This window comes from Nocardia thraciensis, assembly GCF_054782435.1.
The window spans coordinates 287,202-369,821 of the sequence record NZ_BAAGSM010000017.1 but is presented as its reverse complement, the minus strand read 5'-3'; the positions used below and the strand labels follow the sequence as shown (position 1 = coordinate 369,821).

Here is an 82,620-nt window from a genome sequence, read left to right as displayed (position 1 = left end):
CTCATCAACCAGCACGAAACCACATGCTACCCAAAAACATTACAAAGTGATGCTGGAGTACTAGTGCGGCAACGGCACTCGGGTGAGCGGGTGGCCGCCGGCGTCGCACCGTCTCGACGGCAACCGTCCGGTACGCGGCCACGAGCAGGGCCGCGGCCAGTGCGCTGTCACCCGGAGAACGCCGGGTCCGCGTCGAGCTCGGCGGTCGGCGCCGTCTCGATCTCGGCCGCGAAGGCGCGCAGCCGCGCGATCAGGGCGGGGGACGCCGCAATGGTAGGGACTTCACCCGGTGGGCGGAGTCGGCGCGTGAGGCGGTCGTTGCCGCGATCTATCGACGCGAGTTTCCGCGACGGACGGAACCCACGTTGTGGAAAACTACTGTGCCGCAGATACTTTCAGCGTGACGGGCGTATCGGGCTGCACCGCCGTGCCCGCCGCGGGCGTCTGGTCGGTGATGGTCCACGCGGTGGTGTGGCTCGCGGGGTCGTTCATCACGTCCCGGCCGTCGGCCGAGGTGATCGAGCCGATGGCGAAGCACAGGCCCGCGCCGACCACGGTCTCGCCGAGTTGCTTGCCGCGGAAGTCCGGCAGCGGCTGCGGCCACGCCTGCTGGTCGCACGGTTGGGCCTTCGGCGCGGACGGCGCCGCGGAGGTCGTCGCTCCCGCCGCGGGCGCGTCCTTCCCGTCGTCCGACGATCCGCACGCCGCGCAGGCCAGCGCAACGGTGAGTGTGAACACGGAGATCGCGGTGCGGCGCATACGTTTTCCTCTACGTCCATGGGCCGTCTCGGAGGCCCTCGAGCTGCGTCCCGCACCTTAATATGCCCCGGAACCGGGAATTCGATCGGGGGTGCGAGGCCTCCCTCCACCGTGTGGTCCTCGCACCCCGCCATCATCGAACCAGCGTGCTCGCGCCGAGATGCCGCTTCGAGCATCCGACCATGCCCCCACACATCGTGGCTGGACTGAGCGAGCCCTGTCCGACCGTCGAGCGGGATGACGAGCCTGGCGTTGTCGTCGCGGTCCGACTTCGCGGCCGTGTCGCTGCGGTCGTAAACGATAGCGGTGGAGGCGAATTCGACGAGGTGGAGCTGGCCGAGGTCGCTATCCCGCGCGGCCGGCGCCCGCTGTGTCCGGGTGTGTCCCGAGAAGTCCTGCCGGGAGCCGCTTTTCGCATCGGCGGTGCCCCGGTTGCCGCCGATGTGGGGCCCGCCACATGTCGATGTGGTCGACCGGGGGCAGATCGTCGCCGGGGTCGACTTCGAGCTCGAGCGCGTTCACGCCTGCCGGTAACCGGGCGGTGAGGTCCGAGGGCCTTGGCACGTCCCGGACCCCACCCGATCGGCGGTGCTGTCGACCGCGAGTCGACGGGGATCTCACGATCCACCCGACGAAATTGTGCGCCGGAAACTTCCGATCGGGAGGGGTTTTCGCTGTTACGACCTGATGAAAATCCGATATCCTCGGATTTACTCGCTATCGCGCCGTTATCTTTCTGGGGTTTACACCTCACGAACCGGCCTCGGCCAGGGCCGATTCCAGCCGGGCGAGCGCGGCCCGGATGCGGGATTTCACCGTCGACACCTGCACCCCGAGGTGCGCGGCCACCTGCGGATAGGTGAAACCGACATAGTAGGCCAGCACCAGCGATTCCCGCTGCAGCGGCGTCAGGGTGGTGAGACCGCTTCGCACACAACGCAGTTCGTGCCTACGCAGCGTCTCCTCCACCACGGCGTCGATCGGCGGGCGGTAGTCGCTGGCGCCCCAGGCATGATTGTGATCGGAGCTGGCGCGTTCGTGCCGCACCCGATCCACCGCCTGGCGGTGCGCGAGCGTGCGCAGCCACGTCGCCGCCGAGCCCCGCTGCTCGTCGAATCCGGCGGCACTGCGCCACACCTGGATATAGACGTCCTGGCAGGTCTCCTCCGCATACCCCGGGTCGCGGAGCACCGCCAGCACGCGCCGGAAGACCATCGGCCGGGTGCGTCGATATAGCAGGTCGAAGGCCTCGCGGTCGCCGGCGCCGACCCGGCGCACCAATTCGGCGTCCGGATCCGGGCCGCCTGAGCGGTGGGTCGGGGCGGCTCCCGGGACGCGGGTGGTATAGGGCCGCCGGGCAGGACGGACAGGTACGAGTACGGACACGATTGCCCCCACGCATGAGACGGGTATCGGAACCAGCCGTCGAGTTCAGGGACGCATTCCGGTGTGAGATCCCGTCCGGGGGCAGGGGATTCGGGAACCCGGGCCAAGTCTACCGGGCTGCGCCGGGCCCGGCCGTCGATTGCGTCCGGGAGAATTGTCGGCTTTCACAACCGCAGCCCCAGCTCTACGATGGCGCGCGCCACCTCGTGCACACCGACCCGATGCCGCCGCGCGTGCATGCGAATCACCTCGTAGGCGGCGTCGGGACCGATGCGACGCGCCCCCGCGATCACCCCCTTGGCCTGTTCCACCACGATCCGCGAGGTGAGCGCGTGCTGGAGTTGGTCGGTCAGGCGCTGCTGGCGGCGCAACCGGTCGGTCGTCTGCAGATGCCCGGCGGCCAGGCCCGCCAGCAAGGTGCCGACCGACAGCTCCTCGGCCGTCCACTCCCGCAGTGTGAACGAGTACAGCCCGAGCGCGCCCAGCCGGGTGGTCCCGAGCTGCAGCGGGATCTCCACCATCGCCGACATGCCGTGCCGCACAGCGGCGCTCGTATACTCGGGCCAGCGGCCCCAGTGTCGGCGCACATCCGCCACCGCCACGGGCTCGCCCGCGCGCATCGCGTCCATGCCCGGACCTCGGTCGCAACCCTGCTGCGCCACTTCGACTTCCGACAGGTCGTCCGGAATCGCCCCGGCCACCTCGCAGCGCTCGCCCGCGACCAGCGTCACGGCGGCGCCCGCCAGATCCAGCACATCGGTCGCGGTTCCCATCAGCTGTCGCAGCGCGCCCGAGCGGTCCTGCGCATCGGGCAGCACCATCACCAGCCGCGCCAGCGCCGATACCAGCGACTCACCGTCGGACATCCCTGCATCACCCCCGCGGCACGGACACCGGGGGGCGCCGCGCCTGGTCGGTTTGTGCGTCAGCCGGACCCATCGATGGTACGACCGGCCCGGTAGGCGAATTACCCAGTTTTCGTGGATAATTCATGCACTTGCGGCGTCAACGGCTGTCGACATCGACCGCGCCGGAATGTAACCATGGAAACCGAGGCTCGGCCGCGCCGATTCGCACGGCGGCCGCTGAGTCTCGTCTAGCTCGACTCCCTACATCGGCGTTGCGGTCGGCCGGTGCGGGGAGCTACCCGCTGCGTCCAGCCCGGGGAGGCGCCATGGGGTCGGCACTCGACGACGACCATCGACTGCTCGCCACCCTGCTGGCCGCGGTCGATCTGCTAGCCGGAGACTTCGACGTGATCGAACTGTCCCAGCAGCTCGTGGACCGCTGCCCCGCGGTCACCGGCGGCGCCGACGCGGGCCTGTTCCTAGCCGACCACCGATGTGACCTGCACCTGCTGGCCTCCACCAGCGAGGAGCCGAGACTGCTGGAGCTGCTGGAGGTGGAGGCGCTCGACGGACCCGGACGCCACACCTTTCGCACCGGCCTGGCCACCACCGTGCCCGACCTGCGCGACACCAACCACCGGTTCCCCGAATTCTGCCAGCGCGCAGTCGATTTCGGATACCTTTCGGCATTCGCGCTCCCCTTGCGCTGCCGCGACCGCAGCGTCGGCGCCCTGACCATCCTCGCCGACGACCCGGCCGCGCTGGACACCGATGGCCTGCGCGCCGGGCAGGTGCTCGCCGACGTGGCCGGGATCGGCATCGTCCAGCACACGGTGTACGCCCAGCTGCCACCGCTACCCGCGCGCCTGCCCGCCGCGCTGCACGCCCGCATCGTCATCGAACAGGCGAAGGGCGTGCTGGCCGAGCACGGCGACATCGCGATGGCCGAGGCGTTCCGGCGGTTGCGCACCTACGCGCACAAGACCGGCAGGCGGCTCGCCGACCTCGCCGGGGCCGTGGTCGACGGCACCGCCGACACCGATGAGATCCTGGCCTGAGACTTCGCGATCACACGCCGTCGAAGCGGATGCGGCGGGCCACCACGGCCTCGGCCACCTCCGCCAGCGACAGTGCGTGCCCGAACGCGTAGGCGCGTAGCCGCGCGTAGGCGTCGGGTACGCCGATCCCCAACTGCGCCACCACCATTCCGGCCGCCTGATGGATGGCGCGGCTGGCCAGCGGCTGCTCCAGCCATTGCGCGTCGGCCGCGGCCCCGGCCGGTTCGGGTCCCGACCGCGCCAGCACCAGCTGCGTGGTGATCAGGTCGGCGATATGCAGGCCCGCCGATACCGTGCCCGCGTCCAGCCGCCCCGGGGCGTCGCGGTAGAGATCAAGCGCCCCGAACCGAATCGCACCCAGCCGCAACGGCATCGCGATCATCGCGCCCGAGGCGCGGGTGCGGGCCAAGGCCTCGGCGAACCCCGGCCACCGCTCGCATCCGCCGGACAGATCGGCCACCGGCACCGGCACGCCCGTCGCCACCGCCTCCACCGCCGGACCCTCGCCGACCGTCGCCTGCACGGCCTCCACCCCGGCGGCCACCTCGTCGCTGGCGCACCACGGCTGCACGCCCGCGTGATGTTCGTCGATGACGATCGCGGCCCGCTGCACCGGCAGCACGCCCACACTCGCCGCGCAGGCCCCGGCCACGCCGCCGCCCCGGGCTCGTGACGCGGCGAGGAATCGCTCGGTCAGGTATTCGAACCGTGGCACGCCTGTCCCCTAACAACCACCCGCACCGCCACGCGAGAGCGCCAGAGTATCCGGCTTCGGTGATTACGGCCACAAACCCTCGAAACCGTGAGATCCGCCATGACTGCCATCCGGAATCAATCCTGCGTTGGGAAACAGTTCCCGGAACAGGCTGTGGGAGAACACATCACGCGTCGCATCCGGCGACCCTCGATGGCACTTTCCGGGCGGCCGGGATGGACCCCGGTTCCGCCGCGATCAACCTGGCCGACGTGGTGACCTCGATCGCCGCCAACGTCACCTACATCCTGCACGCCTGGGGCCTGGCCTAGGTCTCCTCCGCACTGCCCGCACCGCATCTCCTTCCTGTCCTACCCTGGATTCGGGCCACGGGCCCGGGAGGGGACATCGAAATGCCAAGTCTTGCAGTGCGTTTACCTGACGTGATCGCGACCGCGCGGCGCCGCCGATCCGTCGCGCGCCGTAGCGGCCTCAGCCGTGCAGGTATTGCACCAGGTGCTCGCGCTCGGTCTGCAGTTCGGAGATCGCGCTCTTCACCACGTCGCCGATGCTGACGATGCCCACCATGCGGCCACCGCGCAGCACCGGCAGGTGCCGGATGCGGTGGTCGGTCATGGTCGTGCGCAGGCTTTCCACCCGGTCGTCGGGCGAGCAGGTGTGCACCACGGCCGTCATGATCGCGGAGACCGGCTGATCGAGCAGCCCGGCGCCCGAGAAGTGCAGATTCCGGACGATGTCGCGCTCGGACACGATGCCGTCCAAGCCGACGCCGTCCGACGACACCACCACGGCGCCGACATTGCGCTCGGCCAGCACCCGCAGCAGTTCGCGCACGGGTGCCTCCGGCGCGATCGTGACCACGTCGGCGCCCTTCTTACGCAGGATCTCGGAAATTCGCATAAATATCCACCGCCTGTCCTAGCCCTCGGATGATTACCAGGATCCCGCGTTTCGTCCGTCGTGACCAGCAAAGATTCCGCCCGGGACGATCAACTTCGCGGTGAAGTCCCGCGGCGCGACCCACCGCAGTCGACGAACCTGCCACGACGGCGCACCTCACCGACGTAGCATGCGGAACGTGGCCGATGCGAACCGTCCCGCCGTGGTGCGGGTTCTCGTGTATTCGAGTGATTCCGACACCCGTCGCCAGGTGATGCTGGCGCTGGGCAAGCACCCCCGCCCCGACCTGCCCCCGTTCGAGTACGTCGAGGTGGCCACCGCGCCGATCGTCATCGAGAAGCTGGACGCGGGCGGTCTCGACCTGGCGATCCTCGACGGCGAGGCCGCGCCCACGGGCGGTCTGGGCGTGGCCAAGCAGCTCAAGGACGAACTCGAGTCCTCCCCGCCGATCCTGGTCCTCACCGGCCGCGCCGACGACGCCTGGCTGGCCAACTGGTCCCGCGCCGAGGCCTCGGTCCCCCACCCGATCGACCCCTTCCACCTCACCGACGCGGTAGCGACCCTCCTCCGCGACCGCTCCGCCGCCTGATTACGGCCAAAAGCACGCCGGAAACAAACAGCACCCGGCCACGCCGGACACAGGGGTAAACGGTCATCCCGCGCCACACCCTCACACCCACACGCCACCACCCTCACTCCCGCACCACCACCCTCACTCCCGCACCACCACCCTCACTCCCGCACCACCACCCTCACTCCCGCACCACCACCCTCACTCCCGCACCACCACCGTCACCCCGCACCACCCCGTCACCCCGCGCCAACACCCTCAGTTCCGGCATGCCCTACCTCAATTCCCGGCATGCCCCCTACCTCATTCCCAGCATGCTCTTGGCCGGGATCACTGCACCACGTGGGAGGTTGCGGTCCGTGGCGGGCTTCCGACCATCGCGGCCGCCCCGGCCGCAACGGCGAGGAGCGCGCCCAGGCACAGGGCCGCGGTGGGGCCGAAGCCGTCGACCGCTCGGCCGCCCAGTAGCGCGCCCAGGGCGATCGCGGCATTGAATACCGCCACGAGCATCGCGGAGGCCGCCTCTCGGGGCACCCGGTGCCGCGGCCGTCGTCCAGGTCTGGGTGCTCACCGAGACGCCACCGTAGGAGACTCCCCACAGCACCAGCAGCAGCGCCGCCGCGATCAGCGAGCCTCCGGCGACCGACAGCAGCGCGACCGAGGCCGCCAGACCGGCGCAGATCAGCAGCACGGCGCGCCCGGGGTGCACGCGACGCAATCATGCCGAGGGTGAAAGTGCCTGCCACACCGGCGATCCCGTACCCGAGCAGCAGGGCGCTGACGGCGCTCGCGCTCGCCGGACCCGCCGTGTGCACGACGCAGGAGGCGATCGCCGCGGTGGCGGGCGGGCGCGGCGCGCTGCTGCTCTGCGACACCACCGCCGAATACCACCGCCGCCCGGACGTCACCTTCGTTCCCGTGCACGGTATCGCGGAATCGCGGGTGGGCCTGATCCGCCATCGCGATCGCGACGACGAGCAAGTCCGGGCCTTCACCCACACTCTCGCCGAGATCATCGGAGAACCGGCGCCCGCCCTGCATGCTGTCATGTGACGGAACTCGGGATTGCGTTGATTCGGTCATAAGTGACAGTTCCGAATTCGATCAAACACCGCCCGCAATCGGCATGCATTCAGAAAGATCGGTTGTAGGCTGTGCCGTAGCTCACACGCGTGCGGGCGATGATATGAGGCCCGTCCGTCCGGATCTCCCCCATCGCCCGCACCCTCACTGAGCACACCCAGGGGCGCGACTGGCCCAGCAGACGACGATGTCAGCCCGCCTCGGCAACTACCGGTCGGTTCGCGCAGCCCGCGGGCCGGTCGGCGCGTGGAGGCGACGTGCGCAGCCCGGCACGCCGCCGATAAGGGAGAGGGGTTGTGCTGTTGTGAATACCGAGGTGCCGACGCTCGTGCTCGGCGCGGTCGCGGCCGCGTTCGCACTGGTTTCGCTCGCGCTGGCGGCCCTCATCGGTCCGAAGCGCTACAACCGGGCCAAGCTCGAGGCGTACGAATGCGGCATCGAGCCGACCCCGCACGCGATCGGCGGCGGCCCGGGAAACTCTGCGGGACAGCGCTTCCCGGTGAAGTACTACCTCACCGCGATGCTGTTCATCATCTTCGACATCGAGATCGTGTTCCTCTACCCGTGGGCGGTGCACTTCGATGCCCTCGGTGTGTTCGGTCTCGCCGCGATGGCGCTGTTCATCTTCAACGTCTCGGTCGCCTACGCCTACGAGTGGCGGCGCGGCGGATTGAGCTGGGACTGATACGGAAGTGAGTCGGTCGGAATTATGGGTCTCGAGGAGAAGCTGCCCAGCGGTTTCCTGCTGAGCACGGTCGAGCAGTTCGCCGGTTACATGCGCAAGGGCTCGCTGTGGCCCGCGACGTTCGGGCTGGCCTGCTGCGCGATCGAGATGATGGCTACCGGCGGCGGGCGCTTCGACAGCGCCCGCTTCGGCATGGAGGTGTTCCGCGCCTCGCCGCGGCAGGCCGACCTGATGATCGTGGCCGGGCGGGTGAGCCAGAAGATGGCCCCGGTGCTGCGCCAGGTCTACGACCAGATGACCGAGCCGAAATGGGTGCTGGCCATGGGCGTCTGCGCCTCGTCCGGCGGCATGTTCAACAACTACGCCGTCGTGCAGGGCGTGGACCACGTTGTGCCCGTGGACATCTATCTGCCCGGCTGCCCGCCGCGGCCGGAGATGCTGCTGCACGCGATCCTGAAACTGCACGAGAAGATCCAGGAGATGCCCCTCGGGGTGAACCGCGAGGAGGCCGCGCGCGCCGCCGAGGAGGCCGCCCTCGCCGTCACCCCCACCATCCAGATGACGGGCCTGCTGCGATGACGGGCCGCAACATCCCGAAACACGGGCCTCCTGTGATGACTGGCCGCGACATCCCGATTTCCCTGCGAGGCACGGCATGACATTCGACTCTCCGGGCCGCGATACCGAGCCCGATACCCCGCCGGAGGCCGATATCGCCGGCGACACCGGCCACGACGAGGCCCAACTGGCCGAGGAGGACCAGCGCGCCCGCCCGGGCGACGAGGCCGTCGGCGTGCGCCGCGGCATGTTCGGCGTCCGCGGCACGGGCGACACCTCCGGCTACGGTCGCCTGGTACGCACCATCACCCTGCCAGGCGGCACCGAACCGCCCTATGGCGGCTACTTCGACGAGCTGGTGGCGGCACTGCGGGAAGTGTTGCCCGGCAACGCCTTCGCCGAGGCGGTCGAGCGGGTCGTGGTGTTCCGCGGCGAGTTGACCCTGCACGTGCGGCGGGACCGTCTCCCCGCCGTCGCCCGGGCGCTGCGCGACGAGGCCGCATTGCGTTTCGAACTGTGCCTGGGCGTCAGCGGCGTGCACTATCCGGACGAGAGCGGGCGGGAGCTGCACGCGGTCTACCACCTCCTGTCGATCACCCACAATCGTCGTGTGCGCGTGGAGGTTTCGGTGCCCGACGCGGACCCGCATATCCCCTCGCTGTACTCCGTGTACCCGACGACGGACTGGCACGAGCGGGAGACCTACGACTTCTTCGGCATCCTGTTCGACGGCCACCCGTCGCTCACCAGGATCACGATGCCGGACGACTGGCGCGGGCACCCCCAGCGCAAGGACTACCCGCTCGGCGGGATCCCGGTCGAATACAAGGGCGCGCGCATCCCGCCGCCCGACCAGCGGAGGACGTACAGCTGATGAACGACACCGACACGCGGCGCGATACCAACGCACCGGAGAACCCGCCGCCGGAAACCCCCGCGGCACAGGAACCTTCATCACCGGAACACGTGGTCACGGTCGCGGGCCAGGACTGGGACGACGTGCGCGAGGCCCTCGGCGGGGCCGCCGAGGAGCGCATCGTCGTCAATATGGGCCCGCAGCACCCGTCCACCCACGGCGTGCTCCGCCTGATCCTCGAGATCGAGGGCGAGACCGTCACCGAGGCCCGATGCGGAATCGGCTACCTGCACACCGGGATCGAGAAGAACCTCGAGTTCCGCAACTGGGTGCAGGGCACCACGTTCGTCACCCGGATGGACTACCTGTCGCCGTTCTACAACGAGACCGCCTACTGCCTGGGCGTGGAGGCGCTGCTCGGCATCACCGACGATATTCCCGAGCGCGCCAGCGTGATCCGGGTGCTGCTGATGGAACTCAACCGCATCTCCTCGCATCTGGTCGCGCTCGCCACCGGCGGCATGGAACTCGGCGCGCTGACACCGATGCTGTTCGGCTTCCGCGAGCGCGAACTGATTCTCAACGTCTTCGAGGCGATCACCGGCCTACGCATGAACCACGCCTACATCCGCCCCGGCGGCGTCGCGCAGGACCTGCCCGAGGACGGCGTCACGCGGGTCCGGGAACTGCTGGACCTGCTGCCGAAACGGCTGCGCGATATGGAGCTGCTGCTCAACGAGAACCCGATCTGGAAGGCCCGCACCCGCGGCATCGGCTATCTCGACCTCGCCGGATGCATGGCGCTGGGCATCACCGGACCGGTACTCCGCTCCACCGGCCTGCCGCACGATCTGCGCAAGTCCCAGCCCTACTGCGGTTACGAGAACTACGAGTTCGACGTCATGACCGACACCGGATGCGACTGCTACGGCCGCTATCTCATCCGCGTCAACGAGATGAAGGAATCGGTCAAGATCGTGGAGCAGTGCCTGGACAAGCTGCGCCCGGGCCCGGTGATGGTGGACGACAAGAAGATCGCCTGGCCCGCCGACCTGCAGCTGGGCCCCGACGGTCTGGGCAACTCCCCCAAGCACATCGGCAAGATCATGGGCACCTCGATGGAGGCGCTGATCCACCACTTCAAGCTCGTCACCGAGGGCATGCGGGTCCCCGCGGGCCAAGTGTACACGGCGGTGGAATCTCCGCGCGGCGAGCTCGGCGTGCACATGGTCAGCGACGGCGGCACCCGGCCCTACCGGGTGCACTATCGCGATCCCTCGTTCACGAATCTGCAGGCGGTGGCGGCGATGTGCGAGGGCGGCATGGTCGCCGACGTCATCGCCGCCGTCGCCAGCATCGACCCGGTGATGGGTGGTGTGGACCGATGACAGAAGTCCTGCTGAAGCTTTCGGTGCGGCCGATCCCGTATCCCAAGGAGGTGCACGACCGGCTGGAGGTGGAGGCCAAGCAGATCATCGACTGCTATCCGCAGTCGCGGTCGGCGCTGCTGCCGCTGCTGCACCTGGTGCAGAGCGTGGAGGGCTACGTCTCGGGTACCGGGATCGAATTCTGCGCCGAGCAGCTCGGTCTGACCGATGCCGAGGTGACCGCGGTCGCCACCTTCTACTCCATGTACCGGCGCACTCCCACCGGCGACTACCACGTCGGCGTCTGCACCAACACGCTGTGCGCGGTCATGGGCGGCGACCAGATCTTCTCGGAACTGAAGCAGCACTTGGGGATCGGGCACGGGGAGACCACCGCCGACGGCAGCGTCACGCTCGAGCACGTGGAGTGCAACGCGGCGTGCGACTACGCGCCGGTGGTGATGGTCAACTGGGAGTTCTTCGACAACCAGACCCCGGAGTCGGCCCGCGCCATGGTGGACGCGCTGCGCAACGGCGAACAGGTCACCGGCAGCCGCAGCGGAGCGGCGCTGTGCACCTTCCGCGAGACGGCCCGCTTCCTCGCCGGATTCCCCGACGAGCGGCCCGGCGCCAACGACGGCGAGCCGGGCGCCGCCACGCTGGCCGGGTTGCACATCGCGCGCAACACCGCCGCGCCGCAAGGGTCTGTGCGCCAGCCGAATTCGGAAAGCGGAGGTGGCGCGTGACGCTGGCACCCGTACTCACGCGGTACTGGGACGAACCCCGGTCCTGGACGCTGGAGACCTATCAGCGCTACGACGGCTACCGCGCGCTGCCCAAGGCGCTGCGGATGCATCCCGACGAGGTGATCGCCACCGTCAAGGACGCGGGGCTGCGCGGTCGCGGCGGCGCGGGCTTTCCCACCGGCATGAAATGGGGCTTCATTCCCCAGGGGCCGGGCCCCGACGGCACCACCAAGCCGCACTATCTGGTCGTGAACGCCGACGAGTCGGAACCGGGCACCTGCAAGGACATTCCGCTCATGCTGGCCACCCCGCACGTGCTCGTCGAGGGTGTCATCATCGCGGCCTACGCCATTCGCGCCTCGCACGCCTTCATCTACGTGCGGGGCGAGGTGCTGCCGGTGCTGCGCCGACTGCGCGCCGCGGTCCAAGAGGCTTACGACGCAGGCTATCTCGGGCACGACATCATGGGCTCCGGATACGACCTGGAGCTGATCGTGCACGCGGGGGCGGGCGCCTACATCTGCGGCGAGGAGACCGCGCTGCTGGATTCGCTGGAGGGCCGTCGCGGCCAGCCCCGGCTGCGCCCGCCGTTCCCGGCCGTCGCGGGTCTCTACGCCTGCCCGACGGTGGTCAACAATGTGGAATCGATTGCCAGCGTTCCGCCGATCCTGCTCAACGGCATCGAGTGGTTCCGCTCCATGGGCAGCGAGAAGTCGCCCGGGTTCACGCTGTACTCGCTGTCGGGGCATGTGGCGCAGCCCGGCCAGTACGAGGCCCCGCTGGGCATCACGCTGCGCGAGCTGCTCGCGCACGCGGGCGGCGTGCGCGCCGGGCACACGCTGAAGTTCTGGACGCCGGGCGGCTCGTCGACGCCGCTGCTCACCGCCGAGCACCTCGATGTGCCGCTCGACTACGAGAACGTGGTCGCGGCCGGATCCATGCTGGGCACCAAGGCATTACAGATCTTCGACGACACCACCTGCGTGGTGCGGGCCGTGCTGCGCTGGACCGAGTTCTACGCCCACGAATCCTGCGGCAAGTGCACGCCCTGCCGCGAGGGCACGTACTGGCTGGTCCAACTGCTGCAGCGGCTCGAGGACGGCGGCGGCACCGAGGCCGATCTGGAGAAGCTGCTCGACATCGCCGACAACATCAACGGCAAGTCCTTCTGCGCCCTCGGCGACGGCGCCGCCAGCCCGATCGTGTCCTCCCTCCAGCACTTCCGCGAGGAGTACCTCGACCACCTGCGCCAGGGCGGCTGCCCCTTCGATCCCGCCCGCAGCACCGCGTGGGCGGACACAGCCACGGCCGAAGGAGTCCGATGACCAGGACAGTGAGTTCCAACGACAGTGGCGTGGTGCCTCAGGATCTGGTGAGTGTCACCATCGACGGGACCACCGTGAGCGTGCCCGCCGGGACCCTGGTGATCCGCGCCGCCGAGTTGGTCGGCATTCAGATTCCGCGGTTCTGCGATCATCCGCTGCTGGATCCGGTCGGCGCGTGTCGGCAGTGCATCGTCGAGGTGGAGGGGCAGCGCAAACCCGTTGCCTCGTGCACCATGGCCGTCACCGACGGCATGGTCGTACACACCCAGCTCAGCTCCCCCGTCGCCGAGAAGGCGCAGGAGGGGGTGATGGAGCTGCTGCTGATCAACCACCCGCTGGACTGCCCGGTGTGCGACAAGGGCGGGGAATGCCCGCTGCAGAACCAGGCCATGTCCAGTGGCCGCGCGGAATCCCGCTTCGACGGCGTCAAACGCACCTACCCCAAACCGATTCCGCTGTCCTCGGCGGTGCTGCTGGACCGGGAGCGCTGCGTGCTGTGCGCGCGCTGCACCCGCTTCTCGCAGCAGATCGCGGGCGATCCGTTCATCGAACTCATGGACCGCGGCGCGTTGGAGCAGGTGGGCGTCGCCGACGGCGAGTCCTTCGACTCCTACTTCTCCGGCAACACCGTGCAGATCTGCCCCGTCGGCGCGCTCACCGGCACGGCCTACCGCTTCCGCGCCCGCCCGTTCGACCTGGTGTCGAGCCCGGCGGTGTGCGAGCATTGCGCCTCCGGCTGCGCGCAGCGCACCGACCACCGCCGCGGAAAGGTGCTGCGCCGCCTGGCCGGTGACGATCCGCAGGTGAACGAGGAGTGGAACTGTGACAAGGGCCGGTGGGCGTTCACCTACGCCACCGAGCGCGACCGGCTGACGACACCGCTGGTGCGCGGCTGGGACGGCACCCTCGCCCCCGCGTCCTGGTCCGAGGCGCTGGCCCGGGCGGCCGAGGGCCTGGCGGCCGCGCACGGCAACGCCGGGGTCCTGGTCGGCGGCCGCGCGACGGTCGAGGACGCCTACGCCTACTCGAAGTTCGCCCGAGTCGCGCTGGGCACCAACAATATCGACTTCCGCGCCCGCGCACACTCGGCCGAGGAGGCCGAGTTTCTCGCCGCCCGCGTCGCCGGTCAGGGCAGCGCCGTGGACTACGCGGCCCTGGAGGCGGCGCCGGTGGTGCTGCTCGCCGGATTCGAACCGGAGGAAGAGTCGCCCATCGTGTACCTGCGGCTGCGCAAGGCGGCCCGCAAGAACGCCCTGGCGGTCTACTCCCTCGCCCCGTACGCGACACGCGGGCTGCAGCGGATGTCGGGGACACTGCTGCCGACGGTGCCCGGACTCGAATCGCAGGTGCTCGAGGCCATGTCCACCGCGGGTGAGACATCCGGCGCCGCCGGACAATTCGACGATCTGACCCGGCTGCTGCGGCAACCCGGCGCGGTGATCCTCGTCGGCGAGCGGCTGGCGCTGGCGCCCGGCGCGCTGTCGGCCGCGACGCGCCTGGCCGACGCGACGGGCGCCGCACTGGCCTGGATCCCTCGGCGCGCCGGTGAACGGGGCGCGATCGAGGCGGGCGCCCTGCCCGGCCTGCTGCCCGGCGGCCGCCCCGTGTCGGACTCCCGCGCGCGACAGCAGCTCCGCACCGCCTGGGACGTCGATGACCTGCCCGTCGACGACGGGCGCGATACCGGCGAAATTCTCTCGGCGGCAGCACATCTGGGCGCCCTGGTGATCGGCGGAGTCGAGATGGCCGACCTGCCCGATCCGCCCGCCGCGCTCGCCGCCTTGGACGCGGCCCGGTTCGTGGTCAGCCTGGAGTTGCGGCGCAGCGAGATCACCGACCGCGCCGACGTGGTGTTCCCGGTGGCCTCGGCCATGGAGAAGGCGGGCACGTTCCTCACCTGGGAGGGCCGCCCCCGCCAGTTCGATGCCGCACTCGACGACGCCACGGTGCGCCGCGAGGCCGCACCGCTGGCCGACCATCGGGTGCTGCACGCCATCGCCGACGAAATGAACATCCGGCTCGGGCTGCCCGATGTCACCAGTGCCCGAGCCGAACTCGCCGAGCTGGGCACCTGGGACGGTCCCCCGCCGCCCGCACCGGCCCATCCACCGCAGCCACCGGCGCAGCCCGCGCCGGGCACCGCCGTGCTGGCCGGTTGGCGAATGCTCATCGACCGTGGCCGCATGCAGGACGGCGAACCGAATCTGGCGGGCACCGCGAAGCCGCCGGTGGTGCGGATGTCGCACGACACCGCCGCCGAAATCGGCGCCACCACAGGCGATCCGGTGCGGGTGAGCACCGACCACGGCGCCGTCGTGCTGCCGCTGGCGCTCACCGACATGCCCGACCGAGTGGTGTGGCTGCCGCTGAATTCCCCCGGATCGGTGGTGCACGAACAGCTCGCCACCACCCCCGGCCACCTCGTGCGTATCCGACGGGAGGACCACCGTGAGTGATTTGAGTCTGTTCGGCCACGACCCCTGGTGGCTGGTGCTCGGAAAGTGCATCGGCATCTTCATCTTCCTGCTGCTCATCCCGATGCTGGGCGTACTGCTCGAACGCAAGGTGGTCGCGTGGATGCAGATGCGCGTCGGCCCCAACCGGGTCGGCCCGCGCGGATCGCTGCAGTCCATCGCCGACGGCGTGAAGATGCTCCTCAAGGAGGACATCGTCCCCGCCATCGTGGACAAGCCGATCTACATCCTGGCGCCGGTGATCTCGCTGATTCCCGCGGTGATGGCGTTCGCCGTCATCCCCATGGGGTCGGAGGTGTCGATCTTCGGCACCCGGACCGCGCTGCAGCTCACCGATATGCCGGTCGGCGTCCTCTACATCCTGGCGATGGCCTCGATCGGCGTGTACGGAATCGTGCTGGCGGGCTGGGCCTCCGGGTCGACCTACCCGCTGCTCGGCGGCCTGCGCTCGACGGCGCAGGTGATCTCCTACGAGATCGCCATGGCCGCCTGCTTCGCCGCGGTATTCCTGCTCTCGGGCACCATGTCCACGTCCGGGATCGTCGAAAGCCAGTGGGGCACCTGGAATGTCTTCCTGCTCCTGCCGTCGTTCCTGATCTACGCGGTGTCGATGGTCGGCGAGACCAACCGCGCGCCGTTCGACCTGCCCGAGGCCGAGGGCGAGCTGGTCGGCGGCTTCCACACCGAGTACTCCTCGCTGAAGTTCGCCATGTTCATGATGGCCGAGTACATCAACATGGCGACGGTGTCGGCGCTGGCGACCACGCTGTTCTTCGGCGGCTGGCACGCGCCCTTCCCGCTCAGCCTGTGGTCCGGCGCCAATTCCGGGTGGTGGCCGCTGCTGTGGTTCACCGCCAAGGTGTGGATGTTCCTGTTCGTGTTCATCTGGCTGCGCGGCACGCTGCCCCGGATGCGCTACGACCAGTTCATGAATCTGGGCTGGAAGCTGCTGATCCCGGTGTCGCTGCTGTGGGTGATGGTCGTCGCGACGCTGAAGGTGCTGCAGGACAACGGGATCGAGATTCAGACCGCGGGCATGGTGATCGGCGGGATCGTGCTGACGGCGCTGCTGATCGGCGTCATGCTGCGCGCCGGGCACCGGGGCGACGACCGCCGCGCCGAATCCGCTGGCGCCGCATCGTCCGCGGCCGAGGCCTACGCGGGCTTCCCGGTGCCTCCGATGCCGCCGCAGCCGGTCCGCGAGACCGCCAAACCCGGCCTGCTCGATCCGCTGGCCGGATTCGCCGTCACCTTCGCCACCATGTTCAAGGAGAAGAACACCGAGTTCTATCCGGAGCAGAAGGTGCCGACCGCGCCCCGCTATCACGGCCGCCACCAGCTCAACCGGCATCCGGACGGGCTGGAGAAGTGCATCGGCTGCGAGCTGTGCGCCTGGGCCTGCCCCGCCGACGCCATCTATGTCGAGGGCGCCGACAACACCGAGACCGAACGCTTCTCCCCCGGTGAGCGCTACGGCAGCGTCTACCAGATCAACTACCTGCGCTGCATCGGCTGCGGCCTGTGCATCGAGGCGTGCCCGACCCGGGCGCTCACGATGACCAACGAGTACGAGATGGCCGACGACAACCGCGGAGACCTCATCTTCGAGAAGGATCAGCTGCTGGCGCCGCTGCGCTCGGGCATGCTGCCGCCGCCGCATGCCATGTACCCCGGGACGAACGACGAGGACTACTACCTCGGCCGGGTGCCCGCGGCTCCCGGCACCGCCGAGGACAGCGGGTTGCGGGAGGCCCCCGGTGCCCAACCATCCGAGCCGTCCGACCTCGATCGCGAGCCCGCCGCGGCCGGCGCGGAAGGAGCGCCGCGATGAATTACCTTGCCGCCGAGGCGGTTACCCGGACCTCCACCGGTGAGGCCGTGATGTTCTGGATCCTCGCGGTGGTCTCCGTGGCGGGCGCGCTGGGCATGGTCTGCGCGCGCAAGGCGGTGCATTCGGCGCTGTGCCTGGCCGCCACCATGATCGCGCTGTCGATGTTCTACATCGCCCAGAAGGCGCTGTTCCTGGGCGTGGTGCAGATCGTGGTCTACACCGGCGCGGTCATGATGCTGTTCCTGTTCGTGCTGATGCTGGTCGGCGTCGACTCGGCCGAATCGCTGCGGGAAACGTTGCGCGGCCATCGGATCGGGGTGGTCGTGGTCGGCCTCGGGTTCGGCGCGCTGCTCATCGGGGCGATCGCCCGCGGCGTGCACGACGACGCCGTCGCACCCGTCGGACCGGGCTTCGGCGAGGACACCATCGCCGCGCTGGCCGAGCTGATCTTCATTCGCTACGTGTGGGCGTTCGAGCTCACCGGCGCGCTGCTCATCACCGCCACCATCGGCGCCATGGTGCTGGCGCATCGCGAGCGGTTCGGTCCGAAGACCGATCAGAAGGAGATGTCCAAACGCCGCGTGCGGGAAGGAGTTCGAGTCACCCCGCTGCCCGTGCCCGGCGTGTACGCCCGGCACAACGCGGTCGACACACCGGCCCGACTGCCGGACGGCTCGTTCGCCGAGGACTCCGTCAGCACCATCCTGCGCCACCGCCGCGACCGCGCGCACACCGAGGCGGCCGCCATCGGCGTGGGCGCCGCGAACGACAACAACGGTTCCGCCACAACTCCTTCCGACGGCGACAGTCGGCACGGCTGATTAGAAAGGCAAGGCTCTGCGGTGAATCCGGACAACTACCTGTATCTGTCCGCGCTGCTGTTCACCATCGGCGCGGCCGGTGTGCTGGTGCGGCGCAACGCGATCGTGGTGTTCATGTGCATCGAGCTGATGCTCAACGCGGTGAACCTGGCCTTCGTCACCTTCGCGCGCGAGCGCGCGAACCTCGACGGCCAGGTGTACGCGTTCTTCACGATGGTGGTCGCCGCCGCCGAGGTCGTCGTCGGCCTGGCCATCATCATGACCATCTTCCGCGCCCGTCGCTCGACCTCGGTCGACGACGCCAACCTGCTGAAGTACTGACGTGGATACCACACTGACGCTCTGGCTGCTGCCCGCGCTGCCGCTGACCGGAGCCGTAATCCTGTTGCTCGTCGGCCGTATCAGCGATCGCTGGGGGCACTGGCTGGGCTGTCTGACGGCCCTCGCCTCGTTCGGCGTGGCCGGTTGGGCGTTCTTCGACATGCTCGGGCGCTCCCTCGCCGACCGGTCGATCGAGCGCAGCCTCTTCAGCTGGGTGCCGGTGGCCGGGCTGCAGGCGGACCTCGCGCTGCAACTCGACCAGCTGTCGATGTGTTTCGTGCTGCTGATCACCGGCGTCGGCTCGCTGATTCACATCTACTCGGTCGGCTACATGTCCCACGATCCCGCGCGGCGCCGGTTCTTCGCCTACCTCAACCTGTTCCTGGCCGCGATGCTGGTGCTGGTCATGGCGGACAACTACCTGGTGCTGTATCTGGGCTGGGAGGGCGTCGGCCTGGCATCCTACCTGCTGATCGGGTTCTGGCACGAAAAGCCCTCCGCCGCAACGGCGGCCAAGAAGGCGTTCGTGGTGAACCGGGTCGGCGACATGGGCCTGGCGATCGCGCTGTTCATCATGTTCGCCACCTTCGGGTCGGTCGACTTCGGGCAGGTGTTCGCCGGTGCCCCGCAGGCGGGCGAGGGCACGCTCACCGCGATCGGGCTGCTGTTGCTGCTCGGCGCGTGCGGTAAGTCCGCGCAGGTGCCGCTGCAGTCCTGGCTCGGGGACGCGATGGAGGGCCCGACGCCCGTGTCGGCGCTCATCCACGCCGCGACCATGGTGACCGCCGGTGTCTACCTGATCGCCCGCTCCGGGCCGATCTTCGATCTCGCGCCCGGCGCCCGCGCCGGAGTCATGGCGGTCGGCGCGGTGACGCTGCTGTTCGGCGCGATCATCGGCTGCGCGAAGGACGACATCAAGAAGGCCCTCGCCGCGTCCACCATGAGCCAGATCGGGTACATGGTGCTGGCGGCGGGGCTCGGGCCGGTCGGCTACGCGGCCGCGATCATGCACCTGCTGACCCACGGCTTCTTCAAGGCCGGGCTGTTCCTCGGCGCCGGATCGGTGATGCACGGCATGAACGACGAGACCGATATGCGCCGTTACGGCGGTCTGCGGACGGTCATGCCGATCACCTACGTCACCTTCGGCCTGGGTTACCTCGCGATCATCGGGGTGCCGCCGTTCTCCGGATTCTTCTCCAAGGATCGAATCATCGAGTCCGCCTTCGCCTTCGGGGGCGTCGGCGGCATTCTCACCGGCCTGGTCGCGCTGACGGGCGCCGGGATCACCGCGTTCTACATGACGCGCGTGATGCTGATGACCTTCTTCGGCGAACGCCGCTGGCACGAGGACGCGCATCCGCACGAATCTCCCGCCTCGATGACCGGCCCGATGATCGTGCTGGCCATCGGATCCGTCGCCGCCGGTGGGCTGATGGTCCTCGGCTCCTCGCTGCAGGACTGGCTGGCGCCGGTGGTGGGTGTCCACCACGGTCACTCGCCGATCCCGGCCTGGGCGATCACGCTCTTCGCGCTGGTCGTCGTGGCGGCCGGAATCTGGGTCGCCTACGACGAATACGCGCGGACCGTGCCCGAGACCGCCCCGGCCGGGTCGCCGCTCACCCGCGCGGCCCGCCGCGACCTGTACGGCGACGCCGTCAACGAGGCGGCGTTCATGCGCCCCGGCCGGTACCTGACCCGGTCGCTCGTCTTCGTCGACAACCGTGGCATCGACGGCCTGGTCAACACCACCGCCGCCGTCATCGGCGGCCTGTCGGCCCGAATCCGGCGCGTACAAACCGGATTCGTCCGCTCCTACGCCCTGTCCATGTTCACCGGCGCGGCCCTCGTGGTCGCCGCCCTGCTGGCGGTGAGGTTGCTGTGAGTGAGTTCCCCTGGCTGACGACGCTGTGGGTCGTTCCCCTCGTCGGAGCGATCCTGGTGCTGGTGCTGCCCAGCGCGTGGCGCACGGCGGCCCGCTCGACCGGGCTGGTGGTCGCGGTAGCGACCCTGGTGGTCGGGATCGTCGTCGCGGTGCGGTTCGAACCCGGTGGCGCGCAGTTCCAGTTCGTCGAATCGCATACGTGGATACCGGCTTTCGGTGCCGGGTATACCCTCGGTGTCGACGGCATCGCCCTGGTGCTGGTGCTGTTGACCGCGGGCCTGATACCGCTGCTGCTGCTCGCGGGGTGGAAGGACGAGCGGGAGGTCGGCACCGGTGCGCGTGTCGCGCACATCTATGTGGCGTTGACGCTGATCGTCGAATCGATGGTGCTGATCTCGTTCACCTCGCTGGACATCCTGCTGTTCTATGTGTTCTTCGAGGTCATGCTGATCCCGATGTACTTCCTGATCGGCGGGTTCGGGCCGCGCGGCGAGGATCTCACGCTGCGGCAGCAGCGTTCCCGCGCGGCGGTGAAGTTCCTGCTGTACAACCTGTTCGGCGGGCTGATCATGCTGGCCGCCGTGATCGGGCTGTATGTGCTCACCGCCCGGGAGAAGCTGGGCGCCGACGGCGGCGGCACCTTCGACTTCCGCGCCGTCATGGCGGCCGCCAACTCCGGCGAACTGGGTGCTGGCCCAGCGGTTCTCAACGCCCTGTTCCTCGGCTTCATGTTCGCCTTCGCGGTGAAGGCGCCGCTGTGGCCGCTGCACACCTGGCTGCCCGGCGCCGCCGTCTCCGCCACCCCCGCCAGCGCGGTGCTCATGATGGCGGTGGTCGACAAGGTCGGCACGTTCGGCATGCTGCGCTACTGCCTGCTGCTGTTCCCCTCGGCCTCGTCCACCTACGCGCCGCTGATCAGCACGCTGGCGGTGATCGGGATCATCTACGGGGCGCTGTTGGCAATCGGGCAGACCGACGTGATGCGGCTGATCGCCTACACCTCGATCTCGCACTTCGGATTCATCATCCTGGGCATCTTCGCCATGACGAATCAGGGCGGTGCGGGAGCGACGCTGTACATGGTCAATCACGGCATCTCCACCGCGGCGCTGTTCCTGATCGCCGGATTCCTGGTGTCGCGCCGCGGAACTCGGGCGATCGCCGATTTCGGCGGGGTGCAGAAGGTGGCGCCGATCCTGGCGGGCACCTTCCTCATCGCGGGCCTGGCCACCCTCTCGCTGCCCGGTCTGGCGCCGTTCATCAGCGAATTCCTGGTGCTGGCGGGCACATTCACCCGCTACCCGGTCGCCGCGATCTGCGCCACCAGCGCCTTGGTGCTGGCGGCGGTATACGTTCTGTGGCTGTACCAGCGGATGATGACCGGCCCGGTGAAGAAGGGCAACGAACGCCTCTACGACCTCCTGCCCCGCGAACTGGTCGTGGTGGCACCGCTCCTGGCAGCACTGCTGTTCCTCGGCGCCTACCCCAAACCGGTCCTGGACCGCATCAACCCGGCAGTCGCCACCACCCTCACCACCATCGGCAAACACGACCCCGCACCGACAGTGCCCCACCAGGAGGCCGCCGCCACCCCAACCGGAGGTGCACACAAATGAGCCAGCCAGCGGTGCCATCTCGGCGCGGAGCACCCCTGCATTCCCGGCATGCTTTTGCCCGGGATCCCCTCAGCGGAGGTACAGACCTGTGAACGACGTTCTCGCAGTAACGATTCCGGCACCCTCCGTCGAGTACGGCGCGCTCTCCCCGATGCTCATCGTGTTCGGCGCCGCCGTCGCCGGGGTGATCGCCGAGGCCTTCGCGCCGCGGGCCTGGCGGTACTGGCTGCAGCTCGTGCTCGGCTTCGCGGGACTCGGCGTGGCGCTCGGTGCGGTGATCGGCCTGGCGGGCACCAGCACCACCGCCGTGGTCGACGCGGTGGCCGTCGACAACGTGTCGCTGTTCCTCCAGGGCGCCATCCTGGTGATCTCGATCCTCGGGCTGCTGCTGATGGCCGAGCGCGGTATCGAACCGCTGCTGCAGCGGGGCCGCCGGGAGGGCCCGGGCACGTGGAGCCGCGCCGCCGCGCAGACCGCGGGTGCCACCGTCCCCGTGGACGCGTTCACCCCGCAGGCCGCGGCGATGCCCGGCAGCCCCGACGAAATCGCCGCCGCGCGAGCGGGCATCACCACCACCGAGGTCTTCCCGCTGGCCCTGTTCGTGGTCGGCGGCCTGATGCTGTTCCCCGCCTCCAACGACCTGCTGACCATGTTCATCGCGCTGGAGGTGCTGTCGCTGCCGCTGTATCTGCTGTGCGGGCTGGCGCGCCGACGGCGGCTGCTGTCGCAGGAGGCGGCGCTGAAGTACTTCCTGCTCGGCGCGTTCTCCTCGGCGTTCTTCCTCTACGGCATGGCGCTGCTGTACGGGTATGCGGGTACGGTCGCCTTCGGCGGCATCGCCGATGTGGTGGCGCGCGACACCGGCTCGAAAACCCTTGCGGTGCTGGGCCTGGCGATGCTCGCGGTGGGGCTGTTGTTCAAGATCGGCGCCGTGCCGTTCCAGTCCTGGGTTCCCGATGTCTACCAGGGCGCGCCGACCCCGGTGACGGCCTTCATGGCGGCCGGTACCAAGATCGCCGCGGTCGGTGCGCTGCTGCGCGTCCTGCAGGTGGCGCTGCCCGGGTTGCGCGACGACTGGCGGCCGATCCTGGCGGCGGTCTCCATCGCCACCATGGTGATCGGCGCGATCATGGCGCTCACGCAGACCGATGTGAAGCGCGTGCTGGCCTATTCCTCGGTGGCGCATGCCGGTTTCATCCTCACCGCGCTCGTCGCCGCGAACCCCGCGGGCGTGTCGTCGGTGCTGTTCTATCTGACCGTCTACGGCATCGGCACGATCGGCGCCTTCGCGGCGGTCACACTGGTCCGCGACGGCGTGGGGAACGAGGCCACCGCGCTGTCGGCGTGGGCAGGTCTGGGTCGCCGGTCACCGTGGCTGGCAACGATTTTCGCGCTGTTCCTGCTATCGATGGCCGGAATTCCGCTCACCAGCGGGTTCGTCGCCAAGTTCGCGGTGTTCGAGGCGGCCGCGTCCGGCGGAGCCACTCCCCTGGTGATCGTCGGCGTCCTCGCCAGCGCGATCGCGGCGTTCTTCTACGTCCGCATCATCGTGCAGATGTTCTTCATCGAACCGCCCGCGGACGCCCCGCAGATCGTCACCCCGCCGATCACGACCGCGGTCGTCACCGTCACCGCGGCCGCCACCGTCGTACTCGGCATCCTCCCGCAGCCACTGCTCGACATGGCCGACCACGCAACGGTTTTCGCCCGCTGAACCGATCGTGTGCCCCGGGTGCCGCCGCGCCCGGGGCACACGCGTATCCACGGCCGACAGCGCGCAACGGCCGGAAAGCCTGCCTCGAACCGCCCTATATGGATTGGCCCGCCTTTCCCGACCTCGTCGCCTGCCCGCGGGGCAGAAGGCGAGACGGCTCTCAGCCGATGACCTCGCGCAGCCGATCGGCGAACTTCGCCGGATCTTCCATGAATCCGGTGTGCCCGCCCAGGAACAAGGTCGGCTCGATGGGTTCGGCACGAACTGGTCGTCGGCACGTCCCGTCGACCGCGATCCACCCATCGTAGAGCGCGAATTCCCGTGCGGCCGAGGCGTTCCAGGCCGACGCCATCGAGTGGATGCGACATCGACCGCCCGCGCGAGTGTCACGTCCATTCGACCATCGGAGCGACTACCGCAGCTTGCGGAAGAATTCGCGGAGGTCGCCGACGAGCAGATCCGGCGCCTCCATCGCGGCGAAGTGCCCGCCCCGGTCGAACTCCGACCAGTGCACCACGGTGTTCTGCTTCTCCGCGAGACCGCGGATGGTCCCGCCGCCCGGGAACACCGCCACCCCGGTGGGCAGGCCGGAGTTCGGCAGGTCGGCGCCCCACTGCTCGGATTCCTTGTACAGCAGCATCGATGAACCGATCGTGCCGGTGAACCACAGCACGCTCAGGTCGGTGAGCAGCATGTCGCGGTCTATCGCCTCGTCGGGCAGTTCCTTGTCCGGGTTCATGTAGGTGTGCACGACGTCGAGCACCCACGCCAGCAGGCCTGCCGGGGAGTCGTTCACCGCCGGGGCCAGGGTCTGCGGCCGGGTGGAGTGGACGCTCGCGTATCCGGAGGTGTCCTGGCTGCTCCAGTCCTGCAGCAGCGCCAGCTTCTCCCGATCGCTCGCGCTGTATCCGGATCCGTCGTCGTCCCAGGACGGGATGGTGATCGGGTCGTTGAGGTGCACGCCCACGACGTGGTCGCCGTCGATACGGCCCAGCTGCGGCGCGATGAACGAACCCGCGTCACCGCCCTGCGCCCCGTAACGCACGTAGCCCAGCCGTGCCATCAGTGTCGCGATCAGCTCGGCCGACCGCTCGGTCGCAGCCTCCCCCGGCGCCCGAGTCGGCCCGGAGAACCCGAACCCGGGCAGGGTCGGTATCACGAGGTCGAAGGCGTCGGCCGCGTCGCCGCCGTGCGCGACCGGATCGGTCAGCGGGCCGATCACCTCGCGGAAATCCTCGAACGGCCAGCCGTGCACCAGCACCAGCGGCAGCGCGCCGGACTCCGCCGACCGCACATGGGTGAAATGCAAACGCTGGCCCTCGATTTCTGCCAGGTACTGCGGTAGCGCGTTCAGTTCCGCCTCGTGTCGTCGCCAGTCGTATTCGGTGCGCCAGTAGTCGGCCAGCTCGCGCACGTACCCGGTCGGAATGCCGTAGTCCCAGCCGACGCCCGGCAGTTCGGCGGGCCAGCGGGCGGCGGCCAGCCGGGCGCCGAGGTCATCGATCTCACGCTGCGGGATGTCGATCCGGAAGGGCTCGAAATTCGTCATGTCTCGAAACTACGAACCGGTTAGGTCAGTTTCGGTCCTAAGCAGATGGCATCCTGAATTCATGGTGGAAACCTCCGCACGCCTGCTGCGCATCCTGTCACTGCTGCAGGAACACCGCGAATGGCCGGGCGCCGACCTCGCCGAGCGGCTCGGCGTCACCGTCCGCACCGTGCGGCGCGATATCGACCGGCTGCGCGAGCTGGGATATCCGGTGCACGCCGTGCGCGGTATCGCCGGGTACCGGCTCGGCGCCGGCTCCGTGCTGCCCCCGCTGCTGCTCGACGACGAGGAGGCGCTCGCGGTCGCCGTGGGCCTGCGCACCGTCGCGGGCGGCACGGTGGCCGGGATCGAACAAGCCTCGCTTCGCTCGCTGGCAAAGCTCGAGCAGGTACTGCCGTCCCGGCTGCGCCACCGGCTGACCACTTTGCAGCGCTCGATGGTGCGCGTCGGCGGGACCGCCCCGCGCGTCGATCCCGACGTGCTGATCGCCATCTCCGAGGCCTGCGACCGACACGAGCGCCTGCGGTTCGACTACACCGACCACGGTGGGCGGCAATCGATTCGCGATACCGAGCCGCTGGCGGTCGTCAATTTCAGCAGGCACTGGTATCTGGTCGCCTGGGACGTCGAACGTGACGACTGGCGGTCGTTCCGGATCGACCGGCTCCGTCCGAAGATCCCGACGGGCCCGCGGTTCACCCCGCGCGAGCTGCCCGGCGGCGATGTCGTCGCCTATCTGTCGCACCGGTTGTCGAACGAGGCCTGGTCGTGGCGGGCGACGGTCACCCTGCACCGCCCCGCCGCCGAACTCGCCGAGACCATCTGGCCCGGCATGGGCGTGCTCGAGGCCGTCGACGACACCCGCTGCCTGCTGCACATCGGGGCGGATACGCTGTGGTCACTGACCTGGATGATCACTTCGCTGGACGTCGATTTCACCGTAACCGGACCGCCCGAGCTGGTCGAAGCCGTTCGCGCCCTGGGCAATCGGTGCCTCGCGGCGGCGCCGGAGTGATACCGCCGAGCACCGCGCCATGCTCGAAGAGGTCCACACGCTGTTCCGCACCGAAGGCCTCGCGGCCGCATCCGCCCGCTTCCTCGCGGCGATCGGCGGCACCATGAAGGCCGCGCCCGAGACATCGCAGCTGCCGCCGCGCACCGCCGAGATGTGGTCCCGGCGGGCCGCGAATCACGCGGCCAACTCCCCTACCGCCCCCATCGCGGCGATCGCCGAACGCCTGGGGACTGCCGCTCACCGAGTTCCCCGGGGCGCACAATGGAATGCGTACCGACGCAGCCGAATTCGCGGAGCTGTTGAACGAGGTGCTGGGGCGGGGTGTTGCGCTTTCGGCAATACGCCCGCGGCCCAGTAATCTCTGTGGGCATGGCACGGGACGAGCGCGGTGTGACCGCCCAGAGTGAGGACTTCGCGGCCTGGTACAACGAGGTGGTCTTCAAGGCCGCCCTCGTCGACCGCGGCCCGGCCAAGGGCACCATGGTCATCCGACCGTACGGATACCGGCTGTGGGAGCGGCTGCAATCCGAACTCGACCGCCGGATCAAGGAAACCGGCCACGAGAACGCCTACTTCCCGCTGCTGATCCCCGAGAGCTACCTCAGCCGCGAGGCCGAACACGTCGAAGGTTTCTCGCCGGAGCTGGCGGTGGTCACCCACGCCGGCGGCAAGGAGCTCGAGGAGTCGCTGGTGGTGCGGCCGACCTCGGAGACGGTCATCGGCGAGATGATGAGCAAGTGGATCAGCTCGCACCGCGACCTGCCGATGCTGCTCAACCAGTGGTCGAATGTGGTCCGGTGGGAGATGCGGCCGCGAATGTTCCTGCGCACCACCGAGTTCCTGTGGCAGGAGGGCCACACCGCGCACGCCGACGAGGCCGACGCGCGCCGCGAAACCATGCTCGGTCTCGATATCTACCACGAGGTGGCGCGCGAGCTGGCCGCGATGCCGGTGGTGCCCGGCGAGAAGACACCCGGCGAACGCTTCGCCGGTGCCGTCGCGACCTTCACCATCGAGGGCATGATGCGCGACGGCCGCGCGCTGCAGGCGGGCACCTCGCACTACATGGGCACCAACTTCGCCGCCGCCTTCGGCATCCGCTACACCGGCGAGACGGGCCGAGACGAGTTGTGCCACACCACGTCCTGGGGCATGAGCACCCGGATGATCGGCGGCATCGTCATGACCCACGGCGACGACAAGGGCCTGGTGTTCCCGCCCCGGCTCGCGCCGCACCAGGTGGTGATCGTGCCGATCACACGCGGCGGCAACACCGCGGTCGAGGAGGCCGCCGACGATCTGGCGCGGCGGCTGCGCGCGGCCGGAGTGCGCACCCACGTCGACAGCCGCCCGCAGCTCAGCCCCGGATTCAAATACAACGAGTGGGAAATGCGCGGCGTGCCGATCCGGCTCGAACTCGGCCCCCGTGACCTCGAGGCGGGCACCGCCATGATGGTGAAGCGACTCGGGGACGAGGGTAAACAATCCTTGCCGCTCGACTCCCTGCCGGAGGCGATCCCGACCATCCTCGACGATTTCCAGGACTTCCTCCTGGCACGCGCCACCGAGTTCCGCGACGCCCATACCCGAACGGTCGACACCTGGGCCGATTTCACCACCGCGGTCTCCACCGGCTGGGCCTCGACCCTCCACTGCGGCACTCCGGCCTGCGAAGACGACATCAAATCCGCCACCGCCGCCACCCCGCGCTGCATCCCCCTCGCAGGCGAACCGGCGACCGGCGCCTGCGTCCGGTGCGGCGCGGACTCCGCCTACGGCAAACGAGTGCTCTTCGGCCGCGCCTACTGAGAACGACCGAGCCGTCAGCTCTCGTACAGCTCCAGGGGCAGGTCGTCAGGATCGAAGAAAAAGGCGAACCGACGACCGGTGAACTCGTCGACCCGCACCTCCTCGGTGCGCACTCCGCTGCCCCGCAGCTCCGCAATCGCCGACGGCACATCCGGCACGGCGAAGGCCAGGTGCCGCAGACCGCACGCCTCCGGCCGCGACGGCCGCGCGGGCGGGTCCGGAAACGAGAACAGCTCCAGCTGCGCTCCGTCCGGCAAGGCGAGATCCAGCTTGTACGAATGGCGTTCGGCCCGATAGTTCTCGGCCACCACCCGCAGCCCCAGCACCTCCGTATAGAAGGCCTTCGACCTGTGGTAGTCCGAGGCGATGATCGCCGCGTGGTGGATACGCCGCAGTTCCATCACCCAGACGCTAGTCCACCACCCGGCCCCGCCCGGAGTGCTCCCCTCCCTCATCTGGGCTTTTCGGTAGATGGTGAGCGTTCTCGGTGATTTGGCCGGACAGGCTGGTGACATATATTTAGATGCGCATATTTAAGTAACGGTATTGAAATATCTGGCCGGTCAAGGTCCGCCACCCCCGTCAGGCGCGCAGCGCGGATTCCGCCGCCTCGATGGCCATGCTCCGGTACGAGCCGCCGAAGAGTACTACATGGACGAGCAGCGGATACAGCTGGTGCAGCGGAATCCGTTGCCGCCAGCCGGAATGCAAGGGATGGGCCTCGTGGTAGGCCGCCGTCGTGCGGTCGAGATGGGGCGCGCCGAACAGCGCCAGCATGGCCAGGTCGGACTCGCGGTGGCCGCCGTGCGCGGCGGGATCGATCACCTTGACCCCCGCCGTGGTCCAGACCAGATTGCCCGACCACAGATCGCCGTGGATACGACTGGGTGGTTCGGAAGGGCCTGCGAGAGAACCGATCTCGTCCATGACCCGCTCGAACACGCGGACGCCCGCGGGGCCGAGCCGCGGCGCGGCGGCCGACAGCAGCGGCGCCAGCCGCCGCTCGGCGTACCACGGCCCCCACTCCCCCACCGTCGACGTATTGTCCTGCGGCAGTGCGGCGATGAAGCCCGGCCAGGGAGCGCCGTACTCGTCGGGGCCCGTCGCGTGCAGGGCGGCCAGCGCGCGCCCGAACTCCTCGGCCGCCGTCGGCGTGGGCGTCGTCGGCCGCAGCCACGGCAGTACGAGCGTCCGCTCGTCCGCCGCCAGCACCACGGGCACCAGTCCGGCCGGATCGCCCTCCCCCAGCCAGCGCAGTCCGGCGGCCTCCGCGTGCAGGGCGGATCCGGTATCCGAGTCCGGGGCGCCCTCGGCCGCCTTCACGAAGACGTCGCGGCCGTCGGCGAGGCGGGCTCGGTGCAGCGTCCACGCGTGGCTGCGGCCGAGGTCCGACATGGTCGAGACCGGGATGCCGAGCAGGTCGCTGAGGGCGGCTTCGCTCATGGCCTCGATTGTCCACGCCGACCCGCGACGTGGTTACGCCCCGTGCGGTCCGCTGCGGAGGAACTCAGAGGTGGCGGGGTCGGCGGGGAAGAACGACTCGATGGCCAGTTCGGCGACCGTGACGTTCATGGGCGTCCCGAAGACCGTCATGGCGCTGATGAAGGTGAGCTCGGTTCCGTTGTGGCGCAGGCGCAGTGGGACCACCGCCTGTTCGGGTTCGGGCAGTCCCGGCTCCTGTTCGCCGCCGGGATAGTCGCGCACCTCGGCCAGCAGCGCGCCCAGCTGCGCGGAGCCGGTGATCTCGATCTGGCGTTGCAGCCGTTCGAACAGGTGCCCGCGCCACTCGGCCAGGTTGGCGATGCGGGGCGCCAGGCCCCGCGGGTGCAGGCTCAGGCGCAGCGCGTTGACCGGCGGGGTCAGCAGTTCGGCCGGAATATCCTGCAGGAACAGCCCGGCGCTGGCGTTCGCGTCGACCATGGTCCAGTGCATGTCGACCGCAAGGGCGGGGAACGGTTCGTGGCCGACCAGGATCTGGCGCATGGCGGTGCGAACGGGTTGCATTTGGGGGCTGTCCAATCCGGGTTCGGCATAGACCGGTGCGAACCCCGCGGCCAGCAGCACCCGGTTGCGTTCGCGCAGCGGGATTTCCAGCTCCTCGGACAGGTGCAGGATCATCTGGCGGCTCGGGGTGGCGCGGCCGGTCTCGATGAAGCTGAGGTGGCGGGCGGAGGTCTCGGCGCGGCCCGCCAGCTCCAGCTGGCTGAGGCGTCGGGTGACCCGCCAGTGCCGGAGCAGGTCACCCGCGGTCTGGGTTTGCACGTGTTCGATCCTACGAAGATTCGTGCGGCGAGCCGATTACCCGGCGGGTAATGGGCGCGGTCGTAGTCCTCTACCACGAGGGTGACCAGGTCGATCTGCAGGACGTCGACCCTGCGGCGTCGCTACCGGGAGCGGCGGGCGGCGAACTGCGCGAGCGAGGTGGGCGGGTGGCCGCCGTACTTCTCGATGTCGGGGGTGACCTGGTACAGGCCCGTGCCCTCGCCGAGCAGGCGGAAGATCTCCCAGAGCCTGGACAGATGCTCCGCGGCGTGGGCGGAACCGTAGAAGTCCAGGGCCCACCGATGCCATTGCGGCGGTGCGATATCGGTGTAGGTGCGGCCGAGCAGGCGGGCGGCCTCCCCGATGGGCAGCACATCGCCGGTGAGGAGCAGCACCGGTTCGGCGGGGCGGTCGGCGTCGGCGAGCAGCCCGGCGGCCACGCGGGCGACATCGACGGCGGCGATCAGCGGCAGCACCGTGGTCTCCGGGCCCATCGGCAGCGGCAGCCGGGTGCCGTCGCCGGTGTCCGCGATCAGGGCGAGGTTCTCGTGGAAGACGGCGGCGCGCAGGTGTACGGCGCCGATATCGGCCCAGTCCAGGACCTGTTCGGCCACCCAGTGCTGGCGCATGCGCGGCGTCAGCGCCTGCGGACCGGCGGCAAGCTGCGAGACGGAGACGACCCGCCGCAGCTCCGCGTCGCGCGCGGCGACGGCGAACGCGCCCGCGGCGTCGACCAGTCCGTCGACGACCGGGTAGGTGAAGTAGGCACGGCGCACGCCGTCGAGCGCCGCGCGGGTGACGGCGATATCGCGCAGGTCGCCGACGACGACCTCCGCGCCGAGGGCGCGCAGCGGGGCGACGCGGTCGTCGTCGGTGTGGACGAAGGCGCGGACCGGGATGCCGCGGCCCAGCAGTAGGGCGGCGAGGTGGCGGCCGGTCGAGCCCTGCAGTCCCCCGGCGGCGCCCGTCACGAGTACCGGCTCCATCCGTTCACGGTACCGGTTACCGATTGGAGCCAAGGCGTTTCGCGGCGGGTAGGGGTGGTCTCGAGGCGGCAGGACAGGTACGGGTGGATCTGGCATGGTGGTGGGGTATGAGGACGATCCTGATCACGGGGGCGACATCAGGCATCGGGCTGGCGGCAGCGCGGCAGATCGCCGCAGGGGGCGATCGGCTGGTGCTGGTAGGACGCAATTCGGACAAGCTCGCGACCGCGGCCGACGAGGTGCGCGCGGCCGGACCGGGGGCGGTGGACACCGTGGAATGCGATGTGGCATCGCAGGATTCGGTGCGGCGGCTGGCGAGTACGGTGCTCGACGACTACCCCCGGCTCGACGCGCTGGCCAACAACGCGGGCGGATTCTTCTTCTCCCGCAGCGAGACAGCCGACGGGCTGGAGTCGACGTTCGCGACCAATCACCTGGGCGGATTCCTGCTCACCGAGCTGCTGCTCGAGCGCCTGGTGCGGAGCGCGCCGTCGCGCATCGTGTTCACCTCCTCGGTGATGCACTACGGCGCCACGCTCGATCTGGACGATCTCGGTTGTGCGCGCGGCTATTCCGGGCAGAAGGCCTACAGCTGGTCGAAGCTGGCGAATGTGCTGTACGCCCGGGAGCTGTCGCGTCGGCTGGCGGGTACGGGCGTGGCCGCCAACGCCTTTCATCCGGGGGCGGTGTCGACCGGGATCTGGGATTCTCTGCCGTGGTTCACCAAACCGGTGATGGGGGCGGTGAAGCGGATCTTCATGGTGCCCGCCGAGGAGGGCGGCCGCCGCCTGGCCGCACTGGCGACCGACGCCGATCTCGGCGCGGTGACCGGATGCTACTTCCAGAAGGACCGCGTCAAGGCTCCTTCGCGGGTCGCCCAGGACGATGCGCTGGGCGACCGGTTGACCGAGGTGTGCGCGGACCTGGTCGGGCTGTCGGCGCCGTCGAGGCCGCAGTAGCGGCCTCGGCCTTCCGGCGGTTCAGCTCGGGCGGGGCTCGTGCTCGATGCCCTCGTGCTCGGCCCCGCGCCGGAAGCGCAGCAGCCGCAGGGCGTTGGCGACCACCAGCAGGGTCGAGCCCTCGTGGATGAAGACGGCGGGCCCGATGGGCAGGCCGAGCAACGTCGCGGGGACGAGCCCGGCGACGATGACGAGGGCGACGACCAGGTTCTGCCGGATGATCGCGGCGGTGCGGCGGCCCAGCGCGACGGCGAAGGGCAGGCGGCCCAGATCGTCGCTCATCAGGGCGACGTCGGCGGTTTCCAGCGCGACCGCGGACCCGCCCGCGCCCATGGCGATGCCGACGGAGGCGTTGACCATGGCGGGGGCATCGTTGACGCCGTCGCCGACCATCGCGGCGCCGCCGCCGGTGTCGAGGCGCCCAACCATCGTGACCTTGTCCTCGGGCATCAGGTTGCCGTGCGCGCCGTCGAGGCCGAGCCCGTCGGCGACGGCGGTGGCGACGCGCTGGTGGTCGCCGGAGATCACGACGAGGTTCGTGACGCCCAGGGCGCGCAGGCGCGTCATGACCGGCGCGGCTTCCGCGCGCGGGGTGTCCATCACACCGATGACGCCGAGGTAGCGGTTGTGGCGGCGGACGATCATTGTGGTGCGGCCGCGGCCGTGCAGGTCGTCGACGAGGGCGGCGATCGGCGCGGGGAGGCCGTCGGGGTCGAGTTCGGCGAACATGGCGGCGTTGCCGATCTCGGTGGGCTGGCCGTCGACCAGTGCGGTGACGCCGCGACCGGTGACCGAATGTACTTGTTCCGCAACGGCTTCGGCGCCGGTAGGGAGCCGGGGGGCGAGGTCGCGGGTGATGGCGGTGGCCAGCGGGTGGTCGCTGAAGGACTCCACGGAGTGGCCGGTGGCGATCAGTTCGTCGCGTAGGCCGGGGACCGCGGGAACGATGTCGGTGACGCGGGGCCGCCCCCAGGTGAGGGTGCCGGTCTTGTCGAAGGCGATGGAGCGCACACGGCCGAGGGATTCGAGCGGGCCGCCGCCCTTGGCGAGCACTCCGGCCTGCGCGGCGCGGGCGACCCCGGCGAGGACGGCGCTGGGGGTGGCGATGGCCAGGGCGCAGGGGCTGGCGGCGACGAGGACGACCATCCCGCGATAGAAGCTGTCGGTGAACGGCTCGTTCGCCAGCATCACGCCGAGGGTAACGACGGCCAGCACGCCGAGCAGGACGGCGGGGACGTAGAGAAGCTGGAAGCGGTCGATGAACCGCTGCGTGGGTGATTTTCCGGCATCGGCGTCGCGGACCAGCGCGATGACCCGCGCCAGGGTGGAATCCTCCGCGCGACGGGTGACCATGACCTCGAGTGCGCCGGAACCGTTGAGGGTGCCCGCGAAGACGCGCTGGGATTCCGGCACGGTGGCGGCGGCGAGGGCGGTCCGCGGGTCGTCGGCGGGGACCTTGTCGACCGGCATGCTCTCGCCGGTGACCGAGGATTCGTCGACGGCACCGCGTCCGGCGATCACGATGCCGTCGGCGCTGAGCCGCGAATTGGGCAGTACCACAACGGTATCGCCGAGGCGCAGGTCGTCGACGGGTAGTTCCGCGACGCGACCGTCGCGGCGGACGAGCGCCGTGCGCGGGGCGAGTTCGCCGAGCGCCTCGATGGAGCGCCGGGCGCGGCTCATGGCGTATTCCTCGAGCGCGTGGCCGAGGCTGAACAGGAACAGCAGTACCGAGCCCTCGGCCCATTTGCCGACCGCCGCGGCGCCCGCGGCGGCGACGAGCATGAGGAAGTCGACCTCGAACCGGCCGCGGCGCAGCGACCGCCAGGCGGCGCGGAGGGTGAAGAAGCCGCCGAAGAAACAGGTGGCCACGAACGCGGCGGTCGAGATCGAGTCGGGCGTGTGCAGCACATATCGGGCGATCATGCCCAGCACGTAGGTGAAACCCGAGACGAGGGCGAAGGTCATCTCCATTCGCGGTCCCAGCCAACGGTTTCCGTGGTCGTGGGCGGCGGTCTCGGGGCGTCGGTCGCTGCCTTTTCCCGATGGCCGATCAGTCGCTGCTGTCCTCATGACACCGACGATAACATCAATACATGCAAATGTCTGCATGTATTGTCGGGTGGTCCGCCCCGCGCTCCCGAATCTCCGCAGCGCATGCCGTCCGCGGCGGGCCCGGTTATTGTGGGTGCCGTGTCGCTGGTGCAACCCGTCCTCGATCGGCTGCCGGAAACCTACCGCGCCAAACTCGTCCAGCATCAGGAGCTGATGAAGTTCGCGGTGGTCGGCGCGATCACCTGGTTCGTCGATACCGGCGTCGTGTACGCCCTCAAACTCACGGTGCTGCAGGACAAACCGCTCACCGCGCGGGCGTTCGGCGTGTTGATCGCCACCATCGTGTCCTACATCCTGAACCGGGAGTGGTCGTTCAACACCCGCGGCGGCCGCCAGCGCCATCACGAGGCCGCGCTGTTCTTCGCGGTGAGCGCGCTGGCCATCGGCGTCACTTTGATCCCGCAGGCGATCTCGCTGTACCTGTTCGACATCCGGGTGCCGCACGTCAGCGCGCCAACCCAGGCGGTGGCCAACTTCGTGACCGGCCAGATTCTCGGCGTGGTGCTGGCGATGGGCTTCCGGTTCTGGGCGCTGCGCCGCTTCGTCTTCCCCGACGACCTACGCGCCGCCGCCGAATACGAACTGCTCTGATCGACAGACCGGTGCCCGAGCGAGGGAGATGAGCGACATGCTCGAGCACAGTGAATCCGCCGCGGCGCCGGGTCTGGATCGGTGGCGCGGACGCGGATACGTGGCACTGGGCAGTTCCTATGCCTCCGGGCCGGGGATCGCTCCGCGGGTGCGGCAGGCACCGCGGCTGGCGGGGCGCTCGCACAACAACTACCCGCACCGGGTCGCGACCGCGGCCGGGCTGCGGCTGACCGACGTCACCAGCAGCGGCGCCACCTGCGCGCACATTCTGCGGGAGCGGCAGTTCGGGCAGCCTCCGCAGCTCGAGGCCGTCGCCGCGGACGCGGACCTGGTCACGGTCACGGTCGGCGGCAACGACATCGGGCTCACCCACTATCTGATCGCGCGTCGGATGCCCCGGGCGGTGCGACTACTGCCGAAGTTCGCCGAATTCGGCGACGAGACGGCGGTCAACCATCGCCTGCACACCGTCGAGCGGCGCATCACCGAGGTGCTCGAGGGCATCGGCGAGCGGGCGCCGCAGGCCCGGATCGTCGTGGTGAACTACCTGTCGGTGCTCGGCCCCGCGACGCCGGACGACTCCCCCGCCGACCGCAACTACCGGCACTTCGCCGAGGCGCTCGCCGCGCACACCGCCGCGGCGGCCACGCGCGCCGGGGCCGACCTCGTCGACGTCCGCTCGCCCAGCCTCGACCATCCCGCCGGAAGTCCCGGCGCGTGGACCGTCGACTTCTACGTCCCGATCCCCGGCCGCTCCTACCCCGGCGCCCCCTGCCATCCCACCGCCGCGGGGATGGCCGCGGTCGCCGAACTCGTTCTCGCACACCTCGCCGTCAGCGCGCCGCGCCGCTGACGGCCTGGCGTCACTCGACCGCGCCGAACCGGCCACCAGTGGTGACATCGGCCGCTTCCACGCGACGACGCGATATGTCATGCTGCACTCGACCCTGGTCGGCACGACGATGTGAAAGCCCGCGATGGACGACATCGACCGGCACGTACAACTGTCCGCGATCCGAGTGCAATGGTCCGCACCCGATCGCACCTTCGTCGCGTCCACCGACCAGTTCCCCGGGATCACCTATCAGGACGAATCGTCGCTGGCGGCGATGAGCGGCCTCGTCGAGACCATCCACCGTCGCATCGACCCGGGCGACACCGGAGCGGCCTGACTCGCGGGAACGCGCGCGCCACCCGCGGGTGCCCGGTTCGGGAGAATGTTGCCGATTGCTGTTTCCGGGGCGTTTCCCACCGCGACGTACCATGTGCTCTCCGGAGTGGCTCCGTGGAGGTGCAGGTGACAACGGAAGACGCGGCAGCGCGGGCGATTACGCGGTACGTCGCGCTCGGTGACAGCCAGACCGAGGGCGTCGGCGATCCGGACGGCCGGGGCGGCCACCGCGGCTGGGCCGACCGACTGGCCGATCAGCTGGCCGCGGCCGACCCCCGGACCGTGTATGCCAACCTGGCCGTCCGCGGGCGGCGGGCGGGCGCCATCCGCGCCGAGCAACTCGGGCCCGCGCTGGCGTTGCGGCCCGACCTGGCGTCCGTCGTGGCCGGGATGAACGACCTGATCCGGCCCCGCTTCGACCAGGACGCGGTGCTCGCCGACATCGACGCCATGTTCGCCGCGCTCACCGCCGCCGGGGCGCGGGTGGTGACGTTCACCTACCCCGACATCGGCGGGGTGGCCCCGATCGTGCGGCCGTTGTCGGCGCGCGTGCGGGCGATGAACGCCCGGCTCCGGGTACTCGCCCGGCGTCCGGGCATCGTCCTCATCGATTTCGAGCCTGTCGCCGCCACCACCGATCCGCGGGTGTGGGCCGAGGACCGGCTGCATCTCAATCCGCTGGGCCACGACCTGGTCGCCCGCGCGGTCGCCGACACCCTGCGTCTTCCGGGCGCCGACGGCAGTTGGCGGCAGCCGCTGCCGCCGCACCGGCGCGGTATCGCCGAACTGGCCGCGGCCGAATTGCGATGGGCGACAATGCATATGGCGCCCTGGATCGGCCGCCGCCTGCGCGGTGTGTCCACCGGTACGCACATCACGGCCAAACGACCGCAATTGCTGCCGATCGCCGACTGATTCGGGCTCCAGCGCCGGTATCCCCCGCCCGGTGGCGACGGGTCGGCGGGACCGCGCACCCGGCATACGACCACGTTTCTCGCCCGCGGTTGTGGCGGGCGCCACCCGACCTGGGCATCGATGCGGACCGCGGGGACCGTACGATGTCCGGGTGCGGTCATCGGCGGATCCTGCGGCGCGTTTGCGCGGTGCCTCCGTCGGCGCGGCGTCGGGGGGCGTGAGCATTGCCGCGCATGCACTCGGCGGTGGCACGATCGCACTCGGATCCACCGCGCTCGCCCTGCTCGTCACCGCCTGCACGCTCACCGGAGTTCTCGTCGCCGCGGCCGGTACGGGACTGCCGCGGCTGATGCTGATGCTGGCGGCTGGCCAGGCGATCGGTCATGCGGCGCTGTCGATGTCGCCGGAGCACTGCCACCCGGCGATGTTCAACTCCGCGATGGTCACCGCGCATCTGGTGGCGATTCCGGTGGGCGCCTTACTCGTTCGCGGCGCCGAGATCGCGCTCGGACGAGTCCTGTCGAGCGTGCGGCGCGCTGTAATCGCGCTCGCGGGGACCGTGCCCGCGCCGCCCTGGTCACCCCCGGTTCCCCGCCGCAGCCCGGTCGCGGCGGCGCGGCGGCTGCTGGTCGGTTCGGGGATCGGGCGGCGCGGGCCACCGCGACAGCACGCCCTCCCCCTCTTCCTCCACCGTTCGGCGAATCTCGCTGTCGCGTAATCCGGCCCGCTCGGATGCGGCGGGTTCGGTAACCCGCCCTGCGGCACGACGTGGCCTGACGCGACCGGCCTGGCGCGCCGGTCCGGCACAGCCTGGCTTGGCGCGTCCCCGGCCAAGGGACGCTCTGGCCGGAGGCATCGGATCGGGTGGCTCTTGGCGGAGTTCTCTTGGCTGGCTGAACCAGGTTCGGGCCGTGTGTCGTCAGGACACGTCCGCCATCGCAGGCGAGCCGGTGCGCAGCCGTCCATCGCCCGGGCAGGCTGTCGTGGGCATCGCGGAGTGTGCTGTGCTGCTTGGCGATTCCGGTGCCGGGACTCGCGGGCACCGCTCGCAGCGACGGGTTCGAACGGTGGTGTTCCCCCCGATCTCTGGAAATGGAGTCCCCATGTTCGCCTCTACTCCCGCCCGCCTCGCCGGGCTGGCCGCCGCGGCCCTCGCCGTCCCGGTCGTGCTCACCGGCTGTTCTTCCGGCAGCGACACCGCCTCGGCCACGCAGGCCGATTCGGTGCAGGTCGCCGATCAGTGGATCAAGGCGGCCGACCACGGCATGTCCGCCGCCTTCGCCGAATTCGACAACGCCTCGGACCATGAGGCCCGCATCGTCGACGCCACCAGCCCCGCCTCGGGCCGGATGGAGATCCACGAGACCGTCGACGCCAACGGCTCGAAGACCATGCGCCCCAAGGCAGGCGGCATGCCCGTTCCGGCGCACGGCAGCGCGACCCTGCAACCGGGCTCGGACCATCTGATGTTCATGGACCTCAAAGCCCCGCTGCGGACCGGCTCCGAGGTCCCGATCACGCTGAAGTTCGCCGACGGCTCCAGCACCACCTTCACCGCCCAGGTGCGCGACTTCCCCGGTAACAAGGAGAACTACGACCCCACCGGCGCACACGGTGGCTGAGCCGCGCCTGTCCCGGCGGCGCCTGCTCGGCGGGGGCGCCGCCGCGGCCGGGGCCGCCGGGGCCGCCGGAATCGCCTGGGGCGCGGACAGATTCGCGCGTCCCGACCACGAGCTCGACCAGGCGCAGGCGATCGAACCGTTCTACGGAGACCATCAGGGCGGCATTGCCACCGCACCGCAGCGGCACGCCACGTTCGTCGGATTCGATCTGAAGGCCGGTACCGGCCGCGACGATGTCGCCGGTCTGCTGAAGCTCTGGTCCGGCGACGCGGCCCGGCTCACCCAGGGCCGGGCCGCGCTCGCCGACACCGAACCCGAACTGGCGGCGCGGCCCGCCCGGCTCACCGTCACCATCGGGTTCGGGCCGCGGCTGTTCGCGGTCGCCGGACTGGAATCGGCGCGCCCGCACTGGCTACGGCCGCTACCCGACTTCCCGATCGACCGCCTCGACCCCGCCTACGGCGACGGCGATCTGCTGCTGCAGATCTGCGCGGACGAGGCGACGACCGTGGCGCACGCGGTGCGCGTGCTGTGCAAGAGCGTGACCTCGCTGGTGTCGGTGCGGTGGGTGCAGCGCGGTTTTCGCAACGCGGCCCGCGGGCAGACCATGCGCAACCTGATGGGTCAGGTCGACGGCACCGTGAACATCGAGCCGGGCGAGTTCGACCGGCTGGTCTGGGACGACGGCGGCGCCCAGCCCTGGCTGGCGGGTGGCACGTCGCTGGTGCTGCGCCGCATCGAGATGAACCTCGACACCTGGGACGAACTCGACGCCGACGGCCGGGAGCTCACGGTGGGGCGCCGCATCGCCACCGGGGCGCCACTGACCGGCACCCGCGAATTCGACGAACCGGATTTCGCGGCCGTCGACCGGCACGGCATTCCGGTCATCCCACCGTCGTCGCATATCGCTCGCGCCCACCACACCACCGACGACGAGCGATTCCTGCGGCGCGGATACAACTACGACGACGCCCCCGCACCGGGCGCCACCTCGAACTCGGGGCTGCTGTTCGCCGCCTACCAGCGCGACGTCGGCACCCAGTTCCTCCCGGTGCAGGCGCGGCTGGCCGAGTTCGACGCGCTCAACACCTGGACGACGCCGGTCGGGTCCGCGGTGTTCGCGATCCCGCCCGGGGCGCCCGGGGCGGGCGGATACGTCGGACAGCCATTGTTCGAGGGCTGACAGCGCGAGCGAATCCCCGGACAACCCGGCCGTCCGGTACTGCTCGCAAAACCCTGCCAACAGCAGTTACTACGCGCGTAGTATGAGCCTCATGGGTTTCGAGTGGCCGGATTGGGCGCTCGCTCACCTGATCGGCATCGAGACCTCCGAGGTTCGGCAGATCCTCGCGAGCAGGCGGCGGTGGCCGCGGCTGGCCGACGACGGCAACGTCGCCGTGCTCACCCTGTGGGCGCGCACCGACGCCGGGCGGCCGCTCATCGTCGCCGCGCATCGGCAGGACAGCTGGACGTGGCTGATCATCGGCGCCCGCGAGATGCGCGGCGACGAGCTGACGGTGTTCGAACAGTGGGAACAGGAGAACCGGCGATGAGCGACAAGGAGATACCGTCCACCCCGCAGGAGGTGACGGCATTCCTGGACCGGCTGACATTCAGCGACGGCCCGGTACCCCCGGAGCAGGTGCCGCCGCCGCTGCAGCCGGACGAGGACATCATGATCACCAGCTCGATCCGGCTGCCGCTGCGCCTGCACACCCGGCTCAAACAGCTCGCCGCCGAGCGCGGGATCGGCCTGTCGACGCTGGTGCGCGAGTGGCTCGAGTCCGCCATCGCCGAACTCGACGACGACCAGCTCATCTCCCGCGCCGAGGCCCGCATGGCCCTGTCCCGCCTGCATCCGGCCCGGCGAGCGGGCTGAGCACCTCGCACCGCTGCGGCTCGTCCGATGGATCAGCGGACCGGCGCGGGGGCACCGGTGTCGACGGCAACCAGACGAGGAGTGGCGCAGTGAGTGTCGATCAGGCGAAACAGGCGGTGCGGGAACACATCTGGTCGTTGCTGGCGGACGAGCGCGCGGTGCCGGACGGGGCGCCCTGCAACATTCCCGAATTCGTCGGCGCCGCGGCCGCGGCCGACCGGCTCGCCGACGCATCCGAATGGCGGGCCGCGCGGGTCGTCACCACCGTGCCGGATACCGCGCAGCTACCGGTGCGCCAGCTCGCGCTGGGCGCGGGCAAGTTGATCTACATGGCGTGTCCGCGACTCGCCGCGCCCAAACCGTTCTATCTCCTCGACCCGGCGCACCTGCCGGTCCCGGCCGCCGAGGCGGCGCGCAAGGACACCGCCGTGCTGGTCGCCCGCAACGTGGAGGTCGACGAGATGCTGCCGATCGACCTGATCGTGCTGGGCAGCGTCGCGGTGAACCGCCGCGGCGTCCGGCTCGGCAAGGGCGCCGGATACTCCGATATCGAGATCGCCCTGCTGCAGGAGGTCGGGCTCATCGACGAGCACACCACCATCGCCACGACGGTGCACGCTCTCCAGGTCGTCGACGACGAACTGCCCGAGGCGGGGCACGACTGCCGGGTCGAGCTGATCGTCACCCCGGAATCGGTGATCCGGTGCGACGAGCCGCACCGTCCTCCGGGTCTGCGGTGGGAGTCCCTGCCGCCCGACAAGATCGCCGCCATCCCGGCCCTCGCCGCTCGCTACGCCCTGCGCTGAGTCGGTCCGGCGGCCGCTCGTCCCCGGCACCCGGCTAGCGGTCGCGGTGCGGAAACGGGCTCGGTAGACCGACAGGGTGTGCCGAGGTGGCGGAGAAGGCGCGGGGATTCGTCGCTGTCCAGGCCCGAGCATGGCCTGGGCCGCCTCAGCAGGCGCCTCGGCGGGGCGGTCCCTCCGGCTCACCGTACCCAGGCACGGGGTTGGTTCGTTGTTCGTGTGCGCGGGTGGGGTGGCCTCGTATGCGGCGCCAGGCTGTGTGGCCGCGACGGATGAGGGGTCCGTAGCGGTCGACGGGCGTGCCGTGCGTCGGCGCGAGGGCATCGAACTCGGCGGAGTGATATACCTCGGGGTGAATTACTACCGCGTGGGCCGCGGCGAGGGCGGCCGCCAAGGACCACCGCCGCAGGGGCAGCGACAGAGGCGCGCGTGATTCCACGGCGCCGATCAGGTCCTCGCGGGTGCGCTCCAGATGCAGTACTCCGGTCAGCAGCCGCAGGCGCGCGACCCGGCGGACCTGCGTCTGTCGTCCCGGATCGTCGGCGAGCGCCCCTGCCAGCTGTGCCGTCAGCTGATCGATCAGAACGACCAGCCCGCGATCGATGGGGGCGACCGGGAGCCACGGCGCCGCGCGCGCGATCAGCCGCACGCGCAGGGGCGGCCGGTAGGGCACCAGGCCGGTGGCCGCGACCAAGCGCACGAACATCGCCGAATTGCGGTCGGAGCCCTCGAGCAGCACCACGGTCAGCCCGGTCAGGTCCTCGCCGCCGCCCGCAGACGACTCGGCGGCCCGCAGCATCGACAGCACCGACTGCGCACACATGCCCGCGTCCAGCAGTCGCACGAGTTCCCGGCGCCCCAACCCCCGGCGCTGCGTCTGGTCCAGCCGCCACCACAGCCACCGGGCATGCGGCGAAATCCGATGCCGCGGAATACGATCCAGCTCGGCGGCCGGGCCCTCGACCCCGCGGGCCGCGACTCCGCGCGCACCGAACCAGCGCCGAGCCGACGCCCGGGGCAGCGCGGGAACGGGAGGAGAATCGTAGCCACCGCCGGACATCGTTGTCCCTCACGAACTTTCGCCGAGCACCACGAACCGGCGGGTATCCAGTACCGCCGGTTCCGAGTATATTGACGAGTGTGAGCGCCGTCTCACCCGATGTCAACGCCGCACACCCCCACCCGGAAATCGTTGCCGTGCCCGGTATTTGCGCCGCGGCCCCGAATCCGGCTTGTAGCATCACCGAAGTGGTAGCAGGCGGCAGGCAGATGTACACCGCGAACGAGCCCCGGGTCGACGCCCGCAGCGAACGCTGGCGCGACCATCGCCGCCGTGTCCGCGCCCAGTTCGTCGACGCCGCGCTGCGCGCCCTCGACGCGCACGGCCCCGAGGTGAGCATGGGCGATATCGCCAAGACCGCCGGGGCCGCCAAGCCCAAGCTCTACCGCCACTTCGCCGACAAGATCGATCTCTACGACGCCGTCACCGACCGGATGGCCGAGATCCTGTGGGAGCGCATCACCTCCAGCATCGACCTCACCCACGATCCGGCAGCCGAACTGGTCCGCCGCGCGGCGACCGAATATGCCCTGGTGGTGAGCGAACACCCCAACGTGTTCCGATTCCTGATGCACGGTCACTTCACCCAGCGCTCCGACGACTCCGACCGGGCTCTGCAGTCCGCGCGTCAGTCCGCGCGGCGGGCCGCCCACCTGCTCGCCGAGGCGGTCGGCGGTTCCGAGCCCGGAGACCGCGACATCGATATCGACGGCACCGAGCTGATCGTCTACTCCGCCTTCGGCGCGGTCGCCTCCGCGACGGACTGGTGGATCGGCGCACACCAGCCAGCCGAGCGGCCGATGCCGATCGAGGAGTTCGTCGGCTACCTGGCGTCGATCATCGCGGCGCTCGCCCAGAGCTCCGCGCGCCGCAACGGCGTCGACCTGGATCCGCGGCAGCCGCTGCACGCCGCGTTCTCCCGCCGCTGACCACGACTCACGTCCACAAGACGGCGACCAGCACATTGACGACGGCCAGCCCGCCCGCCGCATCCGACATCCACGCAACGGCCTTGCCGCGCTTGGCATCCGCGCGCGCGACCTCGGCGAATCCGGCCACCGCGACCGCGATCACCAGCTTCACGATCACCTTCGCCATGACCAGGTTCTTGTCGAGGGAATCGATCCCCTCCGCCATGCCGACCAGCAGCACCCCGGTGACGATCTGCGCCCTGGCGCCCCAGACCATCACCTCGTTCACCCCCGGCCGACCGGAGGCGTAGCCGCCGATGACCGCGGCGAGGCCGAGCACGTGCGCCGCGATCATGAGGTTGTAGACGAATGTCATGACTACACAGAGTAGTTGATCGACCCCGGCGTCAACGACATTCGGTAGTAGAAATTCGGGCGGCTACTCGGACGGCCCCGAGATGTTCACCAACCAGGCGACCCCGAACCGGTCCGAGCACATACCGAACTCGTCGCCCCACATTTGCTTCTCCAGCGGCACCGACACCGCGCCGCCCGCGCTCAACCGTTCCCACCAGCCGCGCAGTTGCTCCGCGTCGTCGCCGCTGAGGCTGATCGAAATGGCGCTGCCGGCTGATATTCCATACCCGGGGCGTATCGGCGGCCATCAGGGTGAAGCCCTCCGGAGTCTCCAGCAGCCCGTGCATGATCAGATCCGCGCCCGGCGCCCGCTCGTCGCCGAATTCGCCGAAGGAGGGATTGAGTCGAGACGCCATGGGAACCCTCCTGAGGGGCCTTGTCGCAGTCGCACCCGGAGGCTATCCCGGTGGCCGATCGGATGCGACGGATATCGCTGCGATTACGAGTTTCGGTTTCGGATGCCCCGGGTAGTCCTCTCCAAGTGGCTTTCCCAGCCCATGCCGTGCCATCCAGGCGCGGGGGCATGGCGGGTCGGGTTGTCGTGGGTCGCATGGTGGATGGCTAGGAGAAGAGGGTGGCGGTTGTACTCGTGCTGCGCGCACGTGGGCTGGGTGATCTCCTCACCGCAGTCCCGGCACTTCGCGCGCTGCGCCGGGCCAGGCCTCATGACCACATCGCGCTGGCCGCCCCGCACCGGCTCAAGCCGATCGTGGACATGATCGCGTCGGTCGACGAGATGGTGCCCACTCCGGATCCGGAGAGCCTGCGTTACGACGGGGAGTCGCCCGCGCTGGCGGTCAACCTGCACGGCGGCGGGGCCGAGGGCATCGTGGAGCTGAGCAAGACCAATCCGGACCGGATACTCACGTATCGCAATCCCGCCTTCCCCGACCTCGACGGTCCGGACTGGCGGCAGGACATGCACGATGTCGACCGGTGGTGCCATCTGCTGGAATCCGACGGCATCGCCGCCGACCGCCGCAATCTCGGCTTGGTGCCGCCCGTGTCCACCACCAGTCATCGCGACTGTGTCGTCGTCCACATCGGAGCGGGCTCGCCCGCCCGGCGCTGGCCGCCGGAGCGCTTCGCCGCCGTGGTGCGGCACCTGCTCGTGCAGGGGCGCGAGGTGGTGCTCACCGGCGACGAGTTCGAACGCGAGATCGCGCTGAACATCGCCGCGCGCGCCGGACTGCCGCACCGGCACGTGCTCGCCGGTCAACAGAACCTCGTCGAACTGTCCGCCACCGTCGCCGAGTCGGCGCTGGTGGTGTGCGGCGATACCGGCGTCGCGCACCTGGCCACCGCCTTCGGCACGCGCACGGTCCTGCTGTTCGGGCCCACCTCCCCCGACCACACCGGGCCGCCGCCGCACCTGCTCGGCCGCCACGTGGTGCTGTGGGCCGGGCGCATCGGCGACCGCCACGCCGACACCCCCGACCCGGGGCTGCTCGAGATCAGCGTCGCCGAGGTGATCGACGCCATCGACAAACAACTGCACAGGCGGCCGTGGCCGGGCGCGAACGTGGACCAGCGCCGCCAGGCCGCCTACCGCCGGGTCGGCTGAATCCGTCACGCCGCAGGCCCGTCACGCTCACACCCGCGCGGACCCGGCCTCGGAGATGGCCGCCGCGTACGCCGCCAGCGCGCTGGGCCAGAACTGCTCCAGGTAGTCGCGGGCATCGGCCAGGCCGCGCGGATCCAGCGCGTACAACCGGCGGTTGCCGTGCGGGCGCACCATCACCAGCCGTGCTTCGCGCAGCACGCGCAGGTGCTGCGAGACCGCGGAACTGCTCACCCCGACCGCCGTCGCCAATTCCCCCACCGCCCGCGGCGCCTGCGGCAGCGCCTCGAAAATCGCTCGTCGAGTCGGGTCCGCCAGGGCAGCCAAGGCCCTGACTCCATTAGTGGCCACTAAAACACACTGCCCCTTTACCCACACGCCGGTCAAGTCTCGAGTCGCCGAAATCGCGCCCGGTCGACAGCGCTTTACCTGCGTGTCGTTAACCGGCCGTAGTCGTTCAACTGGCACTTTTCCGCGCTGTTATGGTCACAACACGATTGCGGAACCACCCGGGATCTGTCGTAGGTTCGCAGCCATGCCCGTGACCGTTCCGTTACCTTCACGCCGGGCCAGGCGGGCCGCCCAGGCGATGGCGATCACCGCGGTCGTCGGCGCCTCGGTCGGCGCCCTGTCCGCCGACGATCGCCACGGCGACAGCGACGCCCCCGGCCTCGCCGCCCTGCAGCACACCCCGCCTCCCGCGTCACCCGCACCACCGGTCGACGACGAACCGCACACATTGACCGCGGTGGCCGCCCACGAGATTCCCGAACTACCGCCGATGCCGATGAACAAGGCCGCCATGGAGACCCGCCCGCCCACGGTGCGGCCGGTCGCCGGGGTGCTCAGCTCGCTGTTCGGCATGCGCTGGGGCGCGCTGCACGCCGGTATCGACTTCGCCGAGCCGCTCGGCGCCCCGATCGCCTCGGTCACCGACGGCACGATCATCGAGGCCGGGCCCGCCTCCGGCTTCGGAATGTGGGTCCGCGTGCAGCAGGACGACGGCACCGTCGGCGTCTACGGGCACGTCAACGACATCCTCGTCACGGTCGGCCAGCACGTGCGCGCCGGCGACGTCATCGCCACGGTCGGCGATCGCGGCTTCTCCACCGGGCCGCACCTGCACTACGAGGTGTGGTCGCACGACAACGGCGACAAGATGGATCCGATTCCGTGGCTGGCGGCCCGCGGCATCGACGTGGGGCCGGTGCTCGACTGAGCTTCCCGCGCGAAGCTGCCGGGGTGGGCTTGGGCGTGCGCGCCGGTCGGCCCGCCCGCGCGGTCGGTCACCGGCCGGTCATTCGGGGTCGAAAGCGCACGCCCAGGCCCTCCCCGGCAGGTTCCGGCGGGACGAGGCAGCGCCCCGCACGCACTTCCAGCACGGCGCATACACGTTTCCGGTACGGTCCGAACACATTTCCGGCATGCTTCGGCCGGAATCACCCCTCTGATACCTGGGTATCGGGCGTGGACAGCACCACCGGGGGACGTGTGCGGCGGTCCGCCGCTTCTAATTTCGGGCCATGACCACCACCGCTGTTCCCTCCGCCAGCCTCCGGCGCCTGCACCGGCCGCTGCTGGCGTGCACCGCCGCGATGGGCGTGCTGGTCCTGTTCTCGCTGGGCGCCATGGTCGTCGACCAGCGGCAGTTGCTGGGCGAATCGGTCTGGCTCAAGCCGTGCAAGTTCGGCCTGGCGTTCGTGCTGTACGCCGGGACGCTGGCGTGGCTGCTGTCGTTGCCGCACAAGGGTTCCCGGATCACCTGGTGGCTGGGCGCCGTCTTCGCGGTGACGGGCTTCGTCGATGTCGGCTTCGTCGTCGTGCAGGCCGCGCGGGGCACCTTCAGCCACTTCAACGCCGACAGCACCGACCGGGTGAACGAGATCGGTCAGATGATCTTCGCCTCCGGCGTGCCCGGCCTGTTCTTCGCGAATCTGCTGATCGTGCTGATTCTTTCGTGGCAGCGCCTGCTGGACCAGCCGACCTCCCGCGCCATCCACGCCGGGCTCGCCCTCGCCGTGGCGGGGATGGCGCTCGGCTATCTGATGGGGTTCACGGGCGAGCAGACCGTCCGCGATACCGACGGGCGCCCGGTGCCGCTGGTGGCCGGGCATACGGTCATGCGGACCACGCCGGAGGTCCGCGACGGCGTGGACACCATGCCGGTCACGCACTGGAGCACCGCGGGCGGTGATCTGCGGGTCCCGCATTTCGCCGGGCTGCACGGCATCCAGGTGCTGCTGGCCGCCGCCGTCGCCCTGGCCTGGCTCGCGCACCGCCACCCGTGGCTGACCGAGTGCGTCCGGGCCCGCCTGGTCGGCGTGCTGGCCGTCGGGTACGCCGGAATGCTCGCCCTGCTGCTGCGCCAGGCGCTGCGGGCCCAGCCGCTGCTCCGCCCGGACGCCGCGACAGCCCTGACGGCAGCCGCCCTTACCGCAGTCACCCTCGCCGCCGCGGCGGCGATCGTTGTGCGAGCCCGCACTGACCGGAATCCGCGTCACCCGCGTCGGCGGGCAACAAGAGGACGACTGCGTCGCGACGGAGGGTCATTGGAACCTGGTGTGCCACTGGGGTTTTCGCCCCTCTCGGAGGGCGGTCAGTCCCTCCACCGGGTCGCGGTGGGGTATGAGGTCATCGAGCAGATCGGCGGGGCGGCCGAGGGGGCCGTCGGGATCGGCGGCGGGATCGGTGCGGGCCATGAAGGACAGGGCCGCGCGGATGGCGACGGGTGAGCGGGCGACGACGTCGGCGGCCATCTCCCGCGCGAGGGCGGGCGCCTTGCCGGTCGGGGCCAGCCGCGCCACCAGGCCCGCGGCCACGGCCTCCCCCGCATCGATCCGGCGTCCGGTGACGATCATGTCGTGCGCCAGGGCCCGGCCTACGGTGCGGGGCAGTCGAATCAGCACCCCGGGGCCGGGCGCCTGCCCGATTCCGGTGTCGGGCAACGCGAACGACGCCGCGTCGTCGGCGACGACCAGGTGGCACGCGAGGACGAGTTCGAGCCCGCCGCCGTCGGCGCGGCCGTTGACCGCCGCGATCACCGGCTTGGTCAGCTCGCGGGCCACCAATCCGCCGAATCCGCTGCGCGGCTGGCCCAGCAGCTGCATCGGCGACGCCAGCTCGCCGAGGTCGTGCCCGGTGCAGAACGCCTCCTCGCCCGCACCGCACAGCACGGCGACCCACAGGTCGTCGTCGTGCTGGAAGGCGGTGAAGATCTCGTCGAGTTCGCGTTGCGCCGCGGCATTCAGCGCGTTGCCGGTCTCGGCCCGGTCGATCGTCACCTCCAATACGTGGCCGGACCGTGTCACGAGCACCTGCGAGTAGTCGTCGCGGAATCCGGGCGTCGGGCGTCCCAGCAGCCGGTCCAGGCGCTCGCGGTCGAACGCGACGCGGTTGCCCGCATCGGTGGACCTGACGAACACCCGCTCCCCGATCGGCTGTCCGTCCCCGGTGAGCGCGTCCAGCAGATCGTCGCGCTCGAGGGTGTTGGCGAGGAATCGGCGGCCGTCGTCGAGCCTGCCGAGCACGATGCCGAGGCGGGACCCGTCGCGGTCGAACCGCACGACGAAGCTCTCGACCGTGCCCCAGCCGTCGGCGTGCACCGCCACCGGCACGCCCGGCACGTCGTCCAGTTCGGCCTGCACGATCGCCGCCCGCGAGCGGCGCCAGGCGGTGGGCGCGGTGGTGTAGACGCCCACCGAATGCTTGCTGAGCACGCCGCCGTTGGCGACCACCATTCCGTGGCTGCCCGGCCGGTCACGCACTCGCGCAACGATTTCCGCGATCGCGTGGGTCGAGTAGTTGTTGCCGGGACCGCCGAAGTACGGCAGGCCGCCGGTGGCCGTCAGGCCGCGCGGATCGTCCGGGTCCAAGCCCAGGCCGTCGCAGATATTGAAGACGGCGATCGGGAAACAGCTGTACAGATCCATCGCCGCCAGCCGGTCGACGCTCACCCCCGCCATATCGAGCGCGGATCGCGCCGCCGCCACGGCCGCCGGGCTGCGGCTCAGGTCGGGTCGCACCAGCAGTTCGCGTTCGGTCAGGTCGGCATGGCCCGCGAGGAACACCATGCGCGCGCCGGGGATTGCGAGCCGCCGCGCGGTCGCCAGCGACATGATCAGGACCGCGGCGCCCTGATTCACCTGTTCGCGGGCGATCAGCAGGCGCGTGTAGACGTCGGTGACCCGGCGATTGCGGTCGCTCTCCTCGATCAGCTCCGCGGCCTCGCGCGCCACCGGCGCAGCCGCGTGCGGATTGCGGGCGGCGACCGCGCTGAACCGGCTGAACAGCGCGCCCATCGCGCGCGCGTACTCCGGCCGCGAGGCGCCCACGCGAGCCCGGCGCGCGTTCTCCAGCACCGAGTACGACACCAGCGGCTCCACCATCCGATGCAGGACGGCCTGCGCCGGGGTCATGCCCTCGATCCCGTATCCGCGGTCCTCCAGCGAACCGTCGACGCGCTCGCCGAAATCGGGCCGTTCGGCGGCGGGGCGGCCCGCCAGATCGCGGACGGTGGAGATCGCCTCCGCGCCGAAAAGCACCGCGGCATCACATTTCTCGTCGGCGACGGCCCCGCACAGCTCGGTGACCAGCTGTTGCGGGCCCTGACCGCCGGTGGGCCCGAGGATCGCCCGGCGCGGGTGCGCGCCGACGCGCCCGGCCACGGCCCGCGCCACATTGTCCGGCGCTCCCAGCACGGGGCGGGCGAACGCGCTCGAATCGTCGAACGCGCGGATCGCCACGACCGTGTCCAGCGCCGCGATCACGGCCTCGGCGTCGCCGCCCGTATCGGCCACCGCGGCCCGCACCGCCGCGACCGCCAGGTCGGCGGCCGACAGTCCTCGATACCCGGGTTCGCCGATGCGCTCGGAGACCTGGCCGACGCCGACGATCACCGGGGTCCGCGGCGGCAACTCCGCGCGACCCGTGGGGGACACCTCATTGGACACCTGTCCGAACGTAACAGCCGATCGATCCGCGAACAACAGATCGGTACGGCCGTCCCGAAGTGTGGGCACCGGCCTCATCGCGGAGCGTCGACATGGACCGGGAGGTCGTCGGCCCAGGGCTGCCGGTTCACCATATCCGCCACCCGCACCACGCCCCGTTCGAACTCCCCGGTGGCCGCGTCGACCAGACGGTACCGCTGCTCCTGCCGATGGATCGGCTGCGCGTCGAGCAGGACCACGCGCACCTCACCGGGTTCGAACCCGCACCGCCGCTGCATGGCCGCGATGAGCTGCCCGTTGTGCATGTGGCCGTCGCCGAAGTTCCAGCCGATCGCGGTGCTGCAGATGCGCTCGCCGTCGGTGAGGGTGTACTCGTCCTCGCGGCCCGCGGGCATGGCGCGGTGCGCGAGGGTGAACAGCGCGCGGCCGTGCGTGTTCATCGCGCGGAAGGCGTATCCGAGATAGAGCGGGATCTGCGCGCGGTCCTTGCCGTAGTACCGCTCCAACTGCGCCTGCGGCATGCTCGCGATCGCGACGATGCCCGCGCCGATCTTCGCCGCCGCCGACGGTTTGACGCACCACAGCGTGGTGTCCCAGTTTCCGGCGTAGTAGCGCATTCCCGGCAGGAAGGAGATCTTGTTCGGAAACACGTTGCCCGCCAGCACGATTCCCGCGAGAAGGAGGAACAACAGCACCACCGGCACCGGCTGGCGCACGTCGCCGAGCCCGAGATCGGCGTGCGCGACGAACAGCGACGCCATGCCGAAGATCATGAAGACGTTCCACTCCAGCGGCACGCCCATCGGGATGGCGGTCAGGATCCCGAGGTGGAACAGCACCATCACCACCGCCGCCACGGTCGTCGGCCAACCGCCGCCGGAGAAGAACAGCACCGGCGGCACACACATCTCCACGAATGTGCTTGCGTGCGCGACGATTCGGGACAACCGGCCCGGGCGCAGGTCGTCGGGGAAGCGCTCGAAGAAGCTGCGCTTGATCGCCCGCGGGCGGACCAGCGGGCTGTTGGACATCATCGTGGAGATCACGAAGGGGAAGTGCCGGTTGAGTTTCGACGTCGCCGCGCCCATCCAGATGACGACGAAGACGAGCTTGGCGGCGACGATCACGTCGGCTCCGGAGAACAGGAAGACCACCGTCAGGCTCGCGTAGACCTCGCCGCGGGCGGCCAGGAAGATCACCTTGTCGCGCAGTCCGAGCACCGCCAGCACCCCGAGTATCGCGGCGACCTGCCACACCGGCAGCAGGCCGACGCTGGTGTCCAGCTCCGGTATCGGTCCGGTGCCGTCGGACAGCAGCGCCCACACCAGCAGCACGAGCAGCGCGGCGTACAATACGACATCCACCGGCGTGCGGTCGTCGCCCTTCGTGAAGGGCACGGCACGCGGCCACGGCGGCAGCCGAATCGTCTTGGGCCGCAACCAGTACAGGATCGAACCCAGCGGCGGGAAGAACCGATTGTTCAGCGGGCCGAACCCGCACCCGAGGCCTACCACCTCGAACAGCATCGTGAACAGCACGACCTTCTCGAACACGATCGGCTCCGACCACCACGATCCCACCCGGGTGAAGCCGTCGATGCCGTCCGTGCCGAGCGCGCACAGCCAACCGCCGAGGATGTAGAGGCCGATCTTCACGACGTAGAACAGATGCAGCACCACCGGCGTGCCGAACCCGACCTCAGCCCAGTGCCGGGCCATCGGCCGGATCCGCTCGCTGCGCGTCCCCCTGCTCCACTGCTCCATGTCGACCACGGGCAGATCGGGCTGGACAAACCCCATCAGACTCTCCGTTCCGGCTCCGCGACTCGGCCCCGGACCCCGCCGACGCCGGGTGACCGGGCGGCCACGCTATCACACGGAACTAGAACAAGTTACAGAATTGACTCAGCGGAGGCGCTCGGCGTCCTTGGTCAAGGCCACCAGCGTCGCGGTGAGATCGGCGAGTTCGCACGCGTCGGCGCCCTCGGCGACGGCGGTCGCGACGTCCTCGGCGGCACAGCGGGCCGCGAACCACCGGTCGGCCAGGTCGGCCGCCTCCTGGGCGCTCAGCACCACCGAATCCTCGGGAATTCCGGTGCCCTCCAGGCCCTTTCGATGTTCGTAGGCCCGCTGGCGGCACGACTGCCGGCAGTAGCGGCGGCGGCGCCCCACCTCCGATTCGGCGATCTCCCGCCCGCACCATTGGCAGGACACACGGCGATTCGGGGCACTATGGCCTGACCTGGGCGAACAAAGCACGCCGCACACCATAACCGCACACGAACCGAACGCAAACGAACCCGCCGAGTGTCGGGCAGCGCCACGCCGAAACCGTATTCGGTCAGTAGCTTTGGCGCTCCCGCGCGATCACCGTGGACCCGTCGAGCAGTTCCACGCCGATCTCGCCCTTCGCCTTACTGTGGCGGCGAATCCGTGATCGATCGAGCGCCATCTCGAACTCCGCGTCGTGCGGCTCACCGTCACAGACGACGGTGACCTCGGCTGCCGGGACCTCCAGGCCGTCGAAGCCGAGGGGTTCGACATACCCGAGCAGCCACGGGTCCCGCAGTCCGCGGCATTCGTAGGTGATCGAGAGTTCGAACGTTCCCTCGCCGGGAAGTACAGACTCGATATCGATATCGCCCGACGGCCCCTCGGTCGCGTCCGCGACCACCGGCGGGGCCGAGACCACCAGCGCCGAGGCGACGGCGGCCACCACGGGACCGATGCGCGTGCTCGTCATGGGCTCATGATCGGGGCCGGATGTCCCCTCGGACCGTCGTACAGCGAACAGTCCGAGTGTCGGCAGGTCGTCGATGCGGTGACGCGGCACCGCGGCGGCACCCCACCACGCAAGCTACTACAATGACAGGGTTGACCGTCGCCGGGAACTGAAGTAAGCCGGGCCGCGTTCATCTTGTGTTGGAGCGTTGCCGACAGGCTAGAGAGGACCGCACACCATGGCAGATCGCGTACTCCGAGGCAGTCGGCTCGGAGCGGTGAGCTACGAGACCGACCGCGACCACGACCTGGCGCCGCGTCGGATGGCGCGGTACCGGACAGACAACGGCGAGGAGTTCGAAGTTCCCTTCGCCGACGATGCGGAGATCCCGCCGACCTGGCTGTGCCGCAACGGCCAGGAGGGCATCCTGATCGAGGGCACCACGCAGGAGCCGAAGAAGACCAAGCCCCCGCGCACCCACTGGGACATGCTACTGGAGCGCCGCTCCAAGGAGGAGCTCGAGGAACTCCTGCAGGAGCGTCTCGACCTGCTCAAGACCCGCCGCGGGCGGTAGGGTCCCTGGACGTGAAAGGCCCCCTCCGTCGGTGACGGAGGGGGCCTTTCACGTCCAGGGAAGACTGCGAGGGCGAAGACTTTCGCGACCGACGGAGGAGCCTTTCACATCCAGGGAAGACTGGGCTTCATCTCGAGGCGAAGGCTTTCGCGGCGGCTAGTGGCTGGCCACCTTGCGGTACTGCAGCAGGGCCAACGGCACCGCCACCGCCAGGATCGCCAGCGAGCACATCACGGCATATTCGACGCAGTGCTCCGCGGGCCAGCCGCGCGGCGGGGTGAATGACGGCGGCGCCCCGTTGTCGAACAGCTCGCGCCCGGCCGCCGAGACCGCCGTGATCGGATTCCAGGCGGCGACCGCGCGCAGCGGTCCGGGCAGCGTCTCGCTCGAGATGAACGCCGAGGAGATGAAGGTCAGCGGGAACAGCCAGATCAGGCCCGCGCTCTGGGCCACCTCCACGCTCGGCGACAGCAGCCCGGTCAGCGCTCCCACCCACGACATCGCGAAGGCGAACAGCAGGATCACGCCGAAGGCCAGCGCGGCGTCGACCAGGCCGCCGTGGATGCGCCAGCCGACGATGTATCCGCAGCCCACCATCACCGCCAGCGCCAGGATGTTCACCACCAGATCCGACAGGGTGCGGCCCATCAGCACCGCCAGCCGCGACATCGGCAGCGTCCGCATCCGGTCGATGATGCCCTTCTGCAGATCGTTGGCCAGGCCCACCGTGGTGAACGCGGCGTTGAAGGCCACGGTCTGGGTGAAGATTCCGGCCAGCAGGAATTCCCGGTACTGACTGCCGCCCAGCGAGGCGCCGAAGATGTAGGCGAACAGGAAGACGAACATCAGCGGCTGGATGGTGGCCGTCACCAGCAGGGTCGGCACCCGCAGAATCGTCAGCAGATTCCGGTAGGCGACAATGGCGCTGTCGCGGAACACCCGCACGGGCGCGGCGATGTCGGCCACCGCGGCCGCATCCGGCATTCCCGGTTCGGTCGCCGACTTCTCCTGCACCGCAACGGAACCCGCGTCCGCTCGCTCGGCGGTCTTCACGACATGATCTCCTCTGCTACCTCGTCTTTTTCGGAATCGGCGGCCGGTGTGGCGGGGGTGCCGGTGAGCGACAGGAATACGTCGTCGAGGCTGGGCCGGTGCACGGCGGCGTCCACCACGCACACGCCCGCGTCGTCCAGTCGCCGCAGCGCCTCGACCATGGTCCGGGAGCCGTCGCCGACCACGACCGACACCTCCTCGGTCCCGGGCTCGTGCAGCGGTTCGCCGACCCCCACCTGGGCCAGCACCGACAGCGCCGGGGCCGGGTCCTGCCCGGGGGCCAGCGTCACGGTCAGCCGGTCGCCGCCGATGGAGGTCTTCAACTCGTCGGCGGAGCCGCGGGCGATCACCCGGCCGCGGTCGATGACCGTGATGCGGTCGGCGAGCAGGTCGGCCTCCTCCAGATACTGCGTGGTGAGCAGCACGGTGGTGCCGTCGTCGACGAGGTCGCCGATGACCCGCCACATATCCATCCGACCGCGCGGGTCCAAGCCCGTGGTCGGCTCGTCCAGGACCACCACCGCGGGCCGCGCCACCAACGCGCCCGCGAGGTCCAGCCGCCGCGCCATACCGCCCGAATAGGTGCCCGCGCGCCGGTCCGCCGCATGGTCCAGACCCAGCGCCGACAGCAGTTCGGCGGCGCGCACGGACGCCTGCTTCTGCGACATCCCGTACAGCCGCGACACCATGCGGAGGTTCTCGAATCCCGACAGATTGGCGTCGACGGCCGCGTACTGCCCCGACAGGCCGATGCGGGTCCGGGCGCGGGCCGGATCGCGGAGCACGTCCACGCCCGCCACCCGCACCTCGCCCGCGGTGGGTTTGAGCAGCGTGGTGACGATGCGCACGGTCGTCGTCTTCCCGGCGCCGTTGGGACCCAGCAGGCCCAGCACCGTGCCGGAGGGGATGTCCAGATCGATCCCGTCCAGGACGCGTATGCGCCCGTAGTTCTTGACCAGGCCCTCGACCTCCACCGCCAGGCTCATGCCCGCGCCTCCTTCGCATTGTCCAGGTGTTCTCGCAGCACGGGTCCGATCACGGCGAGCGATTCGGGCGTGGTCATTCCGGAGTGGCGGCAGCGCACCTTCTGGTCCTGGATGTCGCCGGTGACGAACGGCTCCCAGGACTCGGCGCGCCGGGTCGGGTCGGCCCGGTTGATCTCGTCGTCGGCGGCGGTGAAGAACAGCAGATCACCCTCGAAGACGCGGGGCCGGAAACCGTGCGCCAGCACCGCGCCGTTGGCGTAGCCGGTGTAGAGCCGCTGCAGATGCTCGACGGTCAGCGCCGCGAACGGGCCCGGCCGCCCGCGCAGCAGTTCCGCCGCGTCCCGCAGGGTCAGGCGCGGATCCACCGCGTGGTCGCCGCCGAGCAGATCGCTGCCGAACTCGCCGATGATGTCGGCGACGCCCGGGATGGCGTGCTCGAGCCACTCGTCGGACAGCTGGTAGCTGTCCATCATGGCCAGCAGCGCCACCCGCTCCCCTGCCTCCTGCAACTGAACCGCCATCTCGTGCGCGATCAGGCCGCCCAACGACCAGCCCAGCAGCTGGTAGGGGCCCTCGGGCTGGATCGACTTGATCTGTGCCACATAGTGTTTCGCGGCCTCGACGATCGAGCTGTCGTCATCGCCGCCGCCGACGTGGGGCGCCTGCAGCCCGTAGACCGGGCGGTCGGCGGGCAGATGCGCGAGCAGGCCCGAGTAGCACCATGCGAGCCCGATCGCCGGATGCACGCAGAACAGCGGCGCCGCACCGGCTTCGGTGGCGGGCCGGATCGGCAGCACCGGCTCCAGCGCCAGGGCCAGCGCGTCACCGGCCGACGCCGCCAGCCGCCGGGCGATGGCGGCGGGTGTGGACTCGCCGAACATCACCTGCACGGGCAGGTCGATCCCGGCGGCCCGCGCGTGCGCCACCACCTTGGTGGCCAGCAGCGAGTTGCCGCCCAGCTCGAAGAAGCCGTCCTCGGCGCCCACGCTCTGTACGCCCAGCACCTCGGCGAAGGCCGCGCACAGCGCCGTCTCCGCCGCCGTCGCCGGGGCCCGGTAGCCGCTCCGGTTGCCGAATACCGGCTCCGGCAGCGCCTTGCGATCCAGCTTGCCGACCGGGGTGAGCGGCAGCGCGTCCAGCAACATGATCGACTGCGGCACCATGTAATTCGGCACCAGCTCGGCGAGATGTGCGTGCAGTTCCGCCGCCGTCGGCCCGGTGCCCGGATGCGGCTTCACATACGACACCAGCGTCGTCGCGCCCGCCGGGGTGCGGTGGCCGATCGTGGTGGAGAACTCCACCGCCGGATGCCGGGCCAGCGCGGCGTCGATCTCGCCGAGTTCGATGCGGAATCCGCGGATCTTCACCTGGTGGTCGGTGCGGCCCACGTACTCCAGCTCGCGGCGGCCGCCGCGGTCGACCCAACGCACCAGGTCGCCGGTGCGGTACATGCGCTCGCCCGGCTTGCCGAACGGGTTGGCCGGGAACCGCCGCGCGCTCAGGCCGGGCCGGTGCAGATAGCCGCGCGCGAGCGCCGGACCGGCCAGATACAGCTCGCCGGTCACGCCGACGGGCGTCGGATGCAGGCGCGGATCCAGCACCACCGCGGTGACGCCGCGAATCGGACTGCCGATGGTGATCGGGTCGTCGGGCCGCATCGGCTCGGAGATCACCGTGACGATGGTGGTCTCGGTGGGCCCGTACACGTTGTGCAGGGCGCGGTCGACGCCCCAGCGGCTCACCAGGTCCGGCGGCAGCGCCTCGCCGCCGACGAGCACGTGCCGCAGCTCGGTGACGTCGGCCGGGTCGGCCGTGCCCAGCGCCGACGTGGTGATGAAGGCGTGCGTGATGCCCTCCTCGACCAGCACCCGGGTCAGGTCCGCCCCGCCGTACACTCCCGGCGGGGTGACCACCAGGGTGGCCGCTCCGCCCAGGGCGAACAGCAGGTCCAGCATCGCCGCGTCGAAACTCGGTGTGGCGAAATGCAGGACGCGGCAGCCGGGCCGCACGTCGAACCGCTGCGCGGTCTCGGCCGCGAAATTCGACAGGCCGCCGTGGGTGACGACCACCCCCTTCGGCGTGCCGGTGGATCCGGAGGTGTAGATGACATAGGCCGGGTTGTCGGTGCGCAGCGCGCCGAGTCGCTCGGCCGGGTCGATCGGCGCGTCCGAGGTGGCCAGCACCCGCCGACGGAACGAGGGGGCGTCGAGGACTGTCCAGCTCGCGCCGTCGGGCATCCGTTCCCGGCACGACGACAGCGTGATGCCCAGGGCCGCACCGGAATCGGTGAGCATATGCCGGATCCGCTGCTCGGGGTAGTTCGGGTCGACCGGGACGAAGGCCGCGCCCGCCTTGGCGACGGCCAGGGTCACCGCCACCGATTCGGCCGAGCGCGGAATGCCCAGGGCCACCAGCGTTTCCGGACCGACGCCCAGCCCGATCAGCACGCGTGCCAGGCGGTTGGTCCAGCGATCGAGGGCGTCGTAGCTGACCTGTGTGTCGCCGGAGCGCACGGCCACCGCCCGCGGATTCACCGCCACCGCCGCCTCGAACACCTCCGGGAAGGTGACGGGACGGTCCGCGGCGGCGCCGCGCACCGGCGCCAGGCTCGACCACTCCGCGGCCGCCAGCAGCTCCAGATCTCCCACGGGCTGTACCGGATTCGCCGCCGCCGCGGTCAGCAGGCGCACGAACCGGTCGCCCAGCCGCGCCGCGGTCGCCTCCTCGAACAGGTCGCGGGCGTAGTTCACCGACAGGGTGATTCCGGCCGGTTCCCGCGTCCCCCCGGCGCCCGGCGTCCAGGATTCGGTCAGGGTGAACTGCAGGTCGAACTTGGCGATCCCGGGATCCGCGTCGCCCGCCTCGATACGCAGGCCGGGCAGCTCCAGGACCCGCACGGGTTCGTTCCGCACCGACAGCATCACCTGGAACATCGGGTGATGCGATTGCGAGCGGGCCGGATTGAGCACCTCGACGAGACGCTCGAACGGCACGTCGGCGTGCGCGAACGCCTCCAGGTCGGTATCGCGCACCGCGTGCAGCAACTCCCCGAACGAAGCGCCGCTGTCGATCCGCGTACGCAGCACCAGGGTGCCGACGAACATGCCGACCATCGGGTCCAGCGCCGGATGTCCGCGCCCGGCGATCGGCGTGCCGACCGGGATGTCGTCCCCGGCGGTGAGCCGGTGCAGCAGGGTCGCCAGCGCCGCGTGCAGCACCATGAACATGGTCACGCCGTGGCGACCCGCCACCGCGCGCAGTTCGCGGTGGGTCAGGGCGTCGATCTCACAGTCGACGGTGCCACCGCGATAGCTGGGCACCGGCGGGCGCCGGTGATCGGCGGGCACCGCCAGCAGTTCCGGCAGGCCGTCCAGGGCGCGCCGCCAGTAGTCGAGCTGGCGGCTCGCCGTCGAGTCCGGATCGTCCTCGCTGCCTAACGACTCGCGTTGCCACAGCGTGTAATCCGCGTACTGGACCGGCAGCTCGGACCACCGCGGGGTCTCGCCCGCGGCATGCGCGCGATAGGCCTCGGCGACGTCGGCGGCCAGGGGCTCCAGCGACCAGCCGTCCATCGCGATGTGATGCACGACCAGCACCAGGACGTGTTCGTCCGGGCCGAGCCGCAGCAGCGCGGCCCGCACCGGCACCGTGTTGGTCAGGTCGAATCCCGTTGCGGCGAAACGCTTCACCTCGGCCTCGACGTCCGCCTCGGCGACCTCGGCGACGGTCAGCCGGGCCGCGGCCGCGGCGGGGTCGAGGACCCGCTGGTACGGTTCACCCTCCAGTTCGGGGAATACCGTGCGCAGCGTCTCGTGACGCTCCTGGATCGCGTGCAGCGCCGCTCGCAGGGCCTCGACGTCGAGGGCGCCGTGCAGCCGCAGCGCCACCGGGACGTTGTAGGCGCCCGCGGTTTCGCCGCCCGCCGTGCCGTCGCCGGATTCGTTGAACCGGTTGAGGAACCACAGCCGCCGCTGCGCCGCCGACAGCGGCACCCGCCGGGGCCGGGAGCGCCGCACCAGTTCCGGGGTGCTGTCGGGGCCGGCGCCGCTGTCCAGCCGGGCGGCCAGCGCGGCCACCGTCGGCGCCGCGAACACGGTGCGCACCTCCAGCCGGGTGCCGGTCGCGGCGGCCAGGCGGGCCACCAATTGCGTGGCCAGCAGCGAGTTTCCGCCGACCTCGAAGAAGCTGTCGTCGGCGCCGACCGCCTCGGCCCCGACCAGCTCCGCCATCACCCGCGCCACCAGGCGCTCGGTATCGGTCTCCGGCTCGCGCGCCACGGTCGCGACCAGTTGCGGCTGCGGCAGCGCGGCGCGGTCGAGCTTGCCCACCGGCGTGAGCGGGATGGCGTCGAGCACCGTGAGGCTGCTCGGAACCATATGCGCCGGAAGGCGTTCGGCGACGTGGCCGCGCACCTGCTCGAGGTCCGCCGCGCCGGACCCGTCCGCCGGTTGCACATAGGACACGATGCGATCGGTACCCGCGATCTCGCGAACCTCGGTGTGGGCGAACCGGATCGCCGGGTGGGTGGTGAGCACCTCGCTGATCTCGCCGAGCTCGATGCGGAACCCGCGCATCTTCACCTGGTGGTCGGTGCGGCCCAGGTACACGATCTCGCCGCGGTCGTTCCAGCGCACCACGTCGCCGGTGCGGTACATGCGCGCGCCTTCGGGCCCGTACGGGTCGGCGACGAAACGCGCCGCGGTGAGCCCGAATCGGTCGAAGTAGCCGCGGGCCAGCCCCTGCCCGCCCAGGTACAGCTCGCCGGGCACCCCCACCGGAACCGGGCGCAGCCGCTCGTCGAGCACCAGCGCCCGGGCGCCGCGCACCAGCGTGCCGATCGTGATCGGCTCGCCCACGGTGAGCGGGGCCGTCATGGTGATGACCACGGTGGTCTCGGTCGGGCCGTAGCCGTTGAACAGCATGCGATCCGGCGCCCAGCGCGCGACCAGCTCCGCGCCCAGCGCCTCGCCGCCGACCACCAGCGACTTCAGGTGCGGCAGCGGCCACCGCTCGTGGTCGATGGTGGCCAGCGCCGCGGTGGTCATGAAGGTGTGGGTGACCCGTTCGCGGTCCATCAGTTCCGCGAGTTCGTCACCGCCGTAGACATCGGGCGGGCAGATGATCATGGTGGCGCCCACGCCGACCGCCAGCAGCAGATCGAAGATCGCCGCGTCGAAACTCGGCGTGGCGAAATGCAGTGTGCGCGACTCGCGTTCGACGCACATCCGGTCGCGGATCTCGTCGGCGAAATTCGACAGGCCCGCGTGCGTGACCGCCACGCCCTTGGGCTTGCCGGTGGAGCCGGAGGTGTAGACCAGGTACGCCAGCTCGGAGGTCCACACCGAACGCACCCGGTCGGCGTCGGTGACGGTGGCCGCGTCCAGGCTTTCCACCTCGGCCATCAGGTCGGGATCGTCGAGCAGCAGCCACCGGGTCTCGTAGCCGCCGACGGCCGCCTGCCGCAGCCGGTCCCGGTGCGCCGACAGCGTGATGCCGCTCCAGCAGCCGGAGTCGGTGAGCATGTGGCGCACCCGGTCGGTCGGGTAGTTCGGATCGACCGGTACGAAGGCCGCCCCGGACTTGGCCACCGCGAGCATGGTGACCACCGATTCGATGGAGCGAGTCAGGCCCATCGCCACCCGGTCCCCCGCCCCCAGCCCGCGCCGGATCAGCGCCCGCGCCAGGCGGTTCGAGTACTGGTCCACCTCGCCGTAGGTCAGCTCGACCTCGCCGAACCGCATGGCGACGCGGTCCGGATGCAGGTGCGCGGTGGCGATGAAATAGTTCGCCAGGCTGCACTGCGGGGTCGGCACCGCCCCGTAGGCCGGGGTGAGCAGTGTCCGCTCGCGTTCGGTGCGGGCATCGATATCGCGCACCCGCACGCGCGGTTCGGCCGTGACCGCGGCACACACCATGAGGAGCCGATCGGCCAGGGTGCGGACCGTCTCGGCGTCGAAAAGCTCGGCGGCGTAGACGAATTCGAACTCGCGGCCCGCGCCGTCGCGCTCGGGCAGCACGCGCAGCTCCAGGTCGAACTTGGCCAGCGCGATATCCAGTTCGTCGGCCCGCAGCCGCAGCCCCGGCAGTTCCAGCGCCGGGACCGCGTTCTCCGCCACGGTCAGCGCCACCTGCAGCAGGGGCCGGGACGGGGTGCGGGACCGGTCGTCGTCACCGCGCGAGAGCTCCTGCACGATCCGGTCGAACGGCAGCTCGGCGTGCGCCATGGCGGCCAGTTCACCGTCGCGGTCGACCTGCAGCTGCTCGGTGAAGCTGCGGTCGGGGTCCACGTCGGAGCGCAGCGCCAGGGTGTTGACGAACATGCCGACCAGCTCGTCGAGCTGGGCGTCGGTGCGACCGGCCACGGGCGTGCCGGTGACCACATCGCGGCCGCCGGTGACGACGCGCAGCAGCACCGCCAGGGCCGAGCGCAGCACCATGAACAGGCTGACGCCCTGGGCGCGGGCCAGCGACTCCAGGCCGCGCTGCAGGTCGACGGGCATCTCGAACGGGACGGTTTCGGCGCGCTGGGTAGGCTGCGCCGGGCGGGGCCGGTCGTAGGGCAGCGGCAGTTCGTCCGGCAGGTCCGCCAGCGTCTCCCGCCAGAACCGCAGCTGGGTGGCGGCGGGGCTGTCCGGATCGGATTCCGGGCCCAGACAATCGCGTTGCCACAGAGTGAAATCCGCGTACTGCACGGGCAGCGGCGGCCAGGCCGGCGCCACCCCGCCCCGGCGCGCGGCGTAGGCCACGCCCAGGTCGTGGGTCAGCGGCGCCAGCGACCAGCCGTCGGCGGCGATGTGGTGCAGCACGATGCCCAGCAGATGGCATCGCGAGCCGGTGCGCAGCAGAGTCATGCGCAGCGGGATCTCGCGGGTCAGGTCGAAGCCGCGCTGCGCGAGCGCGCGCAATTGCGCTCCGGCGCCCGACTCGTCGGTGGCGATCGGCTCCAGCATGGGCAGGCAGCGGTCCGGGTCGAGGACCTGCTGGTAGGCGCCCATGGTGGCCGATCCCGCGCCCTCCACGGAGGTCGCCTCGGGGAATACCGTGCGCAGCACCTCGTGCCGCACCATCAGGTCGCCGAGGGCCGCCCGCAGCGCGCCCACGTCCAGGTCGCCGTCGACGCGGATCACGAAAGCGATGTTGTAGGCGCTGGACTCGGGCGAATAGCGGTTCAGGAACCACACCCGCTGCTGCGGCAGCGACAGCGGGACACGCTCCGGGCGCGGCGTGCGCACGGCGAGCGCGACCTGCCGCGTCCGGGGCGCGTCGGCCAGCCGCGCCGCCACCCCGGCCACCGTCGGCGCCTCGAAGATCACCCGCACCGGCAGGTCGATACCGAATTCGGCCTGCAGCGCGGAGGTGAGCCGGGTGGCGAGCAGCGAATTGCCGCCCGCGTCGAAGAAGCTGTCCTCGGCCCCGGGCACCCGATGGCCGAGCACGGCGCCGAATATCTGGGCGACCTGCTGCTCCAGCTCCGACTCCGGCGCCCGCGACGGTCCCGCGGTGACGAATTCCGGTTCCGGCAGGGCCTTGCGGTCGAGTTTGCCCGACGGGCCGATCGGCACCTCGTCGAGCACGGTGACCGCGGCCGGGACCATGTAGGCGGGCAGCCGCTGCCGCGCGGTCTCCAGCACCGCCACCGGATCGATCTCGCCGTCGGCGGTGAGATACGAAGCGAGCCGGGCGTTTCCGTGTTCCCCCGCGTGCACGACGGTGAGCGCGAACCGGACCCCGGGGTGCGCGCGCAGCACGTGGTCGATCTCCCGGAGCTCGATCCGGAAGCCGCGGATCTTCACCTGGTCGTCGGCGCGTCCGAGGAACCGCAGCTGCCCGGTGGCGTCGGCCACCACCAGATCGCCGGTGCGGTACATGCGCTCGCCGCGGCGGCCGTGCGGATTGGCGGGGAACCGCTGCGCGGTCAGGCCGCGGCGGCCCAGGTAGCCGCGGGCGAGGCCGGGTCCGGACAGGTACAGCTCGCCCGGGACGCCCGGCGGCACGGGATGCAGGCGGCCGTCGAGCACGAACAGCCGCATCCCGCGCACGGGCAGGCCGATCGGCACCGGCCGACCGGCCGCCATCGGTCCAGTCGCGGTCGCGGCGACCGTGGCCTCGGACGGGCCGTACATGTTGTGCATGCGGTGCCCGGCCGTCCAGGTCTGCACCAGTTCCTCCGGGCAGGCGTCGCCGCCGACGATCACGGCCTCCAGGTCGTCGAGGCCCTGGGGCGGCACCGTGCCCAGCGCGGCCGGGGTGATGAAGGCGTGCGTCACCCGCTCCTCGCGCAGCAGCCGCGCCAGCTCCACCCCGCCGTACAGACCCGCCGGGGCGACCACGACGGTGGCGCCCGCGGCGAATCCGAGCAGCAGCTCCAGCACCGAGGCGTCGAACGAGGGCGACGAGAAGTGCAGCGTGCGTGCGGAATCGGTGACCCCGAACAGATGCACCTGCTCGTTCGCGAGCGACGACAGCCCGCCGTGGGTCACCACGACCGCCTTCGGCGTGCCGGTCGACCCGGAGGTGTAGATGAGGTAGCCCGGGTGGGCGGTGCGCAGCGGATGGTGCCGGTCGGCATCGGTCACCGCCGTCGCCGGGAACTGCTCGACGGCGGTCCGCAGGGCGGGCGAGCCCATCAGCAGCCAGTCGACGTACTGCTTGTGGTGGCGTCCGCGGCGCACCGGCCAATCCGGCATGGCCGCATGGCATTCCGCGTCGGTCAGGCCGAGCATGGCGCCCGAGTCCGACAGCATGTGTGCGATGCGGTCGGCCGGATAGTCCGGGTCGATCGGCACATAGGCCGCGCCCGTCTTGGCGACCGCCCAGACGGCGGTGATCGAGTCCAGACCGCGCGGCAGCGCGATCGCGACCACCACTTCGGGCCCGGCGCCGTGCTCGATCAGCACGCGCGCCAACCGGTTCGACGTCTCGTCCAGCTCCCGGTAGGTGGTGTCGTGGCCCTGGTAGCGCACCGCGACCGCGTCCGGCAGCCGGGCGGCGGTCTCGGTCAGCAGGCGGGACAGCGTGATCGCCGGTTCGCCGGGTGCGCCCTGGATCGGCACCAGGTTCCCGGTCTCGCGCGTGTCGAGGATGCTCAGGTCGCCCACCGGCACGCTCGGCGCGGCCACCGCCGCCGTCACCAGGCGGACGAACCGCTTCGCCATCGCCTCCACCGTCGCGGCGTCGAACACGTCGGTGGCGTAGCCGAATTCGGCGGTCAGCGGGCCCTCGTCCCCGGCCGCGGACCCCGGCCCGTGCCCGCCGCCGGGCTCGTGCACGGTCAGCTGCAGGTCGAACTTGGCGACGCCGACATCCATCGGCAGCACCCGCGCGCTGACCTCCGGCAGATCGATGCGCAGCTCCGGCACGTTCTCGTAGGACAGCATCACCTGGAACAGCGGATGCCGCCCGGCGTCGCGGGCCGGGTTGACCATCTCGACCAGCCGCTCGAACGGCACGTCGGAATTGGCGAAGGCGTCGAGATCGGTCTCGCGCACCCGGTCCAGCATCCGATCGAAACCGGCGGCCGGGTCGACGCGGGTGCGCAGCACCAGGGTATTGACGAACATGCCGACCAGGTCGTCGAGCGCCGGATCGGAGCGGCCCGCGATCGGCGTGCCGATCGCGATGTCGCCGGTGTTGCACAGCCGCGACAGCAGGGTGGCCAGCGCCGCGTGCAGCACCATGAAGGTGCTCACGCCGCGGTCGGCCGCCAGCGCGGCGATGGCCCGCCGCGTCGTGGCGGGGATGGTGAACTCCACCGTGCCGCCCTCGGCGGTGCGCCGCGCCGGACGCGGGCGGTCCATCGGCAGGTCCAGCTGATCGGGCAGGTCGGCCAGTGCGGAGCGCCAGTAGGCCAGCTGCCGCGACAGCGCGCTCGCGGGATCGCTCTCGTCGCCGAGCAATTCGCGCTGCCACAGCACGTAGTCGGCGTATTGCACGGGCAGCGGCGACCAGCGCGGCGCGGTACCGGCGGCGCGGGCCGCGATCGCACCCATCAGGTCCCGGGCCAGCGGGGCCACCGACCAGCCGTCGCCGCAGATGTGGTGCAGCACAACGAGAAACAGGTGTGTATCCGGGCCGGTGGCGTACAGCGCCACGCGGATCGGGGCCTGGCTGCGCAGATCGAATCCGTAGCGGGCGTACTCGGTGGCCAGCTCCAGCGCGTCGGCGCCGGCGGCGTCGATGGGATCCAGGGTCAGCGGGATCTCCACGGCCGGGTGGATCACCTGCATCGGGCCCGGGGCGGCCGCGGGCGAGTCGGACCCGGGCGCGTCCGGGAAGGTGGTGCGCAGACTCTCGTGCCGTTCCAGCACATCGAGCAGCCCGGCGCGCAGGGCGGCGAGATCCAGCGGCCCGGTCAGCTCGACCGCCAGCGGCATGTTGTAGGACGAGGCATGTTCGGCGAACCGGTTCAAGATCCACAGACGCTGCTGGGCCAGCGACAGCGGGATCCGCTCCGGGCGTTGCGCGGCAACAAGTTTCGGCGAGGACGCGTCGGGGTTGTGGGCGTCGAAGCGGGCGGCCAGGGATGCGATCGTGGACGATTCGAACAGGTCGCGGATGGTGAGCCCGGCGCCGAAACCGGCGTTGACCCGGGCCACCACGCGGGCCGCGGACAGCGAGTTGCCGCCAAGGTCGAAAAAGCTGTCCTCGACGCCGATCTCCCCCGTGCCGAGTACCTCGGCGAAGATGCCCGACAACCGCCGCTCCACCTCGGTGCGCGGCCCGGTGGCCGACCGCGACCGCCGCACGCCGGATTCCGGTGCGGGCAGGGCCTTTCGGTCGACCTTGCCGTTGGCGCTCAGCGGTAGCTCGGGAAGCACGGTGAGGTGCGCCGGAACCATGTAGCCGGGCAGGACGCGGCGCAGCCCGGCCAGCACCTCCGGCGGCTCGAGGGCGGCGCCGGGCGCCGCCACCGCGTAGGCGACCAGTTCGTCGCCGCCCGGTGCGGAATGCGCGACGCACACCGCGCGGGCGACCCGGTCGTCGGCCAGCAGCGCCGCCTCGACCTCACCGAGTTCGATGCGCAGGCCGCGGACCTTGACCTGAAAGTCGGTGCGGCCCAGGTACTCCAGGACGCCGGGGGCGCCGTCGGCCCGCCAGCGCACCAGGTCGCCGGTGCGGTACATGCGGCCCGCTTCGTCGGCCGCGAACGGGTCGGCGACGAACCGTTCGGCGCTCAACGCCGGCCGGCCGAGGTAGCCGCGCGCCAGCTGCACGCCCGCCAGATAGAGTTCGCCCACGACGCCGGGCGGCACCGGTCGCAGCCGCTCGTCGAGCACGTAGGTCCGGGTGTTCCACACCGGCGCGCCGATCGGCACGCTGTCCTGGTCCGGGGCGCACGGCCAGGCGGTGACGTCCACGGCGGCCTCGGTGGGGCCGTACAGATTGTGCAGCTCCGGCGCCGCGCCCGACCGCGACAGCGCCGCGTGGAAGTCGCGCACGGTGGCGGCGGGCAGCGCCTCCCCGCTGCAGAACACCCGTCGCAGGCTCGCGCAGCCGCTGACGTCGGTGTCGGTGACGAAGACCGACAGCATCGACGGCACGAAATGCGCCGTGGTGACGCCACGTTCGGCGATCAGGGCGGCCAGGTACGCCGGATCCTTGTGCCCGTCGGGGGCGGCGATCACCAGCCGGGCGCCGATCTGCAAGGGCCAGAAGAACTCCCACACCGAGACGTCGAAGGTGGCGGGCGTCTTCTGCAGTACCGCGTCGGTGTCGTCGAGCGGGTACTCGTGCTGCATCCACCGCAGCCGGTTGACGATCGCGGCGTGTGAAACGCCCACGCCCTTGGGCTTTCCGGTGGAGCCGGAGGTGAAGATCACGTAGGCGAGGTGATCGGGCCGCAGCGGCGCGCGCCGGTCGTCGTCGGTGACCGCGCCGCCGTCGCGGCCGGACAGGTCCAGCGTGTCGATGTCGAGCCGCTCGGTCTCCTCGGGCATCGCGATCTCCGTGCCCGCGACGGTGAGGACGCACAGCGGGCGCGCCTGGTCGAGGATCCGGCCGGTGCGCTCGGGGGGATGGTCCGGATCGATCGGCAGGTAGGCGGCGCCCGCCTGCACGATGGCGTACATGCCGACGAGCAGGTCGATACCGCGCCGGATCGCCAGGCCCACCACGACATCCGGACCGGCGCCGCGCGCGATCAGCTCCCGCGCGAGTCGGTTGACCCGCTCACGCAGGTCGCCGTAACTCACCGCCTCGTCGCCGAATTCGAGCGCGACCGCTTGTGGGCACGCGGCGGCGCGGTCGGCGAACAGCCCGGCGAGCGTGCCCTCCTGGCGCGCCACATCCGTCGAATTCCATTCGCGCAGCACCAGATCGCGCTCGGCGGCGGTGATCACCGGCACGGCGGCGGCCGGGGTGTCCGGGTCGGCGGCCAGCAGCTGCGCCAGGAAATGCAGGAAGCGGCCGTGGTGGCGGGTCAGCTCCGCGTCGGAGTACAGCTGCGGGTTGGCCTCGAAGTCGACGTGGATGCGGTTGCCCGCGCCGTTGTAGAGATTGATCGACAGATCCTCGACCGGCCCGGTGGACAGCACGTTCAGCGAACCGGCGAGACTGCCGAAGCGCAGCTCGCTGTGGAACAGCATGATGTTGACCATCGGGCCGAAGAATCCGCGGGCGTCGCGGGAGTAGCCGCAGTCGCGCCGGATGTCGTCGTGGCGGTAGCGCTGATGCCGCAGGGCGCCGGTGATCTGCAGTTCGGCCGCCTTGACCACGTCGCGCACGGTGGTGTCGTCGTCGAAGCGGATCCGGATCGGCACCACATTGGACACCACACCGGCCGAACGGCGCAGCGCGACCGTGGTGCGCGCCGACATCGGCAGGCTCAGCACCACATCGGAGTTGCCGGTGGCGGCGCGCACGTAGCACGCCAGCGCGGCCACGAACAACGTGGAGTTCTGCGTGTCGAAGGTAGCGGTGGCGCCGGAGAGATCGATCTCGACCTCGGGCTCGAGGACGGCGGCGGCGATGCGGCGACCCGCGTCGGGCAGCGCGGCGGCGATTCCGGTGGTGGACAGGCTCATCGGCGCGCCCACGCCGGACAGCTGCGCCGTCCAGTACTCCCGGTCGGCGCGGAAGCGGCCGGTCTCGCGGTAGCTCGACTCCCCCGCGTAGAGCTCGGACAGCGGAGTGGCGCGCGAGGCGACGGGCTCGGTGTGGTTCTCCAGTGCCGTATATATCTCCGCGGTGCGGGTGAGGGCGTTCATCGCCCCGTAGCCGTCGATGACGATGTGGTGGCCCCGGCAGTACCAGATGTAGTCGCTGTCACCGGTGCGCAGGACGACGTTGGTCGTCAGCGGATCGCGCTCCAGGTCGAGGGGCTTGCTGGCATGCTCGTTCATCCAGCGCAGCGCCGCCGCGCGCGGATCCGCCTCGTGCCGCAGATCGACGCGGGCCCAGCCCGGCCGCCGCGCGGGATCCACCACCTGGTGCGGGATGCCGTCGATCTCGACCAGCCGCACGTGACCGACCTGGGCCTCGGCCCCGAATCGCTCGATCGCGTAGAGCAGGCGGCCGACGTCGAGGTCGCCGTGGATCTCGACATACTGCGCGATCGTCAGCGGGACGTCCGGCCGGATCCGCTGTGCGTACCAGATGGCGGTCTGCGCGGGCGACAGTGCGAAGGGTTGTGCTGAGAATTCGCCGGAAGAGCATTGGTCGACACGATCCGTGGCCAATGAACTCATCAATCACTCCGTTCTGCCGCTGTTGACGCATCTCCCCGAGCCCACGAGAACGACACTGCGGCGGACGCGCGCACGCGTCCGCCGTAGGACGTGATCCACGCCCTATGATTCGGAGCATCGGGTCGGGCGGATCGGTAGCGATCTCGAGATGTTTCACTTCGAACGACGTTGGCGGCGAGACCATTTAGTAGGCAATCTCTTCGCAAACTTCGCGATATAACCGTCTCTTGCACACAAAACGCTGATCAACACAGAGAACTTGCCTGTAAACAGATCCGCGCAACGTTCTGGCGAACCATGCGCGGCGGCGCGGGCCGATGGTTCGCGGTCGCACCGGCCCTGCCGTGTTCGGGGTGTTCGCTTGTCGGGGGAGACTGCGCGCGCGGCTAGCGCCGCATCCGGCCGCCGACGACGTCCTCATCGCCCGGATGTTCCGGCGGCGAAATTCGCCGTCGAATAGCCACAGCCACAACAACAGCCGCGGCAAGGATACACAACACTCGTTCGGGCCACGGTCCCATCCGCGTCGCGGGTGTCGTCGCGGTGCGCAGCGGCAGCGTCGACTCCAGCGCGGCCGGGACGAATTTCGGGGTCTGGCGCGCCACCGCACCGTCGGCGGTGATCATCGCGCTGACCCCGCTGGTGGCGGCCACGACCAGCGCCCGCCCGTGTTCCACCGCGCGGATGCGCGACATGGCCAGTTGCTGATAGGTCATCTCGCTGTCGCCGAAGGTGGCGTTGTTGGTCGGCACGGTGAGCAGTTGCGCGCCCGCGCGCAGCGAGTCCTCGAAGGCGCGGTCGAAGGCGACCTCATAGCAGGTGGCGACGCCGATGGTCACCTCCGGACCACCTCCGGCCGGTCGCGCGTGCACCACGCCGTCGCCGGAGCCCGGCACGAAATGCCCCGCGCGGTCGGCATACTCCGAGAAGTGCCGGAAAAAGCCTCGCAGCGGCAGGTACTCGCCGAACGGCTGGATGATCTTCTTGTCGTGCCGCTCCCCCGGTCCGGCGTCGCCGTTCCAGACGATCACCGAGTTGGTGGTGGTGTCGTCGGAGTTCACCAGCACGGCCCCGACCAGGATCGGCGCGTGGATCGCGGTGGACGCGGCGGCGATCTCGGCGGCGGCGTCGGCATTGCGCAGCGGATCGATATCCGACGAATTCTCCGGCCAGATCACCACATCCGGCTGGGCGGCCTGCCCGGCGGCGACGGCGCGGGCCAGTTCCTCGGTGCGGCGGACGTGATTGTCCAGGACCGCGCGGCGCTGGGCGTTGAAGTCCAGTCCGAGCCGCGGCACGCTGCCCTGGATCGCGGCGACCGTGATCGGCCGGTCGCCGTCGTCCGGGGCGGGCAACGCGGTCCGGAGGATCACTCCGGTACACGGGATGATAGCCACAATCGTTGCGGCAGTGCTAATTCCGGGCAGCCACCTAGGCTTTCGGCGGTCGCCGAGTCGAAGCAGGAGGGCCGCCGACGCCGTTCCGGTGAGGGCGACCGCGAAGCTGACCCCGGGCGCGCCCGCGAGCACGGCGATCGGCAGATACCAGCCGTCGCCCTGCCCGAACGCCAAACGCCCCCACGGGAATCCGCCGAACGGGAAGTTCGACCGACCCCATTCGGTGAGCGTCCACGTCGCGGCCACCCACAGCGGCCAGCCGGGCAGCGCCCCCACCAGGCGCGCTAGCATCCCGAACAGGCCGACGTAGACCGCGCAGGCGCCGGACAGCGCCAGCCACGGCACCGGCCCCACATATATCCCCGTCCACGGCAGCAGCGGAACGAAGAACGCCAGCCCCGCCAACAGGCCGTACCCGAGCCCACCGCGCAGCCTGCCGTCTCCACGCACCACCAGCGTCAGCAGCGCGATCCCCAGCGGGGCGAGATACCAGCAGGTCCGCGGCGGAAAGCTGGCGTAGAGGAGCAGTCCGGCCACGATCGCGCCGAAAACCCGGCACCACACGGGATGTCGCTCGAGCACATCGCGGGCGCGCCGGCTCACCGGCGCGAGCCCGGCCACCGGCCGCGCGGGCTCCTTACTCACCGCCGCACCCTGCCACGGTCAGGCATGCGGCCACGGCAGTACGTCCACCCTTGTCCCACGCGATCGCGGCACTGCCGACGGCATCCTGCTCAACACCCGGTCGATGCTACGGATACCCGGTTCCGACACCACTCGCGGGTTCGGCGGCAACGGCGCATCCGTCGACGACGCAGCCGCAGGCGCGTGGGCTTTCACGCCTCGTAGATGACACTGCCGCGGTGCACGGTGCGCAGGCAGCGCGGGAGTGTGGCGCCCGGGTCGAGCGGGGGGAGGCCGGGGACGCGGGAGCGGGGGTCGGTGGACCAGCGCTGCACCTTGTCCGACGCGGCGGCGACCACCAGGTCGGTGGCATCCCAGATCACGTAGGACGCGGGCGCTCCCGGGACGAGGGTTCCGGCGACGCCGTCGCGGACTCCGCCCGCGCGCCAGGCCCCGCGCGTGGCGGCGGCGAAGGCGGCGCGCGGGGAGATCCGGTGACCGGGCGTGCGGTGGTGGGCCGCGGCGCGCACCGCCTCCCACGGATTCAGGGCGGTGACGGGCGCGTCCGAGCCGATCGCCAGGGAGATCCCGGCGGCGGCCATGGCGGCGAAGGGATTCAGGGCGGCGGCGCGGTCGGCACCCAGGCGCGTCGCGTACATCCCGTCGGGACCGCCCCAGGCGGCGTCGAACCCCGGCTGCACGCTGGCGATCACACCGCAGGCCGCGAGGTCGGCGATCTGCGCGGCATCGAGCAGTTCGGCGTGTTCTACGCGGTGCCCGCGGGCCGCGACCGCCGGGGCGCCGAGGGCGGCGGCGACCCGCGAAAAGCCTTGCGCCACAGCGTCGAGCGCGCCGTCGCCGATCGCGTGGAATCCGGCCTGGATCCCGGCCTCGGTGCAGGCGCGCACATGCGCGGCGACCGCGTCCGCGTCCAGGTAGCCGACGCCGGTGGCGTCCCGATCGGCGTAGGGCGTGCGCAGCAGGGCGGTGTGCGAGCCGATCGAGCCGTCGGCGAACAGGTCCCCGGCCAGGCCGTGCACGCCGAGTTCCGCGATCAGGGCGCGGGCCTGCTCCGCGGAGGACACCGCCTCGCCCCAGTACGCCCGCACCTGCACGCCGTGCGCGAACTCCAGCAGCTCGGTGGCGTCCGTCCGGCCCGAGATCTGCGGCCCGGCGCATTCGTGTACGGCGACAATGCCGTTCGCGGCGGCGTGGTCGAGCGCCGCGTGGCGGGCGGCGTCGCGCTGCGTGCGATCCAGCCCGTGCAGCGCGGCGGCCCGCACCAGGTGGTGGGCATCGGCGCGCAGCGGTTCACCGGGGGTGTATCCGGCTGCCGCGGTGACTCCGGGGACGGCGTCCAGCAGCGCCGAGGACACGACGGCCGAATGGGCGTCCACCCGAACCAGATACACCGCCCGGCCCGGCCCGGCGGCGGCGTCGATCTCCTCGACCGACGGCGGCCGCCCCTCCGGCCAGCGGGTCTCGTCCCAACCGTCGCCGAGCACCGCGCCCGGATGCGCGAGCGCGTAGTCGCGGACCAGCTCCAGGCAATGCGTCAGCGAGGTGGCCCGCGACAGGTCCAGGCCGGTCAGCTGGAGACCCAGCGCTGTCACGTGTACGTGCGGGTCGACGAACGCCGGAGCCACGAAAGCGCCGTCCAGCTCGATGATTTCGGCGTCGGGATACAACGCCCGCCCCGGCCGGTCGGCCCCCAGCCACACCACCGTGCCGTCGGTCACCGCCAGCGCCGTGGCATCCGGGGAACTCGAACTGTAGACGCGACCGCCGACCAGCAACTGGGTACTCACGGCGTCCCAGTGTGCCTCACCGGTCGCGCGGGAGGGTCAGCGGCCGTCGAGCATGGGCCGGGAATTGCCCTGGCCGTCGTCGTAATACTCCTGGACCACGACGCCGTCGACCACATCGCCGCTCGGCTCGACCACCACGCCGTGATAACCGGTGGCCATCGACAGCCGGTCGATCCGGCGGGTGGCGAAGGCCGACACCACCGGCCGCAGCAGAGCACGGGTGGGCAGCAGCAGGAGCAGGCCGAACAGCGAGGTGACCAGGCCGGGGACGAACATCAGCACGCCGCCGAGCGCGACCAGGGCGCCGTCGGCGACCGCGGTGCCGGGCGCGACCTCGCCGAGACGCGCCCGGCGGAACTGGTCGAATACCCGGCGGCCCTGCGAGCGCACCAGCATCAGGCCCAGGCCGGAACCGGCGATGAGCAGCAGAATCGTGGCCACGGCACCCATCAGGTGGCCGACCACGACCAGCGCGGCGATCTCGACGACCAGGTAGAGCGCGAACAACACGGCAGGCATGACGATCCTTTCGAGGACGATCTACCACATCCAACGCCCGGGGCGCCGAATTTTCTCCCGGCCGCGGCTGAGTTCCTGCTGAGAAATCGTCTCACGCGCCCGGCCGGACCAGCCCGGTCTCGTACGCCAGCACCACCGCCTGCACCCGGTCGCGCAGGTTCAGCTTGGTGAGCACCCGGCCCACATGAGTCTTCACCGTCGCCTCGGACAGGAACAGCGCGGTCGCGATTTCGGCGTTGGAGCGCCCGGCCGCGATCTGCTCGAGCACCTCGCGCTCGCGGGCGGTGAGCACGTCGAGCACCGCCGGGTCGCGCATGCGGGCGGGGTCGTCGGCGATGAGCCGGTCCAGCAGCCGCTTGGTCACCTTCGGCGACACCACCGCGTCGCCGCCCGCCACGCTGCGGATCGCGGAGATGAGGTCTTCGGGCGGGGTGTCCTTGAGCAGGAACCCGCTGGCCCCGGCGCGCAGCGCGCCCAGCGCGTGCTCGTCGACGTCGAAGGTGGTCATCACCAGAACCCTGCTGCCGCAGCCCGATTCGAGGATCTGGCCGGTGGCGGTGACGCCGTCGACGACCGGCATGCGCACATCCATCAGCACCACGTCGGGGCGCAGCTCCCGGGCCCGCGTCACCGCGGTGGCGCCGTTGTCGGCCTCCCCCACCACCGCCACGTCGGGGTGGGCCCCGAGCACCATCTTCAGCCCGGCGCGCATGAGCTCCTGGTCGTCCACGACGAGAACGGTGATAGGCACGGGCCCCAATCTAACGGGGACGCGTCATTCCACCGCGTCGCGGTCGAGCGGAATGGTGGCGCGCACCCGCCAGCCGCCCTCCGGCCAGCGGCCCGCCTCGAGCGTTCCGCCCAGGACGGCGACGCGTTCGCGCATGCCGACCAGGCCGAGGCCGCCGCCGACGATGCCGGTGCGCGCGGTGTGGTCCGCGGAGCCCGCCGTACCGGCCGCGTGACCGAGATCGTCGACCTCGACGAGGATGTCGTTGTCGCGGCGCCGCACCCGCACCCAGGCCTTCGGGTCGGGACCGGCGTGGCGGAAGGTGTTGGTCAGCGACTCCTGCACGATGCGGTGCACGCCGAGGCTCACCTCCGGGGTGACGTCGTCGAGTTCGCCGGTCAGCTCGAGTTCCACCACCAGGCCCGCGTCGCGCATCATCCCCACCACCTTCGCCAGGCCCGCCGTGCCGTGCTGCGGCAGCTGTTCGGGGGCATGCTCGGTGCGCAGCAGCGCGACGGTGCGGCGCAGTTCGCGCAGCGCCTCCCGGCCGGTGCCCGCGATCGTGTCGAGCGCCTGTTCGGCGGCGGCCGGGTCGCGGCGCAGCGCGAACTTGGCGCCGTCGGCCTGCACGATGATCACGCTGACCGCGTGGGCCACCACGTCGTGCAGTTCCCGGGCGATGCGGGTGCGCTCGATCGCGACCGCCTCGTGCGCGCTGCGTTCCCGGTCGTAGTCGGCGACGGCCAGGCGGGCGGCGACCTCGGCGTCGTAGGCGTGGCGGGCCCCGAGGAACTCGGCCACCAGCCAGCACAGCGCGTAGTACATCGTCGTGAACGACGCCGTCGACAGGTACGGCTCGTCCAGCAGCGTGATCGACAGGGCGACGTCGGCGATCAGTCCCGCCAGATAGACCAGGCCCTCGCGCCGCCCCACGTATTTGACGAGCGTGTAGAGCATGAGGCCCAGTCCCACCAACGCGATGTGACTGGCGATCTCGTGCGTGACGTAACCGATCACGGTATTGACCACCGCCAGCGTCAGCAGGGCGGCCGCGCTCGCGCGCGGGTACTTGCGCCGGAAAACCACCGGAAGCGGGATCAGTACCGACATCACCAGGTACTCGCCGACGTGCCGGTGGTCGCCGATCGCCGCCACATCGGCCACCAGCAGCGCGAACGCCAGCATCGAATCGGCCACCAAGGGCTTGCCGCGCAGCCACAGACTGAATCGACGCACCGACCCAGCCTATGTGCCGCGAGCTGCCGCACCGCCGCAGCCGCTCCCGGATGCGGACGATTTGCCCGATCATCCGACGTCTGGTTGTCTTCGGCCGGTGGATCTCGCAGACTGGGCGGCCCTGCTCACCGCGGCGACCGCGGCGGGCTGGGTGGACGCCGTGGTCGGCGGCGGCGGGCTGATCATCCTGCCGACGCTGTTGCTGGTGGCGCCGACGATCGCGCCGCAGACGGCTCTGGGCACCAACAAGATCGCCGCCTTCTCCGGCACCAGCGCCGCCGTCGTCACCTTCGCGCGCAAGGTGCCGATGCGCTGGCGCCTGCTGCTGCCGGGCGCGCTGATCGCGGCGGCCACCGCGGCGGCGGGGTCGGCGGCGGTCGCGCTGATCGACCGGAAGTACTTCATCCCGATCGTGATGGCGGTGCTGATCGGGGTGGCGCTCTTCGTGACCGCGCGGCCCTCGATCGGCGTCGCCATGGCGACCGATCCGCCGACACGGCGCAAGACGATCCTGGTGGTCGCGCTCGCCGCCGGGCTGATCGGCGCCTACGACGGCCTGCTGGGCCCGGGCACCGGGACGTTCCTCATCATCACCTTCGCCACGCTGCTCGGCACCGAGTTCGTGCGTGCGGCCGCGATGGCGAAGGTGATCAACTGCGGCTCGAATCTGGGCGCGCTGATCTTCCTCGGCGCCACCGGCCACGTCATCTGGACGCTCGGGCTGGCGATGGCGGCCGCCAACATCGTCGGCTCGGTCGTCGGCTCGCGCATGGCGCTGGCCCGCGGCGCGGGGTTCGTGCGCGCGGTGCTGCTGGTGGTCGTGATCGGCATGGTGATCCGCCTGGGCTGGCAGCAGTTCGGCTGAGCGCGACGGGCATTCGCCGGAAGGTCAGCAGCGGACCTCGGCCATCATGTGCCGGATCGGGCGGGTCGCCTGCGGGGCGGGCTCGGCCAGCCACGGGGCCAGCACCTTCGAGGTGGTCTCCCGGATCTTGCGGTGCAGGCGCTCGCCGTCCTCGAGCGCGTGGCGGCCCGAGAACAGTACCGTCAGCGCGCCCGATACCGCGCCGACGACCGCGCCGACCAGTGCGGCGGCGCCGACCTCGTCGAGTTCCTCCGGGAACGCCCCGCGCAGTTGCCGGGCGATCTCCTGCTGGGCGGCCAGCTGCGCGTGCGCGGCCCGGCCGCTCACCGCGGGCACCGTGCGCGACACCTGGGCGCGCAGGACCGAGATGCGGGCGGCGAGGTCGTCCCCGAGATGGTCCCCCGGGTTGTCCCCCGCCGCACGTAAGGCTCGTAACAGCACCTCGACAGGTCGTTCGTCCGCGCGGCGCGTCGCGATCGCGTGCACTGCGGAGCGCACCCGCTCGTCGGGCTCGGGGAAGAGCAGTTCCTCCTTGCTCTCGAAATAATTGAAGAACGTCCGCGTGCCCACCTCGGCGGCGGCGGCGATGTCGGCGACGGTGGTCGCCTCGTAGCCACGACTTTCGAACAGTTCGACGGCGGCCTCGAGGAGGGCACGGCGGGTGCGTTCCCGCTTGCGGTCACGGAGCGCGGATGGCGGCACGCGGGCAGACAGTACGGCATTGATCACGAAACACCCGGCAGGCCGCGTGTCGGCGCGTTTGTTTCGCGCTGTGCCAGCCCGCATTTCGTGCGCGTTTGCATCTTGTGCAACATCGCACGGCGTGTCGCCCTGGGGGGCAACGCATTCCGAGTCCCCGGCTCGGCCGCTGTTGAACGAGTGGTCGGCAACCAATTAGCGTATGGGCCGTGACGATACCGACCCGGGTGGTGGACGAGGAGTTCCGCGCCCTGCCCCTGGCCGCGCTGGCCGACGCCGCGCTGTCGGCGGCTCGAGCAGCGGGCGCGACCCACGCGGACCTGCGCGTGCACCGCCTGGTCACCCAGTCGATCCGACTGCGCGACGGGCGCGTCGAATCCGTCGGCAACACCACCGATCTCGGCTTCGCGGTGCGTGTGATCGTCGACGGCACCTGGGGCTTCGCCTCGCACGCGGAGCTGTCCCCCGCGACGGCCGCCGAGGTCGCGCGGCGGGCGGTGGAGGTGGCGACGGCGCTGCGCGCGCTGAATCGCGAACGGGTGGAACTGGCCCCGGAACCGGCCTATCACGACGCGCAGTGGGTCTCGGCCTACGCGATCGATCCGTTCACCGTGCCGACACCGGAGAAGGTGGCGCTGCTGCAGGACTATTCGCGGCGGCTGGCGGCCGCCGTCGGCGTCGACCACGTCACCGCGTCCGTGCTGCAGGTCAAGGAGCAGACCCACTACGCCGACACCGCGGGTTCATCGATCACCCAGCAGCGGGTGCGGCTGCATCCGCAGCTCGAGGCGATCACCGTGGACGCCGCCGCCGGGGTGTTCGAGACCATGCGCACCGTCGCCGCCCCGGCCGGGCGCGGCTGGGAGTACGTCACGGGCGCCGACGGCCGCTGGGACTGGGACGACGAGCTGGCCAGGATCCCGGTGTGGCTGGCCGAGAAGGTGAAGGCCCCCAGCGTGACCGCGGGCCCGGCCGATCTGGTGATCGATCCGACCAACCTGTGGCTGACCGTTCACGAGTCGATCGGGCACGCCACCGAGTACGACCGCGCCATCGGCTACGAATCAGCCTACGCCGGAACCTCCTTCGCCACCCCCGACCAGCTCGGCACGCTGCGCTACGGCACACCGGTCATGCACGTCACCGGCGACCGCACCGAGGAGCACGGACTCGCGACCGTCGGCTACGACGACGAGGGCGTCGCGGGGCAGCGCTGGGACCTGATCCGCGACGGCATCCTGGTGGGCTACCAGCTGGACCGGGCGTTCGCCCCGCGGCTGGGCCTGGAACGCTCCAACGGCTGCTCCTACGCCGACTCCCCGCACCATGTGCCGATCCAGCGGATGGCGAACGTGTCACTGCAGCCGGATCCGGTGCGCGACACGACGACCGAGGACCTCATCGCCCGCGTCGAGGACGGCATCTACATCGTCGGCGACAAGTCCTGGTCGATCGATATGCAGCGCTACAACTTCCAGTTCACCGGGCAGCGGTTCTTCCGAATCCGCAACGGCCGCCTGGACGGTCAGCTGCGCGACGTCGCCTACCAGGCCACCACCACCGACTTCTGGGGCGCTATGGAGGCCGTGGGCGGACCCTCGACCTGGGTGCTGGGCGGCGCGTTCACCTGCGGCAAGGCCCAGCCGGGACAGGTGGCCTCGGTCAGTCACGGCTGCCCGTCGGTGCTGGTGCGCGGGGTCGACATCCTCAACACGCGGGCGGAGGCGGGTCAGTGAGCACCGAGAATCCCGGCGGCCACGTGCTGCCCTCGCCCGAGGTGGTCGAGCGCGCACTGCGGGTCTCGCGCGCCGACGAGGCGATCGTGCTCGTCACCGACGCCTACGACACCTCGCTGCGCTGGGCCGGAAACTCCATGACCACCAACGGTTCCTCGATCTCGCGGGACTGGGCGGTGATCTCCATCTACCGCGACGGCCCGCGGTCCGCCCGGGTCGGCAGCATCGGCTCCACCAGCGTCGATCCGGCCGATATCGAGGCCGTGGTGCGCGCCGGCGAGGAGGCCGCCCGCACCGCCGAACCCGCCCGCGACGCCGTGCCGCTGCTGGATCCCGACCTCGTCGACCCCGGCGTGCCGGATCGCGAACTGCCCTGGGACGGCTCCCCCGCCGCGACCGACATCGGCGTGTTCGCCGCGTTGGCCCGGGAACTCGCCACCGGATTCGACGGCGCGGACCGGTTGTACGGCTTCGCTCACCACCAGACGCATTCGACCTGGCTGGGCACCTCCACCGGGGTGCGCCGCCGCTGGGTGCAGCCCACGGGGTCGGTGGAGATCAACGGCAAGCGCGGCGAGGGTGCGGAGCTGGCCAGCGCGTGGGTCGGCACGGGCACCACCGATTTCACCGATGTCGACGTGCCCGCGCTGCTCGCGGAGCTGTCGCGGCGCCTGGACTGGTCGCGGCGCCGGGTGGACCTGCCCGCCGGGCGCTACGAGACGCTGCTGCCGCCGTCCGCGGTCGCCGACCTCATGATCTACATGATGTGGACGATGGAGGGTCGCGGCGCGCACGAGGGCCACACCGCGTTCTCGCGCGCGGGCGGCACCCGAATCGGCGAGCGGCTCAACGACATTCCGCTCACGCTGTACTCCGACCCGAACGCGGCCGGGCTCGAGTACCGTCCCTTCGTCGCCACCCCGGCCTCCTCGGAGGCGCTGTCGGTCTTCGACAACGGCCTCACCGCGCGGCGCGCCGACTGGGTGCGCGACGGTGTCGTCGAATCGCTGGTCTACCCGCGCGCCACCGCCGCCGAATTCGACGCGCCGGTCACGGTTCCCGGCGAGAACCTGCTCATGACCGGCGGCTCGGACGCGGCGCTCACCGAGATGATCGCGCGCACCGAGCGCGGGCTGCTGCTCACCTGCCTCTGGTACATCCGCGAGGTCGATCCGGCCACGCTGCTGCTCACCGGTCTCACCCGCGACGGCGTCTACCTGGTCGAGGACGGCGAGGTCACGGCGGCGGTGAACAACTTCCGTTTCAACGAGAGCCCCCTGGACCTGCTGCGCCGGGTCTCCGAGGCGGGCGCCACCGAGATCACCCTGCCGCGCGAATGGAAGGACTCGTTCACCCGAACCGCCATGCCGCCGTTGCGGATTCCCGACTTCCACATGTCGTCGGTCAGCCGGGCCACCTAGCCGCGGCACATTCCGGCCCCCGCACGCGCCTCCCGTGTGGCAGAATCGCCCCACCGCACCGGTCGGTTCGACCGTGGTCTCGGTCGGCCGCCGCATACTCGGGCCCGGGAGGAGCTCGTGATCCAGCACAACCAGGCAGCCGGTGCCGCAGGGCTCCGCCCACGCGCCGACGCAACGCCGCGTCCACGGCGAATCCGGCTGGTATACATGCGGATTCGGCCTCGCGGCGATCGGGGCGGCGAATTTCCGCAATGTCGCGGGAACCTGGGCAACGCCGGATGCGTCCAATCGATAATTGATACGCACGCAGTCGCAACGGGGGCAGCATGGTAGATGACAGTGGTCGGCAGCTCTTCGGACCGCTGATCGAACAGGCCAGGACCGGCGGGGTGTCGCTCCAGGTGGATCCGCAGGCGTTCCTGGCCCTCGATCAGGCGATGGACAAGCGCAAGACCGACATTCGCACCATGCAGCAGTCGATGCAGCAGGTCGGGCAGCACGAGTCCTGGGGTGTCGGCGAGCGGTCGCCGGTACTCACCTCGGCGCACACGATCGTGCGGCGTTTCCGCGAGGCGGGCTCCGGCGGCCCGAACAGCGCGTACGAGGCTTTGGAGGGGCACTGGCAGGTCGCCGACCAGATCCAGAGCCTGTTCCGCACGATCCGCGAGCGGCTGGAGCAGACCGACGCCGAGTTCGCCGACCGGATCCGCGCGCTCGCGCCCGGCGCCGGGGGTGCGCAGTGACCTCCTACGGCCCACCCGGAATCACCGACCCTGAGAACGTCGACTCGCTGACTCACCAGCAGATCTACGACGCGTTCCAAACCGTGGACGACCGCACGGCGCAGGTGGTCACCTCCTGGCAGCAGACGCGTGACCAGTGGCGCGATTCCACCACGGAGATGGTTCAGGCCGTCCGCACCGCCGTCGACGGACGCTGGACGGGCGCGTCCGCCGACGCCGCGGTACAGGCGCTGGTCGGCTACGGCACGCAGGCCGGGCAGCTGTCGGAGCTGTTCGACCAGGCCGGGCAGGCGGTCGCGAATACGGCGCTGGCCGCCGTGACCACCAAAGCCTATGTCCCCAAACCGGTTCCGGTGACGGCCGACCAGACGCAGGATCCCACCGGCTACGACGGGCAGTCACGGGCCGCCCAGCAGGCACAGGACGACGCCCGCCAGGTGATGCAGCAGCGCTACCTCGTCCCGATCCTCGACCAGGACGCGCGCATCCCGGTCTTCCCGCCCGCGATATCCCCGGCCGCCGACGCCGGTTCGGCCGGAAGTATCGAAACTCTGCTGGCGAGCGCCGGATTCCCCGGCGCCGACATTCCGGCGACCCTCACTTCCGCGCTGTCCGATACGCCGCTCAACGGCAGTCCGCCGACGACGTCCGCCGGGACGTCGCTGTTCGGCGGACTCCCCCACACCGGCCGCGCCGAGACGGACCCCTCCCCGGGGTACGGGGCGTCGACCTCCACCACCGGAAACCCGACCACCGATTCGCTGTTCGGCGGCCCCCGCACCACCAGGCCGAGCAGCCGCACACCGGCGGTCCCGACCGTCACCGGGACCGACACCGGCGATCATGACTCGCCGCGCCCGCAACCCGATCGGCCCAGTTCCGGCAGCCCGGCGCCGACTCGGCCGGATCCGTCGGCATCGTCCCCGACCGCCGAGTCGAGCCCCGTGTCCAGCGTGCCGGATTCGCCGCGCCCGGCGCCGGAGATCTCGACGGCCGTGCCGGATACGCACTACGTACCCGACGACACCACGTCCCAGAGCGAGGCCACCACCTCATCCGGCGCGCATTCCGCCACCACGAGCGGGACCGGAGCCACCAGCGGCACTCCGCCGTCGAATTCGCCCGCACCGCCCGCGAATTCACCGGGGCCGAGTGCGCCCCCGCCCGCATCGGCGCCGAGCGCTCCGGCCGCACCGGCGCCCGCCGCGCCCGTGCCGCCCGCACCGGTCCCGGGTGCGCCCCTCTCAGCACCGCACACACCGATTCCGACCGCGCCGGTGCTGCCACCGAGCCACGGCGGGCTCCCACCGGTGCCCGGCGCACCGGTTCCGGCCACACCTGTCGTACCGCCGCCAGGTGCCGGTGGGCTTCCACCGGGTCCGGGCGGGCCGGTTCCGGCCGCACCACCTGTCGTGCCGCCACCAGGTGCCGGTGGACTCGCACCCGGTCCAGGCACACCGGCGCCTGCCGCACCGGTTCCGAGCACACCGGCCCCGGGCGCGCCGAATCCGGCGACCCCGACACCGGGCCCCGCAGCGCCCCCGCCCAAGCCCGCGCCACCCGTACCGCCCGGGCCCGCTCCCCAGGCGCCCGCGCCGACGCCGAATCCCCCTGCGCCGCCGCCCATGCCGAGCGGACCCGCGCCGCGGCCGCCGATGGTCGTCCCGCCCGCGCCGAACCCCATCCCGCCCGACCTGACGCCTTTCACCACCGCGGGCGGCGCGGCC

General features: G+C 70.7%; 68 protein-coding genes (1 of these 68 cut by a window edge). 38 read left to right on the top strand and 30 right to left on the bottom strand.

Features of this window, described 5'->3' with window-relative positions; all coding sequences use genetic code 11:
* Window positions 1-375: 375 nt before the first annotated feature.
* The 3 genes from ACYVLQ_RS09430 to ACYVLQ_RS09420 all read right to left on the bottom strand — a co-directional run bounded on the left by ACYVLQ_RS09430 (window position 376) and on the right by ACYVLQ_RS09420 (window position 3,011).
* Window positions 376-759 carry a PASTA domain-containing protein gene (locus ACYVLQ_RS09430; protein ID WP_460697004.1) on the bottom strand — a complete coding sequence of 128 codons (384 nt, stop codon included), beginning with the start codon at window positions 757-759 and terminating at the stop codon, window positions 376-378.
* Between the two features lie 750 nt (window positions 760-1,509).
* Window positions 1,510-2,145: a sigma-70 family RNA polymerase sigma factor gene (locus ACYVLQ_RS09425; RefSeq protein ID WP_460697003.1), complete on the bottom strand. Its 636-nt coding sequence runs from the start codon at window positions 2,143-2,145 to the stop codon at window positions 1,510-1,512.
* 164 nt (window positions 2,146-2,309) lie between these two features.
* Complete coding sequence (locus ACYVLQ_RS09420; protein WP_460697002.1) at window positions 2,310-3,011, bottom strand: GAF and ANTAR domain-containing protein; 702 nt, start codon at window positions 3,009-3,011, stop codon at window positions 2,310-2,312.
* A 308-nt stretch (window positions 3,012-3,319) separates the two neighbouring features.
* Between ACYVLQ_RS09420 and ACYVLQ_RS09415 the strand changes: the two genes are divergently transcribed.
* Window positions 3,320-4,051, top strand: a complete 732-nt coding sequence (locus ACYVLQ_RS09415; RefSeq protein ID WP_460697001.1) for a GAF and ANTAR domain-containing protein — start codon at window positions 3,320-3,322, stop codon at window positions 4,049-4,051.
* Between the two features lie 10 nt (window positions 4,052-4,061).
* Here ACYVLQ_RS09415 and ACYVLQ_RS09410 read toward each other — a convergent pair whose 3' ends face one another.
* Together ACYVLQ_RS09410 and ACYVLQ_RS09405 are read right to left on the bottom strand one after the other, a co-directional pair.
* Window positions 4,062-4,766, bottom strand: coding sequence for an ANTAR domain-containing protein (locus ACYVLQ_RS09410; protein WP_460697000.1), 705 nt, complete (start codon window positions 4,764-4,766; stop codon window positions 4,062-4,064).
* Window positions 4,767-5,237: 471 nt separating this feature from the next.
* Window positions 5,238-5,666 carry a CBS domain-containing protein gene (locus ACYVLQ_RS09405; RefSeq protein WP_460696999.1) on the bottom strand — a complete coding sequence of 143 codons (429 nt, stop codon included), beginning with the start codon at window positions 5,664-5,666 and terminating at the stop codon, window positions 5,238-5,240.
* A 169-nt stretch (window positions 5,667-5,835) separates the two neighbouring features.
* Here ACYVLQ_RS09405 and ACYVLQ_RS09400 point away from each other — a divergent pair, with 169 nt between their 5' ends.
* Window positions 5,836-6,255, top strand: coding sequence for an Rv3143 family two-component system response regulator (locus ACYVLQ_RS09400; protein WP_460696998.1), 420 nt, complete (start codon window positions 5,836-5,838; stop codon window positions 6,253-6,255).
* 312 nt (window positions 6,256-6,567) lie between these two features.
* On the opposite strand, the gene ACYVLQ_RS09395 is transcribed toward ACYVLQ_RS09400, so the two are convergent.
* Window positions 6,568-6,747, bottom strand: a complete 180-nt coding sequence (locus ACYVLQ_RS09395; protein ID WP_460696997.1) for a hypothetical protein — start codon at window positions 6,745-6,747, stop codon at window positions 6,568-6,570.
* A 219-nt stretch (window positions 6,748-6,966) separates the two neighbouring features.
* Here ACYVLQ_RS09395 and ACYVLQ_RS09390 point away from each other — a divergent pair, with 219 nt between their 5' ends.
* From ACYVLQ_RS09390 to nuoN, 14 genes are all read left to right on the top strand, one after another.
* On the top strand, window positions 6,967-7,290 hold the full coding sequence (locus ACYVLQ_RS09390; protein ID WP_460696996.1) for a hypothetical protein: 324 nt from the start codon (window positions 6,967-6,969) through the stop codon (window positions 7,288-7,290).
* Between the two features lie 334 nt (window positions 7,291-7,624).
* On the top strand, window positions 7,625-8,005 hold the full coding sequence (locus ACYVLQ_RS09385; protein ID WP_068023272.1) for an NADH-quinone oxidoreductase subunit A: 381 nt from the start codon (window positions 7,625-7,627) through the stop codon (window positions 8,003-8,005).
* Between the two features lie 24 nt (window positions 8,006-8,029).
* The gene (locus ACYVLQ_RS09380) at window positions 8,030-8,584 is read left to right on the top strand and encodes a NuoB/complex I 20 kDa subunit family protein (protein ID WP_068023269.1); all 555 of its coding nucleotides are present in this window, start codon (window positions 8,030-8,032) and stop codon (window positions 8,582-8,584) included.
* A gap of 76 nt (window positions 8,585-8,660) precedes the next feature.
* A complete protein-coding gene (locus tag ACYVLQ_RS09375; RefSeq protein WP_460696995.1) occupies window positions 8,661-9,437 on the top strand; it encodes an NADH-quinone oxidoreductase subunit C in 777 nt (258 codons plus the stop codon).
* Window positions 9,437-10,807 carry an NADH dehydrogenase (quinone) subunit D gene (gene nuoD, locus ACYVLQ_RS09370; protein WP_460696994.1) on the top strand — a complete coding sequence of 457 codons (1,371 nt, stop codon included), beginning with the start codon at window positions 9,437-9,439 and terminating at the stop codon, window positions 10,805-10,807. Before ACYVLQ_RS09375 ends, nuoD begins: the two co-directional genes overlap by 1 nt.
* A complete protein-coding gene (gene nuoE / locus ACYVLQ_RS09365; RefSeq protein ID WP_460696993.1) occupies window positions 10,804-11,532 on the top strand; it encodes an NADH-quinone oxidoreductase subunit NuoE in 729 nt (242 codons plus the stop codon). The genes nuoD and nuoE overlap by 4 nt, the downstream gene beginning before the upstream one ends.
* Window positions 11,529-12,857: an NADH-quinone oxidoreductase subunit NuoF gene (gene nuoF, locus ACYVLQ_RS09360; RefSeq protein WP_460696992.1), complete on the top strand. Its 1,329-nt coding sequence runs from the start codon at window positions 11,529-11,531 to the stop codon at window positions 12,855-12,857. Before nuoE ends, nuoF begins: the two co-directional genes overlap by 4 nt.
* Window positions 12,854-15,313, top strand: a complete 2,460-nt coding sequence (locus tag ACYVLQ_RS09355; protein ID WP_460696991.1) for an NADH-quinone oxidoreductase subunit G — start codon at window positions 12,854-12,856, stop codon at window positions 15,311-15,313. Before nuoF ends, ACYVLQ_RS09355 begins: the two co-directional genes overlap by 4 nt.
* On the top strand, window positions 15,306-17,162 hold the full coding sequence (gene nuoH, locus ACYVLQ_RS09350) for an NADH-quinone oxidoreductase subunit NuoH (protein ID WP_460696990.1): 1,857 nt from the start codon (window positions 15,306-15,308) through the stop codon (window positions 17,160-17,162). The genes ACYVLQ_RS09355 and nuoH overlap by 8 nt, the downstream gene beginning before the upstream one ends.
* Window positions 17,159-17,983, top strand: a complete 825-nt coding sequence (locus ACYVLQ_RS09345) for an NADH-quinone oxidoreductase subunit J (RefSeq protein WP_460696989.1) — start codon at window positions 17,159-17,161, stop codon at window positions 17,981-17,983. Before nuoH ends, ACYVLQ_RS09345 begins: the two co-directional genes overlap by 4 nt.
* Before the next feature lie 21 nt (window positions 17,984-18,004).
* A complete protein-coding gene (nuoK, locus tag ACYVLQ_RS09340; protein WP_040748232.1) occupies window positions 18,005-18,304 on the top strand; it encodes an NADH-quinone oxidoreductase subunit NuoK in 300 nt (99 codons plus the stop codon).
* Window position 18,305: 1 nt separating this feature from the next.
* Window positions 18,306-20,189 (top strand): NADH-quinone oxidoreductase subunit L, encoded by a 1,884-nt coding sequence (gene nuoL, locus ACYVLQ_RS09335; RefSeq protein WP_460696988.1) that lies wholly within the window; start codon window positions 18,306-18,308, stop codon window positions 20,187-20,189.
* On the top strand, window positions 20,186-21,805 hold the full coding sequence (locus ACYVLQ_RS09330) for an NADH-quinone oxidoreductase subunit M (RefSeq protein ID WP_460696987.1): 1,620 nt from the start codon (window positions 20,186-20,188) through the stop codon (window positions 21,803-21,805). The genes nuoL and ACYVLQ_RS09330 overlap by 4 nt, the downstream gene beginning before the upstream one ends.
* A gap of 88 nt (window positions 21,806-21,893) precedes the next feature.
* Complete coding sequence (nuoN, locus tag ACYVLQ_RS09325) at window positions 21,894-23,519, top strand: NADH-quinone oxidoreductase subunit NuoN (RefSeq protein ID WP_460696986.1); 1,626 nt, start codon at window positions 21,894-21,896, stop codon at window positions 23,517-23,519.
* A 160-nt stretch (window positions 23,520-23,679) separates the two neighbouring features.
* On the opposite strand, the gene ACYVLQ_RS09320 is transcribed toward nuoN, so the two are convergent.
* Together ACYVLQ_RS09320 and ACYVLQ_RS09315 are read right to left on the bottom strand one after the other, a co-directional pair.
* Window positions 23,680-23,871, bottom strand: coding sequence for a hypothetical protein (locus ACYVLQ_RS09320; protein ID WP_460696985.1), 192 nt, complete (start codon window positions 23,869-23,871; stop codon window positions 23,680-23,682).
* A gap of 60 nt (window positions 23,872-23,931) precedes the next feature.
* Window positions 23,932-25,068 (bottom strand): epoxide hydrolase family protein, encoded by a 1,137-nt coding sequence (locus tag ACYVLQ_RS09315; protein WP_460696984.1) that lies wholly within the window; start codon window positions 25,066-25,068, stop codon window positions 23,932-23,934.
* 61 nt (window positions 25,069-25,129) lie between these two features.
* On the opposite strand from ACYVLQ_RS09315, the gene ACYVLQ_RS09310 reads away from it, so the two are divergent.
* Together ACYVLQ_RS09310 and proS are read left to right on the top strand one after the other, a co-directional pair.
* A complete protein-coding gene (locus ACYVLQ_RS09310; RefSeq protein ID WP_460696983.1) occupies window positions 25,130-26,083 on the top strand; it encodes a helix-turn-helix transcriptional regulator in 954 nt (317 codons plus the stop codon).
* A 369-nt stretch (window positions 26,084-26,452) separates the two neighbouring features.
* Complete coding sequence (gene proS, locus ACYVLQ_RS09305; RefSeq protein WP_460696982.1) at window positions 26,453-27,892, top strand: proline--tRNA ligase; 1,440 nt, start codon at window positions 26,453-26,455, stop codon at window positions 27,890-27,892.
* A gap of 14 nt (window positions 27,893-27,906) precedes the next feature.
* Here the strand turns inward: proS and gloA2 are convergent, their stop codons facing one another.
* The 4 genes from gloA2 to ACYVLQ_RS09285 all read right to left on the bottom strand — a co-directional run bounded on the left by gloA2 (window position 27,907) and on the right by ACYVLQ_RS09285 (window position 31,140).
* A complete protein-coding gene (gene gloA2 / locus ACYVLQ_RS09300) occupies window positions 27,907-28,293 on the bottom strand; it encodes an SMU1112c/YaeR family gloxylase I-like metalloprotein (RefSeq protein WP_460696981.1) in 387 nt (128 codons plus the stop codon).
* A 181-nt stretch (window positions 28,294-28,474) separates the two neighbouring features.
* Window positions 28,475-29,335: a fructosamine kinase family protein gene (locus ACYVLQ_RS09295; RefSeq protein ID WP_460696980.1), complete on the bottom strand. Its 861-nt coding sequence runs from the start codon at window positions 29,333-29,335 to the stop codon at window positions 28,475-28,477.
* A 33-nt stretch (window positions 29,336-29,368) separates the two neighbouring features.
* Window positions 29,369-30,154 (bottom strand): helix-turn-helix domain-containing protein, encoded by a 786-nt coding sequence (locus ACYVLQ_RS09290; protein WP_460696979.1) that lies wholly within the window; start codon window positions 30,152-30,154, stop codon window positions 29,369-29,371.
* A gap of 122 nt (window positions 30,155-30,276) precedes the next feature.
* Entirely contained in the window at window positions 30,277-31,140 is an 864-nt protein-coding gene (locus ACYVLQ_RS09285; RefSeq protein WP_460696978.1) for an NmrA family NAD(P)-binding protein, read from the bottom strand.
* A 107-nt stretch (window positions 31,141-31,247) separates the two neighbouring features.
* Here ACYVLQ_RS09285 and ACYVLQ_RS09280 point away from each other — a divergent pair, with 107 nt between their 5' ends.
* The gene (locus tag ACYVLQ_RS09280; RefSeq protein ID WP_460696977.1) at window positions 31,248-32,099 is read left to right on the top strand and encodes an SDR family NAD(P)-dependent oxidoreductase; all 852 of its coding nucleotides are present in this window, start codon (window positions 31,248-31,250) and stop codon (window positions 32,097-32,099) included.
* Between the two features lie 21 nt (window positions 32,100-32,120).
* On the opposite strand, the gene ACYVLQ_RS09275 is transcribed toward ACYVLQ_RS09280, so the two are convergent.
* Window positions 32,121-34,172: a heavy metal translocating P-type ATPase gene (locus tag ACYVLQ_RS09275; RefSeq protein ID WP_460696976.1), complete on the bottom strand. Its 2,052-nt coding sequence runs from the start codon at window positions 34,170-34,172 to the stop codon at window positions 32,121-32,123.
* A 120-nt stretch (window positions 34,173-34,292) separates the two neighbouring features.
* Between ACYVLQ_RS09275 and ACYVLQ_RS09270 the strand changes: the two genes are divergently transcribed.
* From ACYVLQ_RS09270 to ACYVLQ_RS09225, 10 genes are all read left to right on the top strand, one after another.
* Window positions 34,293-34,805 (top strand): GtrA family protein, encoded by a 513-nt coding sequence (locus ACYVLQ_RS09270; protein WP_460696975.1) that lies wholly within the window; start codon window positions 34,293-34,295, stop codon window positions 34,803-34,805.
* Window positions 34,806-34,842: 37 nt separating this feature from the next.
* The gene (locus ACYVLQ_RS09265) at window positions 34,843-35,658 is read left to right on the top strand and encodes an SGNH/GDSL hydrolase family protein (RefSeq protein ID WP_460696974.1); all 816 of its coding nucleotides are present in this window, start codon (window positions 34,843-34,845) and stop codon (window positions 35,656-35,658) included.
* Between the two features lie 124 nt (window positions 35,659-35,782).
* A complete protein-coding gene (locus ACYVLQ_RS09260) occupies window positions 35,783-35,977 on the top strand; it encodes a hypothetical protein (protein ID WP_460696973.1) in 195 nt (64 codons plus the stop codon).
* Window positions 35,978-36,102: 125 nt separating this feature from the next.
* Window positions 36,103-36,891, top strand: a complete 789-nt coding sequence (locus ACYVLQ_RS09255; protein WP_460696972.1) for an SGNH/GDSL hydrolase family protein — start codon at window positions 36,103-36,105, stop codon at window positions 36,889-36,891.
* 151 nt (window positions 36,892-37,042) lie between these two features.
* Window positions 37,043-37,609: a hypothetical protein gene (locus ACYVLQ_RS09250; protein ID WP_460696971.1), complete on the top strand. Its 567-nt coding sequence runs from the start codon at window positions 37,043-37,045 to the stop codon at window positions 37,607-37,609.
* 385 nt (window positions 37,610-37,994) lie between these two features.
* Complete coding sequence (locus ACYVLQ_RS09245) at window positions 37,995-38,513, top strand: copper chaperone PCu(A)C (RefSeq protein ID WP_460696970.1); 519 nt, start codon at window positions 37,995-37,997, stop codon at window positions 38,511-38,513.
* Window positions 38,506-39,699, top strand: coding sequence for a Dyp-type peroxidase (locus tag ACYVLQ_RS09240; protein ID WP_460696969.1), 1,194 nt, complete (start codon window positions 38,506-38,508; stop codon window positions 39,697-39,699). Before ACYVLQ_RS09245 ends, ACYVLQ_RS09240 begins: the two co-directional genes overlap by 8 nt.
* A gap of 91 nt (window positions 39,700-39,790) precedes the next feature.
* On the top strand, window positions 39,791-40,069 hold the full coding sequence (locus tag ACYVLQ_RS09235) for a hypothetical protein (RefSeq protein WP_460696968.1): 279 nt from the start codon (window positions 39,791-39,793) through the stop codon (window positions 40,067-40,069).
* Window positions 40,066-40,395, top strand: a complete 330-nt coding sequence (locus ACYVLQ_RS09230; protein WP_068020377.1) for a hypothetical protein — start codon at window positions 40,066-40,068, stop codon at window positions 40,393-40,395. Before ACYVLQ_RS09235 ends, ACYVLQ_RS09230 begins: the two co-directional genes overlap by 4 nt.
* 89 nt (window positions 40,396-40,484) lie before the next feature.
* Window positions 40,485-41,201: a 5-formyltetrahydrofolate cyclo-ligase gene (locus ACYVLQ_RS09225; RefSeq protein ID WP_460696967.1), complete on the top strand. Its 717-nt coding sequence runs from the start codon at window positions 40,485-40,487 to the stop codon at window positions 41,199-41,201.
* Between the two features lie 145 nt (window positions 41,202-41,346).
* Here ACYVLQ_RS09225 and ACYVLQ_RS09220 read toward each other — a convergent pair whose 3' ends face one another.
* A complete protein-coding gene (locus ACYVLQ_RS09220) occupies window positions 41,347-42,258 on the bottom strand; it encodes a ferritin family protein (RefSeq protein WP_460696966.1) in 912 nt (303 codons plus the stop codon).
* 80 nt (window positions 42,259-42,338) lie between these two features.
* Here ACYVLQ_RS09220 and ACYVLQ_RS09215 point away from each other — a divergent pair, with 80 nt between their 5' ends.
* Window positions 42,339-43,187, top strand: a complete 849-nt coding sequence (locus ACYVLQ_RS09215) for a TetR/AcrR family transcriptional regulator (RefSeq protein WP_460696965.1) — start codon at window positions 42,339-42,341, stop codon at window positions 43,185-43,187.
* Between the two features lie 7 nt (window positions 43,188-43,194).
* On the opposite strand, the gene ACYVLQ_RS09210 is transcribed toward ACYVLQ_RS09215, so the two are convergent.
* Window positions 43,195-43,545, bottom strand: a complete 351-nt coding sequence (locus ACYVLQ_RS09210; RefSeq protein ID WP_460696964.1) for a hypothetical protein — start codon at window positions 43,543-43,545, stop codon at window positions 43,195-43,197.
* A gap of 63 nt (window positions 43,546-43,608) precedes the next feature.
* Window positions 43,609-43,752 carry a hypothetical protein gene (locus ACYVLQ_RS09205; protein ID WP_460697016.1) on the bottom strand — a complete coding sequence of 48 codons (144 nt, stop codon included), beginning with the start codon at window positions 43,750-43,752 and terminating at the stop codon, window positions 43,609-43,611.
* A 408-nt stretch (window positions 43,753-44,160) separates the two neighbouring features.
* On the opposite strand from ACYVLQ_RS09205, the gene ACYVLQ_RS09200 reads away from it, so the two are divergent.
* Window positions 44,161-45,150, top strand: coding sequence for a glycosyltransferase family 9 protein (locus ACYVLQ_RS09200; protein WP_460696963.1), 990 nt, complete (start codon window positions 44,161-44,163; stop codon window positions 45,148-45,150).
* A 27-nt stretch (window positions 45,151-45,177) separates the two neighbouring features.
* Here the strand turns inward: ACYVLQ_RS09200 and ACYVLQ_RS09195 are convergent, their stop codons facing one another.
* Complete coding sequence (locus tag ACYVLQ_RS09195; protein WP_460696962.1) at window positions 45,178-45,498, bottom strand: ArsR/SmtB family transcription factor; 321 nt, start codon at window positions 45,496-45,498, stop codon at window positions 45,178-45,180.
* Between the two features lie 184 nt (window positions 45,499-45,682).
* Here ACYVLQ_RS09195 and ACYVLQ_RS09190 point away from each other — a divergent pair, with 184 nt between their 5' ends.
* The gene (locus ACYVLQ_RS09190; protein ID WP_460696961.1) at window positions 45,683-46,366 is read left to right on the top strand and encodes a M23 family metallopeptidase; all 684 of its coding nucleotides are present in this window, start codon (window positions 45,683-45,685) and stop codon (window positions 46,364-46,366) included.
* 1,327 nt (window positions 46,367-47,693) lie between these two features.
* Here the strand turns inward: ACYVLQ_RS09190 and ACYVLQ_RS09185 are convergent.
* The 4 genes from ACYVLQ_RS09185 to ACYVLQ_RS09170 form a co-directional block, all read right to left on the bottom strand.
* On the bottom strand, window positions 47,694-50,096 hold the full coding sequence (locus ACYVLQ_RS09185; protein ID WP_460696960.1) for an acetyl-CoA acetyltransferase: 2,403 nt from the start codon (window positions 50,094-50,096) through the stop codon (window positions 47,694-47,696).
* Between the two features lie 74 nt (window positions 50,097-50,170).
* On the bottom strand, window positions 50,171-51,895 hold the full coding sequence (locus tag ACYVLQ_RS09180; protein ID WP_460696959.1) for a DUF3556 domain-containing protein: 1,725 nt from the start codon (window positions 51,893-51,895) through the stop codon (window positions 50,171-50,173).
* Between the two features lie 105 nt (window positions 51,896-52,000).
* The gene (locus ACYVLQ_RS09175) at window positions 52,001-52,366 is read right to left on the bottom strand and encodes a hypothetical protein (RefSeq protein WP_460696958.1); all 366 of its coding nucleotides are present in this window, start codon (window positions 52,364-52,366) and stop codon (window positions 52,001-52,003) included.
* Window positions 52,367-52,436: 70 nt separating this feature from the next.
* Window positions 52,437-52,838: a hypothetical protein gene (locus ACYVLQ_RS09170; protein ID WP_460696957.1), complete on the bottom strand. Its 402-nt coding sequence runs from the start codon at window positions 52,836-52,838 to the stop codon at window positions 52,437-52,439.
* 217 nt (window positions 52,839-53,055) lie between these two features.
* On the opposite strand from ACYVLQ_RS09170, the gene ACYVLQ_RS09165 reads away from it, so the two are divergent.
* Window positions 53,056-53,391, top strand: a complete 336-nt coding sequence (locus ACYVLQ_RS09165; RefSeq protein WP_068020343.1) for an RNA polymerase-binding protein RbpA — start codon at window positions 53,056-53,058, stop codon at window positions 53,389-53,391.
* A gap of 156 nt (window positions 53,392-53,547) precedes the next feature.
* On the opposite strand, the gene ACYVLQ_RS09160 is transcribed toward ACYVLQ_RS09165, so the two are convergent.
* The 8 genes from ACYVLQ_RS09160 to ACYVLQ_RS09125 all read right to left on the bottom strand — a co-directional run bounded on the left by ACYVLQ_RS09160 (window position 53,548) and on the right by ACYVLQ_RS09125 (window position 75,429).
* Window positions 53,548-54,330: an ABC transporter permease gene (locus tag ACYVLQ_RS09160; protein WP_460697015.1), complete on the bottom strand. Its 783-nt coding sequence runs from the start codon at window positions 54,328-54,330 to the stop codon at window positions 53,548-53,550.
* Window positions 54,331-54,440: 110 nt separating this feature from the next.
* Complete coding sequence (locus ACYVLQ_RS09155) at window positions 54,441-55,430, bottom strand: ATP-binding cassette domain-containing protein (RefSeq protein ID WP_460696956.1); 990 nt, start codon at window positions 55,428-55,430, stop codon at window positions 54,441-54,443.
* Window positions 55,427-69,115 carry an amino acid adenylation domain-containing protein gene (locus ACYVLQ_RS09150; protein WP_460696955.1) on the bottom strand — a complete coding sequence of 4,563 codons (13,689 nt, stop codon included), beginning with the start codon at window positions 69,113-69,115 and terminating at the stop codon, window positions 55,427-55,429. Before ACYVLQ_RS09150 ends, ACYVLQ_RS09155 begins: the two co-directional genes overlap by 4 nt.
* 386 nt (window positions 69,116-69,501) lie before the next feature.
* A complete protein-coding gene (gene lnt, locus ACYVLQ_RS09145; protein WP_460697014.1) occupies window positions 69,502-71,115 on the bottom strand; it encodes an apolipoprotein N-acyltransferase in 1,614 nt (537 codons plus the stop codon).
* Window positions 71,116-71,348: 233 nt separating this feature from the next.
* Window positions 71,349-72,944 (bottom strand): amidohydrolase, encoded by a 1,596-nt coding sequence (locus ACYVLQ_RS09140; RefSeq protein WP_460696954.1) that lies wholly within the window; start codon window positions 72,942-72,944, stop codon window positions 71,349-71,351.
* Window positions 72,945-72,980: 36 nt separating this feature from the next.
* A complete protein-coding gene (locus ACYVLQ_RS09135) occupies window positions 72,981-73,463 on the bottom strand; it encodes an FxsA family protein (protein WP_460696953.1) in 483 nt (160 codons plus the stop codon).
* A 91-nt stretch (window positions 73,464-73,554) separates the two neighbouring features.
* A complete protein-coding gene (locus ACYVLQ_RS09130; protein ID WP_460696952.1) occupies window positions 73,555-74,214 on the bottom strand; it encodes a response regulator in 660 nt (219 codons plus the stop codon).
* A 24-nt stretch (window positions 74,215-74,238) separates the two neighbouring features.
* Entirely contained in the window at window positions 74,239-75,429 is a 1,191-nt protein-coding gene (locus ACYVLQ_RS09125) for a sensor histidine kinase (RefSeq protein WP_460696951.1), read from the bottom strand.
* Window positions 75,430-75,526: 97 nt separating this feature from the next.
* On the opposite strand from ACYVLQ_RS09125, the gene ACYVLQ_RS09120 reads away from it, so the two are divergent.
* Complete coding sequence (locus ACYVLQ_RS09120; RefSeq protein WP_460696950.1) at window positions 75,527-76,294, top strand: TSUP family transporter; 768 nt, start codon at window positions 75,527-75,529, stop codon at window positions 76,292-76,294.
* A gap of 24 nt (window positions 76,295-76,318) precedes the next feature.
* On the opposite strand, the gene ACYVLQ_RS09115 is transcribed toward ACYVLQ_RS09120, so the two are convergent.
* The gene (locus ACYVLQ_RS09115; protein ID WP_460696949.1) at window positions 76,319-76,996 is read right to left on the bottom strand and encodes a TetR/AcrR family transcriptional regulator; all 678 of its coding nucleotides are present in this window, start codon (window positions 76,994-76,996) and stop codon (window positions 76,319-76,321) included.
* Between the two features lie 206 nt (window positions 76,997-77,202).
* On the opposite strand from ACYVLQ_RS09115, the gene ACYVLQ_RS09110 reads away from it, so the two are divergent.
* From ACYVLQ_RS09110 to ACYVLQ_RS09095, 4 genes are all read left to right on the top strand, one after another.
* Window positions 77,203-78,729, top strand: coding sequence for a TldD/PmbA family protein (locus ACYVLQ_RS09110; protein ID WP_460696948.1), 1,527 nt, complete (start codon window positions 77,203-77,205; stop codon window positions 78,727-78,729).
* Window positions 78,730-78,752: 23 nt separating this feature from the next.
* Complete coding sequence (locus tag ACYVLQ_RS09105) at window positions 78,753-80,150, top strand: metallopeptidase TldD-related protein (RefSeq protein ID WP_460697013.1); 1,398 nt, start codon at window positions 78,753-78,755, stop codon at window positions 80,148-80,150.
* A 326-nt stretch (window positions 80,151-80,476) separates the two neighbouring features.
* Window positions 80,477-80,893 (top strand): hypothetical protein, encoded by a 417-nt coding sequence (locus ACYVLQ_RS09100; protein WP_460696947.1) that lies wholly within the window; start codon window positions 80,477-80,479, stop codon window positions 80,891-80,893.
* Window positions 80,890-82,620: the 5' portion of a hypothetical protein gene (locus tag ACYVLQ_RS09095; protein WP_460696946.1), read on the top strand. Its footprint extends 687 nt past the window's final position; the window shows 1,731 of its 2,418 coding nt (coding positions 1-1,731); its start codon is at window positions 80,890-80,892; its stop codon lies off the right edge, out of view. Before ACYVLQ_RS09100 ends, ACYVLQ_RS09095 begins: the two co-directional genes overlap by 4 nt.

What these genes read in the sequence shown, in the direction of transcription:
- ACYVLQ_RS09175 (WP_460696958.1), bottom strand. Translation starts at nt 52,366, where the DNA reads ATGGTGTGCGGCGTGCTTTGTTCGCCCAGGTCAGGCCATAGTGCCCCG.
- ACYVLQ_RS09395 (WP_460696997.1), bottom strand. Translation starts at nt 6,747, where the DNA reads ATGCTCGTGGCGGTATTCAATGCCGCGATCGCCCTGGGCGCGCTACTG.
- ACYVLQ_RS09285 (WP_460696978.1), bottom strand. Translation starts at nt 31,140, where the DNA reads ATGGAGCCGGTACTCGTGACGGGCGCCGCCGGGGGACTGCAGGGCTCG.
- ACYVLQ_RS09420 (WP_460697002.1), bottom strand. Translation starts at nt 3,011, where the DNA reads ATGTCCGACGGTGAGTCGCTGGTATCGGCGCTGGCGCGGCTGGTGATG.
- ACYVLQ_RS09135 (WP_460696953.1), bottom strand. Translation starts at nt 73,463, where the DNA reads ATGCCTGCCGTGTTGTTCGCGCTCTACCTGGTCGTCGAGATCGCCGCG.
- ACYVLQ_RS09265 (WP_460696974.1), top strand. Translation starts at nt 34,843, where the DNA reads ATGCTCGAGCACAGTGAATCCGCCGCGGCGCCGGGTCTGGATCGGTGG.
- ACYVLQ_RS09310 (WP_460696983.1), top strand. Translation starts at nt 25,130, where the DNA reads ATGGTGGAAACCTCCGCACGCCTGCTGCGCATCCTGTCACTGCTGCAG.
- ACYVLQ_RS09260 (WP_460696973.1), top strand. Translation starts at nt 35,783, where the DNA reads ATGGACGACATCGACCGGCACGTACAACTGTCCGCGATCCGAGTGCAA.
- ACYVLQ_RS09345 (WP_460696989.1), top strand. Translation starts at nt 17,159, where the DNA reads ATGAATTACCTTGCCGCCGAGGCGGTTACCCGGACCTCCACCGGTGAG.
- ACYVLQ_RS09180 (WP_460696959.1), bottom strand. Translation starts at nt 51,895, where the DNA reads ATGGGGTTTGTCCAGCCCGATCTGCCCGTGGTCGACATGGAGCAGTGG.
- ACYVLQ_RS09380 (WP_068023269.1), top strand. Translation starts at nt 8,030, where the DNA reads ATGGGTCTCGAGGAGAAGCTGCCCAGCGGTTTCCTGCTGAGCACGGTC.
- ACYVLQ_RS09230 (WP_068020377.1), top strand. Translation starts at nt 40,066, where the DNA reads ATGAGCGACAAGGAGATACCGTCCACCCCGCAGGAGGTGACGGCATTC.
- ACYVLQ_RS09280 (WP_460696977.1), top strand. Translation starts at nt 31,248, where the DNA reads ATGAGGACGATCCTGATCACGGGGGCGACATCAGGCATCGGGCTGGCG.
- ACYVLQ_RS09245 (WP_460696970.1), top strand. Translation starts at nt 37,995, where the DNA reads ATGTTCGCCTCTACTCCCGCCCGCCTCGCCGGGCTGGCCGCCGCGGCC.
- ACYVLQ_RS09190 (WP_460696961.1), top strand. Translation starts at nt 45,683, where the DNA reads ATGCCCGTGACCGTTCCGTTACCTTCACGCCGGGCCAGGCGGGCCGCC.
- ACYVLQ_RS09375 (WP_460696995.1), top strand. Translation starts at nt 8,661, where the DNA reads ATGACATTCGACTCTCCGGGCCGCGATACCGAGCCCGATACCCCGCCG.
- ACYVLQ_RS09150 (WP_460696955.1), bottom strand. Translation starts at nt 69,115, where the DNA reads ATGAGTTCATTGGCCACGGATCGTGTCGACCAATGCTCTTCCGGCGAA.
- nuoE (WP_460696993.1), top strand. Translation starts at nt 10,804, where the DNA reads ATGACAGAAGTCCTGCTGAAGCTTTCGGTGCGGCCGATCCCGTATCCC.
- ACYVLQ_RS09220 (WP_460696966.1), bottom strand. Translation starts at nt 42,258, where the DNA reads ATGTCCGGCGGTGGCTACGATTCTCCTCCCGTTCCCGCGCTGCCCCGG.
- ACYVLQ_RS09235 (WP_460696968.1), top strand. Translation starts at nt 39,791, where the DNA reads ATGGGTTTCGAGTGGCCGGATTGGGCGCTCGCTCACCTGATCGGCATC.
- ACYVLQ_RS09165 (WP_068020343.1), top strand. Translation starts at nt 53,056, where the DNA reads ATGGCAGATCGCGTACTCCGAGGCAGTCGGCTCGGAGCGGTGAGCTAC.
- ACYVLQ_RS09210 (WP_460696964.1), bottom strand. Translation starts at nt 43,545, where the DNA reads ATGACATTCGTCTACAACCTCATGATCGCGGCGCACGTGCTCGGCCTC.
- ACYVLQ_RS09170 (WP_460696957.1), bottom strand. Translation starts at nt 52,838, where the DNA reads ATGACGAGCACGCGCATCGGTCCCGTGGTGGCCGCCGTCGCCTCGGCG.
- nuoD (WP_460696994.1), top strand. Translation starts at nt 9,437, where the DNA reads ATGAACGACACCGACACGCGGCGCGATACCAACGCACCGGAGAACCCG.
- ACYVLQ_RS09320 (WP_460696985.1), bottom strand. Translation starts at nt 23,871, where the DNA reads ATGGCGTCGGCCTGGAACGCCTCGGCCGCACGGGAATTCGCGCTCTAC.
- ACYVLQ_RS09275 (WP_460696976.1), bottom strand. Translation starts at nt 34,172, where the DNA reads ATGAGGACAGCAGCGACTGATCGGCCATCGGGAAAAGGCAGCGACCGA.
- ACYVLQ_RS09295 (WP_460696980.1), bottom strand. Translation starts at nt 29,335, where the DNA reads ATGAGCGAAGCCGCCCTCAGCGACCTGCTCGGCATCCCGGTCTCGACC.
- gloA2 (WP_460696981.1), bottom strand. Translation starts at nt 28,293, where the DNA reads ATGGAACTGCGGCGTATCCACCACGCGGCGATCATCGCCTCGGACTAC.
- ACYVLQ_RS09155 (WP_460696956.1), bottom strand. Translation starts at nt 55,430, where the DNA reads ATGAGCCTGGCGGTGGAGGTCGAGGGCCTGGTCAAGAACTACGGGCGC.
- ACYVLQ_RS09430 (WP_460697004.1), bottom strand. Translation starts at nt 759, where the DNA reads ATGCGCCGCACCGCGATCTCCGTGTTCACACTCACCGTTGCGCTGGCC.
- proS (WP_460696982.1), top strand. Translation starts at nt 26,453, where the DNA reads ATGGCACGGGACGAGCGCGGTGTGACCGCCCAGAGTGAGGACTTCGCG.
- ACYVLQ_RS09100 (WP_460696947.1), top strand. Translation starts at nt 80,477, where the DNA reads ATGGTAGATGACAGTGGTCGGCAGCTCTTCGGACCGCTGATCGAACAG.
- ACYVLQ_RS09315 (WP_460696984.1), bottom strand. Translation starts at nt 25,068, where the DNA reads ATGACGAATTTCGAGCCCTTCCGGATCGACATCCCGCAGCGTGAGATC.
- ACYVLQ_RS09415 (WP_460697001.1), top strand. Translation starts at nt 3,320, where the DNA reads ATGGGGTCGGCACTCGACGACGACCATCGACTGCTCGCCACCCTGCTG.
- ACYVLQ_RS09400 (WP_460696998.1), top strand. Translation starts at nt 5,836, where the DNA reads ATGCGGAACGTGGCCGATGCGAACCGTCCCGCCGTGGTGCGGGTTCTC.
- ACYVLQ_RS09405 (WP_460696999.1), bottom strand. Translation starts at nt 5,666, where the DNA reads ATGCGAATTTCCGAGATCCTGCGTAAGAAGGGCGCCGACGTGGTCACG.
- ACYVLQ_RS09355 (WP_460696991.1), top strand. Translation starts at nt 12,854, where the DNA reads ATGACCAGGACAGTGAGTTCCAACGACAGTGGCGTGGTGCCTCAGGAT.